Annotated in this window: 109 protein-coding genes, 1 tRNA gene and 1 riboswitch (2 of these 111 only partly in view); of the genes, 53 read left to right on the top strand and 57 right to left on the bottom strand. The window is 39.5% G+C overall.

The window, feature by feature from the left end; translation table 11 throughout:
* Nucleotides 1-1,156: the 5' portion of an ABC transporter substrate-binding protein gene (locus JI723_RS09735; protein WP_272580118.1), read on the bottom strand. 404 nt of this gene lie to the left of the window's left edge; 1,156 of the gene's 1,560 nt are visible here — the first part of the coding sequence; its start codon is at nt 1,154-1,156; its stop codon lies beyond the left edge, outside the window.
* 676 nt (nt 1,157-1,832) lie between these two features.
* Nucleotides 1,833-2,477, bottom strand: a complete 645-nt coding sequence (locus JI723_RS09730) for a YchE family NAAT transporter (RefSeq protein ID WP_070928169.1) — start codon at nt 2,475-2,477, stop codon at nt 1,833-1,835.
* A gap of 620 nt (nt 2,478-3,097) precedes the next feature.
* Between JI723_RS09730 and adhE the strand changes: the two genes are divergently transcribed.
* A complete protein-coding gene (gene adhE, locus JI723_RS09725) occupies nt 3,098-5,761 on the top strand; it encodes a bifunctional acetaldehyde-CoA/alcohol dehydrogenase (protein WP_319066137.1) in 2,664 nt (887 codons plus the stop codon).
* A gap of 37 nt (nt 5,762-5,798) precedes the next feature.
* Here adhE and JI723_RS09720 read toward each other — a convergent pair.
* Together JI723_RS09720 and JI723_RS09715 are read right to left on the bottom strand one after the other, a co-directional pair.
* Nucleotides 5,799-7,009 (bottom strand): IS3 family transposase gene (locus JI723_RS09720; RefSeq protein WP_319069321.1). Its coding sequence is split into 2 segments (ribosomal slippage): nt 5,799-6,661 and nt 6,661-7,009, totalling 1,212 coding nucleotides; the frame shifts between segments, so codons are not numbered across the junction.
* A gap of 164 nt (nt 7,010-7,173) precedes the next feature.
* Nucleotides 7,174-7,803: a thymidine kinase gene (locus JI723_RS09715; RefSeq protein ID WP_070928175.1), complete on the bottom strand. Its 630-nt coding sequence runs from the start codon at nt 7,801-7,803 to the stop codon at nt 7,174-7,176.
* 550 nt (nt 7,804-8,353) lie between these two features.
* Here JI723_RS09715 and hns point away from each other — a divergent pair.
* A complete protein-coding gene (hns, locus tag JI723_RS09710) occupies nt 8,354-8,764 on the top strand; it encodes a histone-like nucleoid-structuring protein H-NS (protein ID WP_070928177.1) in 411 nt (136 codons plus the stop codon).
* 426 nt (nt 8,765-9,190) lie between these two features.
* Here the strand turns inward: hns and galU are convergent, their stop codons facing one another.
* Nucleotides 9,191-10,120: a UTP--glucose-1-phosphate uridylyltransferase GalU gene (gene galU, locus JI723_RS09705; protein ID WP_404826904.1), complete on the bottom strand. Its 930-nt coding sequence runs from the start codon at nt 10,118-10,120 to the stop codon at nt 9,191-9,193.
* 172 nt (nt 10,121-10,292) lie between these two features.
* Nucleotides 10,293-11,303: a two-component system response regulator RssB gene (gene rssB, locus JI723_RS09700; protein WP_283125173.1), complete on the bottom strand. Its 1,011-nt coding sequence runs from the start codon at nt 11,301-11,303 to the stop codon at nt 10,293-10,295.
* Between the two features lie 130 nt (nt 11,304-11,433).
* Between rssB and JI723_RS09695 the strand changes: the two genes are divergently transcribed.
* The 3 genes from JI723_RS09695 (at nt 11,434) to JI723_RS09685 (ending at nt 13,207) form a co-directional block, all read left to right on the top strand.
* Entirely contained in the window at nt 11,434-11,913 is a 480-nt protein-coding gene (locus JI723_RS09695; protein ID WP_272580096.1) for a YchJ family protein, read from the top strand.
* 222 nt (nt 11,914-12,135) lie between these two features.
* The gene (gene purU / locus JI723_RS09690) at nt 12,136-12,984 is read left to right on the top strand and encodes a formyltetrahydrofolate deformylase (protein ID WP_070928185.1); all 849 of its coding nucleotides are present in this window, start codon (nt 12,136-12,138) and stop codon (nt 12,982-12,984) included.
* A gap of 138 nt (nt 12,985-13,122) precedes the next feature.
* Nucleotides 13,123-13,207: transfer RNA gene (locus JI723_RS09685), tRNA-Tyr, on the top strand.
* A 1-nt stretch (nt 13,208) separates the two neighbouring features.
* On the opposite strand, the gene JI723_RS09680 is transcribed toward JI723_RS09685, so the two are convergent.
* A complete protein-coding gene (locus JI723_RS09680; protein ID WP_070928469.1) occupies nt 13,209-14,084 on the bottom strand; it encodes a LysR family transcriptional regulator in 876 nt (291 codons plus the stop codon).
* Between the two features lie 455 nt (nt 14,085-14,539).
* Between JI723_RS09680 and xthA the strand changes: the two genes are divergently transcribed.
* A complete protein-coding gene (gene xthA / locus JI723_RS09675; protein ID WP_319066406.1) occupies nt 14,540-15,361 on the top strand; it encodes an exodeoxyribonuclease III in 822 nt (273 codons plus the stop codon).
* Between the two features lie 55 nt (nt 15,362-15,416).
* On the opposite strand, the gene JI723_RS09670 is transcribed toward xthA, so the two are convergent.
* Genes JI723_RS09670 through JI723_RS09660 form a run of 3 tightly spaced genes read right to left on the bottom strand, consistent with a single transcriptional unit; the run spans nt 15,417 to nt 18,958 of the window.
* Nucleotides 15,417-17,348: a DNA topoisomerase III gene (locus JI723_RS09670; protein ID WP_272580095.1), complete on the bottom strand. Its 1,932-nt coding sequence runs from the start codon at nt 17,346-17,348 to the stop codon at nt 15,417-15,419.
* A gap of 3 nt (nt 17,349-17,351) precedes the next feature.
* Nucleotides 17,352-18,392, bottom strand: a complete 1,041-nt coding sequence (gene selD / locus JI723_RS09665; RefSeq protein WP_272580094.1) for a selenide, water dikinase SelD — start codon at nt 18,390-18,392, stop codon at nt 17,352-17,354.
* Between the two features lie 14 nt (nt 18,393-18,406).
* Nucleotides 18,407-18,958 (bottom strand): NAD(P)H nitroreductase, encoded by a 552-nt coding sequence (locus JI723_RS09660; protein WP_070928192.1) that lies wholly within the window; start codon nt 18,956-18,958, stop codon nt 18,407-18,409.
* A gap of 310 nt (nt 18,959-19,268) precedes the next feature.
* Between JI723_RS09660 and sppA the strand changes: the two genes are divergently transcribed.
* From sppA to pncA, 3 genes are all read left to right on the top strand, one after another.
* Nucleotides 19,269-21,128, top strand: coding sequence for a signal peptide peptidase SppA (sppA, locus tag JI723_RS09655; protein ID WP_319066407.1), 1,860 nt, complete (start codon nt 19,269-19,271; stop codon nt 21,126-21,128).
* A 185-nt stretch (nt 21,129-21,313) separates the two neighbouring features.
* Nucleotides 21,314-22,333, top strand: a complete 1,020-nt coding sequence (gene ansA, locus JI723_RS09650) for an asparaginase (RefSeq protein WP_070928196.1) — start codon at nt 21,314-21,316, stop codon at nt 22,331-22,333.
* Nucleotides 22,320-22,976, top strand: coding sequence for a bifunctional nicotinamidase/pyrazinamidase (gene pncA, locus JI723_RS09645; protein WP_070928199.1), 657 nt, complete (start codon nt 22,320-22,322; stop codon nt 22,974-22,976). The genes ansA and pncA overlap by 14 nt, the downstream gene beginning before the upstream one ends.
* Before the next feature lie 47 nt (nt 22,977-23,023).
* Here the strand turns inward: pncA and JI723_RS09640 are convergent, their stop codons facing one another.
* The 4 genes from JI723_RS09640 to msrB form a co-directional block, all read right to left on the bottom strand.
* Nucleotides 23,024-23,278 (bottom strand): bacteriocin immunity protein, encoded by a 255-nt coding sequence (locus JI723_RS09640; protein WP_272580092.1) that lies wholly within the window; start codon nt 23,276-23,278, stop codon nt 23,024-23,026.
* Nucleotides 23,279-23,286: 8 nt separating this feature from the next.
* Entirely contained in the window at nt 23,287-25,119 is a 1,833-nt protein-coding gene (locus JI723_RS09635) for a colicin-like bacteriocin tRNase domain-containing protein (RefSeq protein WP_337979949.1), read from the bottom strand.
* 366 nt (nt 25,120-25,485) lie between these two features.
* Nucleotides 25,486-25,740 carry a YeaC family protein gene (locus JI723_RS09630; protein WP_233445693.1) on the bottom strand — a complete coding sequence of 85 codons (255 nt, stop codon included), beginning with the start codon at nt 25,738-25,740 and terminating at the stop codon, nt 25,486-25,488.
* A 141-nt stretch (nt 25,741-25,881) separates the two neighbouring features.
* Nucleotides 25,882-26,295, bottom strand: a complete 414-nt coding sequence (gene msrB, locus JI723_RS09625) for a peptide-methionine (R)-S-oxide reductase MsrB (RefSeq protein ID WP_070928204.1) — start codon at nt 26,293-26,295, stop codon at nt 25,882-25,884.
* A gap of 355 nt (nt 26,296-26,650) precedes the next feature.
* On the opposite strand from msrB, the gene gapA reads away from it, so the two are divergent.
* Both gapA and JI723_RS09615 read left to right on the top strand, forming a co-directional pair.
* Nucleotides 26,651-27,646, top strand: coding sequence for a glyceraldehyde-3-phosphate dehydrogenase (gene gapA, locus JI723_RS09620; RefSeq protein ID WP_070928208.1), 996 nt, complete (start codon nt 26,651-26,653; stop codon nt 27,644-27,646).
* 161 nt (nt 27,647-27,807) lie between these two features.
* Nucleotides 27,808-28,689 (top strand): D-hexose-6-phosphate mutarotase, encoded by an 882-nt coding sequence (locus JI723_RS09615; RefSeq protein ID WP_272580089.1) that lies wholly within the window; start codon nt 27,808-27,810, stop codon nt 28,687-28,689.
* Nucleotides 28,690-28,753: 64 nt separating this feature from the next.
* On the opposite strand, the gene JI723_RS09610 is transcribed toward JI723_RS09615, so the two are convergent.
* The 3 genes from JI723_RS09610 to JI723_RS09600 all read right to left on the bottom strand — a co-directional run bounded on the left by JI723_RS09610 (nt 28,754) and on the right by JI723_RS09600 (nt 32,048).
* Nucleotides 28,754-29,506, bottom strand: a complete 753-nt coding sequence (locus tag JI723_RS09610) for a MipA/OmpV family protein (RefSeq protein ID WP_070928212.1) — start codon at nt 29,504-29,506, stop codon at nt 28,754-28,756.
* A 137-nt stretch (nt 29,507-29,643) separates the two neighbouring features.
* Nucleotides 29,644-30,714 carry an alanine racemase gene (gene alr / locus JI723_RS09605; protein ID WP_272580088.1) on the bottom strand — a complete coding sequence of 357 codons (1,071 nt, stop codon included), beginning with the start codon at nt 30,712-30,714 and terminating at the stop codon, nt 29,644-29,646.
* Between the two features lie 32 nt (nt 30,715-30,746).
* The gene (locus JI723_RS09600) at nt 30,747-32,048 is read right to left on the bottom strand and encodes a D-amino acid dehydrogenase (protein ID WP_070928216.1); all 1,302 of its coding nucleotides are present in this window, start codon (nt 32,046-32,048) and stop codon (nt 30,747-30,749) included.
* 583 nt (nt 32,049-32,631) lie between these two features.
* Here JI723_RS09600 and JI723_RS09595 point away from each other — a divergent pair.
* Nucleotides 32,632-32,961, top strand: a complete 330-nt coding sequence (locus tag JI723_RS09595) for a hypothetical protein (protein WP_272580087.1) — start codon at nt 32,632-32,634, stop codon at nt 32,959-32,961.
* Between the two features lie 132 nt (nt 32,962-33,093).
* Here the strand turns inward: JI723_RS09595 and fadR are convergent, their stop codons facing one another.
* Complete coding sequence (fadR, locus tag JI723_RS09590; protein ID WP_070928218.1) at nt 33,094-33,810, bottom strand: fatty acid metabolism transcriptional regulator FadR; 717 nt, start codon at nt 33,808-33,810, stop codon at nt 33,094-33,096.
* A 222-nt stretch (nt 33,811-34,032) separates the two neighbouring features.
* On the opposite strand from fadR, the gene nhaB reads away from it, so the two are divergent.
* Both nhaB and dsbB read left to right on the top strand, forming a co-directional pair.
* Complete coding sequence (gene nhaB / locus JI723_RS09585; protein WP_140179493.1) at nt 34,033-35,580, top strand: sodium/proton antiporter NhaB; 1,548 nt, start codon at nt 34,033-34,035, stop codon at nt 35,578-35,580.
* 185 nt (nt 35,581-35,765) lie between these two features.
* On the top strand, nt 35,766-36,287 hold the full coding sequence (gene dsbB / locus JI723_RS09580) for a disulfide bond formation protein DsbB (RefSeq protein WP_319066413.1): 522 nt from the start codon (nt 35,766-35,768) through the stop codon (nt 36,285-36,287).
* A gap of 283 nt (nt 36,288-36,570) precedes the next feature.
* On the opposite strand, the gene JI723_RS09575 is transcribed toward dsbB, so the two are convergent.
* The 4 genes from JI723_RS09575 to JI723_RS09560 form a co-directional block, all read right to left on the bottom strand.
* The gene (locus JI723_RS09575) at nt 36,571-36,876 is read right to left on the bottom strand and encodes a DUF333 domain-containing protein (RefSeq protein WP_272580085.1); all 306 of its coding nucleotides are present in this window, start codon (nt 36,874-36,876) and stop codon (nt 36,571-36,573) included.
* Nucleotides 36,877-36,912: 36 nt separating this feature from the next.
* The gene (locus JI723_RS09570) at nt 36,913-37,245 is read right to left on the bottom strand and encodes an SMR family transporter (RefSeq protein WP_272580084.1); all 333 of its coding nucleotides are present in this window, start codon (nt 37,243-37,245) and stop codon (nt 36,913-36,915) included.
* A 136-nt stretch (nt 37,246-37,381) separates the two neighbouring features.
* A complete protein-coding gene (locus JI723_RS09565; protein WP_319066416.1) occupies nt 37,382-38,584 on the bottom strand; it encodes a sugar transporter in 1,203 nt (400 codons plus the stop codon).
* A gap of 184 nt (nt 38,585-38,768) precedes the next feature.
* Complete coding sequence (locus tag JI723_RS09560) at nt 38,769-39,626, bottom strand: NAD(P)H-hydrate dehydratase (protein WP_272580082.1); 858 nt, start codon at nt 39,624-39,626, stop codon at nt 38,769-38,771.
* Between the two features lie 242 nt (nt 39,627-39,868).
* Between JI723_RS09560 and JI723_RS09555 the strand changes: the two genes are divergently transcribed.
* The gene (locus JI723_RS09555) at nt 39,869-40,090 is read left to right on the top strand and encodes a DUF2594 family protein (protein ID WP_070928234.1); all 222 of its coding nucleotides are present in this window, start codon (nt 39,869-39,871) and stop codon (nt 40,088-40,090) included.
* Between the two features lie 174 nt (nt 40,091-40,264).
* Here JI723_RS09555 and JI723_RS09550 read toward each other — a convergent pair whose 3' ends face one another.
* The 5 genes from JI723_RS09550 to JI723_RS09530 all read right to left on the bottom strand — a co-directional run bounded on the left by JI723_RS09550 (nt 40,265) and on the right by JI723_RS09530 (nt 45,347).
* Nucleotides 40,265-40,543: a hypothetical protein gene (locus JI723_RS09550; RefSeq protein WP_070928236.1), complete on the bottom strand. Its 279-nt coding sequence runs from the start codon at nt 40,541-40,543 to the stop codon at nt 40,265-40,267.
* A 395-nt stretch (nt 40,544-40,938) separates the two neighbouring features.
* Nucleotides 40,939-41,820 (bottom strand): protease HtpX, encoded by an 882-nt coding sequence (gene htpX, locus JI723_RS09545; protein ID WP_140179482.1) that lies wholly within the window; start codon nt 41,818-41,820, stop codon nt 40,939-40,941.
* A 178-nt stretch (nt 41,821-41,998) separates the two neighbouring features.
* The gene (gene prc, locus JI723_RS09540; protein ID WP_140179480.1) at nt 41,999-44,041 is read right to left on the bottom strand and encodes a carboxy terminal-processing peptidase; all 2,043 of its coding nucleotides are present in this window, start codon (nt 44,039-44,041) and stop codon (nt 41,999-42,001) included.
* A 19-nt stretch (nt 44,042-44,060) separates the two neighbouring features.
* On the bottom strand, nt 44,061-44,753 hold the full coding sequence (proQ, locus tag JI723_RS09535) for an RNA chaperone ProQ (RefSeq protein WP_070928238.1): 693 nt from the start codon (nt 44,751-44,753) through the stop codon (nt 44,061-44,063).
* 111 nt (nt 44,754-44,864) lie between these two features.
* Entirely contained in the window at nt 44,865-45,347 is a 483-nt protein-coding gene (locus JI723_RS09530) for a GAF domain-containing protein (RefSeq protein ID WP_070928240.1), read from the bottom strand.
* 135 nt (nt 45,348-45,482) lie between these two features.
* Between JI723_RS09530 and yebS the strand changes: the two genes are divergently transcribed.
* From yebS to JI723_RS09515, 3 genes are all read left to right on the top strand, one after another.
* Nucleotides 45,483-46,709: a membrane integrity lipid transport subunit YebS gene (gene yebS, locus JI723_RS09525; protein WP_070928245.1), complete on the top strand. Its 1,227-nt coding sequence runs from the start codon at nt 45,483-45,485 to the stop codon at nt 46,707-46,709.
* Nucleotides 46,684-49,023: a PqiB family protein gene (locus tag JI723_RS09520; protein ID WP_070928249.1), complete on the top strand. Its 2,340-nt coding sequence runs from the start codon at nt 46,684-46,686 to the stop codon at nt 49,021-49,023. The genes yebS and JI723_RS09520 overlap by 26 nt, the downstream gene beginning before the upstream one ends.
* A 146-nt stretch (nt 49,024-49,169) precedes the next feature.
* Nucleotides 49,170-49,403 carry a DUF1480 family protein gene (locus JI723_RS09515; RefSeq protein ID WP_070928251.1) on the top strand — a complete coding sequence of 78 codons (234 nt, stop codon included), beginning with the start codon at nt 49,170-49,172 and terminating at the stop codon, nt 49,401-49,403.
* Nucleotides 49,404-49,945: 542 nt separating this feature from the next.
* On the opposite strand, the gene JI723_RS09510 is transcribed toward JI723_RS09515, so the two are convergent.
* The 4 genes from JI723_RS09510 to ftnA form a co-directional block, all read right to left on the bottom strand.
* On the bottom strand, nt 49,946-50,293 hold the full coding sequence (locus JI723_RS09510) for a DUF2511 domain-containing protein (protein WP_070928253.1): 348 nt from the start codon (nt 50,291-50,293) through the stop codon (nt 49,946-49,948).
* Between the two features lie 21 nt (nt 50,294-50,314).
* Nucleotides 50,315-51,211 carry a copper homeostasis membrane protein CopD gene (copD, locus tag JI723_RS09505; protein ID WP_337979948.1) on the bottom strand — a complete coding sequence of 299 codons (897 nt, stop codon included), beginning with the start codon at nt 51,209-51,211 and terminating at the stop codon, nt 50,315-50,317.
* 2 nt (nt 51,212-51,213) lie between these two features.
* The gene (gene copC, locus JI723_RS09500) at nt 51,214-51,600 is read right to left on the bottom strand and encodes a copper homeostasis periplasmic binding protein CopC (RefSeq protein ID WP_070928257.1); all 387 of its coding nucleotides are present in this window, start codon (nt 51,598-51,600) and stop codon (nt 51,214-51,216) included.
* Nucleotides 51,601-51,925: 325 nt separating this feature from the next.
* Nucleotides 51,926-52,429, bottom strand: coding sequence for a non-heme ferritin (gene ftnA, locus JI723_RS09495; RefSeq protein ID WP_337979947.1), 504 nt, complete (start codon nt 52,427-52,429; stop codon nt 51,926-51,928).
* 346 nt (nt 52,430-52,775) lie between these two features.
* Between ftnA and JI723_RS09490 the strand changes: the two genes are divergently transcribed.
* Entirely contained in the window at nt 52,776-53,006 is a 231-nt protein-coding gene (locus tag JI723_RS09490; RefSeq protein ID WP_070928262.1) for a DNA polymerase III subunit theta, read from the top strand.
* A 51-nt stretch (nt 53,007-53,057) separates the two neighbouring features.
* Here JI723_RS09490 and yebF read toward each other — a convergent pair whose 3' ends face one another.
* Complete coding sequence (gene yebF, locus JI723_RS09485) at nt 53,058-53,423, bottom strand: protein YebF (protein WP_272580080.1); 366 nt, start codon at nt 53,421-53,423, stop codon at nt 53,058-53,060.
* Nucleotides 53,424-53,732: 309 nt separating this feature from the next.
* Nucleotides 53,733-53,915 (bottom strand): YoaH family protein, encoded by a 183-nt coding sequence (locus JI723_RS09480; RefSeq protein WP_070928266.1) that lies wholly within the window; start codon nt 53,913-53,915, stop codon nt 53,733-53,735.
* Between the two features lie 254 nt (nt 53,916-54,169).
* Here JI723_RS09480 and pabB point away from each other — a divergent pair, with 254 nt between their 5' ends.
* From pabB to mntP, 8 genes are all read left to right on the top strand, one after another.
* On the top strand, nt 54,170-55,537 hold the full coding sequence (pabB, locus tag JI723_RS09475) for an aminodeoxychorismate synthase component 1 (RefSeq protein ID WP_140187265.1): 1,368 nt from the start codon (nt 54,170-54,172) through the stop codon (nt 55,535-55,537).
* On the top strand, nt 55,530-56,090 hold the full coding sequence (locus tag JI723_RS09470) for a CoA pyrophosphatase (RefSeq protein ID WP_337979946.1): 561 nt from the start codon (nt 55,530-55,532) through the stop codon (nt 56,088-56,090). Before pabB ends, JI723_RS09470 begins: the two co-directional genes overlap by 8 nt.
* 173 nt (nt 56,091-56,263) lie before the next feature.
* A complete protein-coding gene (locus tag JI723_RS09465) occupies nt 56,264-57,628 on the top strand; it encodes an L-serine ammonia-lyase (protein WP_336193165.1) in 1,365 nt (454 codons plus the stop codon).
* A 718-nt stretch (nt 57,629-58,346) separates the two neighbouring features.
* A complete protein-coding gene (manX, locus tag JI723_RS09460; RefSeq protein ID WP_337979945.1) occupies nt 58,347-59,318 on the top strand; it encodes a PTS mannose transporter subunit IIAB in 972 nt (323 codons plus the stop codon).
* A gap of 87 nt (nt 59,319-59,405) precedes the next feature.
* On the top strand, nt 59,406-60,209 hold the full coding sequence (locus JI723_RS09455) for a PTS mannose/fructose/sorbose transporter subunit IIC (protein ID WP_070928275.1): 804 nt from the start codon (nt 59,406-59,408) through the stop codon (nt 60,207-60,209).
* Nucleotides 60,210-60,221: 12 nt separating this feature from the next.
* Nucleotides 60,222-61,073: a PTS mannose transporter subunit IID gene (locus tag JI723_RS09450; RefSeq protein WP_070928277.1), complete on the top strand. Its 852-nt coding sequence runs from the start codon at nt 60,222-60,224 to the stop codon at nt 61,071-61,073.
* Nucleotides 61,074-61,164: 91 nt separating this feature from the next.
* Complete coding sequence (locus JI723_RS09445; protein WP_070928279.1) at nt 61,165-61,623, top strand: DUF986 family protein; 459 nt, start codon at nt 61,165-61,167, stop codon at nt 61,621-61,623.
* 151 nt (nt 61,624-61,774) lie between these two features.
* A riboswitch (yybP-ykoY riboswitch) is annotated at nt 61,775-61,953 on the top strand.
* Nucleotides 61,954-61,959: 6 nt separating this feature from the next.
* Nucleotides 61,960-62,544, top strand: a complete 585-nt coding sequence (gene mntP, locus JI723_RS09440; RefSeq protein WP_139158673.1) for a manganese efflux pump MntP — start codon at nt 61,960-61,962, stop codon at nt 62,542-62,544.
* A 47-nt stretch (nt 62,545-62,591) separates the two neighbouring features.
* Here mntP and rlmA read toward each other — a convergent pair whose 3' ends face one another.
* The 3 genes from rlmA to JI723_RS09425 form a co-directional block, all read right to left on the bottom strand.
* Entirely contained in the window at nt 62,592-63,416 is an 825-nt protein-coding gene (gene rlmA / locus JI723_RS09435; protein ID WP_070928283.1) for a 23S rRNA (guanine(745)-N(1))-methyltransferase, read from the bottom strand.
* A gap of 112 nt (nt 63,417-63,528) precedes the next feature.
* Complete coding sequence (locus tag JI723_RS09430; RefSeq protein WP_081335949.1) at nt 63,529-63,726, bottom strand: hypothetical protein; 198 nt, start codon at nt 63,724-63,726, stop codon at nt 63,529-63,531.
* Nucleotides 63,727-64,068: 342 nt separating this feature from the next.
* Nucleotides 64,069-65,379, bottom strand: coding sequence for a serine hydrolase domain-containing protein (locus JI723_RS09425; protein ID WP_337979944.1), 1,311 nt, complete (start codon nt 65,377-65,379; stop codon nt 64,069-64,071).
* A gap of 707 nt (nt 65,380-66,086) precedes the next feature.
* On the opposite strand from JI723_RS09425, the gene JI723_RS09420 reads away from it, so the two are divergent.
* On the top strand, nt 66,087-66,557 hold the full coding sequence (locus tag JI723_RS09420; RefSeq protein WP_140187271.1) for a GNAT family N-acetyltransferase: 471 nt from the start codon (nt 66,087-66,089) through the stop codon (nt 66,555-66,557).
* Between the two features lie 51 nt (nt 66,558-66,608).
* Here the strand turns inward: JI723_RS09420 and JI723_RS09415 are convergent, their stop codons facing one another.
* Nucleotides 66,609-67,346, bottom strand: coding sequence for a phosphatase (locus tag JI723_RS09415; protein ID WP_070928290.1), 738 nt, complete (start codon nt 67,344-67,346; stop codon nt 66,609-66,611).
* 297 nt (nt 67,347-67,643) lie between these two features.
* Here JI723_RS09415 and JI723_RS09410 point away from each other — a divergent pair, with 297 nt between their 5' ends.
* Complete coding sequence (locus tag JI723_RS09410) at nt 67,644-67,970, top strand: helix-turn-helix transcriptional regulator (protein WP_070928292.1); 327 nt, start codon at nt 67,644-67,646, stop codon at nt 67,968-67,970.
* On the top strand, nt 67,964-69,280 hold the full coding sequence (locus JI723_RS09405) for a type II toxin-antitoxin system HipA family toxin (RefSeq protein WP_272580076.1): 1,317 nt from the start codon (nt 67,964-67,966) through the stop codon (nt 69,278-69,280). The genes JI723_RS09410 and JI723_RS09405 overlap by 7 nt, the downstream gene beginning before the upstream one ends.
* 113 nt (nt 69,281-69,393) lie before the next feature.
* Here JI723_RS09405 and JI723_RS09400 read toward each other — a convergent pair whose 3' ends face one another.
* The 4 genes from JI723_RS09400 to guaB form a co-directional block, all read right to left on the bottom strand.
* On the bottom strand, nt 69,394-70,110 hold the full coding sequence (locus JI723_RS09400) for a Fic/DOC family protein (protein ID WP_337979943.1): 717 nt from the start codon (nt 70,108-70,110) through the stop codon (nt 69,394-69,396).
* Nucleotides 70,103-70,771, bottom strand: a complete 669-nt coding sequence (locus JI723_RS09395) for a hypothetical protein (protein WP_272580075.1) — start codon at nt 70,769-70,771, stop codon at nt 70,103-70,105. Before JI723_RS09395 ends, JI723_RS09400 begins: the two co-directional genes overlap by 8 nt.
* 362 nt (nt 70,772-71,133) lie before the next feature.
* Nucleotides 71,134-72,711 (bottom strand): glutamine-hydrolyzing GMP synthase, encoded by a 1,578-nt coding sequence (guaA, locus tag JI723_RS09390; protein WP_070928302.1) that lies wholly within the window; start codon nt 72,709-72,711, stop codon nt 71,134-71,136.
* Nucleotides 72,712-72,797: 86 nt separating this feature from the next.
* Complete coding sequence (guaB, locus tag JI723_RS09385) at nt 72,798-74,264, bottom strand: IMP dehydrogenase (protein WP_070928303.1); 1,467 nt, start codon at nt 74,262-74,264, stop codon at nt 72,798-72,800.
* A gap of 171 nt (nt 74,265-74,435) precedes the next feature.
* Between guaB and xseA the strand changes: the two genes are divergently transcribed.
* Nucleotides 74,436-75,815, top strand: a complete 1,380-nt coding sequence (gene xseA, locus JI723_RS09380; RefSeq protein ID WP_319066443.1) for an exodeoxyribonuclease VII large subunit — start codon at nt 74,436-74,438, stop codon at nt 75,813-75,815.
* Between the two features lie 96 nt (nt 75,816-75,911).
* Here xseA and JI723_RS09375 read toward each other — a convergent pair whose 3' ends face one another.
* From JI723_RS09375 to maeB, 5 genes are all read right to left on the bottom strand, one after another.
* Nucleotides 75,912-78,167 (bottom strand): TonB-dependent receptor domain-containing protein, encoded by a 2,256-nt coding sequence (locus tag JI723_RS09375; protein WP_272580073.1) that lies wholly within the window; start codon nt 78,165-78,167, stop codon nt 75,912-75,914.
* 282 nt (nt 78,168-78,449) lie between these two features.
* Nucleotides 78,450-80,612, bottom strand: coding sequence for a S9 family peptidase (locus JI723_RS09370; RefSeq protein WP_337979942.1), 2,163 nt, complete (start codon nt 80,610-80,612; stop codon nt 78,450-78,452).
* A gap of 20 nt (nt 80,613-80,632) precedes the next feature.
* Nucleotides 80,633-81,430 (bottom strand): energy transducer TonB, encoded by a 798-nt coding sequence (locus JI723_RS09365; RefSeq protein ID WP_070928309.1) that lies wholly within the window; start codon nt 81,428-81,430, stop codon nt 80,633-80,635.
* A 119-nt stretch (nt 81,431-81,549) separates the two neighbouring features.
* On the bottom strand, nt 81,550-82,449 hold the full coding sequence (locus tag JI723_RS09360; protein WP_337979941.1) for a ChaN family lipoprotein: 900 nt from the start codon (nt 82,447-82,449) through the stop codon (nt 81,550-81,552).
* A 199-nt stretch (nt 82,450-82,648) separates the two neighbouring features.
* Nucleotides 82,649-84,928: an NADP-dependent oxaloacetate-decarboxylating malate dehydrogenase gene (gene maeB, locus JI723_RS09355; RefSeq protein WP_140179354.1), complete on the bottom strand. Its 2,280-nt coding sequence runs from the start codon at nt 84,926-84,928 to the stop codon at nt 82,649-82,651.
* Between the two features lie 484 nt (nt 84,929-85,412).
* On the opposite strand from maeB, the gene JI723_RS09350 reads away from it, so the two are divergent.
* From JI723_RS09350 to JI723_RS09335, 4 genes are all read left to right on the top strand, one after another.
* Nucleotides 85,413-86,033 (top strand): LuxR C-terminal-related transcriptional regulator, encoded by a 621-nt coding sequence (locus tag JI723_RS09350; RefSeq protein WP_070928316.1) that lies wholly within the window; start codon nt 85,413-85,415, stop codon nt 86,031-86,033.
* A gap of 422 nt (nt 86,034-86,455) precedes the next feature.
* Entirely contained in the window at nt 86,456-86,827 is a 372-nt protein-coding gene (locus tag JI723_RS09345) for an ArsC family reductase (protein WP_070928318.1), read from the top strand.
* A gap of 14 nt (nt 86,828-86,841) precedes the next feature.
* Nucleotides 86,842-87,972: a succinyl-diaminopimelate desuccinylase gene (gene dapE, locus JI723_RS09340; RefSeq protein WP_337979940.1), complete on the top strand. Its 1,131-nt coding sequence runs from the start codon at nt 86,842-86,844 to the stop codon at nt 87,970-87,972.
* Nucleotides 87,969-88,637: a M15 family metallopeptidase gene (locus JI723_RS09335; protein ID WP_337979939.1), complete on the top strand. Its 669-nt coding sequence runs from the start codon at nt 87,969-87,971 to the stop codon at nt 88,635-88,637. The genes dapE and JI723_RS09335 overlap by 4 nt, the downstream gene beginning before the upstream one ends.
* Before the next feature lie 25 nt (nt 88,638-88,662).
* Here JI723_RS09335 and JI723_RS09330 read toward each other — a convergent pair whose 3' ends face one another.
* Complete coding sequence (locus JI723_RS09330) at nt 88,663-89,034, bottom strand: DUF454 family protein (RefSeq protein ID WP_337979964.1); 372 nt, start codon at nt 89,032-89,034, stop codon at nt 88,663-88,665.
* Between the two features lie 237 nt (nt 89,035-89,271).
* Here JI723_RS09330 and JI723_RS09325 point away from each other — a divergent pair, with 237 nt between their 5' ends.
* Nucleotides 89,272-89,463 carry a YpfN family protein gene (locus JI723_RS09325; RefSeq protein ID WP_070928323.1) on the top strand — a complete coding sequence of 64 codons (192 nt, stop codon included), beginning with the start codon at nt 89,272-89,274 and terminating at the stop codon, nt 89,461-89,463.
* 114 nt (nt 89,464-89,577) lie between these two features.
* On the opposite strand, the gene JI723_RS09320 is transcribed toward JI723_RS09325, so the two are convergent.
* The 3 genes from JI723_RS09320 to ypfJ all read right to left on the bottom strand — a co-directional run bounded on the left by JI723_RS09320 (nt 89,578) and on the right by ypfJ (nt 93,040).
* On the bottom strand, nt 89,578-91,572 hold the full coding sequence (locus JI723_RS09320; RefSeq protein ID WP_337979938.1) for a tRNA(Met) cytidine acetyltransferase TmcA: 1,995 nt from the start codon (nt 91,570-91,572) through the stop codon (nt 89,578-89,580).
* A 7-nt stretch (nt 91,573-91,579) separates the two neighbouring features.
* Entirely contained in the window at nt 91,580-92,032 is a 453-nt protein-coding gene (locus tag JI723_RS09315) for a DUF441 domain-containing protein (protein WP_070928327.1), read from the bottom strand.
* 117 nt (nt 92,033-92,149) lie between these two features.
* Entirely contained in the window at nt 92,150-93,040 is an 891-nt protein-coding gene (gene ypfJ, locus JI723_RS09310; protein WP_319066452.1) for a KPN_02809 family neutral zinc metallopeptidase, read from the bottom strand.
* Nucleotides 93,041-93,398: 358 nt separating this feature from the next.
* Here ypfJ and JI723_RS09305 point away from each other — a divergent pair, with 358 nt between their 5' ends.
* The 6 genes from JI723_RS09305 to bamE all read left to right on the top strand — a co-directional run bounded on the left by JI723_RS09305 (nt 93,399) and on the right by bamE (nt 97,243).
* Nucleotides 93,399-93,836 carry a PPC domain-containing DNA-binding protein gene (locus JI723_RS09305; RefSeq protein ID WP_070928333.1) on the top strand — a complete coding sequence of 146 codons (438 nt, stop codon included), beginning with the start codon at nt 93,399-93,401 and terminating at the stop codon, nt 93,834-93,836.
* Nucleotides 93,837-93,872: 36 nt separating this feature from the next.
* Nucleotides 93,873-94,454 (top strand): ECF transporter S component, encoded by a 582-nt coding sequence (locus tag JI723_RS09300; RefSeq protein ID WP_070928336.1) that lies wholly within the window; start codon nt 93,873-93,875, stop codon nt 94,452-94,454.
* Nucleotides 94,455-94,456: 2 nt separating this feature from the next.
* The gene (locus JI723_RS09295; RefSeq protein ID WP_272580117.1) at nt 94,457-95,161 is read left to right on the top strand and encodes an energy-coupling factor transporter transmembrane component T; all 705 of its coding nucleotides are present in this window, start codon (nt 94,457-94,459) and stop codon (nt 95,159-95,161) included.
* Nucleotides 95,149-95,994: an energy-coupling factor ABC transporter ATP-binding protein gene (locus tag JI723_RS09290; protein ID WP_319066454.1), complete on the top strand. Its 846-nt coding sequence runs from the start codon at nt 95,149-95,151 to the stop codon at nt 95,992-95,994. The genes JI723_RS09295 and JI723_RS09290 overlap by 13 nt, the downstream gene beginning before the upstream one ends.
* Nucleotides 95,981-96,796 (top strand): energy-coupling factor ABC transporter ATP-binding protein, encoded by an 816-nt coding sequence (locus tag JI723_RS09285; RefSeq protein WP_272580066.1) that lies wholly within the window; start codon nt 95,981-95,983, stop codon nt 96,794-96,796. The genes JI723_RS09290 and JI723_RS09285 overlap by 14 nt, the downstream gene beginning before the upstream one ends.
* 90 nt (nt 96,797-96,886) lie before the next feature.
* Complete coding sequence (gene bamE, locus JI723_RS09280) at nt 96,887-97,243, top strand: outer membrane protein assembly factor BamE domain-containing protein (protein ID WP_175442531.1); 357 nt, start codon at nt 96,887-96,889, stop codon at nt 97,241-97,243.
* A gap of 50 nt (nt 97,244-97,293) precedes the next feature.
* Here the strand turns inward: bamE and purC are convergent, their stop codons facing one another.
* The 3 genes from purC to dapA all read right to left on the bottom strand — a co-directional run bounded on the left by purC (nt 97,294) and on the right by dapA (nt 100,414).
* Nucleotides 97,294-98,007 carry a phosphoribosylaminoimidazolesuccinocarboxamide synthase gene (gene purC, locus JI723_RS09275; RefSeq protein ID WP_070928344.1) on the bottom strand — a complete coding sequence of 238 codons (714 nt, stop codon included), beginning with the start codon at nt 98,005-98,007 and terminating at the stop codon, nt 97,294-97,296.
* 432 nt (nt 98,008-98,439) lie between these two features.
* The gene (bamC, locus tag JI723_RS09270) at nt 98,440-99,489 is read right to left on the bottom strand and encodes an outer membrane protein assembly factor BamC (RefSeq protein WP_070928346.1); all 1,050 of its coding nucleotides are present in this window, start codon (nt 99,487-99,489) and stop codon (nt 98,440-98,442) included.
* 16 nt (nt 99,490-99,505) lie between these two features.
* Nucleotides 99,506-100,414, bottom strand: coding sequence for a 4-hydroxy-tetrahydrodipicolinate synthase (gene dapA / locus JI723_RS09265; RefSeq protein WP_070928349.1), 909 nt, complete (start codon nt 100,412-100,414; stop codon nt 99,506-99,508).
* A 274-nt stretch (nt 100,415-100,688) separates the two neighbouring features.
* Between dapA and JI723_RS09260 the strand changes: the two genes are divergently transcribed.
* Both JI723_RS09260 and bcp read left to right on the top strand, forming a co-directional pair.
* On the top strand, nt 100,689-101,246 hold the full coding sequence (locus tag JI723_RS09260) for a glycine cleavage system transcriptional repressor (RefSeq protein ID WP_070928351.1): 558 nt from the start codon (nt 100,689-100,691) through the stop codon (nt 101,244-101,246).
* 14 nt (nt 101,247-101,260) lie between these two features.
* A complete protein-coding gene (gene bcp, locus JI723_RS09255) occupies nt 101,261-101,731 on the top strand; it encodes a thioredoxin-dependent thiol peroxidase (protein ID WP_070928354.1) in 471 nt (156 codons plus the stop codon).
* An 85-nt stretch (nt 101,732-101,816) separates the two neighbouring features.
* Here bcp and JI723_RS09250 read toward each other — a convergent pair whose 3' ends face one another.
* Complete coding sequence (locus JI723_RS09250) at nt 101,817-102,890, bottom strand: AI-2E family transporter (RefSeq protein ID WP_272580065.1); 1,074 nt, start codon at nt 102,888-102,890, stop codon at nt 101,817-101,819.
* A 139-nt stretch (nt 102,891-103,029) separates the two neighbouring features.
* Here JI723_RS09250 and bepA point away from each other — a divergent pair, with 139 nt between their 5' ends.
* Both bepA and arsC read left to right on the top strand, forming a co-directional pair.
* On the top strand, nt 103,030-104,493 hold the full coding sequence (gene bepA / locus JI723_RS09245) for a beta-barrel assembly-enhancing protease (RefSeq protein ID WP_337979937.1): 1,464 nt from the start codon (nt 103,030-103,032) through the stop codon (nt 104,491-104,493).
* Nucleotides 104,494-104,505: 12 nt separating this feature from the next.
* Nucleotides 104,506-104,862 carry an arsenate reductase (glutaredoxin) gene (gene arsC, locus JI723_RS09240; protein WP_070928360.1) on the top strand — a complete coding sequence of 119 codons (357 nt, stop codon included), beginning with the start codon at nt 104,506-104,508 and terminating at the stop codon, nt 104,860-104,862.
* 60 nt (nt 104,863-104,922) lie between these two features.
* On the opposite strand, the gene hda is transcribed toward arsC, so the two are convergent.
* The 3 genes from hda to upp all read right to left on the bottom strand — a co-directional run bounded on the left by hda (nt 104,923) and on the right by upp (nt 107,800).
* A complete protein-coding gene (gene hda / locus JI723_RS09235) occupies nt 104,923-105,630 on the bottom strand; it encodes a DnaA inactivator Hda (RefSeq protein WP_217495499.1) in 708 nt (235 codons plus the stop codon).
* 116 nt (nt 105,631-105,746) lie between these two features.
* Nucleotides 105,747-107,045: a uracil permease gene (gene uraA / locus JI723_RS09230; RefSeq protein ID WP_272580063.1), complete on the bottom strand. Its 1,299-nt coding sequence runs from the start codon at nt 107,043-107,045 to the stop codon at nt 105,747-105,749.
* 128 nt (nt 107,046-107,173) lie between these two features.
* On the bottom strand, nt 107,174-107,800 hold the full coding sequence (upp, locus tag JI723_RS09225) for a uracil phosphoribosyltransferase (protein WP_070928363.1): 627 nt from the start codon (nt 107,798-107,800) through the stop codon (nt 107,174-107,176).
* A 233-nt stretch (nt 107,801-108,033) separates the two neighbouring features.
* On the opposite strand from upp, the gene purM reads away from it, so the two are divergent.
* From purM to ppk1, 7 genes are all read left to right on the top strand, one after another.
* Nucleotides 108,034-109,074, top strand: a complete 1,041-nt coding sequence (purM, locus tag JI723_RS09220; protein ID WP_337979936.1) for a phosphoribosylformylglycinamidine cyclo-ligase — start codon at nt 108,034-108,036, stop codon at nt 109,072-109,074.
* A complete protein-coding gene (gene purN, locus JI723_RS09215; RefSeq protein WP_337979935.1) occupies nt 109,074-109,709 on the top strand; it encodes a phosphoribosylglycinamide formyltransferase in 636 nt (211 codons plus the stop codon). The genes purM and purN overlap by 1 nt, the downstream gene beginning before the upstream one ends.
* A gap of 362 nt (nt 109,710-110,071) precedes the next feature.
* Nucleotides 110,072-110,359, top strand: coding sequence for a hypothetical protein (locus tag JI723_RS09210; RefSeq protein ID WP_336193115.1), 288 nt, complete (start codon nt 110,072-110,074; stop codon nt 110,357-110,359).
* A 104-nt stretch (nt 110,360-110,463) separates the two neighbouring features.
* Nucleotides 110,464-111,996, top strand: a complete 1,533-nt coding sequence (locus JI723_RS09205; RefSeq protein WP_272580060.1) for a WG repeat-containing protein — start codon at nt 110,464-110,466, stop codon at nt 111,994-111,996.
* A 405-nt stretch (nt 111,997-112,401) separates the two neighbouring features.
* On the top strand, nt 112,402-113,520 hold the full coding sequence (locus tag JI723_RS09200) for a glycosyl hydrolase family 18 protein (RefSeq protein WP_319066466.1): 1,119 nt from the start codon (nt 112,402-112,404) through the stop codon (nt 113,518-113,520).
* A gap of 614 nt (nt 113,521-114,134) precedes the next feature.
* Nucleotides 114,135-114,722: a spermidine N1-acetyltransferase gene (speG, locus tag JI723_RS09195; protein ID WP_070928376.1), complete on the top strand. Its 588-nt coding sequence runs from the start codon at nt 114,135-114,137 to the stop codon at nt 114,720-114,722.
* Nucleotides 114,723-114,777: 55 nt separating this feature from the next.
* On the top strand, nt 114,778-115,343 hold the beginning of the coding sequence (gene ppk1 / locus JI723_RS09190; RefSeq protein WP_140182719.1) for a polyphosphate kinase 1. The gene runs 1,504 nt beyond the window's last position; 566 of the gene's 2,070 nt are visible here — the first part of the coding sequence; it begins with the start codon at nt 114,778-114,780; its stop codon lies beyond the right edge, outside the window.

Below are 115,343 nucleotides of genomic sequence, written 5' to 3'. Positions count from 1 at the left end.
TTTTCTTCCACATTGAAGCGGCTACGATCGCTTGCTGTTTATTTTGATCAGATGTGTTGTAAAGCAGTGAGAATTTAAGAGGATTAGCTTGGCTATAGCCTGCATCCGCAAGAAGCTCTTTAGCCTTCTGATAACGTTTTTCATCACTCCATGTCGCCCACTCTGGTGGCGAAAAATCTCCATTGTTAATAAATGTTGGAGTGAATCCATATGCGACGATTTGACCTTGCGCCATGATTTTATCGGTAATGGTTTTTCTATCTAACCCAAGTTTAAGTGCCTCACGTACCCTTGGATCAGTAAATGGTGGCTTGTTGTTATTAATTTCATAATAAAAAGTGCATAGATAAGGACGAACGTATAATTCATTTGGCCGTTCAGTTTGCATTTTTTTATAAATTACTGGTGGAATGGCTGAGTTACTAATATTGATTTCACCACTGCGATATCGATTAACATCACTGACTTCCGATGAAATGGCTAAAAAAATTGCTTCATCAATTTGAGTGTTTTGATTATCCCAATACTGTGGGTTACGCTTCAGAACAATGCGTTCATTAACTATCCATTTATCTAATAAATATGCACCGTTACCAATAAAATTATTAGGCTGAGTCCATTTATCACCATATTTCTCAATCGCTTTTTTATTGACCGGTTTCATTGGTGTATGGCTGAGCATATCAATAAAATAAGGAACTGGATGACTCAATGTGACTTGTAGATGTTTATCATCAAGTGCTTTGACACCAAGTGTCTCAATGGGCTTTTCGCCTTTTAAAATTTCTGCTGCATTTTCAATATAGGCACTTTGCAAGTAACTCGTATAGGGTGACCCCGTTTTAGGATCTGCTAATCGCTGCCAACTATAAACAAAATCTTGAGCTGTTACTGGTGTGCCATCACTCCATTTGACACCATCACGAAGTGTGAATATCCATGTTTTATAGTGATCATTTGACCAACTCTCAGCAACGCCAGGGGTTACTTTTCCATCAACATCCGTGTAAACCAACCCTTCAAGCAAATTCATAATAATGCTCGACTCTGGAGAGCCTTCGACTTTATGAGGATCCAGTGACGCCACCTCAGAGCCATTATTAATTGTAATAACTTGTTTAGTTTCTGATGCTACCGGTTTGCTGTAAGCCTGCATTGCAATAAAAAAAATAGGCAGTGAACACAAACTCTTTTTAAGAAAATTCATTATCACCCTCGACATTTATTGGTGTTGTTACAGCAAAATTCAACATCCGATTTATTATTTTACATTGTGGTAGGCGCCTAACTTAGGAGCATACCTTCCTCTTTTAAGATTAGTTTTGATAATTCAAAATTAGGGGTCATAATACGTTACAAGCCATTAACATCACATACGGACTTTAGCTCAATTAAAGCAAACAAAAAGTCTCACACCTCGTCAAGTAGTGGATTTATCTGTTATGGGCCAATTTAGTAAGCTAGTGTCTGTTTAAACATATCATTAACATTGCGTAAATTAAATAGCGTAAAAATTTACTCAGCTCACATTTCCTTACTTTTTATGCCTTCTTTGACAAAAAATGCGGCATATTATTATAATCAACCGCGATCATTAGCAGTACAAAATAACAGCATATTAATGCGCGCAACCTATTTTATTTTTGTGACTATTATCGGTTAAAACTATATTGCTAGTTTATTGATTTAATTTATAAGAAAAGAAATAAACTGATTTTTTTTAGTAGGTCGTGTTTAGTCGGAATACTATTACTAATATAGAATAGTTCTAATTAACCATCACCTAGGCGATAGTTAATTAGATTAAATTATTCATATTATGATGAGAGATGTTATAGCAGGCCGGGAAATATCGCTTTAACGCCTGTGACAATAAACTCAATTCCCAAGGACATCAAAAGTAATCCCATAATACGTGTCACAACGTTAATCCCTGTTTGCCCTAAATAACGGACGAGCAAAGATGCCGAACGGAACAATAGCCAACAACAAAATGCAAACACAATACTGGTTAGCGCTAATCCGACAAAATTCTGCCAACCATTCCAGCGTGATGACCAAACAATACAAGAACTGATAGCCCCTGGGCCCGCCATCAAAGGCAGTGCTAAAGGAACAACACCAATACTGTCTCGTACTGCTGTTTCTGTTTTTTCTTGTTTATTCTGTTTATCTTCACCAATTTTTCCACTGATCATTGACATGGCAATAGTCACAATCAATATCCCCCCAGCGATACGAAAGGAATCAATGGAAATGCCAAATAATTGGAGAATTGAGTCACCGATCAATAAAGATGTACATAAAATGATAGCCACTGAGGTATTTGCTATCGTATTTGTTTTATTACGCCCTGCACTGCTTTGGTAATTAGTCATACTAATAAACACAGGCAAGATCCCGACTGGGTTTACTAACGCAAATAAACCGATAAAAAACTTTATATAGCCTGATAAATCAAGTAATCCTGCACCCACACACTCACACCTTAATCAAGGATCTCATTTGAGAAGCAAAATACACACTCGCCATTCTTCAAAACACCACTTGGCGATGAATGACAACACTATCTATTCACGCTAATCGCCATATTTTAATAGCCATAAAGCTCTAGCACTAACCATTTAGTTGTGCCTCGAATTATTTTTAGTGCGACTATTATAGTTTATCATTAAATACAGGAAATACATTTCACTAGACACTATTTTACTTATTAAATCTGTTCACTTAAGCCAAATTTACTTTAAAAGTGTTTTTTATCTAAACGATTAATAAAATAGTTTAGTGTTAGGTCAATTTTAGATAATCAGGAATAAAAGCCAAATTTGGCTTGCTGAAAGGAGTCAGCTTTGGGTTTTTGTGATTTAGATCACATCAATAAACCTAAATAATGTTAATCTATTCTTAACTGATAGAGAGAGTTGATTTAAGGGAAATAAGTTTTTCGCATTGATTTTAAAGCTTTTTAAGCCAATAAGCGGATAAACAGAATAGAATAATAAATATAAACTATAATTATCTACTAAATTTTGTTGTGTTGTTTCGGATGCACTGCTCATTGGCTTAAAAAGTTTAACATTTATCAGGAGTAATCTCTATGTCAGTAACTAATGTTACCGAACTCAATGACCTCGTTGCTCGTGTCAAAAAAGCTCAGCGTGAATTTGCTAACTTCTCTCAGGAGCAAGTTGACCGTATTTTCCGCGCCGCAGCGCTTGCCGCAGCAGATGCTCGTATCCCTCTAGCCAAGCTTGCCGTTGAAGAATCAGGAATGGGTATTGTGGAAGATAAAGTGATTAAAAACCACTTTGCTTCTGAATATATCTACAATGCCTATAAAGATGAAAAAACCTGTGGTGTGCTTTCTGAAGACCCAACGTTTGGCACAATTACTATCGCTGAACCTATCGGTATTATCTGTGGTATTGTGCCAACAACCAACCCAACTTCAACCGCTATTTTTAAATCACTAATTAGTTTAAAAACGCGTAATGCGATCATTTTTTCCCCACACCCTCGCGCAAAAAATGCAACCAACAAAGCCGCTGAGATTGTATTAAAAGCAGCGATTGAAGCGGGTGCACCAAAAGATATTATTGGCTGGATTGATGCCCCTTCCGTTGAGTTATCCAATGCTCTTATGCATCACGATGACATTAATTTGATCTTGGCAACAGGTGGGCCTGGCATGGTAAAAGCTGCCTACAGTTCAGGTAAACCAGCAATTGGTGTTGGTGCAGGTAATACACCGGTTGTTATTGATGAAACGGCTGACATCAAACGTGCTGTCGCTTCAATTCTAATGTCAAAAACATTCGACAACGGTGTGATCTGTGCTTCTGAACAATCGGTCGTTGTGGTAGATGAAATTTATAACCAAGTACGCGAGCGTTTTTCTAGCCATGGTGGCTATATTCTGCAAGGCAAAGAGTTAAAAGCAGTTCAAGAAGTTATTTTGAAAAATGGCAGTCTCAATGCTGCTATTGTTGGGCAACCGGCATATAAAATTGCTGAAATGGCCGGAATTTCTGTACCTGAAACGACTAAGATCCTGATCGGTGAAGTCAAAGTTATCGACGACTCTGAGCCATTTGCTCATGAAAAACTGTCCCCGTTACTGGCGATGTATCGCGCTAAAAACTTTGAAGAAGCCGTAGAAAAAGCTGAACTGCTGGTTGAAATGGGTGGTATTGGTCATACCTCTTGTTTATATACAGATCAAGATAATCAGACAGCTCGCGTTAACTACTTCGGCGTGAAAATGAAAACAGCACGTATCTTAATCAATACCCCAGCTTCACAAGGTGGTATCGGTGATTTATATAACTTTAAATTAGCGCCTTCTCTCACATTAGGTTGTGGTTCTTGGGGTGGTAACTCAATCTCAGAAAACGTAGGACCAAAACATTTAATCAATACTAAGACTGTGGCGAAAAGAGCTGAAAATATGTTATGGCATAAACTTCCTAACTCCATTTATTTCCGCCGTGGTTGTCTTCCAATTGCACTTGAAGAAATTGCGACTGACGGTGCAAAACGTGCATTTATTGTCACGGATGGCTATTTATTCAATAATGGCTATGTTGATGAAGTCATCAACGTTCTAAAACAACACCATATAGAAACGGATGTGTTCTTTGAAGTTGAAGCAGATCCAACACTCAGCGTAGTGCGTAAAGGTGCCGCACAAATGAATGCCTTCAAACCTGATGTTATTATTGCATTAGGTGGTGGTTCACCTATGGACGCAGCAAAAATCATGTGGGTGATGTATGAGCACCCTGAAACCCACTTTGAAGAACTTGCACTCCGCTTTATGGATATTCGTAAACGTATCCATCGTTTCCCTAAAATGGGTGTGAAGGCTAAATTAGTCGCTATTACTACAACATCGGGTACGGGTTCTGAAGTGACGCCATTTGCTGTTGTGACAGATGATAAAACGGGCCAAAAATACCCATTAGCTGACTACGCACTAACCCCAAATATGGCGATTGTCGATGCTAACTTGGTGATGCATATGCCTAAATCATTGACTGCTTTTGGTGGTTTGGATGCGGTTACCCACGCTTTAGAAGCTTATGTTTCTGTTCTTGCAAACGAATATTCCGATGGGCAAGCATTGCAAGCACTCAATCTATTAAAAGAGTACTTACCAGCAAGTTACCATGAAGGCGCTAAAAACCCAGTAGCAAGGGAACGAGTTCATAACGCGGCAACAATTGCAGGTATTGCATTTGCTAACGCATTTTTAGGTGTATGCCACTCAATGGCGCATAAACTTGGTTCTGAGTTCCATATTCCACATGGTTTAGCAAACGCCCTATTGATTAGTAATGTTATCCGTTATAACGCTAACGATAATCCAACTAAACAAACAGCCTTTAGCCAATATGATCGCCCACAAGCTCGTCGTCGCTATGCAGAAGTTGCTGACCACCTAGGTTTGACTAAAGCCGGTGATCGCACTGATGTAAAAATTGAAAAATTATTAGCTTGGCTTGAAGAAATAAAAGCAGATTTAGGTATTCCTAAATCAATACGTGAAACGGGTGTACCTGAAGCGGATTTCTTAGCTCATGTCGATAAGCTTTCTGAAGACGCATTTGATGACCAATGTACTGGTGCTAACCCTCGCTACCCATTAATATCAGAGCTCAAACAACTGTTGTTAGATTCTTATTATGGCCGCGAGTTTAGCGAACAAACTATAGCAGCACTGGCTACAGCAAAAGCCGAGAAAAAAAGCACAAAGAAATAATTAAGTATGACTAGTCCTGATATAGGTTGACAACTTTTCAGGTATAAAATGCTCGATGAACCTCATCGGGCGTTTTATAGTTTAATGATAAATGAGGTCGCCTTTCATTATAAATCTGTATTGATTCTTCAACCAACCTCCTAGCCTGTTCTAAATTTCTCGGCTTTATTAACAAATATTCCATTTTTAATATCCCATTGACTCGCTCTGCTAATGCATTTTGATAACAGTCATAGCCATCCGTCATAGAACATTGAATATTATGTTTTTTATGGATTTCCTGATATTCCGACGAACAGTATTGTAAGCCTCGATCTGAATGATGGATCAAGGTCGTGGTTGAACTTCGTTTTTTTAATGCTTGTACAAATGATTTCTTGACGGCTTTTGTTTTCATATTGTCATCAAGATGATAACCCACTATTTTTCGCGAATAAGCATCGGTGATCAGACTTAAATAAGTATCTCCTTCGTGTGTGGATAAATACGTAATATCAGCAACCCACAGTTGCTCCGGTTGTGAAGGGATAAACCCTGATTTAATTAAATTTGGATGTCGATGAAATCGATGATGACTCAATGTTGTTCGATGATATGACCGCTTATTAGGCACTAATAAGCGATGTTCTCTCAACAAAGAAAATAATCGGTCACGACCAATAATTAATTGTTTTTGTTTCAAAAGAAAGTGTAATTTTCTCACCCCAAGCCTAGGGTGAACTGTTCGCTCAGATTTCACAGCACAAACAATAATTGCATCTAATTTTTTCCGCTTATCAGACGTATCTTGACGTTTGTAATAGGCTTGCCGAGTGATTTTCATAAAACGACAAGCTTTGGTTACGGTGAGTTTTTCAACCGTTTTTTCCTTAATAACTCGGCTTTGCGCTTTTTTGAGAGGCGAACTCCAAAATCCCTATCCATCACTTTGACAACCGCCTCAAAAAAATCAGCTTTGAGCTGCATCTCCTCAAGCTCTTTTTCAAGGGCTTTAATGCGTTGTTCAGGTGTTTGTTGCTCCGAGGTTTGGTTCATAGCAGCACCTTTATAAAGAGTATTGGGCGTACCTTCCGACCAATCTAATCTACCATGCTTACGTAACCAAACCAAAACAGTTGAACGCCCCTGTATGCCATATCGATATTGAGCTTGTTTATAGGTGAGCTCGCCTTTTTCTACTTGGTCAACAACCGCCAGTTTAAAGGCAAGAGAATAATCACGTTGAGTTCGTTTACCTATTGGTTTCATTACACTCTCCAATTTTAGATTGGAAAAGTGTCAACTTTATTTAGGACCGGTCAGTAATAATATAAAAGGCACTGATTAGCTCAGTGCCTTTTATTTTGGTTTAAAAAACACTTAATCCCATACGAATAATTGTTAAATAATTTAAGATTAATCATTCAACTCAATTAGTTAAAGTTAATTGGTTTTTTAGGTATCACACCCTCATTCATGAGTTTTGCTTGTTCAATTGCTTCTGTATGATGCTTACGGCAAACAGAGATATATTTTTCATTACCCCCTATATCAACCTGTGCACCTTCATACATAGGAATACCATCACTCCCAACTCTTAACACTTTATTTGCCTTACGGCCGCAATAACATACCGTTTTTAATTCAACTAATTTATCAGCCCAAGCTAATAAATATTGGCTACCAATAAACAATTCGCCCAAAAAGTCAGTTCTTAACCCATAACATAAAACCGGTATATCCAAGTTATCCACAATATCGCAGAGTTGCTCAACTTGCTGTTTCGTTAAAAATTGACACTCATCAATTAAAACACAATGTACTTTTTGTGTGCAATTCTCACTTTTAATGATCTCTGCCATATTTGTTATAGGCGAAAATAAAAGCGCTTCCGCAGATAAACCAATTCGCGATGAAACCTTACCCAGCGCAAAGCGATTATCGATTTCCGCCGTAAAGATCAACGTACGCATACCACGCTCATTATAGTTATAAGAAGATTGTAGCAAAGACGTCGATTTTCCTGCATTCATTGCTGAATAGTAAAAATATAGCTGAGCCATCAGCCTAGTTCCTCTAAATTAATAAACAGGATAATTTTACCATAAAACATGTTATTAGATTAACAATCATCATCAGTTGACACTTAAAATGATGAAAGTAATAACGCTGACCACTATAGAACAATAAGATTTTATACCGATACTCTGCTGCTTTCGCTCCTATAACGGGTGAAATAACCGATTATCTTTTACAAAATATAGCTTTATTACTTCAAACATATAGCTAATTAGCTGTATCAAAAAAAGAAAATTTACGTTTAGACTCTCTTATTTGATACTTTTCTGCTAATAACACCCTACTGTTTACCACTAGGCATACCGAATTAAACCCGTAAAATTGATGCTAATTGAATCTGTTTTTTTCATTAGTTTGGATATTGATAATACTGGTATATATATATCAGTTAAAAGTTAATATTTCTTTTGTAAAAAAATTGCTTTTGGTAAAGATAACTTTTAAACTAATAGTGTAAATTAGCTATTGCAGAAAATAAAATAGCATTCTATTATTAGTGTACACAGGCCAACAATTAAATTTGAGACCAGGAAAATGAGCGAATCTTTAAAAGCATTAAATAACATCCGTACTCTTCGAGCTCAAGCAAGAGAAATTGCTTTAGAATCACTAGAAGAAATGCTGGAAAAATTAACTGTCGTTGTTGAAGAACGTCGTGAAGAAGAAAGCCTAGTTCGTGCAGAACAAGAAGAACGTACCCGTAAACTGGAAAAAGTTCGTGAAATGATTCTGGAACAAGGCGTTGATCTAAACGAGCTGCTACAAACTATGGATTCAGGTAAAGGCACTGGCACTCGTGCTAAACGTGCTGCACGTCCTGCTAAATATAAATATGTTGATGAAAATGGCGAAACTAAAACTTGGACTGGTCAGGGTCGTACCCCAGCAGTTATCAAATTGGCCATTGAAGAACAAGGTAAATCTTTAGACGATTTCTTAATCTAAGAACCTTATACTTATTCATAAAACACCCTTATATAGGGTGTTTTTTTTATCCACCATTTTAGCCTAGCTATTACTCATTGAATAATTAATATTTCACTCATTAAATAGGTCTATGACCAAATATTTCATACTCGTCAACACGCGAAGATATTACTTTAGATGCCAATTCATCTATCATAATTTGTTTTTAATCTAATTAAAAAAAGTAAAGTTATGTAATTTCACATTAGGTTCTCAAGTGCCTGATTGCATAATTAATGTATGTTTTAGCTATAAAAAAACAACCTATTTCATAGATAAATATGTAAATAATATCAAGCTATAATTTACATTAGTCACTAAACAACATTTAAAGACACCCAAATGTTAAAAAAAAAGCCAACTTCAAAAGTCAGCTTTTATTAACTACCACAAGAAAAAATCACTTTACTTGGAATTAGTAGGCTTACTTAATTTTGTCGATAAATTAGCAATCCATTCAGAAAAATCCTTACCTAATGTATCGTGCTGTAAACCATATTCGACAAATGCTTTCATGTAGCCTAATTTGTTACCACAATCATGGCTCTTACCACGTAGGTGATAGGCTTCTACTGACTCATTATTTTCCATCATAATGGCAATAGCGTCTGTTAATTGAATTTCATCGCCAGCACCTGGTGCTGTTTTTGCTAATGCATCCCAAATTTTTTCAGATAATACATAACGACCAACAATAGAAAGATTTGATGGCGCTTCTTCTTTTTTAGGCTTTTCAACCATACGTAAGATAGGTTTACTCTCACCAGGTAATAATGTATCACCATTACAGTCAACAATACCGTAATTTGAAACGTCATCTTCTGGAACAGGTTCTACAAGTATTTGACTCGCCCCAGTCTCTTCAAAATGCTCAAGCATTTCACTCAAATTAAATTTTGTTAAATCGGTACTATAACGATCTAAAATAACATCAGGTAAAATTACCGCAAATGGCTCATTACCAACCAGAGGCTTTGCGCATAAAATAGCATGCCCTAACCCTTTAGCAATCCCTTGACGTGTTTGCATGATTGTTACATGGCTTGGACAAATAGATTGCACCTCATCCAGTAATTGACGTTTAACACGAGCTTCTAAGATTGCTTCGAGTTCAAAACTGGTATCAAAGTGGTTCTCAATTGAGTTTTTTGATGAGTGGGTCACTAAGACGATTTCATTAATCCCAGCCGCAATACACTCATTAACGACATACTGGATTAGTGGCTTATCCACCAGTGGTAGCATTTCTTTCGGAATAGCTTTAGTTGCAGGAAGCATACGCGTTCCTAAACCTGCAACAGGAATAACCGCTTTGCGTACCTTTTTATTTGCCATTTTAGTCATAACTCCAGAATTCTCCTAGGCACCTAATCCGTATATAGAGTAAACATTAATAAAGGTGCGTTTTTAGTGCGGGGAAGTATAGCAGGAATAATTTATCGATAAATAGTACAATGGCTTAATTAAGGCTATTAATGCAATTTAATGGGGTAAATTTAAACAAAACTTAAGTTTCAGGATTAAACATTAACTTAATGTTTTGATGTCCATTCCAAATACGGCATTGCCAAAAATTGCCTCGAACATCCAGATGATTTGAAGGCTGATGTTTCAATGTTCCAAGCGGTACACTACGGGATAAACTATATTGTGCATTTTCGGTCGCAACCTCCGCTTCCAAGCCTGCACTCGCTAATATAATCGCTTTATTCCGTGTATTAAAGTAGCCAAGCAAAATGGGAAATTGGCCACTAAAACCAGAATCTTCTAATAAATAATTTATCTGGTTAATAATTTTATCAATATTGGGTAATTTTTTATCTGGAAAATTAACGGCATTTTTTAGTAAATCATTAAACACGACACGGATCAAAAAAGCCGCCATAATCCCTTCTTGTGGTGAACGCTCTATATCAAGACAATAAAACCCAATCTGTGTCTCTGATATTGGTGCTAAATCAAGAAGTAAGCCGAAACGATTAACTTCATTCAACTGACGATAGTTGATTCGATAACCATTGATCACCTGATTAACTGGAGGTTGCAATTGTTTTAATACCGGTGTGATATCGTGATTATCTTCACCAACAAAAGATGAAATATCTTTGTTCTGGATATGACTCACAATGTCCGCATTGTGCTGTTCAGGGTAAAGATTAGCGTAGATAGTTCCCTTTAACTCATCTAAATTTTTAATAGGTTTAAGTAAGGCATCTTTTGCCCCCAACCTCAACATACGATCTAACTGTGTAAAGTCGGTAGTTGCAGAAATAACAATAACTGGGATCTCAATGTTTCTTGCCACCAATTCAGCCATAAAGGATTCACCATTCATAACGGGCATGTTGAGATCACACAAAATGACATCAGGTGTTAAGTGTTCTGTAATGAGTCGGTCTAACGCATTTTCACCATTATCCGCCACATAAACTTGCATTCCCTGTGCCTCTAAGTACCCTTCTAAGATTGAACGAAAAATTTTTTCATCTTCAACTATGAGTATCTTTTTATTTTTCATAAGTAACCTACTTCTTGCTGTAATCGGTTATTTGCTACCAATACTATTATTCATATGACAAAATCATTGTACTTTCATTTTTAAAGTATAGTTATTTTTATACCTTATATTTATTTTTATAGAGAAAAAGATGGATCATCATCAAGAAACTCCCTGTTTTTGTGGTAATCAAGTACCTTTCAGCCACTGCTGTCAACCTTATCTCGACAATCAAGCTATTCCTGAAACGCCTGAGCAGCTAATGCGTTCCCGTTATACCGCCTATGTAGTACATGATGCCGATTACCTTATTGCCACATGGCACCCTGAGTGTCACGCAAATGAATGGCGAAATGATATTCTACAAAGTTTTACTCAAACCAAATGGTTACCACTTCGTGTTATTAGTTCTTCTTATGCTAAAAATCCCGATGAAGGCTATGTGCAATTTTCAACTTGCTTTATTGATGAAAAAGCCGATCATAAGCAGCTTATTCATGAGCGTTCCCGTTTTCTTCGCATAGAAAAACGTTGGTATTACATAGATGGCATTACCCCTAAAACAAGCCGTAATGATCTATGTCCATGTGGTTCCGGCAATAAATTTAAAAAATGCTGTAACAATGATTAATGGTTATGTTTTACCCATGATAACGGAAATGCACAGTATATTGATTACCTATACATTGATATCATTCAAATCACTGTTTGATGCGCGCTATACTCTATAATTCAAGGTGTAACTACGCAGCCTGTGAATAAGCGTAGTCACCATACCTCAATGAAAAGTGCTGCAACTTGAAGTGTGACGAGTATCAGTATAGGCATTGTCAGTTAAGGATTAGACAGCCCCATGCAACAAAAAAATGTACAAAAAAAGATCCTTCGCACTATTTGCCCTGATGCGAAAGGACTTATCGCAAAAATCACCAATATTTGTTACAAACACCAATTGAATATCGTGCAAAATAATGAATTTGTTGATCATCGTACGGGTCGTTTTTTTATGAGAACCGAACTCGAAGGAATATTTAACGATGAAACTTTGCTTGCAGATCTTGATGATGCACTCCCAGCAGGCTCTAAACGTGAATTAAATTCATCAGGCCGCCGCCGTATCGTGATAATGGTAACCAAAGAAGCACATTGCTTAGGTGACCTTCTAATGAAAAGTACTTATGATGGCTTAGATGTCGAAATCGCTGCCGTTATCGGTAATCATGATACCCTCAAACATTTAGTCGAACAATTTGGCATTCCTTTTCATCATATTAGCCATGAAGGCCTGACACGCGAGCAGCATGATGAAAAAATGACAGCACAAATCGACCAGTATCAACCTGATTATGTTGTTCTTGCTAAATATATGCGTGTATTAACGCCTGCGTTTGTACAGCATTATCCAAACCAAATTATTAATATCCATCATTCATTTTTACCTGCTTTCATTGGTGCCCGTCCATACCACCAAGCATATGAACGGGGCGTTAAAATTATTGGTGCAACAGCGCACTTTGTTAATGACAATCTTGATGAAGGCCCAATTATTACGCAAAACGTCATTAATGTTGACCATACCTTTACTGCTGACGACATGATGCGAGCAGGCCGAGATGTAGAAAAAAATGTACTCAGTCATGCACTTTATTGGGTATTAGCTCAACGCGTTTTTGTTTACGGAAACCGGACTATTATCCTGTAACACAAATATCTGCTGTTTAACTATGCACTGAGCGCAAAAAAACAGCATTCAAACAAATTTTAAAAATTAATACTTTACAGGGGCGCCTCATTTGATATGATGCCGCCCGCTGTCAACGAACACAGCAATTCAAAATCTGGTGGGATACCCAAGCGGCCAAAGGGAGCAGACTGTAAATCTGCCGTCACAGACTTCGAAGGTTCGAATCCTTCTCCCACCACCATTCAAGATTGATTTCCTCCTAATGTATCAATAATATCCGTAAAACGATTCAACACACTTGAGTGCGATTTCGACTTATAGACAAAACAACAACTCTCATCGATGATCGAATTCAAGGGTATATAATTAAGTGATTTATCATTAAGATCATTTTCTGGGTAGTAGTCAATAATCCCAATAAAATCACCAATTTGTAGAAAATTTTGGCAGCTACCAATATTATCCATTTGCCTTATACTGGCTTTATTACCTTCCAATTCTGTCTTAGCAAGTAATTCACTCATTAAACTACTCTTATAAAATGCAGGATCGCACAACCATGTACAGTTTCTTAATAGTTCCATAATATTATTTTGGTACTTATCATATAATTCGCTACGACAATAAACACCTAATGATGCATTTTCTATTTTTCTTTGCAGTGAAAACCTTTCACTAATAACGGGTTGAGAACTTAATATTACCGTATTACCATCATAGTCGACTATTTCATCGACTTCCTCATAATTAAATCTCAATATATTAATTTGAACATTATTTTTATTAGCAGCCTGATAAAGATTAACTAAAAAGTTTTCCTTACCCCAGTCATAATAAATGTTAGCTTCATTGACAATATATCCTGTAAAATGTTTTTTAGTTATTTCCTTCTCCTGCAAGTAAAGATCGCGCAAATCATTATATAACTCTTGGCCATCTTTAGTTAAAGTCATGCCAAATTTTTCTCTTTTAAATAATCGCTTACCTAGGCTTGTTTCGAAGTCTTTAATCGACTTGGCAATGGGTGGCGTAGTGCGGTTCATCACCCTAGCAGCCTTACTCAATGAGCCATTTTCAACCACCGCCATAAATGCCTCTAATTTTCTTGAAAAGAACATATCTATGACCCCATTCTGTTTATTAAACATGCAGGATTCAACATTATTAACCATTAAAAACAATACGTTGAATAGCCCATTATTTGACATATCGATGAAAAATTTAATTTAACTTTTCATTGAATGAGTAACAATATTTCATAAAAGTATTTTTATATTTTCCAACATGGCAAAGCAATATATTATACTGTTTCATTTCATTATTTTTTATGGCTCGACTATTAAATCACATTAAATATAAATCACCAATTGGAAATCGATGAACATATTTTTCATTAATTGTATAACTAATAATCTTATTTAAATTTCGGAATAAAACATTAATATTATAATTAGAAATGTAAATATTCAGTTATGATAATTCAATCGCTGGTTAAATAGTTATTAAATAGTTACAGTCTAGCTATCATCTGTTAGAATCAACGAGTTCAGAAAAATCTATTAGGTGATAAAACATGAAATTTATCTCGTTCAATATTAATGGCCTACGTGCTCGTCCACATCAGTTGGCTGCTATCATTGATAAACATCAGCCAGAAGTGATTGGTCTTCAGGAAACCAAGGTTCATGATGACATGTTTCCTTACGATGAGGTGAGTAAACTCGGCTATCATGTCTTTTATCACGGTCAAAAAGCACACTATGGGGTTGCACTATTAACTAAAAATCAACCCGTTGCAGTTCGTAAAGGTTTTCCTACTGATGAGGAAGATGCCCAACGTCGAATTATTATGGCTGATATCGAAACCAGTAATGGTTTACTCACCGTCGTCAATGGCTACTTCCCTCAAGGTGAAAGCCGTGACCATCCAATAAAATTTCCAGCTAAACAAAAGTTTTATCAAGATCTACAAAACTACATAACCTCAACTCAAACACCTGATTCGCAACTACTGATCATGGGCGATATGAATATTAGCCCAAGTGATCTTGATATCGGTATTGGTGAGGTTAACCGTAAACGCTGGTTAAAAACGGGGAAATGTTCGTTTTTACCTGAGGAACGCGAGTGGATGGATAGGCTACTCAACTGGGGATTAGTCGATACCTATCGCACGATGAATCCAGAGGTTGATGATTGCTATTCATGGTTTGATTATCGTTCTAAAGGGTTTGATGATAACCGTGGCCTACGCATAGACTTGCTATTAGCCTCAGCGGCACTGTCGCAACATTGCATTGGCACAGGTATAGATTATGACATTCGTGGAATGGAAAAACCTTCAGATCACGCCCCTGTCTGGGCTGAATTTGATTTAACCAAAACTGCTCCCTAAATAAGTCGCAGGAACTCGATAGGAGGTTGCTTTCCTCCTATCATTTAAAATGTGACTATTGATTATTACTTGGCTGAGCCTTTTTCTTTGATTTGGCAGACTTTTTGTCGCCTTTGCTTTTCGTCACAGGGGGGAGTTCTCTAAAAGCACGCAGGTTAGTAAACTGGCGAGCTTGATGGATCAATTGAGTTAATGTCGCACTAAGTGGGTTCATAAAATCATCATAACGAGTTTGTTTTTCACTAATTTGCGTCAAAATCGATTCCCAATGTGCCGTCATATCCGGTAATGTTGCCATATCTGGTAGCACATGAATTAGTGCTCTACCGGCTGGTGATGAGTGAATATAACGTCCTTTTTTGAATAAAAACTGACGCTTAAACAATAAATCAATAATCCCTGCACGTGTCGCCTCAGTGCCTAATCCATCTGTTTCACGGAGTACTTTTTTTAAAGCTTTATCTTGAACAAATCTCGCGATACCCGTCATTGCTGATAACAATGTTGCATCTGTAAAAGGCCTTGGTGGCTGAGTTTGCTTTTCAATCACTTCACCTTTTTCACAAAGTAACTCATCACCTTTTGCAACAATAGGGAGCGGTGTACCATCATTTTCGGCATCACGTTCTTTATTGCCTAATACGACCCTCCAACCAGCTTCAGCTAAAAAACGTGCTTTAGCAATAAATTTACCCTTCTCGATTTCCAATTCAATAGTACATTTACGATAAACGGCATCCGACATAAATTGAATAATGTATTGACGAGCAACTAATTGATAAATATTCGCTTCATTTTCAGTAAGCTTTACTGAAACCGCTTTTGCCGTTGGAATTATCGCATGGTGTGCATCCACTTTTTTGTCATCCCAACAACGGTTCTTTTTATCTAATTCAGGTAGTTCAAATTGCGTTAAATCAGGTTGATGAACTGAAATCGCATTCAAAACAGAATGACGCCCAGCAAAATGTTCATCAGGTAAATAGCGGCTATCTGAACGCGGGTAAGTAATCAATTTATGGGTTTCATATAAACGCTGACAAATATCCAGCACTTCTTGAGCGCTTAAGCCATATTTTTTTGCCGCTTCAATTTGTAATGCTGAAAGAGAAAACGGCAAAGGTGCGATTTCAGATTCGCGTTTATCTTGATATTGCGTAACAAATGCAGGTTTCCCTGTAATACGTGATACCACATGTTCAGCCAGAGGGCGATGAAACAAACGCCCTTCTTCATCTTGATAATCAATACAGGAATCACTCGGCTGCCAAATCGCTACAAAACGCTCTTCTTGTGGCGTGATGATATGCGCTCGTACTTCAAAATAATCTTTTGGTACAAAATTTTCGATATCTTCATCACGGCGAACAACCAAACCTAATACTGGCGTTTGTACCCGACCAACTGAAAGAACGCCTTGGTAACCGCCTCGTTGTCCTAATAAGGTATAGGCACGAGTCATATTAATGCCATACAACCAATCGGCTCGCGCTCGCGCTAATGCTGAAACGCATAATGGGATAAATTCGCGGTTTTCACGTAAACGTTCGATCGCTCTTTCAACAGCTTGAGGGTTGAGATCATTAATTAAACAACGTTTAACTTGCTTTCTTTTTTCACCTTCAAGGTTTAAAAAATCGAGAACTTCATCTACCAATAATTGCCCTTCTCTATCAGGGTCCCCAGCGTGTACGATCTCTGTTGCCTGTTTGAGAAGGGTATCAATGGTTTTAAGTTGTTTAGTTACTGCGGAACGTGGTTTTAACAACCATTTTTCAGGGATAATAGGAAGATCCTGTAAATTCCAGCGTGCATATCGAGGTTCATAAGCATCAGGCTCCGCTTGCTCAAGCAAGTGCCCGATACACCATGTGACCATTTGGTCAGCACCACATTGGATAAAGCCATCCCCCCTTTTGTGAGGTTTAGGCAGCACATCCGCAATTGCCCGCGCAAGGCTAGGCTTTTCCGCAATAAACAAACGCATGAATTAATCTATCACTTCAATTAAAGGTACATTGTCCCGATGGGGTAATAATTTACCGATAGACTGTAACAAAACACCTTGCTGATGTGCAATGTCTTTAATTTTAGCTACTTCAGAAGGTTCTACTGCGATCAATAGCCCACCCGATGTCTGAGGATCACATAATAGCTTACGCTGAGCATCACTCATTGGCCCAATCAGGTGCCCATAACTATCAAAATTACGCTGAGTGCCGCCAGGAACACAACCAGTCTCGATATAGTGTTCTACATTCGCCAGTTTAGGAACTTGATTGAAATAGATTTCAGCGCGTACTTGAGAACCTTCGCAAATTTCACTCAAATGTCCCAATAAACCAAATCCAGTGACATCAGTCATCGCTGTCACACCCGCTAATGGTGCAATCACCGCACCTAATTTATTCAGCTGGCACATAGTTTCAGCGGCTAAATTCTGATGCTCTTGCGCCAATACACCTTTTTTCTCTGCGGTTGTGAGTACACCAATACCTAGCGGTTTAGTTAAAAATAATTCACAACCTGCTGTTGCTGCACTATTTTTTTTCACATATTCAGTATTAACAACACCCGTCACCGCTAGTCCAAAAATAGGTTCTGGCGCATCAATCGAGTGTCCACCTGCCAATGATATTCCAGCATCCGCACACGCTGCTCGTCCACCTTCTATCACCTCTCTGGCAACCTCAGGGGGTAATTTAGCAATTGGCCATCCTAAAATGGCGATAGCCATAATCGGTTTACCGCCCATCGCAAAAATATCACTGATCGCATTTGTTGCGGCAATACGCCCAAACTCATACGGTGAATCAACGATTGGCATAAAGAAATCTGTGGTACTAATGATACCGATACCGTTCCCTAGATCATAAACAGCAGCATCATCTTTAGTTTCATTGCCAACTAACAAATGTGGATCATGAAATTTAGCTTGTTCTGAATGCAAAATTTGCTCTAACACTTTTGGCGCAATTTTACAGCCACAACCAGCACCGTGACTGTATTGTGTTAATCTAATTTTTTCCATAACAATTGGCCTTATTAAAAGTGAGAAACGAAGTTTTGCATGTCTGGCATTTGCACTTTCGTTGGCGCTTTTAGTTCTGGAGTTCCTAAATAAAGGAAGCCCACAATATGATCGTTTGGTTCACATCCTAAACCCTCACGGACAATTTCATCTTCTGTCCATGAGCCTGAGCGCCAAATTCCACCAAACCCTTGTGCGACTGCTGCCATTTGCATGGCTTGTACAGTACAACCTGCCGCTACAATTTGCTCCCACTCTGGAACTTTAGGATGATTTTGTGTTTTTGCGATAACCGTTATAATTAGCGGCGCTCTAAACGGTGCATTACGTGCTTTTTCTTCAACTTCAGCCCCTAACTTGCCTTCCTTTGCTGCCTTCTCAAGTAACTGACTAAAGCGATTTAACCCTTCACCTTGCATAACCACAAAGTGCCAAGGACGCAATGCGCCATGATCAGGTGCACGCATACCCGCAGCCAAAATATTCTGCAATTCATCACCTTGTGGTGCGGGAGTTGTTAGCCGTGAAGCTGAACGACGGTTCAATAAAAGGGTTAAAGCATCCATATTCATCTCCGATTCAGAGTAAACTGATATGATAGTCATTCAAACAAGCAATCATTATCACTCTAATTTAATGATCACGTGCTAATAAAGTTTGCAGCGGAACCCAGTTTGTCATTCAGCTACCGGCCAACATCATGGGCTCTACTTGATTAATTGATTGAATTATATCATCTATATGTTTTGAAAAATATCATCACGATATTGTACAACGCTCTAAATCGCTTTGTTATGCATAAAAATATCATTCAATTGCAGACAACTGTTTTTATTTCATTAAGATATCAGTGCAAATTCGTGTGTTGGAGAAAATATGCGTCAAATATGGGAGATCATCGCCACTGTCTTTAAATTTAGCTGGCGAATACTAAATTTTATTCGGGAACTGGTATTCAATACCATTTTCTTAGTACTGTGCTTTTTAGTCATTGGTTCGATAGCATTATATCAATCCGAATCAAAACCTGATCCAAATTACTTTGGTGCACTTTATGTTGATTTACAAGGTGTTGTCGTTGATCAAGTTTCAACACCAGATCCCTTTGGTCGTATGAGCCGTGAACTGTTAGGCACGCCAAACAGTCGTATGCAAGAAAACGCCTTGTTCGATATTGTGGATACCATCCGCAACGCAGCAACCGATGATCGCATCACAGGTATGGTACTCCGCTTAGATAATCTTGTCGGCGCAGATCAACCTTCTCTTAATTTTATTGGTAAGGCAATTGCTGATTTCAAGAGCTCGGGAAAACCAATTTACGCCGTTGGTGATGGTTATACCCAGTCTCAATATTACTTAGCAAGCTATGCTGATCAGATTTTTATGGCGCCACAAGGAATGGTCGGTATCCAAGGTTTTTCTACTAATACACTTTATTACAAATCACTGTTAGAAAAACTGAAAGTAAGTAGCCATATTTTCCGTGTTGGTACCTACAAATCAGCGGTAGAACCACTGATGCGTGACAACATGTCCCCAGAAGCTCGAGAGGCAACCAAACAATGGCTAAACGCACTATGGGATAACTACCTTAATACACTCGCGCAAAATCGTAAAACTAATGTTCAAGGGATCTTCCCCGGTTCTGATACATTAATCAGTAAGCTTCGGGCCGCAGGTGGAGATAGCGCACAATACGCTTTAAACCAAAAATTGGTTGATAAAATTTATACCCGTGAACAAGCTGAAAATGTGCTTAAAAAGCAATTTGGTTGGAATAAAGATGATAAACATTTCAACTATATCAGCATTTATGATTACTCTGGAAAACTAACCAATATTGGCACAGAAACACCGGCAGGTAATATCGCTGTCATCGTTGTGCAAGGTGCGATAATGGATGGCCCTCAAGCACCGGGGATCGCAAGTGGCGATCTTATCAGCACACAAATTCGTGATGCTCGCCTTGATCCGAATATCAAAGCCATTATTTTACGCGTCAATAGCCCTGGTGGTAGCGTAACCGCTTCGGAATTAATTCGTAGTGAACTTGCTTCAGCTAAAGCGGCGGGTAAACCCGTTGTCGTTTCTATGGGAGGTATGGCTGCCTCTGGCGGTTATTGGGTTTCAACCCCTGCCGATTACATTATTGCTAGCCCAAGTACGATAACGGGTTCGATCGGTATTTTTGGTGTGATCAATACGTTTGAAAATGCCTTGGACTCTGTCGGTGTATACACTGATGGCGTTTCGACAACCTCTCTTGCAGATATTTCTGTGACAAAAGGAATTAGCTCTGAGTTTTCCGATATGATGCAAGTCACCATTGAAAATGGTTATAAAAACTTTATTAATTTAGTGGCTAAATCACGACATAAAACCCCCGAAGAGATTGATGCTATCGCTCAAGGCCGTGTTTGGATAGGCAGTGATGCGAAAAAAATTGGTTTAGTTGATCAGTTAGGCGATTTTGATGATGCGGTAAATAAAGCAGCTGAACTCGCTAAACTCGATTCTGTTGAGCTAGATTGGATGCAGCCTGAGTTGACCTTTATGGATCAACTAATTTTAGAGATTAGTAATAATGCACAGGCCGTTATGCCTGATATGTTACAAGTTTTTCTGCCGCCATCGGTTGCAACCGATATCCGCCAGCAAGCTCAGTTTTTCTTAAAAATGAATGATCCACAAAATCGATATGCGTTTTGTTTAAACTGCGCTGAAATTAACTAACCTTTCAACCCCTTTAGTTTAACTAAAGGGGTTCCAACGTTTTATCATCAGTCAATGCCACTTAAACAGTAGATAACCACAATTAAATCGTTCAAAATTGTTATAACATCAAATGAAGTCAGCATTAACAATCATCCATATGATTATTAACTGCTAATCCAGTACCGACTAAGCTAGGTAATGAAATGCAGAAGAAATCGATTTACGTTGTGTATACCGGAGGAACTATCGGTATGCGCCACTCCCCCCAAGGCTACATTCCTGTTTCAGGACACTTGCAAGCACAGCTAGCTAAAATGCCTGAATTCCACAGACCAGAAATGCCTGCATTTACGATTAGGGAACACCAGCCTTTAATTGACTCTTCTGATATTACCCCAGAAGATTGGCAAATTATCGCTGACGATATTAGTGCTAATTATGATAGCTATGATGGTTTTGTTATTTTGCATGGCACCGATACCATGGCTTATACCGCCTCAGCATTATCATTTATGTTAGAAAACTTACGTAAACCCGTTATTGTGACAGGGTCACAAATACCCTTAGAAGCATTACGTTCAGATGGGCAAACCAACTTACTAAATGCCTTATATTTAGCCGCTAATTATCCGATTAATGAAGTTGGCTTATTTTTTAATAATAAATTGTATCGGGGCAATCGTACTGTCAAAGCGCATGCAGATGGCTTCGATGCATTTACATCGCCTAACTGCTCTCCTTTAATGGAAGCTGGGATCCATATACGTACTTTTAATACATGCCCTGCACCTATTGGTATTGGTTCTTTGATCACTCATCGCATCACACCGCAACCCATTGGTGTTGTCATGCTTTACCCAGGCTTATCCATTGAGATTGTGCGTAATATTCTTCAACAACCTGTTAAAGCACTAATTTTACGTTCATATGGTGTAGGAAATGCGCCTCAGCAGCCTGAATTACTAAAAATCCTCCACGATGCAACAAACCGAGGTATTATTGTGGTAAATCTGACTCAGTGCATTTCGGGTCGTGTAAATATGGAAGGTTATGCGACAGGTCATGCCCTCGCTGAGGCAGGTGTCATTAGTGGGTTTGATATGACATTTGAAGCAGCATTGAGCAAATTACATTATTTACTTAGTCAAAATTATACACCGGCACATGTTCGGGAATTAATGCAAAATAATCTAAGAGGCGAACTCAGCTATGCCGATGAATAAGCAAAGCGAGGATTTGGTTAAATCCGCGTTACTTTTAGTAGACTTACAAAATGATTTCTGTACTGGTGGTGCACTTGCCGTTGCAGATAGTGACATTGTAATACAGACAGCAAACAAAGCCATAGAGCTTTGCCAAAAGCAAAATATTCCCATTATTGCCAGTCAAGATTGGCACCCTGCGAACCACCTCAGCTTTGCCAGTAATTCAGGCACTCAAGTGGGGGATATTGGTAAATTAAATGGAATTGCGCAAGTTTGGTGGCCAGATCACTGTGTACAAGGAGAGTATGGCGCTGAATTTCATCCTGAATTAAATCGAGACGCGATTGTTGAGGTATTTACGAAAGGTGAGAACCCACAAGTTGATAGCTATAGTGCGTTTTTTGATAATGATAAAATTAGCCAAACTCGGTTACATACTTGGCTACAACAGCAACAAATTACCCAGTTATTTATTATGGGAATAGCCACCGACTATTGCGTCAAATTTACAGTCATGGATGCACTAAAGTTAGGCTACAACGTCGATGTCCTGATTGATGGTTGCCGTGGTGTCAATCTATCAGCCATGGACAGTGAACTCGCTTTAGCTGAAATGTCACAAAAAGGCGCTACTTTACTGACGACGGATTCTTTGCAATAAATAAAACCACCCAAATACACATTGGGTGGTTAGCTTTATATACAAAGTTAACCTACTTTAAAACCTGGTTTCCCTTGCTGCGCTCGCCATTCTTTCACTTCTTGAACAACCCCTTCAGGGGTATCTGGCCTATTTTTATTTGGGTAATAAATCAAATCGGAGCCAGAGGGATGTTCACTAAGCCTTTTAAATTCAAGAAGAGTAGCGATATCCTCTTCTTCCGTTGTATTCTCAACATTAAATAATTTTCGGACAAAAATAATAAACTCTGCTTCTGTATAATCACTAATACTATTTTTCATTACCTTCATTATCCTTTTTTATGAATTCCAATATGTCTTTTTGGCGTTACAACCCGTAAATTATCTATACCATATACTTCTCCTCCCTGAGCTATCGGCTCTTCATGGTGTAACTCAAATTTGACTCGCCCGCCAACCTGTTCCTCTTCAACAGGAACTGGAGCTTTACCTTTTTTTATATTGCCCTTATTCGCATCACAAAACTGATCAAATAACTCAGGATCTTTCGACACCTCTTCCCAAAATGCTTTTCTAAACTTATCAAAGGTTTTAAATTTTTTCCCGCGTAGTTTTTCAGCGATCTGTTCTGGGATTGGAACACCATTACCTTTATTTGCATCTTCTAGCCACTGTTCGCCAACCGCCTCTCCATTTCCAGTAACTGTTCCTTCTTCTCTGCGCTTATTTTCCTTAGCAACTTTATCTTCTGCTGCCGCGGTTTTATCTTCCGCGTCTTTGACTTCAGCTTCCGCAAGCGCCAATATTTTTTCAGCATCATCAATAAGTTTTATTGAACGCAGAAAACGTTGGTGCAGCTCATCATACAGCTCAATCAGCTTATCACGTACAGCTAGCGCTACACGTCGTCCCCCTTCCGTGGGAGCTTCAATATTATTAACCTCTAAAACGTCTGCAACATAACGAGTAGCACCATGCTGCATTAAAAAAGCTAAATTTGTCGGCGAATCAATAATCGCATTGAGATGCAACAACACGCTGCCGTCACGATAACTTGAACCTAATCCACTGATCCAATCATCAAAACGAATTTCTAACGGATGTCGCTGTGGATCGGTAAAAGCTAACGCTTCGGAGGTATTCTGTAATGCCTGTAATTGTCGTTGACGTAACCCTAAATTAGCTCTTGCCGAAGAGAGCTGGCTTTGTGCTGCTGCCAGCTCTCGTTCTGCGGCTTCGATGGGATGAGTGTCTAAAAACTCCTCATCGCGCCTTTTGGCTTCTTCAACTTCGAGCGCTAGTTGCTGAGATGTATTTTGTTTAGAGATGGAAAGATAAATTGGCGCATGCTCATCACCAAAATCAACGATATGGTGGGTCGTTTGCGCTACAGGGCTAGGTAATAGTGAAACAGGCAACGCACTTTCAATAATAGCAGGGGAGCTGGCTAATCCTCTAGGTTCCCTCATATCAACATAGACTTGCAATGGTGGTTGATTAGGAACAGCAGCAACAGAATAAACGCTCGTACGGCGAGTTCTTGTCGCTTTAACGACAGAAACTTTACGGTCGGTTTTAGTCAATGCAGTGACTTTCTGTTCTGTTACTGGATCAATAACAGGCTCAGCAATGACCTTTGCTGTAACTTCCTGTAATTGAGCTATTGAACTAATTGGAGTATCCGTCACAAGGCTTGCAGGAAGCGCTGTCACACTATAGGTTTTGTCCTGCAAATTTTGTCTAGCAACAATATCGGCTAACTGTCGCTGATGTTCTGCAAAATAAGGGTCAATATTGTCTGGCGCAACGGGGGTGGGATAAATTGCAGAAATCGTAAATCCTACAGCTCGAGCAGCTATTGGTGCTGAATTAATCACCTTTGCAACCAATTGAGCTAATGGTGTAGGTGTAGAACGAACGGCACTTACTGTGACACCCCATGTTCCTTCCACTACAGCAATGGTGACAGGGAGTAGAATAAGTGGGTTAATAATGGCTTGTTTTTCAGGTGTTTGGCTAAAATTTACAGAACGTGAGTGAGAGCTGCCACGACTCCCCCCCGAATCCCCTCGCCCTTCTGGACCTGTTCCTCTTCCATTGTTGTCATCACTATCGGGGCTTGCTGATACGCTCATGCTGTCATGAGAATCATTATTTGCCATAAAATATCCTTATTTATTAGCAAGATTAAAAGGACTGTTTATCGAAACAGCCCTTTTATGCTATCTTTATGGCAAAACCTGATAAATAATATTAATTATCAATAACTAAGGAGTTTTATTAGATTAAATTACAGGTGAAATGAATATAAATTAAGCCAAACACAGAACTTAAAAATGCGTTTAGTACCCTATATTCTATTGGTGATTAAAAACCATTGGGGAAGCTATTTGTAAGAAAGGAAATAAATTAAACAAGCTAAAAATCGGTTATTTAAACCGAAGTATTAGAATGAAAGCAGGTTCTCGTTATGGAGTATTATTGATATGGCTCGCCTCTTATTAGCTTTAAGAGGCGAGCCAATGAAATTAATCTTGATTTTGCGGTTTCAATGTCGCCAATATATCACCTTGAAACATGGATTTGAGCTCCTGCTTACTTTTCATCGTAATTTGCCCATCCGTACCAATTGTCATATGTTCTGGTGAATGATTATTCCTTGATTGCCACAGCATCACCATTTGTAGGCTATGCTCTTTCTGCTCAGGCGTTAATGCGACCCCATCGGGCCATTTACCCAACTCAACAGCGGTCACTAAGCGCTGATAAATTTCAGGGGTCATTACAGATAACAATTGTTCTAATTGCTCAGGCGCTAATTCAACGCTCACATCATACTCCTTCAATTGATACAGCTAGCGATATCCTGAAAGCTGAATCGATATTGCTATTGTTATTTTAAACTGTCAGCTAGCGTCAGCACCCTATCCACGGGTCTTTTCACCCGTTTGCTCATCGATGAAGCTTAACGATGCTGAATTAATGCAGTAACGCTGCCCTGTAGGTTGCGGACCATCTGGAAAAACATGCCCTAAATGCGCATTACAGTTTTGACAGCGCACTTCAATCCGATGCATACCATGAGAAAAATCTTCGATATATTTAATCGCTTCTTCGCTGACTGGCTGATAAAAGCTTGGCCAGCCACATCCTGCATCAAATTTTGTCTCAGAAAGAAATAATGGCGTGCCACAACATAGGCATTCATACACACCATCTTTACGGTTATGCAATAACGTTCCTGTAAAAGGTCGTTCAGTGCCCGCTTGTTGAGTCACATATTGCTGAATATCATTTAGCTCCGATAAATCAATCGGTTGCTTATCTTTATCTGTCATATAAAACCCAAATACTGAAAGATTAAGTGGTATTAAACTAATAATACACCAATTTAACGCAACAAAAAATTAACAACGAAATCAGTAAATCTATTCTAAACTAATTAACAGCGTGCTTTGTATATGGATTTGTGACCGGTTTCACATATATCACTGATAGCAGGTTCCTTTATCTGTGCACAATCCCGATAATACGTGCGGATGTATTTGCCTCTAAAGTGGCTGACAAGTAAGCAATTAGTGCGACTAGATTTGATTTTTTTCAATAATTGACACGATTCCGCTTGACGGCTGGCAAGGTTTTGGTAACTTTAACTACAACTTAATTCACGAATAAATAGCTGGTGGAAATACTATGACTATCAAAGTAGGTATTAATGGTTTTGGTCGTATTGGCCGTATCGTTTTCCGTGCTGCACAAGAGCGTTCTGATATCGAAATCGTTGCTATCAACGACCTGCTCGATGCAGACTATATGGCTTACATGCTGAAATATGACTCTACTCACGGTCGTTTCAACGGTACTGTTGAAGTTAAAGATGGTCACCTAGTTGTAAATGGCAAAAAAATTCGCGTTACTGCAGAAAAAGATCCTGCAAACCTGAAGTGGAACGAAGTTGGTGTTGACGTTGTTGCTGAAGCAACCGGTATCTTCTTAACTGATGAGACTGCACGTAAACACATTCAAGCAGGTGCGAAGAAAGTTGTTCTTACTGGCCCATCTAAAGACGACACTCCAATGTTCGTTATGGGTGTTAACCATAAGAGCTATGCAGGTCAAGAAATCGTTTCTAACGCTTCTTGTACAACTAACTGCTTGGCACCTCTGGCTAAAGTTATCAATGACAAGTTTGGTATCGTTGAAGGTCTGATGACGACTGTTCACGCAACAACTGCAACACAAAAAACAGTTGATGGTCCTTCTCACAAAGACTGGCGTGGTGGTCGTGGTGCTGCTCAAAACATCATCCCATCATCAACTGGTGCTGCTAAAGCAGTAGGTAAAGTTATTCCTGAACTGAATGGCAAACTGACTGGTATGTCTTTCCGTGTTCCGACTCCTAACGTTTCAGTCGTTGACTTAACTGTTCGTATGGAAAAACCAGCAACTTACGCACAAATCTGTGATGCTATCAAAGAAGCAGCAGCAGGCGAGCTAAAAGGCGTTCTGGGTTACACTGAAGATGACGTTGTATCTACTGATTTCAACGGTGAAAAACTGACTTCAGTATTCGATGCTAAAGCAGGTATCGCACTGAACGACAACTTTGTAAAACTGGTTTCTTGGTATGACAACGAAACTGGCTACTCAAACAAAGTTCTTGACCTGATCGCTCACATCTCTAAATAAGAGCTGTTAACGTTTTAGGGTAACTAGAGCCGCCAAAATTGGCGGCTCTTTTGTTTATTTTCTCTTAAAATTTATCATTATACAGTTATGTATCATGACTGTTCCTACAACTTCTGCTAACCTATTTGTACCCACAGTTCCTTTATCACAGGCAAATCATTATGCATGATAAACTCTTTGCTCTACCGGTTATTAAGCAGCTTTCAGCCTATATCAGTCAACGCCAATTAGGTGAACTTCCTTTAATTCTCATATCCCATCCTAAAGTACGTGGGGCCGTGAGTCTTCAAGGAGCACAATTAATTGACTGGCAGCCTCATGGGCAAAAACCCTGCCTTTGGCTAAGTAGCGAAAGCGCCTTCAAAACAGGTACAGCAATTCGTGGGGGCATTCCCATTTGTTGGCCTTGGTTTGGTCCTGTCGCGAGCCCTAGCCATGGTTTTGCACGTATTTTGCCATGGCAATTTACTGCACATAATGAGCATGAAGATGGTGTGATCCTTACCTTTACCCTCACCGATACGGAATATACGCGCAAACTTTGGCCACATGAATTCACGCTAATATTACGCATGAAACTCGGAGAGACCTGTGAAATTGAATTAGAAAGCTATGGTGATTTTGAAACAACCGCAGCAATGCATACTTACCTTAATATTGGTGATATTCAAAAAACAACAGTATATGGCTTAGGTGGCCATTACTTCGACAAAGTCGCTGATCGTGAAGTTTATGAGGACAAACCACTAAAAATTAATGCTCAAACTGATCGAATTTATTCAGAGCCAGAAGAATACAGCTTGATCCGCGATGATAGCTGGTCACGAACCATAGAAATTCATCACTATCATAATTCAGATGTCGTGTGCTGGAATCCATGGGCTGAGTTAACATGCAGTATGCAAGATATGCCAAATAATGGTTATAGGCAGATGATATGCGTGGAAACTGCTCGGATCAATAAACCCATGAAAAGCGAGAATCAAAACCCAGCACGACTTTCGCTAGTCATGATGTCACGAGACAATAAACCTCAAGAGTAATACCTAAAGAAAACCCCAAAAGCAGTTCCACTTTTGGGGTTTTTTATCTATCTCTATTTAGCAATTAGAATGTATACGTTATACCACTCCACACAATCGCAGAAACAGATTTATTAACCATTGGGCTATCTTTAACTTCGCTTGGTAAACGGTCAACACGACCCATAGCGAACGCACTCCAATTATCAGTAAATCGATAATTACCTGATAATTCTACATATGGTGTCCAGCTATCCCCCGGACGATAACGCTCTAAACCGCTATTACGAGATTCTTTTGAAGAAACACCATACTCATAACGATTTTGATTTTTACTATCCCACTTGATACCTACCCCTGGTACTAATGACCACTTGTCACCATGGAAACCATATAGGTATGCAACTTCAGCACGTAAACCATTACTGATGCCTAAGATATCGCCAGAAGCAACGGTTCTGATAGTACCCCAGTCAGCCTTATGCTTATAAGTAAAACCGCCCATCACAGTATCACGACGGCGATCCAATTGACGCATGTCACGATCGTCATTATCTTTAGGTTTAAAAAATTGCGGATAATAATAAGCGTCAATTGACAACTGATCAGCTTGGTCATTCCATAAGTAATAGCCAGCTGCTAACGTATGAAAGTAAAAATTCTCACTGTCATAGTTAACAATCGGAACTGGCGTGACATAATCTTTCGATTTAATACCTTTATATGGCGTCGACTGTGCCAAAACAGAACCACCAACTGACCATGTGCCAGCAACCGCAGCGGAAGATATTAAACCTAGAGCAACAGCAAGTGATGTTAACTTAATTGTCTTAGACATATAAAACCTGAAATATTAAGAAATTGATCATTAAAGTGCATCATACATTGATGCGGACCTTAGCCAAAATACTAGCACAGCCGATCACATTTTTAGCTAAATTTATAGCCGTGTCTAATAATTGTTTAATGAATTATTCACTCTTCATATAAGACAGGTACTCTTTTCGCTAAAGCACACATCAATTCATAGCCAATCGTTCCTGCGGCTTGGGCAACATCATCAATAGGTAAATTTTTCCCCCATAATTCAACTTCATCACCAATACTGACCTCTTGGCATTCACTCACATCAATAGTTAACATATCCATTGAAACCGCACCTAATAATGCACATCGCTGGCCATTCAACCAAACAGGAGTACCCGTTGGGGCATGACGAGGGTAACCATCTGCATAACCACAAGCCACTGTCGCTATTTTCATTGGTTGTGACGCGGTAAATTTGCTGCCATAGCCAATCGATTCTCCCGCTGCAATATAATGCATACCAATAATTTGCGATCTGAGTGTCATGGTTGCCCGTAAATCTTTATCTGCGATATCTTGCCATTTGCCACTCGGTGATGCGCCATACAATATCACCCCTGAGCGTACCCAATCATAATGGGTTTTAGGATGCCACAATGTTGCACCTGAATTTGCAATACATACGGGATAATTATGATCAATAAACGGCTTAATCCGTTGATGTGGCAGGTCTGTACCTGTTGTCAGATCGGAATTGGCAAAATGGGTCATTAAAGTGACGCTGCTTACATTAGACATTGATGAGAGTCTTTTAACTGCATCAGCATACTTATCAGGTGAAAAACCTAAGCGATTCATTCCACTGTTTAATTTAGCGTACACTGAAATAGGTGCTGTAAACGTCGCATTTTCAATCGCATCCAATTGCCAATCACTATGAACCGAGGTGGTTAACTGGTATTGATCAACAACTTTTAGATCATCTTGCTGAAAAAATCCTTCTAACAACAGGATAGGCCCTGTCCACCCTTCTTCACGTAATAATATAGCTTCATGCAAATCAAGAATGGCAAACCCATCTGTTGACGATAATGCTTTCCATACATGTTTAATGCTGTGCCCATAAGCATCTGCTTTCATTACTGACCATATTTTAGACGCGCCTGCATGCCGACGGGTAACAGACAAATTATGCGTAAAATTTTGCAGGTGGATCACCGCACTAATTGGGCGTGGCATGTTTATTCCTTATTCTTCGTTATTTTAATTGCTCAACGTGCTGGTGATAACTGGCTACGAGGTGTTAATTTGGTATTAAAACCATCAATATATCTATGTACTGATAGGTCATCTGAAGATATGTCTGGAGTATTACCAGAGATCAGATCAGCCAATAACTTGCCAGAACCACATGCCATCGTCCAGCCTAATGTGCCATGCCCTGTGTTTAAATATAAATTTGTATATGCGGTAGACCCAACAATCGGGGTGCCATCAGGAGTCATAGGACGTAAACCGGTCCAAAATGTGGCTTGATCGATATCACCACCACCCTGATAAAGATCTTGCACGACCATTTTAAGGGTCTCACAGCGCTTTTTCAGTATATTTAGATTAAAGCCAACCACTTCAGCCATTCCACCAACTCGGATCCTATCATCAAACCGCGTCACTGCGATTTTATAAGTTTCATCAAGTATGGTTGAAGTTGGAGCCCTCTGAGCATCAATAATCGGCATAGTTAAAGAGTAACCTTTCAATGGGTAGACTGGGATCTTCACTAAATTAGCCAATAGCTCAGTCGAATATGACCCCATAGCAACCACATAGCGATCGGCTTGCATTATAACGCCATCACAACGAACACCACTGACCTTATTACCCTCAGTTAAAATTTGTTCAATATGGCTGCCGAATTGAAATTTAACCCCTGCGTTTTGCGCCAATTTTGCCAGTTTTTTAGTAAATTGTTGGCAATCCCCTGTTTCATCATTAGGCAAACGTAAGCCACCGGTTAATTTGTGCTTAACATACTCAAGTGCGGGTTCAGCCTTTGATAACTCATTCGCGGTTAATAATTCATAAGGAACACCTTCTTGCTTTAAAACAGCAATATCATTCGCTGCACTTTCAAACTGTTTTTCCGTTCTAAACAGTTGTAAGGTACCACCTTGGCGTCCTTCATAGCTGATACCGGTATCAGCACGCAGCTGCCTGATGCAATCACGGCTATATTCAGCAATACGTACCATACGACTTTTATTCATCGCATAATGTTGAATATCGCAGTTTTTGAGCATTTGCCACATCCAACGTAATTGGAATAAAGTCCCATCGGGCTTAATCGCTAAAGGTGCGTGCTTTTCGAACATCCATTTAACCGCTTTGAGGGGAATACCCGGTGCTCCCCATGGTGTTGCATAGCCAGGAGATATTTGCCCTGCATTACCGGCGCTGGTTTCTTCTGCAACATCCATTTGTCTGTCTAAAACGACCACTTCATGCCCTTCCTGAGCCAAATACCAAGCCGTAGTCACTCCAATAACACCTGCACCTAATACTAAAACTTTCATAATTCCCCCTGCTGCTTTAGCACGACCATTTTCACTTAGAATAATATTCTAGGATTTATTTTCCAATATGGTTAATTAACACTTTTAACATTTTAGATAATTACTTCAAAATTCATTACATTTACTTTACATGTTAGTTTTTTATTCCAAACAACCTAAACACCCTAAAAATAACAATGCATTGTAAAACAATTAGTTGAATGAAAATCAAATATAAAAACACTATAACACCATAAAAAAATAAGTTTTTTATCCTGTTTTACTAGTTTTTTATTTTATGAAAGTTTTATTAGTAGTATAAATTAGAAAAATAACACACTAGAATTTAACGCCACTAAAATGCAAAAATTAAGATTATATGTTCATTGGAGTTGCTATTAAGGAATAATCTATAAATAATTATTCACTTAAGCTACTCATTTAACCATAGGTACGTGCTGGCTTAGGAAGCATTGCTCTAGTTAAATATATTATTAGATAGAAAATCATTATTTATGATAAATATATTTTAAAAATTAGAATATAAATAACGGTTAGCTTTCATTATATTGATAAGAAAATAGCGAATTAAAGATAAATGAAGATGAAACAAAAAATAAAAAATACCCTCTCTCAAATTGTATTAGTCATAGCGACCTGTTTAGTTATACCGAATGGTTTTGCAGAACTTAATTGTAATTTATTTACAAATAAAACTGTAATAAAAGACGATAAGGTATGTATTAGTCAAAAAAAGTTACTCCAATGTCGCCTTGGGTGTATTCCCATTGATACTATAACTCGAATAGAAGCATTTAAGTGCTTTAAAACGCTTGATCTAGCTGCCATCAATGTAACAACGCCTCCTGAATCTATCGATGTCATGTTAGAGGTCGCTATCCCAGTAGACTGTACTCTTAATATCAATAACTAAAATTTTTATTAACCTATAACGAATACAAGCTTAACTAAGAAATTAATATTCAAATAGCTTGGTATAATTAATTATAGAAAAGATAAGAACCAGATTTAATTATAACTACTGGTTCCTATTGTATAATACTAATTAACGAACGTGAGCAAGATCATTAGGCATATTGCCTTGCATGCTATGCCAAATAGTGCCACTTTCTTTACCGTAGTTTCTCACGCATTCCATAATACGGTCATAGGCTTGCTCTCGACATAAGTTAGCAAGTTGCTGATAGAAGTTTAGCGCCAAACGCCTCGCTTCTGGATTAGAGAAATAATAGCGGCCTACCCTCGTGTATAGCCCTTTAAGGCCATTAATGATTAACCCATAAATTGGATTACCAGAAGCGAAGGCTAACCCTCTAAAGATATTGTAATCTAAAGCGCTAAATGCATCGGCGTTATCATCAACTTTTTCACGCTCCGCCAATACCTCTAACGATTTTTCTGGATTTTGACGAAATGCAGTACGAATAAAGATCGCTGCAATGTTGGTACGAACGGCGAGTAAATTATCGATTAACTGTGGTACACGGTCATGATCCAACCTTGCTAAGGTCTCTAATATATTCAGACCGGATGTTTCCCAATAGTTATTAACCTTAGTAGGTTTACCATGCTGGATAGTTAACCACCCGTCACGCGCCAAACGCTGTAAAACCTCACGTAGCGTAGTACGAGTCACGCCAATTAGCTCCGAAAGTTCCCGTTCAGCAGGTAAAATCGACCCTGGAGGAAAGCGATTGTTCCAGATACTTTCAATAATATACTCTTCCGCAAAACCTGCCGGACTTTGAGCTTTTATAACCATATTTTTATTATTCCAAACGTTTTCAGACGGATTATAGGAGAAATCATACCAGATTGTCGTAAATTGAGATAGTTTGGTGCCGCATAAACAGTGAAATGAATCATAAAACCCTCATATAATTAACGTATTATCTATTAGTGATGAGACTTAATTTATGCGTCAGATAAGAGTAGTATGTGAATTTACTGTACAATACATCCAATAAGAGGATAACAACCCATAATGGATTTTAGTTTAAAAAGAGCTTTTCTGAGAAATTTTTTAGGGAACTCACCCGATTGGTATAAGCTTGCAATAATCACATTTCTAATCGTTAACCCGCTAATATTTTATTTTGTTAGCCCCTTTATCGCAGGGTGGTTACTGGTTATAGAATTTATTTTCACGCTTGCCATGGCGCTCAAATGCTATCCACTGCAACCCGGCGGGTTGCTGGCGATTGAAGCCGTTATTATTGGCATGACAACACCAAAACAAATCTCTCATGAGATCAGTAACAATTTGGAAGTCATACTACTACTGATATTTATGGTAGCCGGTATCTATTTTATGAAGCAGCTCTTGCTGTTTGCCTTCACCAAACTGTTACTGAATATCCGTTCAAAACGTACACTCTCATTAGCCTTTTGCCTTGCTAGTGCATTTCTATCTGCTTTTTTAGATGCACTAACGGTCATTGCCGTCGTGATTAGTGTCTCTGTAGGGTTCTACTCAATTTATCATCAATATGCATCCAGCCAGCACAATAACACAGATTTATTAAATGATAGCTTTATTGATACGACTGAAAAAAAACAAACGCTAGAACAGTTCCGTGCCTTCCTACGTAGTTTAATGATGCACGCAGGGATCGGTACTGCTTTAGGTGGTGTGATGACCATGGTCGGTGAGCCACAAAACCTGATCATCGCTAAACACGTTGATTGGGATTTTATTACCTTCTTTGTTCGTATGGCACCTGTGACATTACCCGTATTTATCTGTGGTTTACTGGTCTGTTTTTCTGTCGAGAAGTTTAAGCTTTTTGGCTACGGAACTGAATTGCCACCAACGGTAAGACAGGTACTGACGGAGCATGACAGAAAAAATAGCGCCAAAAGGACACAAAAAGAAAAAGCACAACTGATTATTCAAGGACTCATCGGTCTTTGGCTCATCGTAGCCCTTGCCTTCCACCTTGCCGAAGTCGGAATTATCGGTTTATCTGTCATTATATTAGCGACTGCTTTTTGTGGTATTACAGAAGAGCATGCTCTAGGTAAGGCGTTTGAAGAGGCATTACCTTTCACTGCACTACTTACTGTATTTTTCTCTGTAGTGGCTGTGATTATTGATCAGCAGTTATTTACCCCCTTTATTCAGTTTGTTTTGCAGTCTTCTGAGTCTTCACAACTATCGCTTTTCTATTTATTTAATGGGCTACTTTCTGCCGTCTCGGATAATGTTTTCGTTGGTACGGTTTATATTACCGAAGCCATGAAAGCGGCTAGCGAAGGTTTGATCTCCCATAATCAATATGAGTTATTAGCGGTAGCAATAAATACTGGGACTAACCTTCCTTCTGTTGCAACACCAAATGGGCAAGCGGCTTTCCTCTTCTTGCTGACTTCTGCACTGTCACCACTCATACGTCTTTCCTATGGTCGCATGGTCTGGATGGCGTTGCCTTACACTATTGTGATGACAATTGTTGGGCTACTTGGTGTTGAGTTTTGGTTAGTTCCAACGACTCACTGGCTGGAAAGCCTAGGCTGGATCAGTTTACCTTAATCAATCCCTTTCTACAGAGCCGTTTTAAAAGGAAATTTGAACGGCTCTTTTACTTTCAAGCCACTAGTCGAATTTGTAATGTTAAGTAAAGCCTTATCTAAAATCACATAAATCTCTACTCACACCTTTTTTTGTTTCGCGGATGAGGGCAAAATGTGCTCACCATTAATTTAGGGAAGTAAAGTATGTTCAGATTCTTTAACTACTGTTCACAAGGACGAGGCGCATGGCTGTTAATGGCCCTTATTGCCTTTATGCTCGAATGTGCCGCTCTCTATTTTCAGCACATTATGAAACTGCAACCTTGTGTCATGTGTATTTATGAAAGGGTTGCACTGTTTGGAATTATGATAGCAGGTTTAGTCGGAGCAATTGCGCCGCGAAATGTTATTTTACGTTGGGTTGCTATCATTATTTGGATTTATGCCGCATGGCGAGGCTTAGAGCTTGCTTGGGAGCATACAATGTTGCAACTCTATCCATCACCTTTTGCCTCGTGTGACTTCTTTGTGAACTTTCCTGAGTGGCTGCCACTAAATGAATGGGCACCCGCGGTGTTTGAAGCAACGGGTGACTGTGCCGTTAAGCAGTGGGACTTTTTAGGACTTGATATGCCACAATGGTTAATTGGTGTATACGCTGTCTACCTTTTGGTCGCAATCGTGGTTGCAATAAGCCAGTTCTTCCCAGCTCGCTCCAAAATATAAGTTTAATATTGCAATACGCTAGATTATTTTAAATCTAGCTAGGTGATTACACTATCACTTAAAATATGACGAACATATAACAGAAAGCCCATCAATGATGGGCTTTCAGACTGTCGACAAACATATCATGTTTGGCGGCTGTCGTTAGGGGTTCTGAAATAAACGAGGAAAATCAATTCATTGATTTTCGGCTAATAACACGGAGCGGGAAAAACCACGTTTTTATCCCGCTTCGTCAGTAACCTCAATGATGGGCTTTTTAACTCGATTCAATAGTGACCAATTAAATACAGGCGCCACTGAGGATCACATCAGCTGCACAACGCTTACCGTTTGCGAATTGACAAACCGCAGTTTTTCCTCCATTTAATTCTAAATTTAACGCAGGAAGTCCACCAGCAGAAACACAAGCTTCTTGTGCTCCAGGCCCTAAATTAACCACTTGTTGAGCATATTCAGCAGCTGAATGATCGACCTGTGCCACTCGCGTTGATTCAGAACTACCGCAGCCAGCTAAAATAAGCGCCGCACCACCGATTAGCCCGCCGATAAATGTAGACTTAAGCAGACCACTGATTTTTTGACTCATCCTAATCTCCACTCATATTGGCTTCTGTTCCCTGAATCAGTGAGCACTGCTTTTCGAAAACAGATTGATGACTAAAACACCAATTATAATTAATAGCATACCAATAATTGCAGGTAAATCGACTTTCTGTTGATAAATAAATATTGCCGCGACTGAAACTAGCACAATACCTAATCCAGACCAGATCGCATAAGCAATGCCTAAAGGCATGACTTTAACCACCTGAGATAGTCCCCAAAAAGAAACCGCATAACCAATAATCACAATTAAGGAGGGCCAAAAACGACTAAAACCATCGGATGCCTTTAATGTGGTTGTCGCAATAACTTCTGCAATAATTGACATCAATAAAAAAGCTAGCCCTTTCATTGCCTACCCTTACTATTTGAAATAATTAAAATATTAGGAAATTTAGCACAGTTATTGTTAGCTGTAACGCATTCGCAATAAAAAACCCTGTGATAAAAATTTCTATCACAGGGTTCTCAAATCCAAAATATTACAGCTAATGGGTCACTGGTGATCCCTGTAATTTATCGCTAAATGAAACACTGTAGCGTTTAAAAATAAAGGCACACCATATTAGCGAGATCGCCCCAAATGCCGCGCCAACATAGCCAATATTGGTCATTCCCATATGAACAATGACTTGATTACCAAGTAAAGCACCACCACCGATACCAATATTAAAGATCCCTGAATAAATAGCCATGGCTAGGTCTGTTGCATCCGGAGCTAAATCAATGACTTTTACCTGCATCCCCAAGCCAACGCACATAATCGCTATTCCCCAAAAAATACTTAAAATAATTAATGGGCCAACATGGCTACTAATTGGCATCAGCAACAACAAACAAATCATCAAAATCGCTATTGCCATTGGTAAAAATGACAATGCATATTTACCACTATAACGGCTAAATATGACGCTTCCTACGATACCTGCCGCACCAAAAATAAGTAATAGTAACGTAGCAAAATTTTGACTCTGCAATGCAACTTCGCGCACAAATGGCTCAATATAGCTGTATGCAGCAAAATGAGCAGTCACAACCATTACCGTTAAGACAAACAGTCCTACCAGTGCTGGACGTTTAAATATCATTGGTAAGCTTTTCAACGATCCAGAATGTTCGCTTGGTAATTTAGGCAAAAAGCGAATTAATGCGATCATTGTGAGCAACGCAATAACGCCAATACATAAAAAAGTCACCCGCCAGCCAAGTAGTTGACCAATAACACGCCCTATAGGTAAACCTAAAACTGTCGCCAATGCGGTTCCTGTTGCTAATAAACCAAGTGCTTGCGCCTTCTTACCTGCGGGCGCGACACGGATCGCCAATGATGCCGTTATTGACCAAAAAACAGCATGGGAAAGTGCGATCCCAATCCTTGCGATGATCAATACATCAAAATTCCAAGCAAAACCTGACAGAATATGGCTAAGCACAAAGACAACAAATAATAATGTTAATAATTTGCGGCGCTCAATTTTTCCCGTTAATAACATTAAGGGAAGCGACATAATAGCAACAACCCAAGCATAGATAGTGATCATCAACCCAGTATGAGCCACCGTCATGTCAAAACTCGCTGCAATATCACTGAGTAATGCAACAGGAACAAACTCAGTTGTATTGAAAACAAATGCGGCAACGGCAAGTGCCACAACTCGCATCCAAGCTGTTTTTCTAGAAACCTGTGTCATTGCTTAAGCCTTTATTGATGTCAGCACAAAATCACCGCTTATCAGGAATGATCCACGTGAAAAATAAGTGTCAGATTTGTGCTGAATTAGACATTGCTTCGCTATAAGAAAAAATGAAGCAACCAAATTATGTGAATTGTATCACAATTTTTTCAGTCCTTTAAAGTCATTCAATATAAGATCATCAGCAAACCACGATTAAGTTTCTAATCATTCTGACTTTATCAATAATTTCATGAGCCGTTAAACCAATAGGGCCGATGCCTTGCTCAACTAAGCAATCAGCGGCTTTACCATGCATCCAAACCCCGCTACGGGCGGCTTCTTCAATCGGTATTCCCTGAGCTAGCAAGCTGCCCACAATACCTGATAAAACATCCCCACTACCCGCGGTGGCTAAACCACTATTCCCCGTCTGGTTGCACCATATTTGTTGTTCAGGACTTGAGATCACTGTATCGTGCCCTTTTAACACGATCCAACAACCATAGCGCTGACTCAATTGCTGTGCTGCAACACAGCGATCAGCTTGAATTTCTGCTACTGTTGTTTGTAATAATTTAGATGCTTCTTTAGGGTGAGGTGTTAAAACAACGTTTGGGGTCAATTTTTTTACTTGCGGCCATTGTGAAAGAATATTTAAACCATCAGCATCAATTAACACCGATTTATTTTGTTCAATTAATAGCAATACTTTACGCATTAATGATTGCGCATCTTCTGAAATACCTAATCCACAACCAATGACCCACGCAGTAGCAAGAGTATCATTAATTAAAGAGTTAGCATCCCGCAGCATTAATTCAGGGGCCATTTCTATCAAATGTAAATTAAGTGGGGATTGATTACACCCAATGATCACTTTGCCACAACCACTTTTTAATGCGGCTACTCCTGCAAGCACACCAGCACCAGTCATGCCTACACTACTACCAATAATGTTTAACGTTCCAAAAGTTCCTTTATGACTCAGTTCAGGCCTAGGTTGGACTAATGATGGAAATTGTTGAGCTAACCACTGTTTTTCTTGTGTCGTTAACATTATCGCCTCCTTCATTAAAATTTTTGCTCTCAATTGAGGATAAAGTAATACGGCATTCAATAATTTTTCTATGCTATACTCGTGAAACTTCAAGTTACAGCGTGTTGAACCACATTCATTCGCTATTTATCATATACTTATGTATGCTACCAGTGAGTCATTCACTTGTCGCCTAGCTACACTTCTAATTATTTAGAGTATATAATTCTGACAAGTCTATAAATTTTTAAAGGATATATTTAATGAAAACCCATTTTCCTACTCAGCCAGATGTTAATGAACTCGCCGCAGAAGTAACTTGTATAAAAAATTTACTTGCTCATATGCTAAAAGCAATCGGTCAAGCAGATGCAGGTAAAATTATCATTAAAATGGAACGTGAAATTGCATCGATGGAAGATGAAAAACAAGCAGAAACCTATCGTAATACCCTTGAGCAAATCAAAGCAGGTTATCGCCAATAGTTTATTTTAACGATAAGTGCTACTTAAGAGGCTTCGTTGCCCAATTACACTTAAAACTGCACAAATAACTAAATATCTTTTTTCGAAATAATCTATCTTAGATCTCGAATTAAACCATTCTTTATTCATTTAGCTCCCCCTTCAGATCCCTATGAAGGGGGCTTTTTTTCTAAACTAGGCTTTCACTTTACCATCATAAATATCTTGGCAATGCTGAATATAGCTTTCTAATGTCTCACCTGATTGATTATTTTGCATTCTTTGTTCTTCAAAAGCCCAGACTTTAAAGTTCTGACCTAAATTCGCGCCTGACATCCCGACTTCTTTATACATGCGATGATATAGGCCCGTTGGTGACTGATAAATTTCAAATTTAAACGGCACTAAACGCGCTGGGTTCTCAACGGTTGCAAATTCATTACCAAAAACCAACGTTTTTATCAGTATATCCATGTCAAATCCTTATTGTTTATATAATTTAAATAGCTCGAGATATATCTAGGTGACTAATGCAAATATACATTGTTACTTTACCTTAACGAAAGGCCTGCGACTTGAAATATAATCAGCAGAAAAGCCTACGTTAGTTACGATATTCTACTTAGAGAATACACTATACTCTAAATAATTCGAGATGCAGATAGGCGATAAGTGAAGATAGTCAGGGAGTATAGATAAACACAGTGACTCGGTGAGCGTCGCGTAGTCCTCCCAGCATCTTGCAGTATAACGAGTAGATTTAATTTTATATTTAATTCATCTTAGCCATCAATTTTAAAATTTGAATTAAAAAACCCATGATGAAAACCAATTCATCATGGGCCTATTTTAAAATGCCTTATCAAGGGTTATTTTAAATACTCACCTGAGCGTAATGCTTCAATACGCTTATCCAGTGGAGGGTGAGATAAAAATAACTCATTAAATGCTTTACCACGGCCATTAATGCAAAATGCCATTAAACGCCCTTCTTCTTGCGGCTCATAGCTTGTCTTCAAACGTTGTAGAGCAGCTATCATTTTTTCTCTACCAACTAATTTAGCTGATCCTGCATCTGCATGGAATTCTCGATAGCGTGAGAACCACATAGTAATAATGCTCGCTAAAATGCCAAAGACAATTTCTAATACCATCGAGACAGCGAAGTAAACCATTGGGTTACCATTACTGCTTTCACTTTCATCGTCATTGCTAGACATAAAGCCTGACACAAATTGTGCAATGATACGTGAGATAAAGATCACGAAGGTGTTAACAACGCCTTGTAATAACGTCATAGTCACCATATCACCATTAGCAATATGGCTGATCTCATGAGCGATAACCGCTTCGGCTTCATCACGGCTCATGTTTTCCAATAAACCTGTACTCACCGCCACTAATGATGCGTCACGACGAGCACCTGTTGCAAACGCATTAATATCAGGTGCATGGTAGATAGCAACTTGTGGCATTTGAATACCAACTTGTTGTGCTTGACGGCTCACTGTGTCCACCAACCATTGCTCTGCTTGGTTACGTGGTGTTTCAATAACTTCACCACCCACTGATTTCAATGCCATCCATTTTGACATCAACAATGAGATGAAAGCACCACCAAAACCAAACAAGCCAGCCATGATCATCAGACCTTGGACACTATTCCCTTTAACACCGACTATGCTTAAAATTATCCCAAACACAAACATAACCGCTAAGTTTGTGAGTAAGAATAAGGCTATTCGCATCATATTTTTTGTTCCCTAGGTAAAAATAATTATCACGAAAAATTTACTGTTATAAATAAGGTTTTTTCATACTTTTTCAAGCTAATTAACACGAAAAAACCAAAAATTAACATAACTTTACACAGACTATGAAAAAGGCCAGCTTTTGCTGGCCCTTATCTTAATTTATTGTTTAAACAAATTATTTTTTATTAGACAATAAACTTGTTTCAGGATGTGCAAGATCAATTGCAATTTTAACTGTTTCGTCTAAATATGGATCTGGCCCTTCGTAATCTTTAGGTAAATCATCGATAGATTTCAATAATGGTTTACCTTCTTTTGCATTACGCTCATTTATACGTTTCAGCTTAGTTGCTTCCAGCTCATTGTCTTCTTTTAGACGCTGCGCATAATTTAGAGAAATAAGGTTTTTACTTGCCTTATTCGCTTTATAATGTGCGATGTCTTCATCAATATACTTAAATTCAGTATCTTGACTAATACGCGATAAGTGCTTAGTTTTCAGGTCAGACAAGTCTGCTGTCACATCACCATCTTTGTTGTAATTCGCAGGTGGAATACTATCCCATGGCAATGCATTATCTTCAAAGCTTTCTCCCGTTTCAGCAGGATCTTGCCCTGTTGGCATAACAATATCTGGCGTAACACCTTTACGTTGCGTACTACCACCATTGACACGATAGAATTTTTGGATCGTGTATTGCACAGAACCAAGCGCTGGCCAGTCAGGCTTTAACATTTGGTCATACACACGACTTAAGCTTCTATGTTGCTGAACGGTACCTTTACCAAAGGTAGGTTCGCCAACGATCAGCGCTCGACCATAATCCTGCATGGCAGCGGCAAAAATTTCAGATGCAGAAGCACTGAAGCGATCAACCAGAACCACTAATGGCCCTTTATAGTAAACCACATCATCATCATCAATATCTTGACGTACCTGACCATTATTATCGCGAACCTGAACAACTGGGCCTTTAGGGATAAATAGACCCGATAGAGATACAGCCTCAGTTAATGCTCCACCACCATTACCACGCAGATCAATAACTAGCGCAGAAACATTATCTTTTGCTATTTTTTGCAGCTGGGTCTTCACATCATTGGTCAAACCTACATAGAAACCAGGAATATCCAATACTGCAACTTTCTCTTTGCCGATTTCCTTAATCGTTAACTTAACGGCTCTATCTTCTAAGCGAATTTGTTCACGGACAATAGTCACGATGTGTGGCTTAGCCCCTTTAGTATCCGATAGGACTTCTAAGCGCACTTTACTGCCTTTTGGCCCTTTAATCAGTGCAACCACATCATCTAAGCGCCAGCCGACAACATCCACCATTGGTTTGCCTGTTTGGCCAACACCAATGATTTTATCACCAACTTTTAATTCTTTACTTTTTGCCGCAGGACCACCAGCAACTAATGAATTGATCACTGTATTTTCATCATCTTGCTGTAAAACGGCGCCAATTCCCTCTAATGACAAACTCATTTCAGAGTTAAACTGCTCTGTATTACGAGGTGAAAGGTAGCTAGTATGAGGATCAATTTCACGAGCAAATGAGTTCATGATCAACTGAAATACGTCTTCACTTTGCCCTTGCGTTAAACGTCTCAACGCAAAATTGTAGCGCTTAGTCAGTTTTTCCTTGATTTCTTTGTCATCTTTGCCCGATAGCTTTAAATTCAACCAATCATATCTGACTTTTTGATCCCAAAGCTTATCTAATTCTTGCTTATCTTTTGGCCAAGGCATTTTACTGCGATCGACCTCAATTGAGTCAGTCGCATCAAAATTCATTGGCTGATCTAAGCGCGCTAACGCATATTCAAAACGCTCAAAACGTCTTTTCTGCGACAGGTTATACAGGTCATAGAACTTATCGAGTTTACCTTCCTCTAACCATTCGCCAGCATTTGCTTTATCTTTCGCATAAGCATCAACGTCAGATTGAAGTAAAACATTATGGCCGTAATCCAACATATTGAGATAACGATCAAAAATTTTACCTGAAAAATCTTTATCCAAATCAAACTGACGATAGTGAGAGCGGGTAAACCTTGAAGTTACCCTTTCACTCACCGTACCATGCTGAGTATCCTGATTGAGTACAGGTAACTGAGCAGCAGTGACCGGAGCCACTGCTTGAGGATCCGCAATTGCACTACCAAAAGTGGCAACACTAACAACGAATGCAATTTTTAAAAGTTTGTTCATGCCCTGATTGACCTCCGTATCAGAACTTTAAATGTTCCGCGCGCACAATCATTGCCATTCCTGTTGGCAATTGAACTCTGACACCATCTTTCGCTATTTCCAGCACAGACGCGTCCATCAGGCTAGTACCAACTTTCACTTTCAACATCTGGCCGACTTGAAGTGCGTTAATATCAGTGACTGATTTCAGTTTTTGTTCTGGAGCAGCGGCACCGTTACGGCGCTGAGGCTTAGTCGAGGAGTTCTGCGGGCGTTCTTTATTTTCTGACTGGCGATGGCGTGGCGCATTTTCTTTTGCGGCTGCCGGATTGCGAGTAGGTTTATCACCTGCTTTCTTGGCTGCTGGGCGTTTTTGCGCTTTTTGCTCTGCACGTTGCGCTTGAACCCGAGCTTTTGCCTCAGTCAATTGTTGACGCGCATGGGTGATATGCTCCGCCTCTAATTCACCACAATCATTTCCATCTAAGTCAACGCGTTTTGCGCCTTCTTTAACACCGTAAAGATAGCGCCAGCTAGAGGTATACATGCGTAATGCAGAACGCAATTGCGTTTTACTAATGCCATCCTCTTCGGTTAAACGCCCTACGATATCTTGAAAAATTCCGACTTTTAACGGACGTGCTTCGCCTTCAGCGATAAAACAGCGTGGAAAACGCTCAGCTAAAAATGCGATAACTTCTTTACTACTATTCAACTTAGGTTGATTTTCCATGAAATTTCCTGATAACAACGATTTTGCCAACCAGCACGGGCATGAACAAGCCGACATTATAATAGCGTTGCAGACAATTGCCACGTTCCTATTAAGTTAACATACCAATATTTAGTGATAATTTGGCATCGAACACATTGCCAGATGTTGACACAACTGGTTTACAAGGTGTTTTAACCCTTTTTCATCATTTTCATCGAATTGATTGAAGTTTGGGCTATCGATATCCAGTACGCCTAAAACCTGACCATTTACTTCCAAAGGAAGCACAATTTCAGCGTTACTTGCCGTATCACAAGCGATATGACCAGGGAAAGCATGCACATCACCCACACGCTGTATTCTATTTTGGCTATATGCGGTACCGCAAACACCTTTGCCAAAAGGTATTCTGACACAAGCTATCTTTCCTTGAAAAGGACCAAGAACTAATTCTTGCCCATTTTTTAGGTAAAAACCAACCCAGTTAACACCCTCTAAACGCTCGTACAACAATGCGCTCGCGTTTGCCAAACTTGCGATTAAATCATACTCACCAGCAAGAAGTGCAGATAAATTATCTGAAAGTTCGTGGTAATACTTGTTTTTATCCATAAAATTTTCTTGTAATAATCAAATAACGCAATAAATTAAACATTTCGTGCAATATGTAGGTTAGCAAGTTGTCACTAAGTCGTAAATTTTTTTACACTAGATTACAAGCATGGCTAACAAATCAATGAGCAAATAATGGATCACATTAATCATAGTCAGATAATTTCGCAACACTGTTGCCATTGCAATCTTAAATTATCTATCCCACCTCACGATACGCAACAGGTCGTTATCTGCCCACGTTGCAATAGTCAACTTGATGATGGGCGTTCGTGGTCATTAAATCGCTTATTTATTCTCTCAATCACTTTACTTATGTTAGCACCGATTGCATTTTGGCAACCGCTAATTTCTATTCACTTACTTGGTACACAAATTAACGCTAATGTCATTGAAGGTATACAATTAATCAATCAACAAGGTGATCCTCTTACAGCAAGTATTGTCGCTTTTTGCGCGATTGTCGCCCCACTATTTTTACCTATTTTTATTATCTATTTGTATTTAGGGAAGCGCCTGCGGCTCAATTTACGCCCCATTCTCTTAGTACTAAGTCGTTTAAAAGAATGGGTAATGTTAGATGTTTATCTCATTGGTCTTGGCATTGCTGCTATCAAAATGCAGGACTATGCCACTGTTTTCTTAGGTCATGGATTCATTGCATTTATTACAATGACCTTTATTAGCCTACTCATACTTATTCATCTTAATGTTGAACAACTTTGGCGTCTATTTTACCCAAAACAGCCGCAATCTAACGGCCCAGAAGCGCTAACTTGCCAAGCATGCCATTACACCGGCTCGCCAAATTCACGTGGAGTGTGTCGGCGCTGTCACCGTCCATTACACTACCGAGAGCCTTATAGTTTACAAAAAACATGGGCAGCACTAATTGCGGCCATGATTTTACTTTTTCCTGCTAATTTAATGCCAATTTCGGTGGTTTACCTAAATGGTCAACGCATGGAAGATACTATTTATTCAGGCGTAGTATCATTAATTGACTCAGGTAATTGGCCAATTGCTATCATTGTATTTATTGCCAGTATATTAGTGCCATTTATTAAAATTGTTATCATGATCTTGCTACTGCTTTCTATCCAACGCCATAGCAAAACAGACCCAGTTCTGAGGATGAAGTTACTTAAGTTTGTCACTTGGATTGGTCGATGGTCGATGTTGGATCTCTTTGTCATTGCCTTGATGATGACACTTATCAATCGCGATCAACTGATGTCATTTACGATGGGCCCTGCCGCATTATTCTTCGGTGTCGCTGTTATTTTAACCATACTCGCTGTCGAGTGGCTTGATAGCCGTTTAATTTGGGATTCTTATGGAAAATCACAATCAACAAAATGAATCTGCTGAACAGGAACAAGAGGCGATATTACGTCAACGCGCACGTATTTCCCCTTTTTGGCTGTTACCACTTGTCGCAGTGTTTATTGCCGGTTGGTTACTATTCCAACACTGGCTAGAGCAAGGCACTGAAGTCACTATTGAATTTTCTTCAGCGCCTGGCGTTGTTGCAGGAAGGACCCCTATCCGCTATCAAGGAGTGGAAGTTGGTTTAGTTCAATCAGTCACGATTAGCCAAGACATGAAAAAAATTATTGTTAAGGCAAGTATTAATAAAGATATGCAACCCGCGCTGACTTCAGGAACAAAATTTTGGCTTGTCACACCGAAAGCAACGCTTGCTGGAGTTTCAGGTTTAGATGCCTTAGTCGGCGGTAACTATATTGGTATGCAGCCTAGTACTGGTGAGGAACAACACGACTTCATCGCTCAAGACTCTCCCCCTCAGCTACAGACCGAAGCTGGGGAATTATTAGTCTATCTCAATGCGAAAGATCTCGGTTCATTACACGAAAACTCACCAATTTATTATCGTAAAGTACCTGTGGGTTATATTTCTGACTATTCCATTTTACCAGATGATAAAGGAGTTTCGATTGCAGCAGTGGTCGAGAAACGCTATGCCAATTTAGTTCGTGAAAATAGTCAATTTTGGAATGTGTCTGGCTTTCAAGGTGGCTTTGACCTGAACTCAGGTGTCAATGTTAAAATGGAAAGCCTTTCTGCTGTTATTAATGGTGCGGTCGCATTTGATTCCCCACCTAATAGCCCTCCAGCACAAGAAGGCCAGCAGTTTGATTTAAAAGCCAATAAGCACGATGTTGAGGACTACGAACAACAAAACAGAGAAAACTTAAAAGTTTCTTTATGGTCACCAGAGACCTATGGCGTCAATGCTGGACAGCCCGTGATGTACCGAGGTATCAAGATCGGCGAAGTGTTACAGCGTCACCTGCTTGATGATAAAGTGACCTTTGATGTGGCAATTTTGGATGAATATCGCCATTTGATCCGTGAAGACAGTAAATTTGTGGCTAATAGCCGAGTGGATGTACAACTTGGACTAACTGGCATTCAATTCCAAGGTGCCACACCACAAGAATGGCTAGATGGTGGGATCCACCTATTAGCGGGTAAAGGCAAAGAGGAATTACCTGAAAACTTCCCATTATATCGCAGTGATGATAACGCTAAAGCGGGTGTCACCGGCTCATCACCAACAACGACAATTACATTAAATACCAATACATTACCGGATATTCAAACTGGCTCTGTCGTACTTTACCGTCAATTTACTGTTGGTGAAATTGTCTCAATTAAACCAACCAAGGAAGGCTTTGCCGTTAATATTCATATTTCTAGCCAATACCGCCATTTATTAACTAAACAAAGTGTGTTCTGGGCTGAAGGTGGCGCCAAAGTACAACTTAATGGCAATGGTTTGACAGTTCAAGCTGCGCCACTCACCCGCGCAATTAGAGGCGCGATCAGTTTTGATAACCTCCAAACCTCAAATTTAGACAGCACAAGACAACATACCCTCTACCCTAATGAAACGGCAGCAAAAGCCATTGGGAGCGTAGTGACTTTAACTACCTACGATGCATCTAAGCTTTCTGAAGGTATGCCTATTCGTTATTTAGGTATTGATATTGGTCAAATTGATTCATTGAAGCTATCGCCGGATAATCGAGAAGTTAATGCACGAGCAATCCTTTACCCTGAATATGTTCACGCCTTTACCAAAAGTGGTAGCCGTTTTGCTGTTGTCACCCCTGAACTGTCCCCATCAGGATTTAATAATTTAGATTCCTTAATTCAACCTTATATTAATGCAGAGCCAGGACGAGGAAATAAAAGCCGTTACCAATTTGAATTACAAGCTGCCAATATCACTGATTCACGTTATTTAGATGGCTTAACTATCATTTTAGACGCCAGTGAAGTCGGTTCTATTCAAGTTGGCACACCATTGCTATTCAGAGGTATGGAAATTGGCACTGTAACAGGTTTGTATTTGGGAGAGCTTTCCGATCGAGTTTATGTTGCCACTCGAATTGGCAAAGAATATCAATATCTCATTCGTGACAACACTCAATTTTGGTTATCGTCTGGCTATAATTTATCCTTTGGCCTTACTGGTGGCATGATTAAAAGTGGTACATTTAAACAGTTTGTACGCGGTGGCATATCACTTGCAACCCCACCAAGCGTGCCTCTTTCGCCAAAAGCTAAACCTGAACAGCATTTCATTCTAAAATTAGAGCCACCAAAAGACTGGTTGGATTGGGGTACATCTATCCCGAAACAATAATCACTAGAAAGGTGCGTATTTAAACAATATTGCACCTTCTATCTTTTTTCTTGAAAAAAAATTTTTGGAAATGAATTCCATTTATACTATGCTTAGTTTTGTTGAGTCGATAATACCTACTCCAAAACTACATTAGAGGTAACATTATGAGCATAGTTAATTTGAAAATATCTTCCTATGAAATCAATGATGCAATTATGGCTGATCATAAAAGCGATACCGTCAGTATTCCATGCGATTCTGATACAGAGTTCTGCATGCAATTGGATGGCTGGGATGAAAACACCAGTATCCCTGCGTTAATCAATGAGAAACCCGTTTTGTTATATCGCCAGCGCTATGACAAAGATAATCATCATTGGATAATGCGAGTGGCTTAATTGATGAAGCCGCTAAGTAATCAGCAGCATATAATAGGCAAAAAAAGAGGCCTGGTAGATTCCGATTACCGGGCCTTGGGAAATGGCTCTGGCAGAGCCGTGCGCTAAAAATTGCCATTGAGACGTAACAAAGTACAATTTAATACTAGCTCGCTAAACGTACTCTTACCATACTAATTATCAATTTTTTCACATATTATTAACACAATTTATTTCTTAATTTTCGAATATCGAGCTATTTGATTGATAGTTAAATTCTATTTCAACAATAAGTATAACCTTTCAAATTTAATCAATATAAAAATACAAAAAACTATAATTTATCGTTATTTTTACTGAGCTTCGAAATAATAAAAGGTGTCGCTAATCAGTCAGTAAACGAGTCGCTAGATGTATAGGAAATACGATGATTAGCATGAATGGATGAATAAATGAATGGGATATATTTAGACATAATCACCATACCTTAACAAAAACACTGTAATTTGAAGTATGGTGAGTATATGAGCTATGAATTTAGTGTATTGATATAAAAATAGCTATTAGGCTTTATCACAAAGCTTCTCAGCCGCTAATTTAATTGGTAATACCCGCTGTTCTACTGTTTTTTGCGTTTCTATTGGCGCAAGTAGAACATCAATTGGCTGCGCTTTGATCTCTTTTCTTTCCATCTGTTCCTGCGCAACTTGGTTTAATGGATATTGCATCAAAGTTGCAGGGTTAATCACAACTAAAGCACCATTATTGCGACACTCTAGCATGACTTCTTCTCGAGTAAATGGCCAATCATCACCAAACTGTTTTTTACTCACAGTTTCTAAAGGAGCAGCCACAGCACTAAAAGCTGAACTGGCCAATAACACAGAGCACAGAATTAATTTCAGTTTCATCCTTATACCTTGTTCAAAATCTTAAATGGGCTGATAGGTTGCAAAAACAGCAACGGCGAGTATTGCCATGCTGCCTAACAATAATTCAATCCAGCTATTAATAATCAAATACTGTAACCGCCCTTTTTGCTGGATCTTAGGCACTAATACATAGCGATTAACCAATGCCAATATCACCATACCAATAACTAATACAATTTTTAACCACAGCCATGATTGATATTCGGAGTTATTATAGGCAAATGGCCATTGTGGTAGTAATGTCATCGCACTAATCACCCCTGTGATTAAAACCATTGCTACTGCAATATGCCCTACGCGAGAGAAACGGATTAAACTCGCAAATATTTGTTTATCTAAGCCCGCCGCCAATTCTTTTTTATCTCGTAAAAATTGAATACAAATCAAGAAAGGCCATAACCCACCAAACCAATAGGCTGAGCTAATAAGATGAATAAATTGATTTAAGCGATGTAAATTACCGATTACCCCATCATGCATAGCAGCATGACCAATCAATGCGTGTAACCCCAATAGCCCAATAGAAAGTATTAACAATGAATATAGTCTAATTTCTTGGCGAGAAATAAAAATCACCCCAAGTGTGATAATAGAGAAAATTAATTCCCAACGCCAAATTTGACCAAACGACGTTTGTAATACGTTGAGCCAAGTTTCAAGATCGACTGCATCTTGCCAGCCGTCTCCCATCAGCCCTGCTTGCGCTGACATCCAAAAAAATGCGGTTACCGCAGTAATCACAGCACTGAATACAATACCGCGATTTAAAATCCGCTGAAGAACTTGGCTAAATGCGCCAGAGCTCAAGATCACCGCAAATATTGACATTCCACACATCAACATCGCGGCAATAAAATGAGAAAAACGTATAACGACGTAAAATGCCTCTAAAGACATAATTATTTCACAGTGAAACTGTATTCGCCCTTAGTCTTATGGCCATCTACAGAAACAACACTCCAATTAACATCGTATTTACCCGCGGCTAATTTACTTTCAATTGGCACAATGACCTTTGTATCGTTATTTGGGTCTAATTCAGGCTTACCTGTTTTAACTACGTTATCATTTGGCCCTGTTACCTTGACTTTTGCAAAGTTAACTTCGATACCTTCAGAAAAATTTAAAGTGATGGACTCTGGAGTTTGCTCTACTGCTGCACCTTCAGCAGGGAGCTGATCTTTAAGATGTGCATGAGCAAAAGCTTGTTGAAATGACATGCCTAAAAATAGAACAGCCACAGCACTGAGCTTGCGCCAAGATGATTTAATTTGGTGGATTGGCATAGTAACCCCTTAATTTGCAGGTGAATTTAGATTTATTGCCAACTATTATACGAAATAAATCTCATTTATCTGCTACAAAAAATCGATTTAGCTACTTAAGGTGTGACTAAAGACACAAAACGCAAAGAAAGGATCACATAAATCTTAACAACGACACCAGCTATGTATGGATCTATGCCTTATATAATACAGAGGAAAACTCAGTACTAAGTAGAAGAGATGCCCGATACATCATAAATTAAGTGACTAGTTCGAATGAACATAGTCACTATAACTTATGAAAGGTGCTGCAATTTTAAGCTGGGAGGAAGATGAATATTTTATATTAAACGTGAGTTACCGCAGACATACTTTTTAAGTCTTTATCCAATAGGAATAGCGCTTTACCACTCTCACCTACCATATCTAATTTATCTAGGATGGATTTGAATAATTTTTCTTCTTCGTGTTGCTCAGCAACATACCATTGTAAGAAGTTAAATGTTGAATAATCCTGCGTTGTCATTGCTAAATGCGCTAATTTATTAATTTCCGCAGTAATTTCTTGTTCGTGTTTATAAGTTAAGGTGAAGACTTCAGCGATTGAATTAAATGCTACTGGTGGTGCTGCAATTTGGCCCAGTATTGGCAGTGCCCCAGTATCACTAAGATAATCAAACAAACGTTGCATGTGCTCCATTTCTTCCTGTGAATGTGCTTTTAAAAAAGCCGCAGCACCTTCGTAACCTTTATCACTACACCAAGCACTCATTTGTAAATATAAATTCGCAGAATAAAACTCAAGGTTTAACTGCTCATTTAATTTATTGATCATGTCAGTTGTTAGCATATTCTTTCCTTAGTCATCAAGAGTAATGTCCATTATTATGCATATTAAATAAATAATTAAAACCCTAAAACAATAATAAAACAAAAAAACCCAATTTACTGATAATTAATAACTTTTATTAAAACTAATAATAATCAATCTCATTATCTTTACTGGAATTTTTTCATTTCATGAAAAAGTAAATAACATTTATTCTCTTAATATTAAATTGCTATATTGTAAATTAAAGCCGTTTATTTTTTATTTATTTTTACTTATTCGATACTAACGTTAGGGCATAGATTATCGCTCATGCATAGTGATATGCTACTATACCAAAATACCTGTAAAGAATTTGAGAAGTAAGATGAACTATAACCTCGCACTGTTACCAAAAGATCAAATGGATAAAGTCAATGTCGACTTGCAAGCTTCAGGTGTGGCTTTTAAAGAACGCTATAATATTGCAGTCATAGCAGAGGTAGTCGAACGGGAACAACCTGAAAATCTTAGAGAATATTTCAGAGAGCGACTCGTATATTACCGCCAACTCTCTCAAAACTTTGCGCGACTTCCTTATGAACCAAGGAATCGTTAATCGATCTCCCAAAGGAGAAGCTAACTTCTCCTTTGGCTTAACAGATTCAGATTATTTCAGTGGATTATATGTAATTGTCGACTTTTCACAGTCAACCACCACATTATACTGTAGATCCTTTTTTGCACCCCTGACTGTCAATGGAACTTCATAACCAGTTGCTGTCTTAGTCACATCTTGGCTATTCACCCATGCCACTGCTTTTTTACCTACCAAGGCTTTTTCATCAGTCCAACGAGGTAAACGATTGTGCATAAAATCATTTTTAACTTGTGCCGCTATTTGTGGCTCAGACAACTTATCGCAACTAATAAAAGGGGCTGCTTTACCTTCTTCTTGATTTGCACTAAATGCAACAGAACTGAATAACAGTACACAGCTACCTACAACACAACTTATTTTTTTTCCTGCTTTCATAATGCTTCCTCTGATCCCTATCAAAATATACTCTCCATAGTTTAAGTTGCAGCATTGTTGACTTACTCACTCGCACCAGTCACCGTATTTTTTATACTTCTAGCAACGCGTTCGCTTGTCGCCTAGCTGTCTCTCGAATTATTTAGAGTATTGTGGGTGGCAAATTAGAATAATCACCATGGTAAATTTTATACGCTATTTATCTACACTATCTAAAATAGACGAATATTTATAAACTGCCAAAATGATTTGACTTAACTAATATGTATCAGATTTTAGCGGAAATGTTAATAGATTGTTTTAGCTATACTAATCGTCATCTTCTTCAAAACGTGCGTGGATCTGTTCTTTGTCTTTGTGCTTTTCACGAATTTCTTGCGCGACAAGGGCAATAGCTTCCCCACTACTCATGCCATCGGCAATAAGTTGATGGATGCGCTCAACCGCTTCCTGTTGCTCTTGGTGATTAAGTGCTGGCATACCTGAAAACATCGTTAAATCCTTTACAATAAAATTTAGCGCAATTTTAACAGCTATTGGCTTCTTAAGATAAGAATATATATTCTAAATAATTCGGGAGACAGCTAGGCGACAAGCGAACGGGTCGTTAAGCGCATCGAAGAGGATATGGCTGGCGCAAGTAAGCGTAATCAAAATGCTGCAACTTGCAGTATGATGAGTATATGCTAATCTGAGCGACAGTCCTTATATGTCGATTATATCGATTTTTAGTTTAGCGTATCCAAATGGTTATCAATAAAATACAACTCCCTTATCATATTCACGCGGCAACTGATTATTTTACACCATTAGCTCATCAACCATGGGCAATGTTACTTCATTCAGGTAATTCAGAGCATTCTCATAACCGATATGACATTATTGTTGCTGATCCTATCGCAACCCTGATAACAAACGGTGACAAAACTACGATTACTCATCAGCAATTCGTTAATGTTTCTGAAGATGACCCTTTCACCTTATTACAAGAATCGATTGAACGTTTCACTCCTGAACATTGTTGTGATAGCGCACTCCCCTTTACTGGAGGTGCACTAGGTATTTGGAGCTATGATTTAGGACGTCGTATAGAAAAACTTCCTCAAATAGCGAAGACTGACTTACAGTTTCCAGATATGGCAGTCGGTATTTACCTCTGGGCATTAATTGTTGATCACTTAGAACAGCGAGTAACGCTATTTAGCTACGATGATGTCAATGAACGTTTAAATTGGCTTAAATCGCAAAAAGCATCACGCAAAACAAAATTCACATTGACCAGCCCTTGGCACGCCAACATGTCTCAAGAGCAATATCAACAAAAAATTGGTCAAATACATGATTATTTACGCAGTGGTGATTGCTATCAGATAAACTTAGCACAACGCTTTCAAGCCAAATATAAAGGCAATGAATGGGATGCGTTCATGTTGCTTAATCAAGCCAACCGAGCACCATTTTCATCTTTTATACGGCTGCCTGAAAACGCAGTAATCAGTATTTCACCTGAACGTTTTATTCTATTGCAAGATGGCGAGATCCAAACTCGTCCAATAAAAGGTACCCTCCCTCGTTTAGAGGATCCTCAAGCAGATGCAGAACAAGCAGACAAATTAGCTAATTCACCAAAAGATCGCGCTGAGAATTTAATGATTGTTGACTTGCTTCGTAATGATATTGGTCGTGTTGCTGTACCAGGAACGGTCAAGGTCCCTGAACTATTTGCGGTTGAAGCATTTCCCGCCGTCCATCATTTAGTCAGTACCATTACCGCTACACTGGCTGCACCTTATACTGCCACAGACTTATTAAGGGCGAGCTTCCCTGGAGGGTCAATTACTGGTGCACCTAAAATTCGTGCGATGCAAATTATTGAAGAATTAGAACCTCATCGCCGTCATGGATATTGTGGCGCGATAGGTTATATTAGTTTTTGTGGCAAAATGGATACTAATATCACAATTCGTACACTACTCACTGACAAAAAACAGATCTTTTGCTGGGCAGGCGGTGGTATTGTAGCGGATAGCCAAGCAGATAAAGAATATCAAGAAACATTTGATAAACTTAGTCTTATCTTACCTGTATTAGGAGAGTTACCACCGCATGACTGAATTAAGTGAATTTATTAATCGCTTTCAGTTAACACTCCCTATAACTCGCCAACCGCAACGGATGGCGAGTAAATCGGCTGCGGTTCTGCTTCCAATTATCAATAAATCAACACCTACGTTGTTACTGACTCAACGTTCACCTTTTTTACGTTCTCATGCAGGGCAAGTTGCTTTCCCTGGGGGGGCAAGTGATCCTGAAGATGGCTCTCTTGTGACAACAGCACTGCGTGAAGCCTATGAAGAAGTCGCTATTCCACCTGAAAAAGTGCAAATACTCGGGCAATTAACACCTCAACAAAGCCTTGGCGGTTATGAAGTTACTCCCATTGTTGGCTTACTACCCGCAGGAATTGACTATCGTCCAAATCCAAGCGAAGTCGCGAGTGTCTTTGAAGTGCCTTTATTTGATGCCTTATCACTCCAGCAGCATAAATTCATTGATGTTAAACGTTCAGGGCGTTCTAACCGTATTTTCTTTTATTGGTATCAAGGTCACCTAGTTTGGGGACTAACCGCTGCCATTATTCATCAGCTAGCCCTCCAACTTAAATAATCATTTCGTGACGTAATCGAGCGCATTTTGTGCTATTTTTAATCAATAGGCCTTTTGTTGCTACCTTATTTTAAAAAATAATTTAAACTTACTGGTTAACACTACTAAATCACAGTAAAGTAGCGCCCTTTAAAATAAATCACTAAATATCTACTTTTTTTAAGGAGTCCTGCGTGATAAGCGTTTTCGACATGTTTAAAGTGGGCATAGGTCCTTCAAGCTCTCATACCGTCGGCCCAATGAAGGCGGGAAAAGAATTTGTCGATGATTTGGTAAACAAACAATTATTACCAAGCGTCACACGCATTGCTGTTGACGTTTATGGCTCTCTTTCACTCACTGGAAAAGGTCACCATACTGATATTGCTATCATTATGGGGCTTGCGGGTAATTTACCTGCAACCGTCGATATTGAATCGATCCCTGCTTTTATCGCCAATGTTGAGAAAACAGAAAAATTGTTGCTTGCCAATGGCACCCACACCGTGGATTTCCCACGCGAAGGTGGCATGAACTTTCGTCTAGACAACCTACCACTGCATGAAAATGGCATGACTATTCATGCATTCGCTGGTAATGATGAGATTTATACTAAAACTTACTACTCTATCGGTGGTGGTTTTATTGTTGATGAAGAACATTTTGGTCAGTCAACTCTTGACAGTAAACCCGTATCTTACCCATTCAAATCAGCAGAAGAATTGTTACTCAACTGCAAAAAATCTGGCTTATCTATCTCAAGTTTAATGATGAAAAATGAACTTGATCTTCACACCAAAGAAGAGATTGATGCCTACTTTGCTGATGTTTGGCAAACCATGCAGGCTTGTATTGAGCGTGGCTTAAACACTGAAGGCGTTCTACCAGGACCTCTACGTGTACCACGCCGCGCGCCGGCACTCAATCGCCTTGTCACATCTTCGAGTAAGCTGTCTAATGACCCAATGAATGTTGTTGACCTTATCAACATGTTTGCATTAGCCGTAAATGAAGAGAATGCAGCAGGTGGTCGTGTTGTAACTGCACCAACCAATGGGGCTTGTGGTATTGTTCCTGCGGTTCTTGCTTACTACAACCACTGTATTGAGCCTGTAACACCTGAACTCTATACACGCTACTTCCTCGCATCTGGTGCAATTGGTATTCTTTATAAAATGAATGCGTCAATTTCAGGTGCAGAAGTCGGTTGCCAAGGTGAAGTTGGTGTTGCGTGCTCAATGGCGGCGGCAGGTCTTGCTGAATTATTTGGGGCTAGTCCTGAACAAGTCTGTATTGCCGCAGAAATTGGTATGGAACATAATCTAGGACTTACCTGTGATCCTGTCGCTGGACAAGTTCAAGTGCCTTGTATAGAACGTAATGCGATCGCATCAGTTAAAGCTGTTAATGCAACACGTATGGCACTGCGCCGTACGAGTGAGCCTCGCGTTTCTCTCGATAAAGTCATTGAAACCATGTATGAAACAGGTAAAGACATGAACGCTAAATATCGCGAAACATCTCGTGGTGGTTTAGCAATTAAAGTTCAGTGTGATTAATGTATCAATCATATAATTTATACTTTAGATAATTCGAGGTGTAGGTAAGCGATAATAGCATGAATCGCTAAAAGCCTAAAAAACTGTGACCTGCGCTGCAATTTAAAGTATGACGCCGTGAATTCATCATAATGAATGGATCCACGGCGTTTTATTTTGCTAATAATTTAATCATTATCATCTATAAAAAATAATAGTTGTTTGTTTTTTACTCACACTCAATCTCTTTTTGATAATTTAACGAAAATTTAATTAAATCGTTACTAAAATGACCTGATCATAAAATAATCTTTTTTCAGAACTTCCTACTGCTGAAACGAGTCACATTTTGCTTATTTTTTGGGCTTTTTTAGTTTAATATCAAATTAGTTGTTCTTCCTTTGTTACCGATAACAGAATTATAATCCAAATAAAGTTATTTATACAAAATATAAATTCACAATAATCAATATATTCAAAAAATACATGCATATTATTTGAAATAACGCGTATGTTTTTAATTTTCTGACACAAAACAAGTTTTTACATTAATGCAAAATGTTATGCTACCTCTACTGACTCTATTAGATGGTAAATTAACAGTTTGCTAACTGAAATAAATAGAGTGATTTTATTCAGCTAAAATTATCAGTATGGTTTTCTATTAGGAGGGCTAATTAAACTGATTCAATTTTGATCTAATGCGTTATTCCGTTCGATCTATAAAGAGGGAAATCAAGTGAGTATAGCTATTATGATTGGTACCCACGGTGTGGCAGCAGAGCAACTTCTGCGCACTACCGAAATGTTGATTGGCGAGCAGGAAAATGTCTCGTTTATCGACTTTGTACCGGGGGAAAATGCTGAGACCCTGTTTGATAAATACACCGCCAAACTAGCTGATTTAAGCACCACTGACGGCGTACTATTTTTGGTCGATACTTGGGGAGGCAGCCCATTTAATGCCGCCAGTCGTATCGTCAATGATCAAGATAATTACGAAATAGTCACTGGTGTTAACGTACCTATGCTAGTCGAAACGTTTATGTGCCGTGATGATAACCCTTCTATGGCAGAGTTAGTTTCTGTCGCCTTAGAAACTGGTCGTGGTGGTATTCGTGCACTGAAACTGAAAGAACCTGAATCAGCTCCTGTCGCTGCACCAACGCCAACTCCACAACCTGCATCGGCACAAACTGTTACCGCAGGCCCTGGTGAGCATATGGTCATCGCACTTGCACGTATTGATGACCGATTGATCCATGGTCAAGTCGCCACTCGCTGGACAAAAGAAACCCGAGTAAAACGTATCATCGTTGTTAGCGATGAAGTCGCTAAAGATGAAGTTCGTTCTACACTACTTAAACAAGTTGCGCCTCCGGGGGTCAGTGCTCACGTTGTTGATGTTGCAAAATGTATTCGGGTTTATAACAACCCTAAATATGCAGGCGAACGTGTGATGTTGCTGTTTACTAACCCAACTGATGTGGAACGTCTTGTCGAAGCTGGTGTCGACATCAAGTCTGTCAACATCGGTGGTATGGCATTCCATGAAGGTAAAACACAAGTCACCAATGCAGTGTCAATTAACCAAAAAGATATTGATGCTTTTAATTATCTGAACAGTAAAAATATTGAACTGGAAGTGCGTAAGGTTTCCTCTGACAGTAAAGTTCAGATGATGGATTTAATTAAAAAATTAAAAAATTAGTTTTAGTTAGGCCGTTAATTTTATTGAATTTTAACCATTACTCGAAAACAGATTTACCAAACTCGTTTGGTTACAGGAGATTAAACAATGGAACTTACCGTTGTTCAAATAGTACTGGTTTTCATCGTTGCCTGTATCGCAGGTATGGGTTCTATCCTCGATGAATTCCAGTTCCATCGCCCGCTCGTTGCCTGTACGCTTATCGGTATCGTTTTGGGAGACATGAAAACGGGTATCATCATTGGTGGTACACTTGAAATGATCGCATTAGGTTGGATGAATATCGGTGCTGCGGTTGCGCCAGATGCCGCCCTCGCCTCGATTATTTCAACCATTCTGGTTATTGCTGGTGGTCAAAGCATTGGCGCAGGTATTGCCATTGCAATCCCTCTAGCAGCAGCAGGCCAAGTACTGACCATTATTGTACGTACTGTGACCGTTGCGTTCCAACATGCTGCGGACCGTGCTGCCACCAATGGAAACCTTGCTGCCATTAGCTGGATCCACGTTTCTGCATTAATCCTGCAAGCAATGCGTATTGCAATTCCTGCACTGATTGTCGCTCTCTCTGTGGGAACTTCAGAAGTCAAACAAATGTTAGACGCTATCCCACCAGTGGTGACTGATGGTCTGAACATTGCAGGTGGTATGATTGTTGTGGTCGGTTATGCAATGGTTATCAACATGATGCGCGCTGGCTACCTGATGCCATTCTTCTATTTAGGTTTTGTCACTGCGGCATTTACCAACTTCAACCTTGTTGCTCTCGGTGTTATCGGTGCGGTTATGGCTATCCTATATATCCAACTTAGCCCGAAATATAACAAATCCCAAGTGGTTGTCACTCAAGGGAATGGCAGTAACAACAACCTTGATAACGAATTAGACTAGGAGGATAGCATAATGGTTGATACAACAAGCCCAACAGCGAAAAAGTTGACTCAAAGTGATGTCCGCGCTGTCTTCTTACGTTCTAACCTTTTACAAGGCTCTTGGAACTTCGAACGCATGCAAGCTCTCGGTTTCTGTTATTCGATGGTACCGGTGATCCGTCGCCTCTATCCAGAAAATAATGACGACCGTAAACAAGCAATTAAACGTCACCTCGAATTCTTCAACACCCACCCGTATGTCGCTGCTCCTGTATTAGGGGTAACGATGGCAATGGAAGAACAACGTGCCAATGGTGCAGACATTGATGACGGAGCCATTAACGGCATCAAAGTTGGTCTCATGGGACCATTAGCCGGTGTTGGTGACCCGATTTTCTGGGGGACTGTACGCCCAGTATTTGCTGCTTTAGGTGCAGGTATTGCAATGACAGGTAGCCTACTTGGCCCTATTCTGTTCTTTGTATTATTTAACCTAGTTCGTTTATTAACACTCTACTATGGTGTTGCTTACGGTTATAAAAAAGGTGTCGATATTGTTCAAGATATCGGTGGTGGCTTCCTGCAAAAATTAACTGAAGGTGCATCAATACTTGGTCTGTTTGTCATGGGGGCCTTAGTGAATAAATGGACCCATGTTGATATACCAGTCATTGTATCGAGCATCGAAAATCCTGCCACAAAAGTGATGGAAATCAAAACGGTTCAAGATATTTTAAATGACTTGATGCCAGGTTTGGTGCCTTTATTGCTTACCTTTGCGTGTATGTGGTTGCTCCGTCGTAAAGTTAACCCACTGTGGATCATTATTGGCTTCTTTGGCCTTGGTATCCTTGGTGCGTGGTTAAATTTCTTAGCGCCATAATGAAGTATCATTAATTGAAATGGGAGGTTGCAGCCTCCCATTTTTACTTTTAAGCTCTCTAGCATTGTTTACTTAGCCAAGGGCACTCAAAATGACCTTAAATGATTCCATACTGGCCATTATTATCTTATTGATGCTGCTGTATGCAATTTATGATGAATTTATTCAACACTTACTCAAAGGAAAAACACTATTAAAAGTTAACCTCAAGCGCAAACACCGTGCTGATGCTATTATTTTTATTGTGTTAATTTGTATTGTCATTTATACCAACATTTCCCGCAACGGGAGTATGTTAACCACTTATTTATTGATGGTTACTATTTTGATGTCAGTTTATTTGGCTTTTATTCGAACACCAAAATTATTTTTTAAACAGAAAGGCTTTTATTTCGCCAATACATTTATATTATTCGATAGAATTAAAACAATGAATTTATCGGAAGATGGTATTTTAATTGTTGGCTTAGAGCATAAGAAAATCTACATTCAAGTATCACAACTTGATGATTTACAAAGAATATACGAATTCCTTATCAATCATAAATAATTGTTATATATATTCACATTAAGATTGAGGTTAATTAATGATTAAGTTAACCTCAATTTTTTAATTATTGAAAATGACAATTATTATCAACAAAAATTAATGGCCACAATAAATTAAGTGTTGTCTTTAAATTAATTTGTGATATCTTTCGAACCACGTCATTGGGGAGTAGCCTGTTCTGGAAATATATCCAGAATGTCCGTGTCAACATACTCGTTTGTAATTTAAACGTGGTACGGACGCCATCTTGGTTGGCAAGACCATAGACACATGAATAAGCCTTTTGGTTGGGGGTAATTCATGTGTATATGGATCTACCCAACCGAGGTTTATATTATGAGTTTCTACGCTACCCTAGTTTTAGCTCTCGCGCTTTCTATGGATGCATTTGCTGTCGCTATCTGCAAAGGTGCTGTCCTACACAAACCCCGTTTTAAAGAAATCCTCCGTACCGGTTTTATCTTTGGTTTTATCGAAGCATTAACTCCAATTATTGGTTGGGCCATTGGTATTTTAGCAAGCCAATACGTCATCCGTTGGGATCACTGGATTGCTTTCGCGCTACTGTTTGTTCTGGGTGCTCGTATGATTTGGCAAGGCATCAAAGCTAAAAAAGAAGATGAGTGCTGTGCCCCTGCATCACGTAATAGTTCAATGAGCCTAGTACTTTCAGCTATCGCCACCAGCCTTGATGCAATGGCAATCGGCCTTGGTTTGGCCTTTTTACAAGTTGATATCGTCCACACTGCGATGACGATTGGTTTAATGACCATGATCATGGCTACTATTGGTATGATGATCGGCCGTTATGTTGGCCCCCTACTTGGTAAAAAAGCGGAAATTATTGGTGGTGTGGTATTAATTGGTATTGGCTTCAATATTTTATTCGAACATCTCGAATTGTTTATTTATAGCGCCTAGATAATTTCTGATGGCTCCTGTATATATTGCAGGAGCCTATTTAAATATTATTTTTCCATTAATTTATAAACACGGATCATAAAGTCAGCAGTATAATTTTGGGTGTTAGACTGCTTTAATACTTGTTTAACCTCTTCACTCGCTCGCCATGCAAAAGGGGTCATTTGTAGTAATTCAAATGCTTCATGACCTGTTAATGACATTGAGTAATTTAAGTTTGTTTCATCTAATAATTTAAATTGAGGCAATGGCTCTTCTTTAATCGGATGCAACTTAACTTCGCTGTAAATTAATTGTTTTAGCTCTTGTAGATGCTTAGGTGCTGGCGTGACAGTTACTAAGATCCCATTGTTTTGTAAAACTCTAGCCAACTCTTCTGCTTTACATGGCGCATAGATACGTACAATTGCGCCAATGCTTTGTTCAGCAAAAGGTAATCGATGACTAGAGGCCACGCAGAAGTTAACTAATGGATAACGTTTTGCCGCATAACGAATAGCCACTTTTGAAACATCTAGACCATAAACAATGGGTGAAAAATCAGACGTTGTCAGCTGCCGCATAAAATAATCGGTGTAATAACCTTCCCCACAACCGATATCTAATAAAGTATTATTTTGTTTAGAAATATATTGCTTCAGCTTATCTGCAACCAATTGACGCATTAGATCATAGTGGCCTGCGTTTAAAAATTGCCGACGCGATTGCATCATTTCTGCACTATCACCCGGATCTTTCGAACGTTTATGCTGAACTGGCAGTAAATTAACATAACCTTCTTTCGCACAATCAAATTGATGGTTATTAGTGCATTTCCAACTTTGGTTGTGTTGTATTAAGGGATGAAAGCATAGAGGACATTGGTAGTTCATAAGTGATATATCTTAATAAATAACATTGAGTATACCATAGAGATGCAGTGCCACGGGCAATATATTTCCCCATGGCACTGATAGGTGTGACAAACTTTAGCTCAGGTGAGCGCTATGCTTTAGATGGCTCAGCTGATACTTTCTTTTCAAGCGTAGTATGTGCTTTTATTTTACTTGCTGAATGTACTTTACCACTTTTTTGGGTTTTCACTGTTGAAGCCGATTGCTCATTTTTTACTGTGCTTGCAGCTAATGCTGAACTAGAAATAGCTAATGACAATACAGTTACGATTGCTAAAAACTTTTTCATCTTAAGTGCCTTCAGGTTTATTTAAGCAAGGATGTTCTTGCAACACTAATAAATCACACTGGATGAATACTTCACAATAGGACAAGTTTAAAGTTGTATAGATTTTTTATAGGTTATTTGTGATGAGGTATTTATTCACTTTGTTGATAATCCATTTACCTTTGTAATAGGTGATATTAAATAAGCTCCCCTTTCATTTTCTTTTATTGACCATTTGTTATATTAGCGCGTTCATTTTTGTGACTAAAACACAATAATTTACTCAGCTATTTTTGCCATTCAAATAAAAAGCCTACCATTTATTACACTTGTGTGGCAGGCTTCATCTGATTGATTAATAAATTATTTTAATTTATTGTTAATTGCATTAAACATCAACGAGGCCTCAAGTGGCTGACCATCTTCCGCTGGATGTGCAACAGGCCATGTTGACCACTGAACAATCACTAATTGTTCTTTTGGATTTACCACGATAATTTGCCCAAAGATCCCTAATGCCCATAATGTATTATCACTATCCAGACCTTGCTTAGGCTCTACATTGTGCATTTTTTGCGGAACACGATTATTCCACCATTCAAAACCGTATATTCCCTCTGGATAACTTGGGTTAACTGAGTCTTTTGCTTGTACCCAGTTTTTGGATTCAGTAAGCCAATTGGACGGTAGCATTTGTTTGCCATCCGCTAACACACCATTTTCTGCAAAAAACAGTCCAAACTTCCCCCAGTCTTCAAGGGTTGCATTAAAACCATGAGCCCCTGTGTTATGTTTCCCCAGTTCATAGCTTTGCCACACACCATCACTTGTCATGCCATATGGCTGCCAAATTTTATTCTGCAAATATTGAGCAAGCGAGACTCCCGTTGCTTTTTCTAAAGTATCGCCCAGCAACCATGCTCCACCTGAGCTATATCGCCATACCTCTCCTGGTTTAGCATAAGATTGACGCTTTGGATCGATTACTAATTTTTGCACACATGCATAGATCTGAGGGTTAGCTTCACATTCAGTCATCTTAGCAAAATCTGAATTCGGATTTTCATAGTCTTCTCCCCATTCAACACCTGATGTATGCTGCAATAATTGTTTTATTGTTACATTTTCCCATACAGTACCTTGAACACTAGGATTATATTTGACAATAGCATCATCTAGTGAAGAAATTTTGCCTTCTTGTAATGCAATTCCAACCAGTGTCGAAACGATAGATTTTCCTACTGAACGAGAAGTCCAAAGTGTTTCCGCTGTATTTTCTTTTCCATAATATTCAAATGCGACTTTTCCTTTTTTAATCACCATTAATGCAACAACATTGTTGCGTTTAATATAGTCTTCTAATCGGTATGTCATACCTTTTATTTGATAAGTTACATCTTCTAAATTTTCAATTTCCCTAACCAATGATTTGGGATTATTAGCATGAAAAACATCACCTGGATAAGAGCGATAGTCATTGCGAAAACCTAATAAACGCTCTTGCTGATCCCAAGTCAGCATATTTCTGACATCAGGGTATGAGCTATCGATAGGCTGCGGGCATTTAGTCAACTCAGGTACATTGCATTCATTGTTAATTTGATTGGCATAACCCGTTATTGAGGTAAAAATGAGTGTCGAAAGCAAACATAAATTTGTTGTATATTTTTTCATGGATTGACCTTTTGTGATGATAACAACCTGCTATTTTTATTATTCAATAACCATATTAGCGTCAGTTTTGAATATCACTATCGACCAAAAAGATGAGTTATTCACTCACTCAACTATTTTTACTATCAAAAGATCTGTTTTATTGTCTATACTTTAGGATATACATTGTTTTTAACACTATAAGCTGAGCGTTTTTGGTTTATTCGCAATCAAACTATTCGTAAAGGTTGCCAATAAAGCTTTGACACAAATGTGACGCAGCATCGCTCACAGAACATATACCTGAAAGCTATCGCTACCGGTTTCTTAAAGCTAAAAGAAAAGAGCATAGATGCTATTTTTACATTGCCTGAATATATGGAGTACGGTGCTGCTGGTTTAATTATAGTTGGAATTAAAAAAGAGGCTCTACGCCGAAATATTAAAACAATTAACGTTAGAATCAGCAGCTATTGCCGAAACTTTTTATCAAAAATACGGTGTTATATCACAAGGTTCAGGTAACTATTATTCAGCATTAGTAGCTGCTTATTTACCTTCAATTAATATGACTATATCCCTATAATTAAAATTAATTAGGCTTTGTATTTTAATCATGAAATTAATACATATTAGTTAGCTATAAACTATAACTAACCATTTGAATTGTAAATTTGTTTTCTTTCTGATTTGATATTAATCACCTCCAATTAAAAAGAGTTAAAATAATGAAAGTAAGGCTTGCTGTCATATCAGAAGCAGAAAGACTTTGGTTTATAAGAAATCAAGCAATTCGTGTTGGTTGCCACGAAAGTTATGCTCAAGAGATTATTAAAGCGTGGACTCCAGATAAAATGCCGGATTTTTACCGTGAGAATATAATTGAACATCCTTTTTTTGTTGCGGTAGATGACGATGACATCCCAATTGCTACTGGTTTATTTGATACCAAAAGAAATACTTTTGATACTATTTTCACTTTACCTGAATATTTTAAATCTGGTTCTGGTAGCTTGATCGTAAATGCACTCAAACAAGAAGCTAAAAGGCGTAATGTTAAACAATTAATGCTAAAATCTGCACTTAATGCTGAAACATTTTACCATCGACATGGTTTCGTCTCGATAGGGCCTGTTAACCATTATTCAGTTCTTGTTGGTAAAGATATTCCTTGTATAGGTATGGTGTTATCACTATAACTTGAGCATAAAAACCGTTCAGTCTCTCGTATACTGAACGGCAACATTTAATTAAAAATGATCAAACTCAGGGATTGGTTTACGACCATGTGACGCTAAAAAGTCCAATACACGACGAGGCGAAACATTTAAAATTTGCTCTTCAGGAAAATCAATCGACTTTAACATTTCAATCACTTTATCAAAATTACCTAAGTAACCTGCGTAATGAGAGTCAGAGCCAAGAGAAACCCAGCCCCCTGCTTTTTTAACTGCTTTCGCAATTGCTAAACAATTCGCCTCACTTCCAACTCTAGAGTGCAAAAATGACGAATTATTCATTTCCAATGCGACATTACTTTCTTTTGCAGCTTGGGCTACCGCTTCGATATCAATTGGATATTTTGGATTTCCCGGATGAGTGATAATTTGCACTTTACCGCTACGGATAGTCGCAATCATGGCTTCTGTGTTATCAGCTAGACTTTGTGGTGCTAACACTGGCTCATGAAATCCAGCTAAAATAATATCTAACTGACGATCCATTTTATCATTGCAATCAATTTCCCCTTGTTTGTTCTTAATATTGGCTTCAATGCCATACAGCAACCCCACTCCATTAACCATACGCGGTAAGACTGGCATATTTGCAAAATGCCACTGATGAGGAGCATCTTCCATATCAGGGCCATGATCTGTAATCGCAAATAGCTTCATCCCCTTATTAGCCGCTTCCAAAAAATAGTCACTAAACGTACTGTAGGCATGGGTGCTGGCAATAGTATGTGCATGCAAATCAACTAAATACATAGAATAACCCTTATAATTATATTGATAATCTTCGTGCTCTAAAACGATGTTGTGATTATTCAAACTAACATAATAACTATAGTGATTCGATGGTTATCTGTGCTTACTTTTTCATTTACCATTAAAATAGGATATAAAAATAAAGTCCATATTTGGTTACATTAAGTACTTTTTTAATAAACAAAGTTCCTTTTTAGTGACATAATAACTAGATATTTGACATTCAATCTATAAGGTTCCAAAATAGTTACATTAAGTTCGATTTTTGCTTTTAAAGTTATCATTGAGGAGCTTTAAATGAACACTAAACTCAGCGCAATTGCAATTGCAGAAGAACTTGGAGAACGGCTAAAACAAGCTAGATTAAATCAAAACCTCACTCAGTCAGAAGTTGCCGAGTTTGCTGGAATAGCACGTAAAACAGTCATCAATGCTGAAAAAGGCAAAGCCCAACTTGATATTTTTGTCGCCATCATGCAAGCCTTGAGTTTAACTGAACAGCTTGATTTATTTCTTCCTAAGCAACCAATATCGCCTCTACAACTGGCTAAATTACAAGGGAAAAAGCGCCAACGCGCATCAAAACAGCATAGAGAAAATGAAGAGGAGGCAATTGAATGGTAATGGAAGTCATTAATGTTAACTATCAAAACCACATAATCGGTGCAATCAGCTTTGATTCTGATAAAGGATTTGGCGCTTTTGAATATGAACCAAACTTTATTAAACAAGGCATTGAGCTTTCACCACTAAAAATGCCTTTATCTAACCAAATATTTCATTTCCCTGAATTAGAGTATAATACTTTTAAAGGGCTGCCTGGGTTGATTGCCGATTCACTTCCTGATGATTTTGGTAATGCAGTATTAAACGCTTGGGTCGCAAACAGAGGATTATCACCACAAGACATTACCCCATTACAAAGACTGCAATATACAGGTAAACGTGGAATGGGTGCTCTTGAATATTCACCTGCTACTAAAATGCGGCGCCTAAATGCATCACAGCAAGTTGAAATCCAATCGTTAGTCGCCATAGCTCAAGAAATTTTAGATTTACGAGAACATTTTTCCGTGGAACTTGATCGTGATGGCCAAGGGTCACGTGAAGCAATGCTATCACTGCTTTCGGTCGGTATGAGCGCTGGAGGCGCTCGCCCTAAAGCCGTATTAGCATTTAACGATGATTTGACTCAAGTGAGGTCGGGACAAGCCAGTGTTCCTGAAGGCTTTATTCATTACCTAATGAAATTTGATGGAGTAAGTGAGCACAACAAAAACCAAGAAACATTCGGTGACCCAATGGGTTATGGCGCAATGGAATTTGTCTACCATTTAATGGCTGTAAATTGTGATATTGATATGATGCCTTGTCAGTTATTGCATGAGGGACCAAGACGGCATTTCATTACCCAACGTTTTGATCGTATCGGTAATAAAAAAATTCATATTCAAACACTCAATGGATTAGCTCACGTTGATTATAAAAAACCAGGCTCATTTTCTTATGCAGAGCTGTTTGGTATCGCTCGCCAATTAAGATTATCTGCACAAGATGCGTTACAAATTTTACGTCGGATGACTTTCAATATTATCGCGCGAAATCACGATGATCACTCAAAGAATTTTGCGTTTATGTTACAGGCTGATAAATGGACTTTAGCCCCTGCTTACGATCTTGCCTATAGCTACAAACCGGGCAGCAAATGGGTAAATAGTCACTGGATGAGCCTAAACGGCAAGCGAGATAATTTTACTAGAGAAGATTTTTATAGCCTAGAAAAACTCAGTCCTCTTTTTACTAAAAAGAAAATTAATCAAGTTATCGATGAAACAATAGAGAGTGTTTCAAAATGGCCAGAGCTAGCCAAAGAATGGGATGTCCCTAAAACACTAGTTGAAGAGATAAAGGGGAATTTGAGGTTACATATATAAATAAAATTAAAACTTAATCACCATTTATATAAATATATTAACTTTGTAATTAAGCTAATAAAATAAGCCTTATGAAAAATATCATATTGAGCTATAAAAACGAGGACAGTTTGTCACCGACCTCTATTCTTCTCAAATGATTGATACTTTTGAGCAACTGCTATATCCGTGTAATCACCATCTACGGAATTTTCTATACTTTGCCCATCTAAACCACGAATATCAATTATAGACTCCCCCCAAAGATTTCGATCTCTAGTACTATCTATAAACTGAAATAAATAGTTATCCAAAAAACCTCTTGATGGAGATTCAATTTCAGCGCTTAAAGCTCTTAAATAATCCGTTTTATTAGTTCTATGCCAATCAATCGAGAAACCTGCTCGATGACAGAGCTCATTGTGAACAATTAACATAGTACGCCCATTTCCATCAAGAAATGGATGCCCATAAGCAAAAAAGCCCATAACCTCACCAGGACGCTGACGCATAAACTCTGCATTCTGTCCGATACGCAAGCCCTGCTCAATAGCTAATTGTGCGTGATTGGGATGACAAAACATCGTACCAGCTTTAGATACCGCACAATTAGGCGCGGTAATTGCACGATCTTGACCTGCCCACGGATAGAATGCTTCGAATAATATCCGATGAACGCCCAAGAAATCTTCATAGTGTAAGACTTCTTTTCCCGCTAAGTAAGATAATGCTTCATCTAAAGCAGCACGAAACATTGTGTGTTCAAGTTGACGAACAATTTTGGGGTCTTTTTCACCATAATGGTTACGTAAATAACCGACTTGCTCAAAATCATTAAACGGGTCAAACACTTTGTTTTTGCTCCCGCAGGTAATTGACTGACAACATCGCAACTTCTTGCTTGGTGATTTTACCCGCTCGTTTTAGAGCTACAAGAAGATCTTCTACGGTATCATGTACCACTTCATCACCCGCTAAGCGAGTTACAGCATCAGCCCACTGATCCATCGCATTGAAGCAATAAGATACGTTGTAATAGCGAGCAAGCTCTACTACATAACGAGCAACTCCTTTAGTAGGAGGTGTCTTTGCCAATTTGAATACTGTATTTTTAATAGCAGACTTACAGCTATAGCTACGAAAACAAATAGTCTTCCCATTGATGATAAGCTTGCGCTTAACTCTAGGTGCATCGACTACAACAATAATTTCACCTTGTGTGGCATTTACTTTCTCGAAGCACAAGTCTTTTTGGCGAAGCTGGAAGCCTAATTTGTCGGCTGCTTCACGAATGATAACATCAAGACTACCTTGCGCTTTTACATCATTCCCCATCCTTTTGGCTTTAGCGTAAATTCCTTGAGAAAGGCGAAGAAGTTCACCATTATTCATTAACACATTTAATGCGTGAGTAACTTGGGTCTTGCTTCCCAATGGAGCCAGATCAGAACGAGTCAGTACAACTCCACGACGGTGTTGAATCGACTGACGCATACGAGTTTCGAGCTTCATATAAACATCTCCCCAGTAAACTACTATTAAATTGTAACAAGAAAACGTATTTTTTTCAATTTTCTTATTTATTTACAGTCAATTACATAACATTCAAACACTTACTACCGACATCTATTGTTATACATTATTGCAAATCATCGAACAGATATAATCAACTGTTTTAGTTGCTAATTTGTATAATTTCCCCCCAAAAAGGCTAGCATAACATAACGTGAATGGCGTTCTACTAGGGCGGCAATATAAGAATTTTTGGAATTTTGAATTAGCTCCTTCCGACCAGCATCCAAAAAAAAGCCCATTTTTACATGGGCTTAGATAGTTATTTTGCTAGTCACTGCTAGCTAATTCTTATTGCGGGATTATTCCCACTCAATTGTCGCTGGTGGTTTACCGCTAATATCATACACCACCCTTGAAATGCCATTGACCTCATTGATAATGCGGTTTGAAACACGGCCGAGGAAGTCATACGGTAAATGCGCCCAATGAGCAGTCATAAAGTCGATAGTTTCTACTGCACGTAAAGAAACCACCCAATCATATTTACGGCCATCACCCATCACGCCAACTGAACGAACAGGAAGGAATACCGTGAATGCTTGGCTAACTTTATGGTAAAGATCTGCTTTATGCAGTTCTTCAATAAAAATTGCATCCGCACGGCGTAGGAGATCGCAGTACTCTTTCTTCACTTCGCCAAGAACACGAACACCAAGGCCCGGACCTGGGAATGGATGGCGATATAACATGTCGTATGGCAGGCCAAGTTCAAGACCAATTTTACGCACTTCGTCTTTGAACAGCTCTTTCAATGGTTCAACAAGACCCAGTTTCATGTCTTCTGGTAAGCCGCCTACGTTATGGTGAGATTTAATAACGTGTGCTTTACCTGTTGCTGATGCGGCAGATTCAATGATGTCTGGGTAAATTGTACCTTGTGCCAGCCACTTAACTTGAGTTTGTTTTGATGCTTCCTCATCGAATACATCAATAAACACGTGACCAATCGCCTTACGTTTTGCTTCGGGATCATTAATACCCGCTAATGCATTCAAAAAGCGATCTTCTGCTTTAACGTGGATAATGTTCAGGTCGAATTTGCCAGCAAACATTTCCATTACTTGGTCGGCTTCGTTTAAACGTAGTAAGCCGTTATCAACAAATACACAGGTTAAACGTTTACCAATTGCACGGTTTAATAGTAATGCAGTCACTGAGGAATCTACACCACCTGACAGTGCCAATATAACGTGATCATCACCGATTTGTTCTTTTAGACGAGCTACGGTGTCATCGATAATGGCAGCTGGCGTCCATAGCGCTTCACAATGGCAAATTTCTTGCACAAAGCGTTTTAGAATATTCAGGCCTTGATAAGTATGAGTTACTTCAGGATGGAATTGCACACCATAGAATTTTTTCTCTTCATTTGCCATGATAGCGAACGGGCAGCTTGGCGTACTGGCAATAGTTTTAAAGTCAGCTGGAATTGCTGTCACTTTATCACCATGGCTCATCCAAACATCCAGTACTGGAGTACCATTTTCGCTTAGAGAGTCTTGAATGTCACGGAACAGATCACATGGCTCAGTCACTTCAACTTTGGCATAACCAAATTCGCGCTCGCCAGAAACTTCAACTGCACCACCTAGCTGCATTGACATGGTTTGCATGCCATAGCAGATACCTAAAACGGGTACACCTGCTTTAAAGACATATTCAGGTGCACGTGGGCTATCATTTTCAGTCGTGCTTTCTGGGCCACCTGAAAGAATAATACCATTTGGATTGAATTCACGAATTTGCTCTTCTGAAACGTCCCACGCCCAGAGTTCACAATAAACGCCAATTTCACGAATACGGCGGGCAATCAGCTGTGAGTACTGTGAGCCGAAATCAAGAATAAGAATGCGATGCTTATGGATATTTGTTGTCATTTGAGGAGAATTCCAAAAATTCAAGTCAAAAATAGAAAATCGGTGGCGCTGTAATTAAGGACAGAGCCACCCTGAAATATGTGCTGTTATTGCCCCAGACGGTAATTTGGGGATTCTTTAGTAATGGTTACATCGTGTACGTGGCTTTCTTGGATACCCGCACCACTGATGCGAACAAACTCGGCTTTAGTACGCAGGGCATCAATAGTAGCACACCCCGTCAGTCCCATACAGGAACGCAAACCACCCATTTGTTGGTGAATAATATCTTTTAAGCGACCTTTATAAGCCACACGACCTTCAATTCCTTCAGGAACGAGTTTGTCCGCTGCGTTATCCGTTTGGAAGTAACGATCTGAAGAACCTTTCGACATTGCCCCTAATGACCCCATACCACGGTATGCTTTATAAGTACGGCCTTGGAACAAAATAGTTTCGCCCGGAGATTCTTCGGTACCTGCAAACATTGAACCGACCATCACACAAGCAGCACCTGCCGCGATCGCTTTCGAAATATCACCAGAGAAACGGATACCACCATCAGCAATAACAGGGATACCAGTGCCTTCTAATGCTTCTACAGCATCGGCAATAGCGGTAATTTGCGGTACACCCACACCTGTTACGATACGTGTTGTACAAATAGAGCCAGGACCGATACCCACTTTAACTGCGCTAACCCCTGCTTCAGCCAACGCTTTCGCGCCTTCAGCTGTTGCAACGTTACCACCGATAATTTGTAAGTCAGGGTATTTTTGACGTGTTTCACGAATGCGCTGTAGCACGCCTTCTGAGTGACCATGTGATGAGTCGATCAATAAGACATCAACGCCTGCGGCAACAAGTGCATCAACACGCTCTTCATTACCAGCACCAGCACCAACAGCCGCACCAACACGCAAACGACCTTGTTCGTCTTTACATGCATTAGGTTTACGTTCTGCTTTTTGGAAGTCTTTAACTGTGATCATTCCTAGAAGGTGGAAGTTATCATCGATAACTAAGGCTTTTTCAACACGTTTTTCATGCATTTTTTGCAGAACGACTTCACGTGCTTCACCTTCTTTCACGGTGACTAAACGCTCTTTAGGCGTCATCACTGCGGTAACAGGTTGGTCTAAATCGGTAACAAAGCGAACATCACGGCCAGTGATAATCCCAACTAAAGAGTTATCAGCAGCAACGACAGGATAGCCAGCAAAGCCATTGCGCTCTGCCATTTCTTGAACTTCACGAATGGTAGTGTCTGGCGTCACAGTAACAGGATCAGTCACCACACCACTTTCGTGTTTTTTCACACGACGAACTTCTTCAGCTTGGCGCTCAATAGGCATATTTTTGTGAATAAAACCAAGACCGCCCTCTTGAGCTAATGCAATAGCAAGATCAGATTCGGTCACAGTATCCATCGCAGCGGAGAGCATAGGAATATTCAGGCGGATAGTTGCAGTCAGTTGAGTAGACAGATCGGCCGTGTTTGGTAATACGGTTGAGTGTGCAGGAACGAGCAATACGTCGTCGAAAGTTAGAGCTTCTTTTTTAATGCGTAACATAGGCAATATCTCACCAGGCAGCGTTATGGAAAGGTATAAAATATTGCCGCGGCATTATACACACCGAAACCGATTGCCTCCAGCCTTTTTTTGAAAAAAAACTTGATAACTACTCTGACTAGGTTAGTATCAATCAATTAAGTCATTGTTTTAGAGTTTGATCTAGCTCACATGTCAATACAAGAAAATAGTGGAATTTATTCTGTCAGCAAACTTAATCAAGCGGTTCGTGAACTTCTAGACCGCCAAATGGGTCGAGTTTGGTTAACAGCCGAAATCTCAAACTTTTCACAACCTAGCTCAGGTCATTGGTATCTCACCTTAAAAGATGACAAAGCTCAGGTTCGTGCGGCTATGTTCCGCGGGCAAAATACACGTGTTACTTTTCGTCCACAAAATGGTCAGCAAGTATTAGTACGCGCCACTGTCACCCTGTATGAACCACGTGGTGACTATCAAATCATCATTGAAAGTATGCAACCTGCTGGTGAAGGATTATTACAACAACGGTTTGAGTTGTTGAAACAATCCCTCGGCGCTGAAGGGTTATTTGATGCCAGACACAAGCAAGCCTTGCCCTCACCAGCAAAACGTATCGGGGTGATCACTTCAGCAACCGGCGCAGCATTACATGATATTTTGCATATTCTGCGCCGCCGTGACCCTTCATTACCCGTGATTATTTATCCTACCGCGGTACAAGGAGAACAAGCGCCTGCTCAAATCGCTAGAGCCATTGCAATCGCTAACTTGCGTAGTGAATGTGATGTGCTGATTGTTGGCCGCGGCGGGGGATCATTAGAGGATTTATGGGCATTCAATGAGGAAATTGTTGCCAGAGCCATCTTTGCCAGCCAAATCCCGATTGTCAGTGCTGTTGGTCATGAGACCGATGTCACCATTGCCGATTTTGTTGCTGATGTGCGTGCACCAACACCTTCCGCCGCTGCTGAATTAGTCAGTCGTAATCAACTGGAATTGATCCGCCAGTTGCAATCATCACAGCAACACCTAGAAATGGCGATGGATTATTATCTTGCTGGTCAACAGCAACGTTTTAGTCGTTTACAACACCGCTTACAGCAGCAGCATCCCCAATTACGTTTGGCAAGGCAACAACATCAACTCAGTCTACTGAGCCAAAAACTTAATCAAGCTATGACTAGGCGAATGCAAAATGCTCAAATGCGTTATGAACAGCTACAGCGCCGCTTGTCACAACAGGATTTACGCCCACAATTACAAAGGCAGCAACGTTCATTACAGCAAACACAATATTATTTGCAAAATAGGGTTTCTGAGCTATTAAATAGCTATAAACAACGTTTTGCGGTTGCGTGTTCAAAAATGGAAACGGTGAGTCCGTTAGCCACTTTAGCGCGTGGGTTTAGCATTAGTGAAACGACCGATGGCACCGTATTGAAAAAAACTTCGCAAGTTAAATTAGGACAAAAACTAAAAACACGACTCAATGATGGTTGGGTTGAAAGTGAAGTGACTGAGGTAACAAAGTTAAAAACCAAACGCGCCCCACGCTCTGTCAGTAAATAAAGTTCAAAATAAGGGATGCCCAAATTGACATCCCTCAAACTGCCGTCAAACATATCATGTTTGGTAGCAGTCACTTGAAAAATAGCTTGTATCTACTTAAAAGCGTACTACTCCTCCCACCATATAAGAGCGGCCTCTAGCCGTAGCATTACTTTTGCTACGTTCTTCCATTATTGCCGTTGAATTAGCACGATTTAACGCATCTGAGTACGCTTTATTAGTCACATTATTAATATTGAACATTAAAGTCACATTTTTATTGATTTCATAATCAGCATACAAATCAATAATTGTTGGTTGTTTTTCATATTTATCTTTCAGTGCATCACCATTATTATCAACTAATGATTCAACACCGATACGCTTTGCGGGCCCTGTAATAGTAATTGTGGAACCTAATGTTAATTTTTCATCGAGTAGCCGCACACCGCTATCCAATGTTAGATAGTAATCAGGCAATTCACTGAAGTCACCCGCACTAAAATCAGCAACACTGGCTATCGAATTAGGTTGGTCGCCCGTTTCTTTGGTATAAGATAATGTTGAATAAAATACACCTGCATCATAATTTGCCTGTAATTCATAGCCACTTAAATTAACATTTCTTGGATCATTCATGTAAATATAACTTTTCTGCATAAAATCTGGGAATTCCTTATCCCAAACATCATCATTCATTAAACACCATTCAAATTCAGCTTCGGTTCTCGGACGGCAGAGCAAATAAGGTTTACTGGTAATATAATCTTTTACTTTAGTGTGGAACCAAAGCGCTTTTAAATTAAATTGGTCGCCTTGAACGATAAGATCAGGCCTAATACTGTTAAATCCTATTTGCCATGTTTGTGCTTTTTCGCCCTTTAAAAACGGGTTCATCGAGTTACCGCCATTTTGCGAATAAAATACCTCCTGCGAATTAGGTGCTCGCATAGAGTGCGCATAACTCACAAAAGGTTGAAACTCAGGAATTATTTCAGCAGAAAGTAAAATACCTGGGTTAAAGCCGCCTTCTCGTAAATTAATGGAAGCATCCCCTTGAGGAAAGCATTTCACATCATAATCACAAGCAGGCTTAAAACCTTTTAATTGGTAGTGTGTGTAGTTCAAATCAAACGTTGCTGTGTAAATATCATATCTAGCATTAAACTGCGTATACATACTGGCAAGATCTAATGTGCCACTTGGAGAAAATGGATTATAAATTAATGTGTCTGCATCAACGGCACTAGAGACTTCTCTTTGATATTTATTTTTTATAAGTTTTGAGCCAATTTTCCATTCATAGTCCATTTCTCCATATGAAAAGCGGCTGGTATTACTTAGGTTTATGCCGTCTGCAATATTTTTCGACTCCCCTTGTCTTAATGCCCAACCGAGTGAGTCACCTTCAAATTTTTGATTACTCTTACCATGATTAACAATAATCTCAGTATCAATAAGTTCATTCAGTGGTGTGTATTTATATTTAATATAATAATCTTCACTGTCTATTTTACGGCGAGTTAATTTATTTTGATAAAAACGCCCACTGAACTCTAATTCATGACTATCATTAGGTTTATATTTTAGTTTAGTTAATTGTGACTGAGGTTTTTGTTTAAATGTATTATCTGTTGCAAAGTCATCACTATCATAGCCAGCACCATTTTTATAATTTGCAGGAATATTATGACCACTCATCGCAATTAAACCACCGAAATAGCCTTTATCCTCATTAATGGCTGTTTTACCCGCCACCGCTACCATTCCGTTATAACCTAGCCCATTATCCCCCCAACGAGCTTTACTTCTTAATCCATATGAGCTTCCTGCAAAAATAACATCTTCAATCCCTATTGTGCGAAAATTAGCACTCCCAGCAAGGGCATTGACGCTATTTCCCCCATTTAATTGCCCCTTTTCAACTTCAACTTCGACAATAAAATTAGGATCAATCAGGGCACCAAAATCATTATTAGGCTGTTGCCCATGAGTATAGTTACTCGGCGATATGCCATAATAGGTCTGTGTAATACCGTCTACCATCATATTCACACGACCAAAACCACTTAAACCGCGAATATTGACGTTTACCGTACCTTGGCTAGCATCCATTTGAGTGTAAGTGCCGGGCATGGTACGAATAATTTTATCCAATCCCTCCAGTTTATTTTCCGTTCCCACTGCACTAAAGGCGCCGGGTTTTTCTAATGCCTTAACCAAAGGCGTTTGTTTGTGTGCAGCAGAGACGTTTAATTTACTAAATTGTATTGTGTCATCACTATTTTTTTGCTGTGAAGTGTCAGCCAAAGCAAGACCATGAAGCCCAGTCATTAAAAAGCTGGCTCCTAATAATTTTAATTTACGATCCATTTAACCATTCCTGTAAACGCAATAATAAAAATATACGCTCACATGCTTCAAATAAGATATATATTGTCAAAACAATTTAAAGCGTAGCTAGCGACAAATAGATAAGTCGCTAAAATCCTTTATAAATAGGTGACTAGTATAAATAGGAGTAATCACCAAACTTTATATGGAAGGCGCTACAATTTAAAGTATGACAAGTACAACTCAAATTATTTGTATAGCGATTAGGTCATGATATATAAACCATGACCTAATCTCTGCTTTTATTAGTATATTAACTCTTTACTTTTTTAATTGTGGGAAATAGTGTTTTTTATCTTCCAACATTAAAATAAAACTATAATCAAGGGCAATATCATCCAAGGCATTATAACGACCTGATTTTCCCCCATGCCCTGCATTCATATTCGTTTCTAGCAATAGTAGTGAATCACCTTGTTTATTATCGCGTAATTTTGCTACCCACTTAGCAGGTTCCCAATACTGCACTTGAGAATCATGCAAACCTGTCGTTACTAACATGTGAGGATAGCGCTGATTTTTAACATTATCGTATGGGCTATACGCCTTAATACGCCAATAATCCTCTGCATTTTCTGGATTACCCCATTCATCATACTCACCCGTGGTTAGCGGTATTGATGGATCCAGCATCGTTGTCACCACATCGACAAAGGGCACTGATGCCACGACCCCTTCATAAAGCTCAGGTGCGATATTAACCACGGTTCCCATTAATAGGCCACCAGCACTGCCCCCCATGGCGTAAACATGCCCTGATTGACCATAACCTTGGTTAATTAAAGCTTTCGTGACATCAACAAAATCAGTAAATGAGTTCATTTTATTGACAGTTTTGCCCTGCAAATACCATTTCTTGCCCAATTCACCGCCACCACGGATATGTGCGATTGCATAGACAAAACCTCTATCTAGCAATGATAAACGCGAAGAACTAAACGAAGGATCAATACTATACCCATACGCACCATACCCATAGACTAACAATGGATTTTTACCTTGTTTAAAGAGATCCTTACGATAAACCAAGGAAACAGGCACTTTGGTACCATCTTGAGCCGTGATCCACAATCGTTCGCTCTGATATTGAGACTTATCAAAATCTTTTACTTCTTGCTGCTTCAATAATTGCTTTTCTTGCGTCTGCATATCTATTTCATATACAGAAGACGGCGTTGTCATTGATGAATAGCCATAGCGTAATTTATTCGTATCAGGATCGGGGTTATTATCAATCCACGCCATATAAGCAGGATCATCAAAGCTAACATAATTCTCTTCTTTGTTTTCCCAGTTAATTTGGCGAATATTGACTAAACCATTTTGCCGTTCTTCTAATACTAACCATTGGTTAAATAACTCAAAGCCTTCTAAATCGACATTATCGCGAGGGGCAATCAAGGTTTCCCATTTATCGCCAGTGGCATCGCTAACATACAGCCCAAATAGAGGGTTTTGATGATTTGAACGTATATAAAATTTCCCTCGGAAATGATCAGGGTAGTATTCCACGCCTGTTTTACGCGCTTGAAATACTTTCGCGTCTTCATTAGGTTTGTTTGCATCAAGCAAGCGATACTCTGACGTTTCTGTGCTTGTGATACCAATCAAAATATAATCTTTGGAAGTTGATTTCGAGATACTGACATAATAAGTATCATCACTTTCTTCATACACTTTAGTATCTTGCTTTTGCGGGGTACCAACCTGATGACGAAAAACTTGGTATGGCAATAATGTTTGTAAATCTTTATTGACGTAAAACAGCGTATTACTGTCATTCGCCCAAACTATATTCCCGGATGTGTTGGTTAACTCATGATTTTTCCATTCTTGATTATCTAACGAACGGAAAGAAACCTCATAGTTATTACGCCCTTCTTTATCTTCTGCAATAGCGACCATTTTATTATCAGGTGAAACCGTCAGTGCACCTAAGCGATAGTATTCGACACCTTCTGCGCGTTGATTACCATCTACCAATAGTTGCCATTCCTCTTCACTATTTACAGGGCGACGTTCATAAATGGGATAGTTTTTACCCGCTTCAAAACGGCTGCGATAAGTGTAACCATTATAATTATAAGGTACTGATTCATCGTCTTGTTTCATCCGAGACAATAATTCATCGTAAATCTGTTTTTTAAGTGGCTCACCCAATGACAGTTGTTGTTTGCTATATGCATTTTCTTTTTCAAGATAATCGATAATTTCTGGCGATTTTCTTTGGTCATCTCTTAACCAATAATAGTTATCAACACGGGTATCGCCATGTGTTGTCATTGTATATGGTTGTTTTTTTGCCTTTGGTGCTGACATTTGTTCCTCCGCAAGGCTACTACCTATATGTAGTCCGATAAATGTTATCAGACAAAATTTAGTGATCTGCATAGTCGCTGGCAATACCTTTAATCGAAAAATCATTCTGTTACCTTGATGAGTAGTTAATTTCCAAGCGTAAAATCGATCGGCATACGTACAGTGACTTTGCCATTTCGGATCATTTGTGAAGGAGGGACTGGCAAAGGCTGTGCTCTAAAAATGACCTTTTCAGCCTCCCTATCCAGAGAGCGAGTTCCTGACGCTTTAACAAGTGAACTTTTGATGACATACCCTTGGGCATCCACATCAAATATGATGACAGGAATGCCTGTCCGATTGCGCCGACGTGCGTCATCGGGGTAACGTTTATATTTATTTAACTTTCCAAGCACCAGTGCCTGCCATTGCTTTTCTGCATCAAGCATAGCCTGTGAATGACTGTTCAAGTTAGCAGCAACTCGGTCTGTCGTTTTGAGTGCAGCGGCATCACTTGTAACAGGCGCGACACTTGAACGCGAGTTATCGCTTTCAACAACTTCGACTGGCTTTTTTGGCTGCTCTCTCCTCTCTTTTTTAGGAAGAGGCTGAGATCTTTGCTTCTCTGTTTTAGTCACCAATAACTCAGCTTGTTCATTGGTTGGCAAGGATGGAAGTTCAGATTCTTCTGGTGTGGCTTGTTGCGCTTTACTCGCGACAGAAACCTCTTGGATTTGCCCAATATTCACTTCAGTGACTTGTTTAGCTTCTGCCTCCATTGAAAGCTCCATCACAACAGATGGAGGTGGCGTGAAGTCATCCCATGATTGTTGAGCATCATTGTGTAAAAACAGCCAAACAATCACAAGATGTAATGCAATTGCAATAATAACAGCACCACCCATTTTTGTGTTTTGGTAGTACCCAAATGTCATTGTACTCATTTTGATCTTATATGCTGTGCAAAAACTCAAATGATAATCAATTACACTTGTAAATGAAAACTATTTTACTAAAAATTGATTCAACCATCACAATTACATTACTAATGATTATCAATAGGTTAATTATTGCTCACATCAATAGAACTTGGAGTATACCAAACATAGTCTGCATGCAGATTATCAATCTCATTGCCTTTTTCAGAAATGATTAACACTTTAAATTCTGCTTCAGGGGCTAAATCCTGTATATGTAAAGGTACACCAATTGCACGTGTCGCATGATACCCACCCGCAAACAACATCGCTGGAGTTGGAGCTTGTAATAATGACTTAGCCATCCGGCGGTCACGCATTTGCTGGATCACGGTCATTTTTGCAACTTGTTCAGGGGTTAATTTCCCATCATGTGATGTTTGAATTGTTTGGCTAATCAACTCTTGTACGATAGGTTGAGTCGAGTAAACACCATTCAATACAGGTGGATTCTTATACGCTTGATTAATTTCTTCAGTATTTAAATTGGCGGAAAGCAATGGATAAGGCGCTTTCAGCAAAGATTTAGTGAGTTCCCCATATTGCTCCCACGGCCAGCCTTTTTGCCAGTGCAGCGCTGATTGCAGTTTTTCATCGCGAATATAAGGATCCCCTTGCATTTGTGCTTTGACCTCACTGACACTTGCTTGCTGGTCAGGTTTAATCATTTCGAGTAACACAGAACCTTGCGGACGCATTTTATGCATCTCTTGTGCAAGCCATTGCTCAATTTGATGATGGTATAGATTGTCATGCTTTTCACCCACAATCACGCGAGGCGATTGCGATAGACGTTCAATAAGTTGCTGAGGAGTGATGGATTGGCCAGACTGTAAATCAACAATTTGTCCTTGTTCTGTTAGTTTACTATCAAGTAATAGCGGTTTTTGTTCAATCTGCTGTGCACAACCTGCAATAAACAATAATGACACTGCAATAATTGCGGCTTTTAATCTTAAATTTACTGATATCATCATCTTTTCCATCTATAGTCGCCATACTTCAAGTTGCAGCCCTTCGTTAAAGTATCAGTGAATACACTCATACCTGTCACATAGCTACTCCTCGAATTATTTAGAGTTTATTATATTCAAGATGATTCAAAATACAGATAATGAGAATTATTTTCAATTAAAAAAGCCTCAGAAAGCGTGAGTTTCCGAGGCTATTTATCCTTAAATAAAATTACAGGGGATGAGTTTGAGCTTCAACGACGGCTAAGGCGACCATGTTGACAATACGACGTACTGACGCAATCGCAGTCAAAATATGGACTGGTTTTGCAACCCCCATTAGTACTGGACCTACTGTCACCCCATCAGAACTCGTTACTCGCAGTAAGTTATAGCTAATGCGTGCCGCTTCCATATTTGGCATAATCAGTAAGTTTGCTGATCCTTTCAGTGGGCTATCAGGCATAACATCTTTACGTATTGATTCAATTAATGCCGCATCCGCATGCATTTCACCATCAATTTCAAGATGTGGTGCTCGTGCCTTGATTAAGGCTAGCGCATCACGCATTTTTTGGGCAGAAGCACACTCTGATGATCCAAAACTAGAACGTGATAACAAAGCCACTTTAGGTTCAATACCAAAGCGACGCACAGTATCCGCCGCCATTAACGTGATATCGGCAAGCTCTTCTGGAGTCGGATCTTCGTTAACATAAGTATCGGCAACAAAAGTATTCCCTGTAGGCAGTAACAACGCGTTCATTGCACCGGCGGTGTTAACCCCTTCACGGAAGCCAAATAAATTTTTGACTACTTCATAGTGTTCGCTGTAGCTACCAATAGTACCGCAAATCATACCATCAGCCTCACCACGCAATACCATGATGCCACCAATTAGCGTTGGGTTGCCAATCACTGCACGACGAGCCATTTCTTGCGAAACCCCACGACGTTTCATGATTTGATAATACTCTTGCCAATACTCTTTGAAGCGTGGGTCATTTTCATTGTTGACCACTTCAAAATCTTTACCTAGCTCAATGTGTAAACCGAGCTTTTGAATACGCATTTCAATGACGCTTGGACGTCCCACAAGGATTGGGAATGCCAGCCCTAATGAAACCAGTTCTTGAGTTGCATGTAGCACACGCTCTTCTTCACCTTCGGCTAACACAATACGCTTTTTATCAGTTTTAGCTTGAGAGAAGATAGGCTTCATAAACAGGTTGGTTTTGTAAACAAACTGATTTAGCTGTTCAATATAAGCATCAAAGTCTTTAATTGGACGTGTAGCGACACCTGAGTCCATAGCGGCCTTCGCAACTGCTGGCGCAATTTTCACAATCAAGCGAGGGTCAAATGGCTTAGGAATAATATATTCAGGACCAAAGAACAGATCTTGGTTGCCATAAGCAGAAGCGACCTCTTCGCTTTGTTCTGCTAGAGCCAAATCGGCAATCGCGTAAACACAAGCCAATTTCATCTCTTCGTTAATGGTGGTAGCCCCCACATCCAATGCACCACGGAAGATGAACGGGAAACACAATACGTTGTTGACTTGATTTGGATAATCGGAACGCCCTGTACAGATAATCGCATCTGGGCGCACTTCTTTCGCCAATGGCGGTAAAATTTCAGGTTCAGGGTTAGCTAGGGCTAAAATTAATGGATCTTTCGCCATCGTTTTAACCATGTCTTGTGTCAATACGCCAGGACCTGAACAACCGAGGAAAATATCAGCATTTGGGATCGCGTCACCTAAAGTTCTTGTGCCATTATCTTCAATCGCATACGCCGCTTTGGTTGCATCCATTTTGTCATCACGGCCTTTATAAATAACCCCTTTCGAGTCACATACCGTGATGTTCTCATGTTTCAAACCTAATGCCACTAGAAGGTTCATACAGGCAATGGAGGCCGCACCTGCGCCAGATACCACTAGGCGTACATTACCAATCTCTTTTTTTACAATACGTAGGCCGTTGATTACCGCCGCTGTACAAATAATCGCGGTTCCGTGCTGATCGTCATGAAACACTGGGATATTCATGCGTTCACGCAGTTTTTGCTCAATATAGAAACATTCAGGCGCTTTGATATCTTCTAGGTTAATACCACCAAAAGTAGGCTCCAAAGAAGCAATGATATCAACAAGTTTATCTGGGTCAGTTTCATCGACTTCGATGTCAAACACATCAACGCCAGAAAACTTCTTAAACAACACCCCTTTCCCTTCCATAACCGGTTTACCCGCTAAGGCACCGATGTTACCTAATCCCAAAACGGCAGTTCCGTTTGAGATCACACCAACAAGATTTCCTTTTGCTGTATAGCGATAAGCTTTTAGTGGCTCCGCAGCAATTTCTAAGCATGGAACTGCAACCCCTGGTGAGTATGCAAGCGCCAAATCGCGTTGGGTGGTTAATGGTTTTGTTGGTGTGACAGTTATTTTTCCTGGATGAGGAAACTCATGAAAATCAAGAGCACTTTGTTTTAATATATCATCCATCATCAAGTCCTTTCAAAATTAGGTAGGGTATAAGCAGTAACAGTATAAACATATCAAGCAAGTAAATCATGATCTTGCCGACAATTTCCAGAAAATTCTTTGAGTTACATGGTCAAGAGATAAATCTAACCTAACTCAGTAAGCACAAACACGCTTAATGGGTTAATTTTATAATTATAAATGTAGATATAATTACTTTTGATAATTTTAATTTAATCAAAAGCAAGTTATTATTTTTAGGATTTAACGCGATTCTTTTATCTATTTCTTTTATTTTAATATTAGTTATTAATACAGAAAAAATTATTAATAATATAAAAGATAGCGATGAATTCACTATCTATATACTCGAAAAATTAAAGATACCGCTAAGCGATAAATGAATAAATTGCTAGCAATATAAAAAAACGCTGTCACTGTCGTGAGTGAGTCTAATCACCAATGCTAAAACATAAAGTATGACGAATATAAAGGAAAAGCTATTATGTCCCCTCAAACAGTCATGATCATTGATGAACACCCTCTTTTCCGCTATGGGCTACGACATCTTATGGGTTCAGATGAGCTCTTTGTTATTGCCGCTGAGAGCGGTAACGCCTCTGATGCCCTCAATATCGCTGATAAGCTGCAACCTGACATGATCCTTATCGATACGAACCTTTACGGCACAAAGACCTTTGAAACCATTAGGTTACTACGCAAGCGCTGCATTAAATCATATTTACTTGTTTTATCTTTTTCATCTACTAAAACAGATATTTATAATGCCATTGATGCAGGTGCACAAGGGTATTTACTCAAAAATAGTGAGCTTGATATGCTCATAAATAGCATGCGCAAAGCAGCTGAAGGGCACCATGTTTTTAGCGAAAAGGTTTATCAATGCTTAATTAATCGCCATCAAACTTATGATCCATTATCGTCTCTCACTAGACGAGAAAGTGAAATACTGCATGAAATGGCAACGGGTTTAAAAAACAAAGAAATTTCTAAATTACTTTTTATTTCGGAAGAAACAGTCAAGGTGCATATTCGTAACATGCTAAAAAAATTAAATGTACGTTCACGATTAGAAGCAAGTTTAATCTATATGCGTTCAAAGTAATATTATTAATAAGATAAAAATAAGCATGCTAATAAATTAATCCTTGTAGCGAAGAAATCGCTATCCTTTATATTTTCTTGATAAGTAAAATCATCAATAAAGATATATACTCTAAATAATTCGAGTTGCAGGTAGGCGACAAGTGAAGATAGACGGGGAGTATAGATGAACTATGTGATTCGGCTAGCTGAGTGCAGTCAACAACCCTGCATCTTGAAGTATGACGAGTATAGTTGTCACCGTATAATACAAATATTGTTTATATACCTCCCTTAATAATACGATAATAACTTAAGTTAACGTTATTTTAATCATTAGATTAAATTTTACCTACTGCATAGACAATAGATAGAAAGGGTAGATCATGATTGAATTTTAACGCATTATGTATGACTAACCGTTAGTCAGTAAAGGAAAACTCCATGTCAAACACCGCATCAACACCTTACATTATGTATGGCATTAAAAATTGTGACACCATTAAAAAGGCACGTCGCTATTTGGAAGAAAATAACATTAGTTATCAATTCCATGACTATCGTGTTGATGGTATTGATGATGCATTATTATCAACATTTATCGCCCACCTTGGTTGGGAAGTCCTTGTCAATAAAAGAGGAACAACATGGCGTAAACTGAGCGATGAACAAAAAAATGCGGTTATTGATGATAACAGCGCCAAAAAAGTATTACTGGCTGAGCCCGCAATGATCAAACGCCCTATCCTTGTTTCTGCTGATAAGCGTTACCTTATCGGTTTCTCCGCTGATGAATATCAACAATTTACTCAATAAGTCGGAGCCTAACGATGGATTGCCCTGTAATACAACTATCCCAAGATCTGATTGCTCGTCCTTCAATTAGCCCCGATGATCAAGGTTGTCAGGCACTAATCATTGAACGCCTAAAAAAGATTGGCTTTACCATTGAAGAAATGCCTTATGGCGATACACTTAATTTTTGGGCTCACCGCGGCCACTCAGGAGAAACGTTAGCATTTGCCGGTCATACCGATGTGGTTCCTGCTGGCGATCCCGCTAAATGGAAAACGCCACCTTTCACCCCAACAATTATTAACCAACATCTATACGGCCGTGGTGCAGCTGATATGAAAGGCTCCATCGCCGCAATGGTGGTTGCCGCAGAGCGTTTTGTTGCCAAACATCCTAGCCACACCGGTCGCCTTGCTTTTTTAATAACCTCTGATGAAGAAGCAAAGGCCACAAATGGTACAGTTAAAGTGGTTGAAGCACTTATGCAACGTAATGAGCGACTGGACTATTGCTTGGTTGGAGAACCATCTAGCCAGTCTCAGCTAGGTGATATGGTGAAAAATGGCCGCCGTGGTTCAATTACCGCTAATTTGACCATTTTAGGTACACAGGGGCACGTTGCTTACCCCCATCTCGCCGATAACCCTGTACATCGAGCCACCGCGTTTCTACAAGAGTTGGTCTCAACGCAATGGGATGAAGGCAATGAATTTTTCCCTGCCACCAGTATGCAAATTGCGAATGTTCAAGCAGGAACTGGGGCTAATAATGTCATACCGGGTGAGTTTTTTATTCAGTTTAACTTTCGCTTTAGTACAGAACTCACCGATACGATGATCCGCGAGCGAGTTAAAAGCATGCTCGAACGTCATCAATTAAAATATGAGTTAGTTTGGTCTCTTTCAGGACAACCTTTTTTAACGCGTACAGGGAAACTGGTTGATGCAACCGTCCAAGCCATTAGTGAGTTAACCAACCGTAATACAGAGCTTTCCACCAGCGGTGGAACATCTGATGGTCGTTTTATCGCTCAAATGGGGGCTCAAGTCATTGAACTAGGCCCTCTCAATGCTACCATTCATAAGGTTGATGAATGCGTTAGTGTCGATGACTTACAGCAGCTGGCACGGATTTATGAACGAATTATGGAGCTCCTATTACTATGATTTCAATAGAGATGCTAACGGGCCGATCAACCGATCATCTCGTCACTTTAGGCGGTAATCACCGCCTACAATTTAATGCGACTAAGGCTTTCTTAGCTATGCAGCAAGCGGCTGCTAAAGCGGGTTTCAAGCTACAATCAGCCAGTGCTTTTCGTGATTTTTCACGTCAGCAGCTCATCTGGAATGAAAAATTTGTTGGTAAACGTCCGGTTCTTGATAAACAAAGCCAACCTCTCGATATCGCGTTATTAACCGAAGGTGAATTGTGCGAAGCGATCTTGCATTGGTCTGCGCTGCCGGGCGCCAGCCGCCATCATTGGGGAACTGAAATTGATGTTTATGACCCATTACGGCTACCAGCAGATCAATCATTGCAATTAGAGCCTTGGGAATACGAGGATGGTGGTTATTTTGCTGAGCTAAATCAGTGGTTAACCGACAATATGGCGACTTATGATTTTTATCGCCCTTTTACGGCTAAAGATGCAGGGGTTGCTTATGAACCGTGGCATATCAGCTATTGGCCCTTATCCCATGAAGCAGAACAGCTACTTACCCCCAATGTGATCGCATCAGTTCTGCAACAGGAAGAAATTTTGGGTAAAACATGGTTATTAGCCAATATAGAGTATGTGTTTAATCGCTATATTAAAGTGCCTGAATAACACTTAAAGCGCCAATAAAGGCGCTTTAAACCGTTGGTTTGTCGACTACGGGTAAGCGATACATAAAAATCAATAACCAGCACAACAGAGCAAACAATCCCAATTTTAACCACCAAAAACTGACCACCCAAATTGAAATAGTAAACGTCACTAAGATGACGATGAACGCTTTCGGTTTCGCGCCTTTAGGTAGCCCTTTATATGTCTGCCAATGGCGAATATAACTACCAAACCATGAGCGATACAATAACCAGTGATGAAAACGTGGAGACGAACGAGAAAAACACCAAGCTGCTAACAATAAAAATGGTGTTGTTGGTAATACAGGCAGTACCACACCTAAACAGGCTAATATTACAGCAGTCCAACCCATTAGAATTAAAAATCCCTTTTTTATATTCAAAATGGCTCTCCCCTTCACTTTAAAATATGTTTAAATCATGAAATATACGATTGGCAATAAATCTATACTCTAAATCATCCGAGGCGCGGCTAGGCGATAAGCGAAGATAGATGGGGAGCATAAATAAACTCTGTGACCCAGCTAGCTAAGCGTATCACTATACCTCAACGAACAGCGCTGCAACTTGAAGTATGACGAGTATACAACATTAATACACATGGGAAATAACATATGCATTGGCTAGCAGACTATTGGTGGGTGATCATTCTGATTTTAGTCGGCGTCATCTGGAACTCGATCAAAGACATGATGAAAGTCGATCATAAAAAGTTCCTTGATAATAAACCAGATATCCCCCCTCATAAAGATAATAACCACCTTTGGGATGAGGACGACGACTGGCCAAAAGACCAGAAAAAATAATCCTTTTTCTACCCATCATCGTTCAAGATAGCGCTTTGTTACTTGCCTCAGTCACCGTCTTATCTAAGCTGCCAATGACTCGTTGAATTGGTACCTAACAACGCTTCGAGTTATTTAGGGTATCGCGACAGTCATAACAAGCTCAGGGCGTTGATGTAGGATCACATCTCTAACTTCTGCTCTCGCTTGCTTCAACCACGCTTTTTGCCCCATAAGGCCCCATTGTTGGCAAATTTCATTTATAGAATAATTTGCATGGAAATGTAGTGATAACAGCGGCAACGACTCTTTATATTCAAGGAGTAAACGCTGTATTGCCGCACAACTCGCAGCTAAAGGTCGGTGATAGTAGGCAAATCCAACTAATTCAAGCCAATCCGCTTCCATCAGCTGTTGCTGCTCACTTATCGTTAAATTAAAAGCATCAAGATCATTACGCCAAAAAATATCTCTGGATAAATAATTTGTTGCTTTATCACATAACGCCTTAGCTGATAAAGATAGTGGTAAAATCGCCATCGCCGTATAGCAACCGCTACTTGCCTCTAAATGACTTCCTATACGTATTAATTGATAACCTGCACACTGCCAAAAACACAGTAATTCGGGGGTGAGCCCAAAGCTCACCGACAAAAAATCAGCGCCTTGGTTGATAGCGGTGAGTCTTTGTTGCTCAAGGAGTTGCAAACCTATTTTTTGCCTGCGATAACTGGCTTCAACTGCGATCCGCATCACTCGCTGTGAAAACATTTCGGCTGCTTCTGGAAAATAGCTATGTGCCGCCAGCGACTGGACGACTAAATTACCTCTAGGTCGACGAATACCCGCCCATATTTGCCAACTTAACTCACTTTCTAGTCCCCCTTCTTCCACCATCCATAGGGCACCAATAAGATCTGTATCTGATTTGACTATTTTAAATTGCTGGCGACTTGCATCAAGCAAACGACGTAAATCAAGCGGTGATGTTCGATAGTGAGCACTGGTCAATAACCCATAGAAACGCTGTAATTGCCTAGGTTGGCTAATAAGTTGCTGTTGAGTTACAGAGCCAATTTGCCATAATAACGAGCGTTTTTCGCGACTTTGAGGTTCTTCCAGTAACAGAGCCTGATTTATCCATGATTCAAGCGGATCATTCATCGCCCAGCGAATGGGCTCATTTAATTCAAGTGCCGTAAAATTCTTTAATTGCGCACAAAATTTGTTGATAAAACCACGCCCCGTTCCCTCATAGCCATCAACCGTTGTGGTCAATAAAACACGCGGAAAATACTCAATTAACTGACGCAAAATATAATTCGGTATTGCCGCAGCTTCATCAATAACTAGCCAATCTGCACTTATCTCTCCACCGCTATTGCAGTAGTGAAGTAATTCATCAGGCGACCAAAACACCAAGGAATTTCCCGCATATTGTTCGAGTGTTTGTGTTGCTGCTCTTGATGGTGCGCAACACCAACATTCGCCTTGCCAACCACGGATCAACATGCCTGCAAGGGTTGATTTCCCTCTTCCTCGCGATGCAATTACCCCCCAAACCCCTAGATCGGCTGATAATAGCTGTTCTAGTGCGTGTTGCTGTGCAGGTGTCGCTTGACCTGATGGTGGTTGCCAAGGTGAATCATCTTGCAATAAACAAAAATGAGGCTCATCACCTTGTTGCCAAATTAAAACCTCAGACTGTAGATTAATTGTCCGCTGTAAGTGATGAACAAAATTAGGGGTCGCAATCATACCTCCCTGTTCATTCCAACGTAAACTGTCATTATCCGGCGTAACCGCCCATTGATTTTGTGGAGGCGTACACAGAACCAATAGACTGCCCGCTTTCAAGGTACCTGCTAATATTGCTAAGGCTTCACAATGCAACCCCTCTCTTGCATCAAAAATAGCATGCAAGAATTCTTGGCCTAACAAAGTGTGTGCTTGGCTCCCAGCGAGGCCCTGACTGATTGAGGGGGAGATAGTTATCCAATCACCTAATATGGATGATCGAATATCATTTAACTTGTCATCAATCCACTGCGTTTCCCCAGATAGGACGAATAAGCGTCGATGCCCAATGGTATTCAGCTGTACACAAATTTCAGAAAGTGAGTGAGTCATACTAAGGTTAAGATTTACCAATTAATAATGACAAGATCCCTGCGGCAATCAATGGCCCCACAGGTACCCCTCGAAACAGTGCGACACCAATCACTGTACCAACCAATAAACCAGCGACTGTCGAAGGTTGATGTGACATTAACGTTACGCCACGGCTTCCCAACCAAGAAACCAATATGCCAATGACAATAGCCAAGATCGATTTCCAATTTAAGAATGATCCAAGCACATCGTGGGCGGAGATTTTACCACTGGCGATCGGCGCCATGACCCCGATTGTCAGTATTAAAACACCAATTGTCAGCCCATATTTCTCAACCCAAGGAAAAAAATTGTTCAATGGCGTGATACGTACAACCAATAAAAATAACATGGCTAATGTTACCGTCATGTTATGACTAATGATCCCAAGGCCAGCTAAAACCAATAAAATAATCAAAGTTGGGTCAACTTGACTCATACAATATTCCCTGTGATACAAACAACAATGAATAAAAAGACGATTAATGTTATTCACTCACAATACAAGAAGCAAACCTAACCTGCTATTTATTGATACTTTCATTTATACCGCTCTTTAAAATTGGTTTTGAGCGGAAAACGTATTACAGCTATTTATATCACCTGTATCAAAACCTTTTTTAAACCAGTAATAGCGTTGTTGTGAAGTACCATGTGTAAAACTATCAGGGATCACGCGGCCTTGGCTCTGTTGCTGTAACCTGTCATCACCAATTGCTTGTGCGGCATTAAGAGCCGATTGCAGATCACCATCGCCCAAGATACCCTCTTTATCCATATTGTGTCCCCATACCCCCGCAAAACAGTCCGCTTGAAGTTCTAATTTCACTGACAATTTATTGGCTTCTTTCTCACTGATACCCTGTTGTAACTTTCTCACTTGCTGCTCTATGCCTAATAAATGTTGTACATGATGACCAATTTCATGAGCTACAACATAACCTTGAGCGAATTCACCACCAGCACCGAGTTTTGTTTTCATATCATTGTAAAATGAAAGGTCAATATAGACTTTACTATCTACTGGGCAATAAAACGGCCCCATAAACGCTTGGCCTTGGCCACACGCTGTCGATGTACCGTTACGATAAATAACCAATTTAGGCTGTTGATATTGCTTACCTATTTGCTTAAATTCTGCTTGCCATACATCTTCTGTTGAAGCCAACATCACTGAGGTAAAATCGGCTAATTGTTCTTCTTGCGGGCTGGCCGCGCTTCGTTGTGTTTGTTGAGAGGTGGTATTTCCTATTGGTTCACCTGTCACTAATCCAGTAAGATCAACACCATAATAACCCGCCACCACAATTACAATTAAGATCACGATGCCACTTTTCCCCCGTAAAGGAATACGCATCCCACCGCCAGTTCCCCGAAAGCCTGTTGATGAATTTTGGGATCTTCTATCTTCAATGTTGTCGCTTCGACGACGGTTTTGCCAACGCATAGTCACCTCTCTTATAAACAGATATAGGGTTAAATTGCAGTTTAAACCTAAAATCGGGGTTATTGATTTAATTATTTTTATTTATATACGCCATAATCATTGATAACAACTGCCTATTTTCGTCTACCTTTGAATAAAACTAACTATTTTACAGCTAATGATTTAGTCCCTAACAAAAATTAAACGCAATTTTATGTGTATATGCAAAAGAAAACACTTCGTTACTGATATCTCGTTGATTGTTGCTTACAATAATCGGATCTAAATATAAAATAATCATAACTTATGATTTTCCAGCATTTTGGCAGATGAATAAAACATGCCATATTTATATTATATATAGTTTAGGGCTATTCACATGAATACACACCAACTGTCAGGCTCCTCCAATATACGTTATTTAGCTCTGCGCTTACGTCCCGAAGAAGATGTCATACCTGCTCTACGTCAGTTTATTACATCAAATAATTTAAAGGCCGCCTTCATTGCCGGATGTGTCGGAAGTTTAACTAACGTTAATTTACGATTTGCAGGACGTGATGAAACAAAACAATTTATTGGCAAATATGAAATAGTTTCATTAATTGGCACATTAGATGCCGAAGGCGAGCACCTTCATTTAGCAATATCTGATGATAATGGTGATATGAAAGGCGGTCATATGATGCCTGGATGTACCGTTAGAACGACTTTAGAGTTAATTATTGGTGAATTAGAAGATCTCACCTTTACCCGTGCAAACTGTGAATTATCTGGATATGAAGAGTTAGTCGTCTCAGCACGTCTTACTCAGTAAATTCAATATTCTTTATCCCTAAGGATCCAATTTTTCATGTCAAAATCCCCTATTCTTTCTAGCCGTACCTTGGTACTGATCGTTTTTTCTATTGCTATTAATATGATCGGTGGTCAAATTAGCTCAATGATTAAACTTCCCATATTTTTAGATTCTATCGGCACACTTATTTGCGCGTTACTTGCAGGCCCTTGGATCGCCGTATTAACGGGTTTATTAACCAATTTACTGTGGGGATTATTAAGTGGCCCTATCGCCGCAGCCTTCGCCCCTGTTGCCATGATGATAGGCTTAAGCGCGGGTCTATTAGCTCATGTTGGGGGCTTTCGCACGTTACCTCGTGTCATTCTTTCCGGGGTTGTCATCACCTTAGCATTGATGTTAGTTGCAGTGCCGATCCGCACCTATTTATTTGCTGGTACAACAGGCAGCGGTGCTGACTTTTTTGTTGCTTACTTCCATGCTGTCGGTGAAAACTTATTGGAATCGGTGGCGATTACGGTACTCGGCGCCAATATTACAGACAAGATATTTTCGGCCATTGTCGCTTGGCTGTTAGTCCGCCAATTGCCTCTACGTGCCCAGCAAAATTTTCCGCATATGGCGAGAGTACGGTGAATATGCACCCATTTACCTCGCTAACGTTATGGGTTTGGTTCAGTTTTACCGTGGTATTATTACCCCTTGGCTGGCCATTGCTCGTGATGAATGCATTGGTACTGATATTATTACTGATTTGGAAAGCCGCTCGCCACCGTTGGCGTTTTGTTGTATGGGTAATGCTACCCATGGCATGTGGATTATGGCTGATCCATAGCGGTTGGCTGAGTTATTGGATCACAGGAGCATTCCCTGCGATCACTCAACAAGAAAAAGCCTTGACCCTATGGTTAAGGCTATTAGCGATCGCCAGCAGTGCTCAGATATGGTTACAATACGTTCCTACCGAAAACTTTATTAGAGCCCTCTTTGCTAGCCGCTTACCGCCTAGTTTCTCCTATTTGTTATCAGGGCCACTATTATTTATTGAGCAACTACAAAGGCAATTAGCCAGTATCAAAGAAGCGCAACTGGCTAGAGGTGTACCTCTTGATGGTCACATTTGGCAGAAACTAGTTTCTTTACCTGCTGTGCTACTGCCATTAGTTACCCAAACACTCAATGATTTAGCCATTCGTGGCGCTGCGTTAGACATGCGTAGTTTTCGCCTTATTCGTCAACGTACTACACTGAATGCGCCTAAAGATAGTTATTTGCAAACTATCACTCGCTACTCGTTGTTAATCATCATGTTAGTTGAAGGAGGGATCCGGTGGTGGTGGTAAATTTACAGCAACTCTCTTTTACACCGAAAACAGCAAACACATCGATACTGGGCCCCATCGATATTCAATTAACAGAGGGCGAATGGCTGGGTATTTTCGGTGGTAATGGCAGTGGTAAAAGTACATTAGCTCAATTACTTTGTGGTTGGTTGCCAGAGTTAATGAGTGGTGAACTAACAGGCACTGGAGACGTGTTTTCTCTACCGCTTACCGAAGGGAATTTAGTCACTCTTAGTACACAACGACAACTGATCCAACAATCACCACAGCTGCAACTCTCTGGCTGCACCTTTAGCGTTGAACAGGAAATTGCCTTTGGACCTGAAAATCAAGGAATACCTGAAGAACAAATTTATCAACGAGTTGATGAAGCAATAGCGCTCACGCACTGTGAAACATTGCGTCATCGTCACCCAAGCACGCTATCCGGTGGCGAGGCTCAACGTGTTGTTATCGCTAGTGCCCTCGCCATGCAACCTAAATTATTATTACTCGATGAAGCATTTAGCCGTTTAACGCCAAAAGCAACCCACTCACTGTTGATTAACTTAAAGAATTACACACACAAAACCGGCTGTAGTGTGATCCTATTTGAGCGCCATTTGCTACCTGCATTTGGCTTTTGCCAACAAGTCATGCTACTTGATGCAGGAAAAACTATCGCCAGTATCGATCGACAGCGCGTTTTTGCCGCAGCACAGTCAACTGTTAACATGCCTGATGCATGGCGCGCCCTTGGCTACCTCATCAATCAACATGGTTGGAATATTAATATCCCAAACAATGACGATGAGTTATTACATGTTTTAAAGGACAAGTATGCTGCGATTTGAAAATCTGTACTTTCGCTGGCCGAATACGATTCAAGATACCCTAACACAACTCTCTATCAAGATTACTGCTGGCGAGCAGGTTGCACTAGTGGGTGATAATGGCGCAGGTAAATCAACATTGTTGCGTTTGGCTGCGGGTTTATTGCAACCAAGACAAGGGCAAGTACAGCTGAATGGAGATCTGATCTCGAAACTCAGTGCGACACAGCGGGCAACTCAAATTGGCATTTTATTTCAAGAAGTTGAAAAGCAAGTTTTTCATAGCAGTGTTAAGCAAGAAATTGCTTTTGGACTAAAACGGCTAAAAATATCCAAACAAGAAATGAATCAGCGCATCGCAGACGCTTTAGAAATATGTCATTTAGAAGATGTTGCAGATCATCACCCTTTAGATCTCAATGCAGGTCAAAAGCGTATGGTGGCTGTTGCATGCCTGAGTGCTGTACGCCCGAAAATATTACTTCTAGATGAGCCAAGTCGTGATTTTGATACGCTTTGGTTAACTCGATTTGAAAATTGGCTCGCAGTACAAAAAGATATTGGCTGTGCCGTTTTAGCCATCAGTCATGATCTTGATTTTGTAGCGCGTAATTTTCAACGTGTGCTTCATTTATCCGCTGGTAAATTAATCGCCGATGGCTCCCCTGAAAAAATATTATGTCACGCCGATTTACAGCCTGATTCGCTACTGCCTGCGCCTACACTCTATTCATTAAGTCATGCATTAAATATACAATTAGAGAATACACCTGAACATTGGGCAAACAATTTTGCTCGTTTAAACCAACGAGATCAGAGATAGATTTAACGCTGTTTTTATGATCTAATCGCATAACCAATATAGATCACTGAGTCACTTAACATGCGTGTTATCTATCAAGCTTGTATCATAATGACTACGCTATTTTTTATCGCTGGTTGTGCAACCAAGCCAGATCTCAATGCTATTACAATCGATATGAATCAACAGCAAGTTATCGAATTGATGGGGCCTCCCACTGATTTAGCAACACAGCAAACCACCACCTACTTGATGTATACCCAAAAACCTCAAACTCTACTCCATTTTGTATTTTTGAATAATCAATTGATTGAATATGGGCAGGAAAATCGTCAACTGGGTCATGCATTACCTTCCGCTTCTACTCAATTAGAATTGTGGTTGTCAGAGCAAAATAAAGCCGTTAACCCATCGGCAATAGCGGGTTGTAAAATGCTAGATCAGCGTATAAATTGTGGCGCTGAATAATAAAAAAACAGCCCTAATTAGGGCTGTTAACACATTAATTAATGTAAAAATTAATCCAGTTTCACACCAATACGGCGAGCAACTTCTTCATAGGCTTCAATTAAACCACCAAGGCTTTGACGAAAACGGTCTTTATCCATTTTATTGAGTGTTTCTTTATCCCACAGGCGGCTACCATCCGGAGAGAACTCATCACCCAAAACAACTTTCCCGTTAAACAAACCGAATTCCAGTTTAAAATCAACTAAGATCAGCCCTGCATCTGCAAAAATTTTTGATAATACGTCATTAGCTTTATAACTTAACCGTTTCATTTCTGCTAAGTTTTCTTGATTAACCCAGCCAAACGTTTCACAGTAAGACTCATTGACCATTGGATCATGCTTAGCGTCATCTTTTAGGAATAAATCAAATAATGGTGGGTTTAATACCATGCCTTCTTCAACACCAAGGCGTTTAACCAAAGAGCCTGCGGCACGATTACGTATAACGCACTCTACTGGCACCATCTCCAATTTTTTGACTAACGCTTCAGTGTCTGACAGTAAAGCTTCCATTTGCGTTGGAATGCCAGCTTCTTCCAGCTTACTCATAATAAAATGATTAAACTTATTGTTTACCATCCCTTTACGGTCAAACTGCTCGATGCGCTCCCCATCGAGTGCTGATGTATCATTACGGAATTCCAGAATCAAACGGTCAGGATCCTCTGTGGTATAGACCGTTTTCGCCTTACCACGATACAACTCAGCTTTCTTTTGCATCTTACACACTCCAGAGATGTGATTATTCAATTAAGGTATCAACGCTTGCGCAGATCCAGATAAGTAACAGTAGAATGTCGCAATTCATTGTTAATTTTCTGTTCTGTTTATACCTGTCATCTTGTAGGTTGCAATCATGTTGACTGCACTGACTTGCACCAACCACATAATTACCTACACCGCTAGCCATTCATTCACTTGCCGGCATTAGTTTGTATATAGAGCTATAATTCATTAAAGCATCATTATCTAGCCTACCGAATAATGATAATAAAATTCACCTACAGACGCAAACGATTACTTAGGCGTAAATACTGGTTTTTTGTCCATTTAGCGAGGGGGTGAAACTTAAAGAACAGAAAGGAAAGAAAGCGCGATAAACGCAATAGAAAAGCCGTAACCCAACACATGAGTTACGGCTTAAGAGATAAATTATTTATTGCCGACTTTACTAAAAGCCGCTTTTAATGCAGCAACCATTTCATCATTTTGTTTTTGAGTTAATGGTACACCTTTAGTATTGATAAACTGTAAGCTGCTGCGGTTGTTTAAATCACCGACTTGAACTTTGTAGTCATCTTCTGGAACAGAAGGATCATCAACACCTAAGTTCTGCCATTCGGAGCTGCTTAACCCTTTATAAGTTACCATCACTGAACCTGTTGAACGGCTGCGGTCACCAACCTTCATACCCACATTTTCTAAGGTATGAGGTAAACGTTCCCAAACAGCATCAAACGGTGCACGAACGATAACCACAGGTAAGCCAGTGGCATCACTACCAGACTGAACATCAATAATGCCATAAGCACTTTGGATACTATTTTTATTTGACGTATCACGCAGCGCGTATAGGCTATCAGTCAATTCATTGAGCAATAATTTATTGTAACGCTGGATTTCAGCTTGGTCAGTGATAGTCTCTGCCCCTTGACGCAAGCCTAAATTAGTCACAGTTAATGCAATCTGCCCACCTTGTGGCTGTACAGTCACTTTATGGCGGCTTTCTAGCGGTACATCTTCATCAGCACGTTCCCATTTCACCCAATCGGTTTCAATAGAATGTGAGCCATCATCTTTCGATGTCACTGGGATACCACGTTGCTCTAAAATTAACGTAACTTGTGACCATAACGCGCTATTTTCAGGTGTATTATCAAGCAACAAACGACTTGCTTCAGCACTATCTTCAGTACGTGAGCCCGCTAACTGCGAAATCGACAATACTGGAGGACGAATATCCAGTGCTTTACCCACCGGTCCCGTTGAGGTGACTTTAGGGAGCTCATATTCGCCATTTTGCAATGGTAACGTCATTCCCTGTGGTACATTTAACACTTTCAATGGCGCGGCATCGAGATATTCCTCGTTACCACTGACCTGACGTTTATAGCGCTGATCGCTGGAGCAGGCTGCCAGTAACACCACAAGTGACAGGCCAGCAACCTTCATAACCTTCGATTTTTGCAATAATGTTGCCATTAAAATTCCCTAAATTTTACAGTAACCCAGCGAGTTTCAGTGCCGCTTCCACTTTCTGTTGGCCTGACTCAGTTAACGGTGTCATTGGTAACCGCAACGTATCGTCAGCAATCAAACCAAGGCGGTGGCAGCCCCATTTCGCTGGAATTGGATTAGGCTCAACAAATAACTGATGATGCAAACCCATCAGGATTTTGTTTAATTCACGAGCCTCAGTATATTTGCCCGCAAGCGCTAAGTCACACATTTTTACCATTTGTGCGGCCGCAACGTTAGCCGTAACAGAAATAACGCCCTGACCACCCAATTGCATGAAGTCCAATGCGGTTGCATCATCACCTGTGAGCAGAACAAAATTGTCATCAACCAGTTCTTTGATTTGATGAACCCTTGCTAAGTTCCCTGTTGCCTCTTTAATTGACACAATATTCGCCAATTTTGCTAAACGTCCCACCGTTTCAGGCAATAAATCACACCCTGTGCGTGATGGTACATTATAGAGGATTTGAGGCAAGCTCGTGTTCTCTGAAATAGCTTTAAAGTGTTGATACAATCCTTCTTGTGAAGGCTTATTATAATAAGGTGTGACTGTCAGGCAAGCAACAACGCCTGAATTTTCAAACTCTTCAGTCAGAGAGATAGCTTCCGCGGTCGCATTCGCCCCTGCTCCTGCAATGATCGGAATACGCCCATCAGCCAGTTCCAATGTCGCATTAACCACATCCACATGTTCTTTATGTGTTAGTGTTGCTGATTCGCCAGTCGTCCCAACAGACACAATCGCAGAAGTACCACTTTCAACATGGTAATCCACCAATTTTTTCAAGCTTTGTTTATCCAAACGCCCTTTTGAATCCATTGGTGTAATGACTGCAACAATACTGCCAGTTAAAAACTCTTTATAGTTTGTGTTTGAATGAGACATAGCTATACCCCCTAAATAGTTTAGACTCCATGGTACGTTTTCATTTCAAAGAAGAAAACCACCCAAACGCAGGTTTTTAATGAATTTTGTTAATACCGCTCTGAATAACTTAAACAGAAGTAATAATTCTCGATCATTCCTCGCAAGAGTGAATCTGCCCTCTTGGCAGATTGTTATTTTTATGGTTTCCTTACCATCATCAACCTGTCGATTTTGCTCCTTAAATTATTGAGTAAAAAGCGACCTGAGAATAAAAAATATGAAGGAAACGACTTTGCCTAAGACCGAACAGCAATTTCTTGTTATTACCGCGCTGGGAACCGATCGTCCGGGCATTGTGAATACAATTACACGCCTTGTGAGCGAATGTGACTGCAATATCGAAGACAGCCGCTTAGCGATGTTCGGTAAAGAGTTCACCTTTATTATGATGCTTTCAGGGAGTTGGAATGCAATTGCACAAATAGAGGCCACTCTGCCATTAAAAGGGGCTGAACTAGAGTTGTTAATTGTGATGAAGCGAACACAAAGCGTAGAAACCACCGACTACCCGTCAACGGTAACAGTGAATGTCGTGGTCGATGATGCACCTCGCATCGTAGAACAATTTACAAATTTGTTTACCACTCAACAATGTAATATTGCGGAGTTAGTATCAAAAACACAGCCTGCAAGTCATGATGCGCCGGCTCAGCTTGAAATTCAAATTACAGCACATCATCCATTGGATGATAATGGCTTAATTATAAAAAATAAATTTCAACAACTATGTACAATGCTCAATGCTAAAGGCAACATAAGCATTGTTAATAATCCCAAAATGCAGAGTTAACGGAGATATATGTAATGAACCCATTGAAAGCCGGTGATAAGGCGCCTCAATTTAGCCTTCCTGACCAAGATGGTGAAATCATCAATCTTTCAGATTATCAGGGTCAACGCGTATTAGTTTACTTCTACCCTAAAGCCATGACGCCTGGATGTACTGTTCAGGCATGTGGATTGCGTGATGAAATGGATACACTTAAGCAAAAAGGTGTTGAAGTTTTAGGCATTAGCACCGATAAACCCGAAAAATTGTCTCGTTTCGCTGAAAAAGAAATGCTCAACTTCACGCTATTATCAGATGAAGATCACCAAGTGTGTGAACAATTTGGTGTTTGGGGTGAAAAACAATTCATGGGTAAAACCTATGACGGTATCCACCGCATTAGCTTCCTTGTTGATGCAAATGGAACTATCGAACATGTATTCGACAATTTCAAAACCAGTAATCACCATGAAATTGTTCTTGAATACTTAAACGCAAACGCTTAATAGCGACTGATGAGAAACTTTCCTCATCTAAAATAGCGTACAAAGCGGGAAGTTTATTTCCCGCTTTATCTTATTGGTTAACCTATTATTCTTGTTTTGGTTGGCTCTCTAATGTTTCTTCTGGCCACGCATTGATCACGGCTTTAATCAGCGTTGCGAGGGGGATAGCAAAAAACACGCCCCAAAAACCCCATAATCCACCAAAAATGACTACAGATAAAATAATCACCAATGGATGCAAGTTTACAGCTTCAGAGAATAATAACGGCACAATTAAGTTACTGTCTAAGCCCTGAATAATAAGATAAACCACAATCAGAGACCAAAAATCACTTCCTATACCCCATTGAAATAAAGCTACAAGCACAACAGGGATCGTAACAACCACCGCGCCAATATAAGGGATCAAAACGGATACCCCCACCAGCACAGACAATAACACCGAGTAACGTAAATCAAAATAGGCAAAACCTGCATAAGTACAAATACCGACAATCACCATTTCAGTGGCTTTACCACGTAAATAGTTAGTAATTTGTTGGTTCATTTCAACCCAGACTTTACCGACCAACAAACGATTTCTTGGTAGCACTTTTTGTACACTATTAATGATTTTTTGTTTATCTTTCATTAAGAAAAACATCATTAATGGTACTAAAACAACATAAATTGCCAAGGTAAATACCCCTATCAAGGAAGCAACTGACATTTTAACCACTGATTCAGCCATTCCTGATAAGCGACTCCGTAAGTTATCAGCCATCATATCAATGATACCGGCATCAACTAATGCAGGGTAACGCTCTGGTAATGTTTGAGCAAACTCGTTAAACCGATTGACCATATTCGGTAAATCGCCAACAAGATTTATTCCTTGTTGCCATGCCGTTGGTGCAATAATTAAAATAACCATGGCACTAATTCCAGCAAACAAGGTCAAAATAATACTAACAGCCACGACACGTGAGCAGCCTAATCGTTCAAGAAAATGCGTTGGCCATTCAAGTATATAAGCAAGTGCTAATGCCACTAATAAAGGAGCTAAAATGCTGCTGAAGAAAAATAGGATCGCAAAGCCGACAATCAACAGTGTGAATAGTGCAACAGCCTGTGGGTCAGCAAAACGGCGCCGATACCATTGTAATAACATTTCCAGCATTAGTTAGCTCCTTGGAAATTGATGCATTAAAGACAGTTCCTAAATTAGCGAAAATTATACCAATTAACAGACATTACGGTAGCATTTGCTATCATAGATTGATCTCAAAATTCATCGTTGTACGGGATGCCATTGTTTCATGAATAAAAAACTGAAAAATCCACTTATGGTTTTATTGATAGCTGCATGTGTCAACGGCGCTGTATTACCCGCCTTCAGTGCAGTTGAAGATACTCTCCCCGACATCGGCACAACTGCTGGTGGGACATTAAGCATCAATCAGGAAATTATTATGGGTGATGCTATCACCCGACAAATTCGCGCCAGTACACCCTTGATTTATGACCCTCTTCTTAACCAGTACATTAATAAACTGGGTATGCGGTTGGTTAAGAATGCCGATTCGGTTAAAACCCCCTTCAAGTTCTATTTGGTGAATAACCCTAATATTAACGCCTATGCCTACTTTGGTGGTAATGTAGTACTGCATTCGGCACTGTTTCGTTATAGCCAAAACGAAAGCCAATTAGCGTCAGTTATGGCGCATGAAATCTCACACGTTACCCAGCGTCATCTAGCACGTATGATGGAAGACCAAAAAAGCACAACGCCATTAGCGATTGCTGGCACGATTGGTTCATTATTATTGGTAATGGCAAACCCCCAAGCAGGATTTGCCGCTTTAACGGGTACTTTTGCTGGCATGCAACAAGGCATGATCAGTTTCACCCAAGCCAATGAGCAAGAGGCGGATCGTATCGGTTTACAGACTCTCAGACGCTCTGGTTTTGACCCTCACGCAATGGCTGACTTTATGCAAGTGATGTCAGATCAAACTCGTTATATGTCAAAACCCCCTGAAATTTTGCTAACTCACCCATTGCCTGACAGCCGTTTGGCAGATGCACGTAACCGTTCCAATCAGTATCCCAAATTAAAGGTGCCTTCTTCCGAAGATTTTATGTTAGCTCGTGTACGCATTTTATCTATGTATACTTCAGGCCAACAATATGCTTTAGATCAGATCATAGAAAATTATAGTAAGGGCACCGCCCAAGAGCGTATGGCTGCAGAATATGGGCGTGCTTTGAAATTATCTCAAGATAAAAAGTATGCTGAAGCCACTAAAATTGTCAGTAGCTTGCTAGAAAAACAACCTGATAATCCATGGTTTATCGATAGCATGACAGATTTGGATATTGAACAGCGTCGTGCAGGCCAAGCCGTTACTCGCTTACAAAATGCATTGAAAAAATCGCCAAATAATCCAGTGCTACAAATCAATTTAGCAAATGCTTTAATCAACAATAAGCAGCTTGCTGAAGCAACTTCATTGCTAAATAGGTATACCTTTAATTACCCCGATGATCCTAATGGTTGGGATTTATTAGCCGAAGCATCGGCTAAACAAGGTAAGCGTACAGAAGAGCTTGCCGCCTATGCCGAAGGTATGGCGTTACGGGGTAACTATGATAATGCCGTTAATTATCTTACCGAGGCTAGTAAAAAGAGTCGCTTAGGTAGCTATGAACAACAACGCTATGATGCACGTATCGATGAATTAAGAAAATTACAATTAAGAGACAGTAAAGCTAAACCGTAAGGGATCATAACGATGACGAACACGATCAAAATCTATCATAACCCTCGTTGTTCTAAGAGCCGCGAAACTCTGGCGCTATTAGAATCTAAAGGGATCACACCCACGATTGTTGAATACCTAAAAACACCACCAAGCATCGCTGACTTGAAACAGCTCTTAAAATCATTAGGTTTCACTGATGCGCGCCAATTAATGCGCACCAAAGAAGATCTGTATAAAGAACTCAATCTAAAGGATGAGTCTTTAACGCAAGAACAACTTTTGCATGCCATGCATGAAAATCCTAAGTTAATTGAACGCCCTATCGTGGTAAACGGCAAAAAAGCCAAACTAGGACGTCCACCAGAACAAGTATTAGACATATTATAATATCCCACCACCTCACTTTAATTATGGAGTGAGGTGGACTATTTATTCATTCTAATTGTTCTATAACTGAAGAATATCTTTTACGAAGGGAATAGTCAGTTTACGTTGCGCAACAATTGATGCGTGATCCAGTCGATTTAAAATATCAAACAACGTCCCCATTTTTCTATCTAAGCGTTTTAAAACAAACCGGCACACATCTTCAGGTAATTCAAAACCACGTATTCGCGCGCGCAATTGTAGCGCACAAATTTTGTCTTCATCACTCAATGGATGTAATTTATAAATTTGCCCCCAATCGAGCCGAGATGCGAGATCAGGCAGCGAGAGGTCAATTTGTCTTGGTGGTCGATCACCGGTTATTAATAAACAGGTTCTGCCAATTTCTAAAATACGATTATATAGGTTAAAAATCGCCATTTCCCATTCAGGATCACCGGCAATACACTGAATGTTATCAATGCACACTAATGATAAATGTTCCATGCCATCAAGCACTTCAGGGACAAAGTAGGCTCGCTTATCGAGTGGAACGTAACCAACTGCAATATCCTGCTCGGATAGCTCAGCACAAGCCGCATGCAATAGGTGACTTTTACCGCCCCCCTCACGAGACCAATAATAAATATAACTACCGTGTGGCTGATGGATAGCGAGCTTGATCGCAGAGAGCAACGCTTCATTTTCCCCTGCATAAAAGCTGGCAAACGTTTCGTCATCCGGTAGATATAGTGGTAGTGAAAGCTGCGATGGTGTGTTCAGAAGCACCTCTGGCTGTACAAAACAATTAACGCTGATAAGTTTACCATAAATTGCAAAGATAGATGAACAGCAAGAAATCTGATTGCCGATGCTTTCATCACATCGGCAACTGTTTCGCACTTTTATTTCTTCGAATGCGTATCGACTTCTTCGAGATCTGAAGTCACAAACTGTTTTTCAGGACGAATAAAAGTAATAAAGCGGAATAATAATGCCATCGCGATACCAACAATCGTTGCTAATGCCATACCTTTTAGTTCTGCCTGACCAATACTAATCACAGCGCCACTAACACCAATGATCAAAATCACTGAAGTCAAAATCAAATTTTGAGGCTTGTTATAGTCAACTTTAGAGTCGATTAATACACGAATACCCGATGCACCAATTACGCCATAAAGTAATAGCGATACCCCACCCATCACAGGAGTTGGCACTAATTGAATCGCTGCGGCTAGTTTACCTACACAGGATAGGAGAATAGCAATGATAGCCGCACCACCAATTACCCAAGTACTGTAAACTTTAGTGATTGCCATAACCCCAATATTTTCGCCATAAGTCGTATTTGGTGTTGAGCCGAAGAAACCTGAAATGACGGTAGAAAAACCATTCGCAAACATTGAACGGTGTAAGCCTGGGTTTTTCATCAAATCACGTTCAACGATATTTGCAGTCACAACTAAGTGGCCAACATGCTCTGCAATCACGACTAACGCCGCAGGCAAGATAGTTAAAATAGCAAACCATTCAAAACGTGGGGTATAAAAGGTTGGAACAGCAAACCATGGCGCTTCAATAACAGGGGTAAAATCGACGATCCCCATAAAATAAGATAAGGCATAACCTGCTAAAAAACCGATTAAAATAGGAATAATCGACAGAAAACCCCGAAATACTACTGCACATAAAATCGTGATTGAAAGCGTGGTGATCGAAATAATTAACGTGTTTGTATCAACCGGCGCTCCTTCTTTTGGTAATAAACCGGCCATGCTAGCCGCAGTTTGTGCCAATTCGAGACCAATCACCGCGACGATCGCCCCCATTGCAGCAGGGGGAAACATAACGTTAATCCACCCTCTTCCTGCAACTTTAACAATCAGAGCCACCAAACAAAATAACACCCCGCAAATAATAAAACCGCCAAGAGCCAATTCATAGCCGAGTGGCAGTAATATCATTACTGGAGAAATAAAGGCGAAACTGGATCCTAAATATGCAGGAATTTTTCCTTTACAGATAAATAAATAAAGCAGCGTACCAATACCGTTAAACAATAAGATTGTGGCTGGGTTCACCCCAAATAATATCGGTACAATAACGGTTGCACCAAACATGGCGAATAAATGTTGAAAACTTAACGGTATAGTTTGTAGCAACGGTGGTCTTTCTTCAACGCTGATCGCACGGCGTGTCATTTCTTTTCATCCCCTTTATACTCGTCACCCTTCTAGACGCAGAGTTATTGGTTATCTGCATCTTGAATTCGTTAAAGTATAGTGTTTTTTTATTAAAAAAAAGCCGACTTCTAAAGTCGGCTAATTATTTATTTAGTACCAAATATCTTATCGCCAGCATCACCTAGCCCTGGAACGATATACCCGTTTTCATTTAAATATTCATCAATAGACGCGGTATATAATTCAACATCTGGGTGAGCCGCTTCTAATGCAGCAATACCTTCAGGAGCAGCAACCAAAACTAATACTTTGATTGATTTACAACCTGCGTTTTTTAGCAGATCGATAGTTGCGATCATAGAGCCCCCTGTTGCCAACATAGGGTCAACAACCAGTGCCATACGCTCATCAATATTTGAAACTAATTTTTGGAAATAAGAAACGGGTTTAAATGTTTCTTCATCACGGTAAACCCCCACTACGCTAATACGCGCACTTGGAACGCTTTCCAGAACACCATTCATCATGCCAATACCTGCACGCAGAATAGGAACGACGGTGATTTTTTTCCCTTTAATTTGCTCTATTTCTACAGGACCACACCAACCTTCTATCGTCACTTTCTCAGTTTCTAGGTCAGCAGTTGCTTCATAAGTCAGTAGGCTACCAACCTCTGAGGCCAGTTCACGAAAGCGCTTAGTGCTTATATCATGATCTCGCATCAGGCCGAGTTTATGTTTAACGAGAGGGTGTTTTACCTCAACGATCTTCATGGAATTCTCCTACTATTTTAGACGCCAGCGCACAAAAAAATCGCGGGATTATAACTCTTTTTACCCGAGATGCCACTAGGTTCAGTTTGATTGATGTCAAAACAATCAGAAATAGCTCATTTTTATGTTAGACCTAATTCCTGAATAAAGCTATCGCAAACGTTTGCTTAGCCTGTTAGAATAATCTGCATTGCAGTTTATTTTTCTACAACACAATTGCCTTGGGGGCCGTAGTGACTGATAAAACCTCTCTCAGCTATAAAGATGCCGGTGTTGACATTGATGCAGGTAACGCATTGGTTGAACGTATTAAAGGTGTGGTCAAAGAGACTCGCCGACCAGAAGTTATGGGAGGACTGGGGGGGTTTGGTGCACTATGTTCCCTACCACAAAAATACCGTGAACCCGTTCTAGTTTCCGGTACTGACGGTGTAGGAACCAAATTACGCCTTGCAATGGATTTAAAACGTCACGACTCTATTGGTATCGACTTAGTGGCTATGTGCGTCAATGATCTAATCGTCCAAGGCGCTGAACCTCTGTTTTTCTTAGACTATTACGCAACAGGCAAACTGGATGTTGATACCGCTGCAAGCGTGATCACCGGTATTGCTGAAGGTTGTAAACAATCAGGGTGTGCATTAGTTGGCGGTGAAACCGCAGAAATGCCGGGTATGTATCACGGTGAAGACTATGATGTTGCAGGCTTTTGCGTTGGTGTCGTTGAACGATCAGAGATCATTGATGGTAGCAAAGTCAGCGCAGGAGATGCCCTGATCGCATTAGCGTCTAGCGGCCCACATTCAAACGGCTATTCACTGGTTCGTAAAATCCTTGAAGTCAGTAAAACCAACCCAGAAGCCACTCAGCTTGAAGGGAAATCATTAGCTGACCATCTATTGGCTCCAACACGTATTTATGTCAAAAATGTGCTAGAGCTGATTGAGAAATGTGATATTCATGCTATTGCCCATATTACAGGTGGTGGTTTTTGGGAAAATATTCCTCGCGTATTACCAGAAAATACTCAAGCACAAATTGATGAAAGTAGCTGGCAGTGGCCAGTAGTATTTGACTGGCTGCAAACCGCAGGTAGCGTCAGCCGTCATGAAATGTACCGTACTTTTAACTGTGGCGTTGGTATTATCATCGCCCTGCCACAAAGCGAAGTTGAAGCGGCATTAACCCTACTGAACCAATTAGGCGAAAAAGCATGGCAAATCGGTGTTATTGCTGAGCAACCTAATGGTGAAGAGCAGGTTGTTATCCGCTAATGAAGAAAATTGTTGTCCTTATATCAGGCAGTGGCAGTAATTTACAGTCACTGATTGATGCAACAGCTAATGGTCTTCAGGCACAAATTGTCGCCGTGATCAGCAACCAACCCGATGCCTACGGGTTGGTTCGTGCACAACAGGCCAAGATCCCAGCCCTATCATTGAGCGCAAAAGAATTTGCTAATCGCGAACAATATGACGCGGCTCTCATGGCAATAATCGATAACTACCACCCTGACTTAGTAGTGTTAGCGGGTTTCATGCGCATTTTGACTGCCGACCTAGTCAAACACTACTCAGGTAAAATGCTCAATATCCACCCTTCTCTATTGCCTAAATACCCGGGGTTACATACCCACCGTAAAGCAATGGAAAACGGCGATAGTGAACATGGAACTTCGGTACATTTTGTTACCGAAGAGCTGGATGGCGGACCGGTTATTTTGCAAGCGAAAGTACCTATTTTTGCTGATGATACGGAAGAAGATGTTGTCGAACGCGTTAAAGCACAAGAACACAATATCTATCCAATGGTCGTACAATGGTTTGTTGATGGGCGCTTAGTAATGGCTGATAACCACGCTTATTTAGATGGTAGATGCTTGCCGATGCATGGCTATGCTAATGACTAACCATTAATAAATTATTTAAAATCTATTTTATTAAGGGCAGATAATTTCTGCCCTTTTTGTTGGGCTGTTTATCAAATTTAGTTATTTGAACTCCCTCTAATTCATCTATTTTTCAATAAATAGTTTATTCGTATTAAAATGCATACTATCTAGAATGGTGCTCACTATCACTGTCAATCATGCAGCGGGGATTTCGGGACAGATAACCCAAGGTTATAATACCTAGGATGTTATATTTGTATCATAAAAATGTTCAGTACTAGAAAATACAGTTATTTAGCTAGCTATTTTTATGATACTTTTTAATAAGTTGTTACTGGTATGAGCTATTACCATAATATAAGCATATAAGGATAGTTTTGATGAAAAAGAAGGTTGTCACGAGCCTTGGTATATTACTTGTCATCGTAGGTGGAGTATTCTGGTCGTTATTATATGAAGAACAGTTACCAGAACCCTCTCAAGAGTCATTAAATTATATAACATCAGAATTAGATGGCCTTAATTTGGAAGAGTCAATTGAAAAGATCAGAAAAGATAAAAAAAGCTTTGATTTATTTTCTAAAATGGGGAGGGCTGATGATTTATATAGTGAGAGAACTCAAATCCCACAATCAGAAGAATATTATAAAAAAATTATAGTATTCTGAGTCCAGCAGAGTACCAACAGGCTTTTGAGAATATGATAAACTCGCTATCATTCAATCAGGACTTATTTTACAATTCTTCATTTATTAATCTAATTGTAGATGAAATGCCATCAAAGCAGCAACCAGTAATAAACATAAAAAAAATCACTTATATGGATGGTAGTGAAGAAATTAGAGATGGAAAACAAACAAAAGCATTACGTCTTGATAATAATAAGACCGTCAAAAATATAACAGCAGAAGTGACATATAGCTATATTACTGAGCTAGGTACATATCATCTTTCAACTGATACCCCAAAAATTACACAGCCAAACTTTACTTTGAAGCTGGCTAAAAAAGATAAAAACTTTCTGAGTTACACTTTAGATGGTGATCTAAATATAGCAGGAGAAGATATTGCAGATAAAAATGGAAATATTTTATCTGCATCTGCCTGTGTAAAAGGCGGTGTAGATTTCGCCAATAAAATGAGCCGTTATATAGATGGTATAGTAAAAGCATCAGAAAGCCATAATAAAAATAAAGATGAATTAATACATCGAGTTGCTGCATATTACGAACGTTTTGAACAAGAAACAGACGCACCTATGACATATCGGGTGGCTTGTTTGTTCCATGGTACACCAGCGACTGTAACCATTCACGAAGTAAAAAGTACAGAAAAAGAAAAACGTAACATTGTTATTGCACCGAAATATCTTAAGTTATACTCCGTAGTTAAAGATCCAAAAACAGAAATATTTTATATTATTGACCAGAATGGTAACGAAGTTTTAAACAATGGGAATGCTAAACCTTATATCCTGAACGCAAATTACTTTTTTACCAAAACGATAGAAACTAGAACGAATGATGACGGTGATGAATATGAAGTCTCTCATTACCAGTTATATCAGTTAGATGTAAAAAATAAAAAAGCAAATCGAGTAACAGAAATGAATAGTATTTTTAGCCTATCTGATGATGCATTTGTTATCGCTAAAGATAATGGGATTCTATTATTTAATACTGAAAATGAAAAACCTATCTTATTCTCAGGAGAAAATTTGAGAATCAATATACTTGATTTTCCTGACGAACAATCAAGTTTTTTCTATTATAAGGATAAACAGGGGTATCATATCATTAATGATAAAGGTACACAGCTCCTCCCAGCAGCAGAGTATAAAATAAAGAATGGTGGTAATAATACCATTCTTTTTGGCCCTAGTTTTTTTATTGAAGATAAAATGGATACATTCGATAAAAAATTTTATTTTCTTAATTCTGAAGGTGATATTTTTCTAACACTGTTTGGCTACGATAAAGTAGAAGAATTCAGCGATGATATGACCCACGTTGAACGTAATAAACTGCATGGCTTTATTGATGCTACAGGTTATGAAGTAATCCCGTTACATTATGAAAATGCGCGTAATTTTGATAACGGCTATGCCCTAGTAAAAAAAGATAATCACTGGGGTGTGATTAATAAACAAGGTGACATCATCATTCCGTTTAAATACAGTAGCCATAATTCACTTTCTTCAACAAATGGCCTCGTGTCATATCATATTGATGGTAAAGATTACACTATGGAGGAGTTACTTAAAGAGAACGCTGTAAAAACTGAAAAATACGGTAATAATGAATAGCTGAAGAGAATATTAAGTATTCAACCGGTTAATAGTGCAGCCAGCTGAGCTTTTTTTGTAGCTCAGCATGGCAATTATTTCAATCAAATATCGATTTCAAAGGAAATGATAAAAGATACTCTTAATTATTTTGATTTTAATGAATAATCATCAATTATCAATGCTAAAATTAAACTCAGTGGTACTATGCTTCATATTGCAATGCAACTCTTAGTTTAGTTTGATTAATTTTCTATGCTAGAAAAAATAGTAATAAATAGCCACCATTTAATTTATTTCAGCTCATTATCTTCTGCAAGCTCATTATCAATCACATATTAAATTTAATATGACTCTGCCATGAAAAAATTAAGTAATTACCTAGGTTAAATTGCTTATTATCAAAAATGATGCTGATGAGAGTACATGCAACGCTGGTATAAGCTAACGAAATTAGCAGCAAACGATTATTTGAATGTTCAAGCCAAAGGTGATGCCATGAAAAAATTAACGATTGCTCTTATAATAAGTTGTTCAACAATAATGCAACCTGTTTTTAGCGCTCAAGCCACCCAAAGAGCCATTAGCTATCTAACCTCTTGGGGGATCCCATCACTGGCAGAGGTAGAAATAGCACGCTCTAATGTTGATACCTTGATATTATCTTTTGGGCAATGGGATGCGCAAGGAAATATTCAGGTCTCTGACGGTATGACCACGCCAAGTTTTGATAGCTATTGGATCAGCTCATCTTATTTAACGTGGACACAATTCAAATTTGACAATCCAAATAAAAAAGTGATGGTTGCCTTTGGTGGACAAACCTATGAAGGTATTTGGGAGAAAATTAACACCGCAGCAAGTCGTGAATTGGTTGCTACTGGTTTAGTCAAACTCTTAAATCAAACGTTTCCTGTATACAAAAAAGTTAATGGCCTATATCAACAAGTCGGCACTATTCAATTGGATGGAATCGATTTTGACTTTGAAAAAGCCGCACGTTTAACAGCAGATGAAAATGCGAATTTATTAGCACTCGCTCAACTGGTACGTCAAAAGCTAGGAAGTGCGTCAAGCACAAAATTATTAAGTTTAACCACCTATCATGTAGGTGCCGATCCTGTTGAATGTGCAGATGCGACGGTAACTCAAGGGTGTTCCTATGTGGAAACTGCTCGCTCAAGCCATCATGGTGAAGTATTACCGATCCTAAGTGCTGGAAAAAATACGTTCGACTTTTTTAACGTTATGGCTTACGACGCGGGTCAGAATTTTAAATATGATGTCGCTATGAGCAATTACGCACAAGCTGTCGCAGACCCATCGAAAGTTATACTCGGAACCACCATAAATAGTCAGTGGGGGCCAACGGGAAGTTTTGTTGAAACTCAGGCAAATAATATCGCTCGCGCTAAATGGCAAGCGAGCAATAATTATGGTGGGTTCTTCGTTTGGACTTTGGGGTCAAATAACCAAGGTATGACGTTTGCCGCTCAGGTTGATTATATTAACGCGATGATCACCGCCGCTAAGGGCGCTAATTAACTGGTTATCGACTTTCAAAACAATAAAGCCGTTCAATATATAATTAATAGAAATTAATTATCTTTTCTCGCGATAAAAAAGGTATCAATAATGATAAGGAATGTTTGGTATCGTCATAAACCCCTGTATCATTTATGAGCAAACCAATAATCCTATTTATACATTCGGGTTGGCAAACACAATAGATATCGTTCAATTAAAATATTCAACATCCGTTTTAACAGCGATAACATTGATACCCTGTGTTTGCCTCCCGTATTTTTTATTGCTCAATATTGTTTATAAAACAATCGTATCATGACAGTTTTAGTTATGATAAATGACGCCTTATACTTCGGTTCTTATCCTGCCTGTTTGCCACAAAATGGATTAATCTTCACCACTTGGCGTCACTCTCTGCGTTGTGTCATTATTTTATCGTAAATAAGTGGTATCCTTATCTTACCTATAAAGATAGGAATTAAATTCACTGCGTTTATTTATCTTCAGGCTCTGCCATAATAAACGTGTACTTACTCTGAATAATTCTAGGTGCAGCTAGACGGCAAATGAACTTAGTCAACAAGGCTGCAACTTAAAATATGACGAGTATATAACTAACATTGAGGTGTTCTATGACGACCGGGCAAGTTCATCCGTTTAGGTTGCGCCCACTTGAACGTGAAGATTTAGCTTTTATCCATCAGCTTGATAATAACGCCAGTGTAATGCGCTACTGGTTTGAAGAGCCTTATGAGGCCTTTGTTGAGTTGAGTGATCTTTACGATAAGCATATTCACGACCAATCTGAACGGCGCTTTATTGTCGAAAATGATAGTGAAAAAGTCGGGCTAGTGGAGTTGGTTGAAATTGATTATGTTCACCGTCGTTCTGAATTCCAAATTATCATTGCCCCCCGCCATCAAGGCCATGGTTATGCAACTCGTGCAGCTAAGCTGGCGATGGATTATGCGTTCTCCGTGCTTAATTTATATAAACTTTACCTAATTGTAGATAAAGAAAATATCAAAGCGATCCATATTTATAATAAACTAGGCTTTCACACGGAAGGCGAACTGATCGACGAATTTTTCGTCAATGGCCGCTACCATACTGCTATCCGTATGTGTGTTTTTCAACACCAATATTTTGCCAGCAAAGCGCTGTCAGAAAATCCAGAGAGTGTTGTTAGCCCACATGCCACGATCAAGCAGCAAGTTTAGTTAAAGGTAGAGTACTTATACTTAAATTGATCTATCCGCACACAATGGAGTAACGATGTCCCAAGAACGTCTATACCACGAAAAAGAGTTAAGCTGGCTGGCTTTTAACGAACGAGTTCTACAAGAAGCAGCGGATAAGCGAAATCCTCTTATTGAACGTATGCGTTTTTTGGGCATTTACTCTAATAACCTAGATGAATTCTATAAAGTGCGTTTTGCCGATGTAAAACGGCGTATTTTAATCAATGAAGAACGCGGTTCAGCGAGCGGTTCTCGCCACTTGTTAAAACGTATTCAAAACAAAGTTGCTAAACAAGAGCAAGAATTCGATATTCTGTATAATGACTTGCTGTTAGAAATGGCACGTAACCAAATATTTTTAATAAATGAGCGTCAAATATCACCACGCCAACAAATTTGGTTACGCCAATATTTTCGCCAACATTTGCGTCAGCATATTACGCCTATCCTAATCAATCCAGATACCAATTTGGTTGAATTTTTAAAAGATGACTACACCTATCTGGCTGTTGAGATAATCAATAGTGGCAATGTGCAATATGCATTATTAGAAATCCCTTCAGATAAAGTGCCACGTTTTGTTAATTTGCCACCTGAAAT

Origin of the sequence: Providencia manganoxydans (genome assembly GCF_016618195.1) — a bacterium.
Taxonomy (GTDB): domain Bacteria; phylum Pseudomonadota; class Gammaproteobacteria; order Enterobacterales; family Enterobacteriaceae; genus Providencia; species Providencia manganoxydans.
This window is presented reverse-complemented; position numbering and strand designations above follow the sequence as displayed.

Bases quoted from the DNA above. Each gene is read 5' to 3' on its own strand.
- purC (WP_070928344.1), bottom strand. From the start codon at position 98,007: ATGCAAAAGAAAGCTGAGTTGTATCGTGGTAAGGCGAAAACGGTCTAT.
- JI723_RS09325 (WP_070928323.1), top strand. From the start codon at position 89,272: ATGCATTGGCTAGCAGACTATTGGTGGGTGATCATTCTGATTTTAGTC.
- galU (WP_404826904.1), bottom strand. From the start codon at position 10,120: ATGGCAAATAAAAAGGTACGCAAAGCGGTTATTCCTGTTGCAGGTTTA.
- JI723_RS09200 (WP_319066466.1), top strand. From the start codon at position 112,402: ATGCAACGCTGGTATAAGCTAACGAAATTAGCAGCAAACGATTATTTG.
- JI723_RS09405 (WP_272580076.1), top strand. From the start codon at position 67,964: ATGGTAATGGAAGTCATTAATGTTAACTATCAAAACCACATAATCGGT.
- adhE (WP_319066137.1), top strand. From the start codon at position 3,098: ATGTCAGTAACTAATGTTACCGAACTCAATGACCTCGTTGCTCGTGTC.
- JI723_RS09320 (WP_337979938.1), bottom strand. From the start codon at position 91,572: ATGACTCACTCACTTTCTGAAATTTGTGTACAGCTGAATACCATTGGG.
- bcp (WP_070928354.1), top strand. From the start codon at position 101,261: ATGAACCCATTGAAAGCCGGTGATAAGGCGCCTCAATTTAGCCTTCCT.
- bamC (WP_070928346.1), bottom strand. From the start codon at position 99,489: ATGGCAACATTATTGCAAAAATCGAAGGTTATGAAGGTTGCTGGCCTG.
- JI723_RS09520 (WP_070928249.1), top strand. From the start codon at position 46,684: ATGGAAAATCACAATCAACAAAATGAATCTGCTGAACAGGAACAAGAG.
- JI723_RS09420 (WP_140187271.1), top strand. From the start codon at position 66,087: ATGAAAGTAAGGCTTGCTGTCATATCAGAAGCAGAAAGACTTTGGTTT.
- JI723_RS09285 (WP_272580066.1), top strand. From the start codon at position 95,981: ATGCTGCGATTTGAAAATCTGTACTTTCGCTGGCCGAATACGATTCAA.
- JI723_RS09600 (WP_070928216.1), bottom strand. From the start codon at position 32,048: ATGAAAGTTTTAGTATTAGGTGCAGGTGTTATTGGAGTGACTACGGCT.
- purU (WP_070928185.1), top strand. From the start codon at position 12,136: ATGCAACAAAAAAATGTACAAAAAAAGATCCTTCGCACTATTTGCCCT.
- JI723_RS09510 (WP_070928253.1), bottom strand. From the start codon at position 50,293: ATGAAACTGAAATTAATTCTGTGCTCTGTGTTATTGGCCAGTTCAGCT.
- JI723_RS09615 (WP_272580089.1), top strand. From the start codon at position 27,808: ATGCATGATAAACTCTTTGCTCTACCGGTTATTAAGCAGCTTTCAGCC.
- JI723_RS09365 (WP_070928309.1), bottom strand. From the start codon at position 81,430: ATGAGTACAATGACATTTGGGTACTACCAAAACACAAAAATGGGTGGT.
- JI723_RS09595 (WP_272580087.1), top strand. From the start codon at position 32,632: ATGAAACAAAAAATAAAAAATACCCTCTCTCAAATTGTATTAGTCATA.
- JI723_RS09415 (WP_070928290.1), bottom strand. From the start codon at position 67,346: ATGTATTTAGTTGATTTGCATGCACATACTATTGCCAGCACCCATGCC.
- nhaB (WP_140179493.1), top strand. From the start codon at position 34,033: ATGGATTTTAGTTTAAAAAGAGCTTTTCTGAGAAATTTTTTAGGGAAC.
- fadR (WP_070928218.1), bottom strand. From the start codon at position 33,810: ATGGTTATAAAAGCTCAAAGTCCGGCAGGTTTTGCGGAAGAGTATATT.
- JI723_RS09575 (WP_272580085.1), bottom strand. From the start codon at position 36,876: ATGAGTCAAAAAATCAGTGGTCTGCTTAAGTCTACATTTATCGGCGGG.
- uraA (WP_272580063.1), bottom strand. From the start codon at position 107,045: ATGACACGCCGTGCGATCAGCGTTGAAGAAAGACCACCGTTGCTACAA.
- JI723_RS09630 (WP_233445693.1), bottom strand. From the start codon at position 25,740: ATGACCCCTGAAATTTATCAGCGCTTAGTGACCGCTGTTGAGTTGGGT.
- pabB (WP_140187265.1), top strand. From the start codon at position 54,170: ATGGTTATCAATAAAATACAACTCCCTTATCATATTCACGCGGCAACT.
- guaB (WP_070928303.1), bottom strand. From the start codon at position 74,264: ATGTTACGCATTAAAAAAGAAGCTCTAACTTTCGACGACGTATTGCTC.
- alr (WP_272580088.1), bottom strand. From the start codon at position 30,714: ATGCCACGCCCAATTAGTGCGGTGATCCACCTGCAAAATTTTACGCAT.
- JI723_RS09300 (WP_070928336.1), top strand. From the start codon at position 93,873: ATGTCAAAATCCCCTATTCTTTCTAGCCGTACCTTGGTACTGATCGTT.
- prc (WP_140179480.1), bottom strand. From the start codon at position 44,041: ATGAACAAACTTTTAAAAATTGCATTCGTTGTTAGTGTTGCCACTTTT.
- JI723_RS09345 (WP_070928318.1), top strand. From the start codon at position 86,456: ATGTCAAACACCGCATCAACACCTTACATTATGTATGGCATTAAAAAT.
- speG (WP_070928376.1), top strand. From the start codon at position 114,135: ATGACGACCGGGCAAGTTCATCCGTTTAGGTTGCGCCCACTTGAACGT.
- JI723_RS09375 (WP_272580073.1), bottom strand. From the start codon at position 78,167: ATGGATCGTAAATTAAAATTATTAGGAGCCAGCTTTTTAATGACTGGG.
- JI723_RS09695 (WP_272580096.1), top strand. From the start codon at position 11,434: ATGGATCATCATCAAGAAACTCCCTGTTTTTGTGGTAATCAAGTACCT.
- upp (WP_070928363.1), bottom strand. From the start codon at position 107,800: ATGAAGATCGTTGAGGTAAAACACCCTCTCGTTAAACATAAACTCGGC.
- JI723_RS09395 (WP_272580075.1), bottom strand. From the start codon at position 70,771: ATGAAGCTCGAAACTCGTATGCGTCAGTCGATTCAACACCGTCGTGGA.
- JI723_RS09715 (WP_070928175.1), bottom strand. From the start codon at position 7,803: ATGGCTCAGCTATATTTTTACTATTCAGCAATGAATGCAGGAAAATCG.
- JI723_RS09555 (WP_070928234.1), top strand. From the start codon at position 39,869: ATGAAAACCCATTTTCCTACTCAGCCAGATGTTAATGAACTCGCCGCA.
- copD (WP_337979948.1), bottom strand. From the start codon at position 51,211: ATGTCTTTAGAGGCATTTTACGTCGTTATACGTTTTTCTCATTTTATT.
- JI723_RS09450 (WP_070928277.1), top strand. From the start codon at position 60,222: ATGGTTGATACAACAAGCCCAACAGCGAAAAAGTTGACTCAAAGTGAT.
- xthA (WP_319066406.1), top strand. From the start codon at position 14,540: ATGAAATTTATCTCGTTCAATATTAATGGCCTACGTGCTCGTCCACAT.
- JI723_RS09350 (WP_070928316.1), top strand. From the start codon at position 85,413: ATGTCCCCTCAAACAGTCATGATCATTGATGAACACCCTCTTTTCCGC.
- JI723_RS09560 (WP_272580082.1), bottom strand. From the start codon at position 39,626: ATGTTAACGACACAAGAAAAACAGTGGTTAGCTCAACAATTTCCATCA.
- copC (WP_070928257.1), bottom strand. From the start codon at position 51,600: ATGCCAATCCACCAAATTAAATCATCTTGGCGCAAGCTCAGTGCTGTG.
- JI723_RS09470 (WP_337979946.1), top strand. From the start codon at position 55,530: ATGACTGAATTAAGTGAATTTATTAATCGCTTTCAGTTAACACTCCCT.
- JI723_RS09530 (WP_070928240.1), bottom strand. From the start codon at position 45,347: ATGGATAAAAACAAGTATTACCACGAACTTTCAGATAATTTATCTGCA.
- bepA (WP_337979937.1), top strand. From the start codon at position 103,030: ATGAATAAAAAACTGAAAAATCCACTTATGGTTTTATTGATAGCTGCA.
- JI723_RS09210 (WP_336193115.1), top strand. From the start codon at position 110,072: ATGAAAAAGAAGGTTGTCACGAGCCTTGGTATATTACTTGTCATCGTA.
- JI723_RS09335 (WP_337979939.1), top strand. From the start codon at position 87,969: ATGATTTCAATAGAGATGCTAACGGGCCGATCAACCGATCATCTCGTC.
- JI723_RS09430 (WP_081335949.1), bottom strand. From the start codon at position 63,726: ATGAAAAAGTTTTTAGCAATCGTAACTGTATTGTCATTAGCTATTTCT.
- JI723_RS09490 (WP_070928262.1), top strand. From the start codon at position 52,776: ATGAACTATAACCTCGCACTGTTACCAAAAGATCAAATGGATAAAGTC.
- mntP (WP_139158673.1), top strand. From the start codon at position 61,960: ATGAGTTTCTACGCTACCCTAGTTTTAGCTCTCGCGCTTTCTATGGAT.
- JI723_RS09480 (WP_070928266.1), bottom strand. From the start codon at position 53,915: ATGTTTTCAGGTATGCCAGCACTTAATCACCAAGAGCAACAGGAAGCG.
- JI723_RS09610 (WP_070928212.1), bottom strand. From the start codon at position 29,506: ATGTCTAAGACAATTAAGTTAACATCACTTGCTGTTGCTCTAGGTTTA.
- JI723_RS09570 (WP_272580084.1), bottom strand. From the start codon at position 37,245: ATGAAAGGGCTAGCTTTTTTATTGATGTCAATTATTGCAGAAGTTATT.
- xseA (WP_319066443.1), top strand. From the start codon at position 74,436: ATGTCAATACAAGAAAATAGTGGAATTTATTCTGTCAGCAAACTTAAT.
- msrB (WP_070928204.1), bottom strand. From the start codon at position 26,295: ATGACAGATAAAGATAAGCAACCGATTGATTTATCGGAGCTAAATGAT.
- JI723_RS09425 (WP_337979944.1), bottom strand. From the start codon at position 65,379: ATGAAAAAATATACAACAAATTTATGTTTGCTTTCGACACTCATTTTT.
- JI723_RS09680 (WP_070928469.1), bottom strand. From the start codon at position 14,084: ATGTTCTTTTCAAGAAAATTAGAGGCATTTATGGCGGTGGTTGAAAAT.
- JI723_RS09635 (WP_337979949.1), bottom strand. From the start codon at position 25,119: ATGGCAAATAATGATTCTCATGACAGCATGAGCGTATCAGCAAGCCCC.
- htpX (WP_140179482.1), bottom strand. From the start codon at position 41,820: ATGATGCGAATAGCCTTATTCTTACTCACAAACTTAGCGGTTATGTTT.
- JI723_RS09370 (WP_337979942.1), bottom strand. From the start codon at position 80,612: ATGATTTTTCGATTAAAGGTATTGCCAGCGACTATGCAGATCACTAAA.
- selD (WP_272580094.1), bottom strand. From the start codon at position 18,392: ATGGAAAAAATTAGATTAACACAATACAGTCACGGTGCTGGTTGTGGC.
- JI723_RS09515 (WP_070928251.1), top strand. From the start codon at position 49,170: ATGAGCATAGTTAATTTGAAAATATCTTCCTATGAAATCAATGATGCA.
- yebF (WP_272580080.1), bottom strand. From the start codon at position 53,423: ATGAAAGCAGGAAAAAAAATAAGTTGTGTTGTAGGTAGCTGTGTACTG.
- yebS (WP_070928245.1), top strand. From the start codon at position 45,483: ATGGATCACATTAATCATAGTCAGATAATTTCGCAACACTGTTGCCAT.
- pncA (WP_070928199.1), top strand. From the start codon at position 22,320: ATGCCGATGAATAAGCAAAGCGAGGATTTGGTTAAATCCGCGTTACTT.
- bamE (WP_175442531.1), top strand. From the start codon at position 96,887: ATGACTACGCTATTTTTTATCGCTGGTTGTGCAACCAAGCCAGATCTC.
- purN (WP_337979935.1), top strand. From the start codon at position 109,074: ATGAAGAAAATTGTTGTCCTTATATCAGGCAGTGGCAGTAATTTACAG.
- JI723_RS09250 (WP_272580065.1), bottom strand. From the start codon at position 102,890: ATGCTGGAAATGTTATTACAATGGTATCGGCGCCGTTTTGCTGACCCA.
- ftnA (WP_337979947.1), bottom strand. From the start codon at position 52,429: ATGCTAACAACTGACATGATCAATAAATTAAATGAGCAGTTAAACCTT.
- arsC (WP_070928360.1), top strand. From the start codon at position 104,506: ATGACGAACACGATCAAAATCTATCATAACCCTCGTTGTTCTAAGAGC.
- dapA (WP_070928349.1), bottom strand. From the start codon at position 100,414: ATGTCTCATTCAAACACAAACTATAAAGAGTTTTTAACTGGCAGTATT.
- JI723_RS09360 (WP_337979941.1), bottom strand. From the start codon at position 82,449: ATGGAAAAGATGATGATATCAGTAAATTTAAGATTAAAAGCCGCAATT.
- JI723_RS09295 (WP_272580117.1), top strand. From the start codon at position 94,457: ATGCACCCATTTACCTCGCTAACGTTATGGGTTTGGTTCAGTTTTACC.
- JI723_RS09305 (WP_070928333.1), top strand. From the start codon at position 93,399: ATGAATACACACCAACTGTCAGGCTCCTCCAATATACGTTATTTAGCT.
- JI723_RS09670 (WP_272580095.1), bottom strand. From the start codon at position 17,348: ATGCGTTTGTTTATTGCGGAAAAGCCTAGCCTTGCGCGGGCAATTGCG.
- dsbB (WP_319066413.1), top strand. From the start codon at position 35,766: ATGTTCAGATTCTTTAACTACTGTTCACAAGGACGAGGCGCATGGCTG.
- rssB (WP_283125173.1), bottom strand. From the start codon at position 11,303: ATGAAAAATAAAAAGATACTCATAGTTGAAGATGAAAAAATTTTTCGT.
- maeB (WP_140179354.1), bottom strand. From the start codon at position 84,928: ATGGATGATATATTAAAACAAAGTGCTCTTGATTTTCATGAGTTTCCT.
- gapA (WP_070928208.1), top strand. From the start codon at position 26,651: ATGACTATCAAAGTAGGTATTAATGGTTTTGGTCGTATTGGCCGTATC.
- hns (WP_070928177.1), top strand. From the start codon at position 8,354: ATGAGCGAATCTTTAAAAGCATTAAATAACATCCGTACTCTTCGAGCT.
- JI723_RS09205 (WP_272580060.1), top strand. From the start codon at position 110,464: ATGCCATCAAAGCAGCAACCAGTAATAAACATAAAAAAAATCACTTAT.
- ansA (WP_070928196.1), top strand. From the start codon at position 21,314: ATGCAGAAGAAATCGATTTACGTTGTGTATACCGGAGGAACTATCGGT.
- JI723_RS09455 (WP_070928275.1), top strand. From the start codon at position 59,406: ATGGAACTTACCGTTGTTCAAATAGTACTGGTTTTCATCGTTGCCTGT.
- rlmA (WP_070928283.1), bottom strand. From the start codon at position 63,416: ATGAACTACCAATGTCCTCTATGCTTTCATCCCTTAATACAACACAAC.
- JI723_RS09565 (WP_319066416.1), bottom strand. From the start codon at position 38,584: ATGACACAGGTTTCTAGAAAAACAGCTTGGATGCGAGTTGTGGCACTT.
- guaA (WP_070928302.1), bottom strand. From the start codon at position 72,711: ATGACAACAAATATCCATAAGCATCGCATTCTTATTCTTGATTTCGGC.
- JI723_RS09550 (WP_070928236.1), bottom strand. From the start codon at position 40,543: ATGGATATACTGATAAAAACGTTGGTTTTTGGTAATGAATTTGCAACC.
- sppA (WP_319066407.1), top strand. From the start codon at position 19,269: ATGCGTCAAATATGGGAGATCATCGCCACTGTCTTTAAATTTAGCTGG.
- JI723_RS09640 (WP_272580092.1), bottom strand. From the start codon at position 23,278: ATGAAAAATAGTATTAGTGATTATACAGAAGCAGAGTTTATTATTTTT.
- JI723_RS09410 (WP_070928292.1), top strand. From the start codon at position 67,644: ATGAACACTAAACTCAGCGCAATTGCAATTGCAGAAGAACTTGGAGAA.
- ypfJ (WP_319066452.1), bottom strand. From the start codon at position 93,040: ATGCGTTGGCAAAACCGTCGTCGAAGCGACAACATTGAAGATAGAAGA.
- JI723_RS09315 (WP_070928327.1), bottom strand. From the start codon at position 92,032: ATGAGTCAAGTTGACCCAACTTTGATTATTTTATTGGTTTTAGCTGGC.
- JI723_RS09660 (WP_070928192.1), bottom strand. From the start codon at position 18,958: ATGGATGCTTTAACCCTTTTATTGAACCGTCGTTCAGCTTCACGGCTA.
- proQ (WP_070928238.1), bottom strand. From the start codon at position 44,753: ATGGAAAATCAACCTAAGTTGAATAGTAGTAAAGAAGTTATCGCATTT.
- dapE (WP_337979940.1), top strand. From the start codon at position 86,842: ATGGATTGCCCTGTAATACAACTATCCCAAGATCTGATTGCTCGTCCT.
- JI723_RS09445 (WP_070928279.1), top strand. From the start codon at position 61,165: ATGACCTTAAATGATTCCATACTGGCCATTATTATCTTATTGATGCTG.